Source organism: Alkalihalobacterium chitinilyticum (assembly GCF_029028005.1).
GTDB lineage: Bacteria > Bacillota > Bacilli > Bacillales > Bacillaceae_F > Alkalihalobacterium > Alkalihalobacterium chitinilyticum.
In genome coordinates this window covers 173,015-276,033 of sequence record NZ_JAOTPO010000004.1, presented here as the reverse complement: position 1 = coordinate 276,033, position 103,019 = coordinate 173,015, and the positions used below count along the sequence as shown (strand labels likewise).

Annotated in this window: 106 protein-coding genes and 1 pseudogene (1 of these 107 cut by a window edge); 81 read left to right on the top strand and 26 right to left on the bottom strand. The window is 37.7% G+C overall.

Features of this window, described 5'->3' with window-relative positions:
- Window positions 1-380: 380 nt before the first annotated feature.
- Window positions 381-1,478: an alanine racemase gene (locus tag N7Z68_RS08615; protein WP_275118066.1), complete on the bottom strand. Its 1,098-nt coding sequence runs from the start codon at window positions 1,476-1,478 to the stop codon at window positions 381-383.
- Between the two features lie 113 nt (window positions 1,479-1,591).
- On the opposite strand from N7Z68_RS08615, the gene N7Z68_RS08610 reads away from it, so the two are divergent.
- Window positions 1,592-2,248: a YgaN family protein gene (locus N7Z68_RS08610; RefSeq protein WP_275118065.1), complete on the top strand. Its 657-nt coding sequence runs from the start codon at window positions 1,592-1,594 to the stop codon at window positions 2,246-2,248.
- Window positions 2,249-2,410: 162 nt separating this feature from the next.
- Window positions 2,411-3,040: a LysE family transporter gene (locus tag N7Z68_RS08605; RefSeq protein ID WP_275118064.1), complete on the top strand. Its 630-nt coding sequence runs from the start codon at window positions 2,411-2,413 to the stop codon at window positions 3,038-3,040.
- Here N7Z68_RS08605 and N7Z68_RS08600 read toward each other — a convergent pair.
- A complete protein-coding gene (locus tag N7Z68_RS08600; protein WP_275118063.1) occupies window positions 3,021-4,394 on the bottom strand; it encodes an amino acid permease in 1,374 nt (457 codons plus the stop codon). The genes N7Z68_RS08605 and N7Z68_RS08600 overlap by 20 nt on opposite strands.
- A gap of 176 nt (window positions 4,395-4,570) precedes the next feature.
- On the opposite strand from N7Z68_RS08600, the gene N7Z68_RS08595 reads away from it, so the two are divergent.
- The 10 genes from N7Z68_RS08595 (at window position 4,571) to N7Z68_RS08550 (ending at window position 12,889) form a co-directional block, all read left to right on the top strand.
- A complete protein-coding gene (locus N7Z68_RS08595) occupies window positions 4,571-4,795 on the top strand; it encodes a DUF3892 domain-containing protein (protein ID WP_275118062.1) in 225 nt (74 codons plus the stop codon).
- 364 nt (window positions 4,796-5,159) lie between these two features.
- Entirely contained in the window at window positions 5,160-5,591 is a 432-nt protein-coding gene (locus tag N7Z68_RS08590; RefSeq protein WP_275118061.1) for a DUF1284 domain-containing protein, read from the top strand.
- 136 nt (window positions 5,592-5,727) lie between these two features.
- Window positions 5,728-6,093 (top strand): hypothetical protein, encoded by a 366-nt coding sequence (locus N7Z68_RS08585; protein ID WP_275118060.1) that lies wholly within the window; start codon window positions 5,728-5,730, stop codon window positions 6,091-6,093.
- A gap of 348 nt (window positions 6,094-6,441) precedes the next feature.
- Window positions 6,442-6,996, top strand: coding sequence for a DUF3231 family protein (locus N7Z68_RS08580; RefSeq protein WP_275118059.1), 555 nt, complete (start codon window positions 6,442-6,444; stop codon window positions 6,994-6,996).
- 209 nt (window positions 6,997-7,205) lie between these two features.
- Window positions 7,206-9,173, top strand: a complete 1,968-nt coding sequence (locus tag N7Z68_RS08575) for a DUF4910 domain-containing protein (protein ID WP_275118058.1) — start codon at window positions 7,206-7,208, stop codon at window positions 9,171-9,173.
- Window positions 9,173-9,739 (top strand): GNAT family N-acetyltransferase, encoded by a 567-nt coding sequence (locus tag N7Z68_RS08570; protein WP_275118057.1) that lies wholly within the window; start codon window positions 9,173-9,175, stop codon window positions 9,737-9,739. Before N7Z68_RS08575 ends, N7Z68_RS08570 begins: the two co-directional genes overlap by 1 nt.
- A 128-nt stretch (window positions 9,740-9,867) precedes the next feature.
- A complete protein-coding gene (locus tag N7Z68_RS08565) occupies window positions 9,868-10,308 on the top strand; it encodes a hypothetical protein (protein ID WP_275118056.1) in 441 nt (146 codons plus the stop codon).
- 100 nt (window positions 10,309-10,408) lie between these two features.
- Entirely contained in the window at window positions 10,409-10,918 is a 510-nt protein-coding gene (locus N7Z68_RS08560) for a GNAT family N-acetyltransferase (RefSeq protein ID WP_275118055.1), read from the top strand.
- A 56-nt stretch (window positions 10,919-10,974) separates the two neighbouring features.
- Window positions 10,975-11,517 carry a manganese efflux pump MntP gene (locus tag N7Z68_RS08555; RefSeq protein WP_275118054.1) on the top strand — a complete coding sequence of 181 codons (543 nt, stop codon included), beginning with the start codon at window positions 10,975-10,977 and terminating at the stop codon, window positions 11,515-11,517.
- A gap of 175 nt (window positions 11,518-11,692) precedes the next feature.
- A complete protein-coding gene (locus N7Z68_RS08550) occupies window positions 11,693-12,889 on the top strand; it encodes an MFS transporter (RefSeq protein ID WP_275118053.1) in 1,197 nt (398 codons plus the stop codon).
- 248 nt (window positions 12,890-13,137) lie between these two features.
- Here the strand turns inward: N7Z68_RS08550 and N7Z68_RS08545 are convergent, their stop codons facing one another.
- On the bottom strand, window positions 13,138-13,407 hold the full coding sequence (locus N7Z68_RS08545) for a hypothetical protein (RefSeq protein WP_275118052.1): 270 nt from the start codon (window positions 13,405-13,407) through the stop codon (window positions 13,138-13,140).
- Between the two features lie 234 nt (window positions 13,408-13,641).
- A complete protein-coding gene (locus N7Z68_RS08540) occupies window positions 13,642-14,898 on the bottom strand; it encodes an ATP-binding protein (protein WP_275118051.1) in 1,257 nt (418 codons plus the stop codon).
- A gap of 265 nt (window positions 14,899-15,163) precedes the next feature.
- On the opposite strand from N7Z68_RS08540, the gene N7Z68_RS08535 reads away from it, so the two are divergent.
- From N7Z68_RS08535 to pssA, 6 genes are all read left to right on the top strand, one after another.
- The gene (locus tag N7Z68_RS08535; protein ID WP_275118050.1) at window positions 15,164-16,744 is read left to right on the top strand and encodes a M3 family metallopeptidase; all 1,581 of its coding nucleotides are present in this window, start codon (window positions 15,164-15,166) and stop codon (window positions 16,742-16,744) included.
- Between the two features lie 26 nt (window positions 16,745-16,770).
- Complete coding sequence (locus N7Z68_RS08530) at window positions 16,771-17,784, top strand: serine hydrolase domain-containing protein (RefSeq protein ID WP_275118049.1); 1,014 nt, start codon at window positions 16,771-16,773, stop codon at window positions 17,782-17,784.
- Window positions 17,785-18,316: 532 nt separating this feature from the next.
- The gene (locus N7Z68_RS08525; RefSeq protein ID WP_275118048.1) at window positions 18,317-18,706 is read left to right on the top strand and encodes a GntR family transcriptional regulator; all 390 of its coding nucleotides are present in this window, start codon (window positions 18,317-18,319) and stop codon (window positions 18,704-18,706) included.
- On the top strand, window positions 18,699-19,598 hold the full coding sequence (locus N7Z68_RS08520) for an ABC transporter ATP-binding protein (protein ID WP_275118047.1): 900 nt from the start codon (window positions 18,699-18,701) through the stop codon (window positions 19,596-19,598). Before N7Z68_RS08525 ends, N7Z68_RS08520 begins: the two co-directional genes overlap by 8 nt.
- Window positions 19,573-21,597 carry a DUF6449 domain-containing protein gene (locus N7Z68_RS08515; RefSeq protein ID WP_275118046.1) on the top strand — a complete coding sequence of 675 codons (2,025 nt, stop codon included), beginning with the start codon at window positions 19,573-19,575 and terminating at the stop codon, window positions 21,595-21,597. The genes N7Z68_RS08520 and N7Z68_RS08515 overlap by 26 nt, the downstream gene beginning before the upstream one ends.
- Window positions 21,598-21,859: 262 nt before the next feature.
- Complete coding sequence (gene pssA / locus N7Z68_RS08510) at window positions 21,860-22,552, top strand: CDP-diacylglycerol--serine O-phosphatidyltransferase (RefSeq protein WP_275118045.1); 693 nt, start codon at window positions 21,860-21,862, stop codon at window positions 22,550-22,552.
- A 117-nt stretch (window positions 22,553-22,669) separates the two neighbouring features.
- Here pssA and N7Z68_RS08505 read toward each other — a convergent pair whose 3' ends face one another.
- Window positions 22,670-23,860, bottom strand: coding sequence for an NAD(P)/FAD-dependent oxidoreductase (locus N7Z68_RS08505; RefSeq protein WP_275118044.1), 1,191 nt, complete (start codon window positions 23,858-23,860; stop codon window positions 22,670-22,672).
- A 118-nt stretch (window positions 23,861-23,978) separates the two neighbouring features.
- Window positions 23,979-25,181, bottom strand: a complete 1,203-nt coding sequence (locus N7Z68_RS08500) for a TsoY family (seleno)protein (RefSeq protein WP_275118043.1) — start codon at window positions 25,179-25,181, stop codon at window positions 23,979-23,981.
- Between the two features lie 378 nt (window positions 25,182-25,559).
- Here N7Z68_RS08500 and N7Z68_RS08495 point away from each other — a divergent pair, with 378 nt between their 5' ends.
- The 22 genes and pseudogenes from N7Z68_RS08495 to N7Z68_RS08395 all read left to right on the top strand — a co-directional run bounded on the left by N7Z68_RS08495 (window position 25,560) and on the right by N7Z68_RS08395 (window position 44,672).
- Window positions 25,560-26,570 carry a sensor histidine kinase gene (locus N7Z68_RS08495; protein WP_275118042.1) on the top strand — a complete coding sequence of 337 codons (1,011 nt, stop codon included), beginning with the start codon at window positions 25,560-25,562 and terminating at the stop codon, window positions 26,568-26,570.
- Window positions 26,571-26,572: 2 nt separating this feature from the next.
- Window positions 26,573-27,193: a response regulator gene (locus tag N7Z68_RS08490; protein ID WP_275118041.1), complete on the top strand. Its 621-nt coding sequence runs from the start codon at window positions 26,573-26,575 to the stop codon at window positions 27,191-27,193.
- Between the two features lie 288 nt (window positions 27,194-27,481).
- Window positions 27,482-28,819, top strand: a complete 1,338-nt coding sequence (locus tag N7Z68_RS08485; protein WP_275118040.1) for a cytochrome ubiquinol oxidase subunit I — start codon at window positions 27,482-27,484, stop codon at window positions 28,817-28,819.
- A 16-nt stretch (window positions 28,820-28,835) separates the two neighbouring features.
- Complete coding sequence (locus tag N7Z68_RS08480; RefSeq protein WP_275118039.1) at window positions 28,836-29,891, top strand: cytochrome d ubiquinol oxidase subunit II; 1,056 nt, start codon at window positions 28,836-28,838, stop codon at window positions 29,889-29,891.
- 1 nt (window position 29,892) lies between these two features.
- Window positions 29,893-29,988, top strand: coding sequence for a cytochrome bd oxidase small subunit CydS family protein (gene cydS / locus N7Z68_RS24355; RefSeq protein ID WP_373323124.1), 96 nt, complete (start codon window positions 29,893-29,895; stop codon window positions 29,986-29,988).
- A gap of 68 nt (window positions 29,989-30,056) precedes the next feature.
- Window positions 30,057-31,190, top strand: coding sequence for an MBL fold metallo-hydrolase (locus N7Z68_RS08475; protein ID WP_275118038.1), 1,134 nt, complete (start codon window positions 30,057-30,059; stop codon window positions 31,188-31,190).
- Window positions 31,191-31,878: 688 nt separating this feature from the next.
- A complete protein-coding gene (locus N7Z68_RS08470; RefSeq protein ID WP_275118037.1) occupies window positions 31,879-32,124 on the top strand; it encodes a sulfurtransferase TusA family protein in 246 nt (81 codons plus the stop codon).
- 15 nt (window positions 32,125-32,139) lie between these two features.
- Window positions 32,140-33,282 carry an NAD(P)/FAD-dependent oxidoreductase gene (locus N7Z68_RS08465; RefSeq protein WP_275118036.1) on the top strand — a complete coding sequence of 381 codons (1,143 nt, stop codon included), beginning with the start codon at window positions 32,140-32,142 and terminating at the stop codon, window positions 33,280-33,282.
- Between the two features lie 30 nt (window positions 33,283-33,312).
- The gene (locus N7Z68_RS08460; RefSeq protein ID WP_275118035.1) at window positions 33,313-33,921 is read left to right on the top strand and encodes a helical membrane plugin domain-containing protein; all 609 of its coding nucleotides are present in this window, start codon (window positions 33,313-33,315) and stop codon (window positions 33,919-33,921) included.
- Between the two features lie 173 nt (window positions 33,922-34,094).
- Window positions 34,095-34,652: a sulfurtransferase TusA family protein gene (locus N7Z68_RS08455; protein ID WP_275118034.1), complete on the top strand. Its 558-nt coding sequence runs from the start codon at window positions 34,095-34,097 to the stop codon at window positions 34,650-34,652.
- A 23-nt stretch (window positions 34,653-34,675) separates the two neighbouring features.
- The gene (locus tag N7Z68_RS08450) at window positions 34,676-36,352 is read left to right on the top strand and encodes a SulP family inorganic anion transporter (RefSeq protein WP_275118033.1); all 1,677 of its coding nucleotides are present in this window, start codon (window positions 34,676-34,678) and stop codon (window positions 36,350-36,352) included.
- Complete coding sequence (locus tag N7Z68_RS08445; protein WP_275118032.1) at window positions 36,349-36,894, top strand: carbonic anhydrase; 546 nt, start codon at window positions 36,349-36,351, stop codon at window positions 36,892-36,894. Before N7Z68_RS08450 ends, N7Z68_RS08445 begins: the two co-directional genes overlap by 4 nt.
- 137 nt (window positions 36,895-37,031) lie before the next feature.
- Window positions 37,032-37,700, top strand: a complete 669-nt coding sequence (locus N7Z68_RS08440; protein ID WP_275118031.1) for a peroxiredoxin — start codon at window positions 37,032-37,034, stop codon at window positions 37,698-37,700.
- Window positions 37,701-37,713: 13 nt separating this feature from the next.
- Window positions 37,714-37,944, top strand: coding sequence for a hypothetical protein (locus N7Z68_RS08435; protein WP_275118030.1), 231 nt, complete (start codon window positions 37,714-37,716; stop codon window positions 37,942-37,944).
- A gap of 558 nt (window positions 37,945-38,502) precedes the next feature.
- Complete coding sequence (locus N7Z68_RS08430; protein ID WP_275118029.1) at window positions 38,503-40,200, top strand: methyl-accepting chemotaxis protein; 1,698 nt, start codon at window positions 38,503-38,505, stop codon at window positions 40,198-40,200.
- Between the two features lie 62 nt (window positions 40,201-40,262).
- Window positions 40,263-40,412, top strand: a pseudogene (locus tag N7Z68_RS08425) (TipAS antibiotic-recognition domain-containing protein); the annotation flags it as partial.
- A gap of 277 nt (window positions 40,413-40,689) precedes the next feature.
- Window positions 40,690-41,415: a hypothetical protein gene (locus tag N7Z68_RS08420; RefSeq protein WP_275118028.1), complete on the top strand. Its 726-nt coding sequence runs from the start codon at window positions 40,690-40,692 to the stop codon at window positions 41,413-41,415.
- Between the two features lie 27 nt (window positions 41,416-41,442).
- On the top strand, window positions 41,443-41,841 hold the full coding sequence (locus tag N7Z68_RS08415; RefSeq protein WP_275118027.1) for a GntR family transcriptional regulator: 399 nt from the start codon (window positions 41,443-41,445) through the stop codon (window positions 41,839-41,841).
- A complete protein-coding gene (locus N7Z68_RS08410; protein ID WP_275118026.1) occupies window positions 41,842-42,696 on the top strand; it encodes an ATP-binding cassette domain-containing protein in 855 nt (284 codons plus the stop codon).
- Between the two features lie 64 nt (window positions 42,697-42,760).
- Window positions 42,761-43,222, top strand: a complete 462-nt coding sequence (locus tag N7Z68_RS08405) for a small multi-drug export protein (RefSeq protein WP_275118025.1) — start codon at window positions 42,761-42,763, stop codon at window positions 43,220-43,222.
- 119 nt (window positions 43,223-43,341) lie between these two features.
- A complete protein-coding gene (locus N7Z68_RS08400; RefSeq protein WP_275118024.1) occupies window positions 43,342-43,482 on the top strand; it encodes a hypothetical protein in 141 nt (46 codons plus the stop codon).
- 443 nt (window positions 43,483-43,925) lie between these two features.
- Window positions 43,926-44,672 (top strand): hypothetical protein, encoded by a 747-nt coding sequence (locus tag N7Z68_RS08395; RefSeq protein WP_275118023.1) that lies wholly within the window; start codon window positions 43,926-43,928, stop codon window positions 44,670-44,672.
- A 71-nt stretch (window positions 44,673-44,743) separates the two neighbouring features.
- Here N7Z68_RS08395 and N7Z68_RS08390 read toward each other — a convergent pair whose 3' ends face one another.
- A complete protein-coding gene (locus tag N7Z68_RS08390) occupies window positions 44,744-45,007 on the bottom strand; it encodes a hypothetical protein (protein WP_275118022.1) in 264 nt (87 codons plus the stop codon).
- A gap of 195 nt (window positions 45,008-45,202) precedes the next feature.
- Between N7Z68_RS08390 and N7Z68_RS08385 the strand changes: the two genes are divergently transcribed.
- The 5 genes from N7Z68_RS08385 (at window position 45,203) to N7Z68_RS08365 (ending at window position 51,258) form a co-directional block, all read left to right on the top strand.
- Window positions 45,203-45,970: a hypothetical protein gene (locus N7Z68_RS08385; RefSeq protein WP_275118021.1), complete on the top strand. Its 768-nt coding sequence runs from the start codon at window positions 45,203-45,205 to the stop codon at window positions 45,968-45,970.
- A gap of 263 nt (window positions 45,971-46,233) precedes the next feature.
- Window positions 46,234-46,929 (top strand): response regulator transcription factor, encoded by a 696-nt coding sequence (locus N7Z68_RS08380; protein ID WP_275118020.1) that lies wholly within the window; start codon window positions 46,234-46,236, stop codon window positions 46,927-46,929.
- Window positions 46,922-48,322: a sensor histidine kinase gene (locus tag N7Z68_RS08375; RefSeq protein WP_275118019.1), complete on the top strand. Its 1,401-nt coding sequence runs from the start codon at window positions 46,922-46,924 to the stop codon at window positions 48,320-48,322. Before N7Z68_RS08380 ends, N7Z68_RS08375 begins: the two co-directional genes overlap by 8 nt.
- 331 nt (window positions 48,323-48,653) lie before the next feature.
- The gene (locus N7Z68_RS08370; protein WP_275118018.1) at window positions 48,654-50,846 is read left to right on the top strand and encodes an MMPL family transporter; all 2,193 of its coding nucleotides are present in this window, start codon (window positions 48,654-48,656) and stop codon (window positions 50,844-50,846) included.
- Between the two features lie 10 nt (window positions 50,847-50,856).
- Window positions 50,857-51,258, top strand: coding sequence for a hypothetical protein (locus N7Z68_RS08365; protein WP_275118017.1), 402 nt, complete (start codon window positions 50,857-50,859; stop codon window positions 51,256-51,258).
- A gap of 285 nt (window positions 51,259-51,543) precedes the next feature.
- Here N7Z68_RS08365 and N7Z68_RS08360 read toward each other — a convergent pair whose 3' ends face one another.
- Window positions 51,544-51,885: a hypothetical protein gene (locus tag N7Z68_RS08360; RefSeq protein WP_275118016.1), complete on the bottom strand. Its 342-nt coding sequence runs from the start codon at window positions 51,883-51,885 to the stop codon at window positions 51,544-51,546.
- A 146-nt stretch (window positions 51,886-52,031) separates the two neighbouring features.
- On the opposite strand from N7Z68_RS08360, the gene N7Z68_RS08355 reads away from it, so the two are divergent.
- Window positions 52,032-53,093 carry a sulfite oxidase gene (locus N7Z68_RS08355; RefSeq protein WP_275118015.1) on the top strand — a complete coding sequence of 354 codons (1,062 nt, stop codon included), beginning with the start codon at window positions 52,032-52,034 and terminating at the stop codon, window positions 53,091-53,093.
- Window positions 53,094-53,228: 135 nt separating this feature from the next.
- On the top strand, window positions 53,229-54,224 hold the full coding sequence (locus tag N7Z68_RS08350) for a sodium-dependent bicarbonate transport family permease (protein ID WP_275118014.1): 996 nt from the start codon (window positions 53,229-53,231) through the stop codon (window positions 54,222-54,224).
- A 266-nt stretch (window positions 54,225-54,490) separates the two neighbouring features.
- On the opposite strand, the gene N7Z68_RS08345 is transcribed toward N7Z68_RS08350, so the two are convergent.
- Window positions 54,491-54,799 carry a DUF2642 domain-containing protein gene (locus N7Z68_RS08345; RefSeq protein ID WP_275118013.1) on the bottom strand — a complete coding sequence of 103 codons (309 nt, stop codon included), beginning with the start codon at window positions 54,797-54,799 and terminating at the stop codon, window positions 54,491-54,493.
- A 184-nt stretch (window positions 54,800-54,983) separates the two neighbouring features.
- Between N7Z68_RS08345 and nagA the strand changes: the two genes are divergently transcribed.
- Both nagA and nagB read left to right on the top strand, forming a co-directional pair.
- The gene (gene nagA / locus N7Z68_RS08340; RefSeq protein ID WP_275118012.1) at window positions 54,984-56,153 is read left to right on the top strand and encodes an N-acetylglucosamine-6-phosphate deacetylase; all 1,170 of its coding nucleotides are present in this window, start codon (window positions 54,984-54,986) and stop codon (window positions 56,151-56,153) included.
- Between the two features lie 5 nt (window positions 56,154-56,158).
- Window positions 56,159-56,911 (top strand): glucosamine-6-phosphate deaminase, encoded by a 753-nt coding sequence (gene nagB, locus N7Z68_RS08335; protein WP_275118011.1) that lies wholly within the window; start codon window positions 56,159-56,161, stop codon window positions 56,909-56,911.
- A gap of 188 nt (window positions 56,912-57,099) precedes the next feature.
- Here nagB and N7Z68_RS08330 read toward each other — a convergent pair whose 3' ends face one another.
- Entirely contained in the window at window positions 57,100-57,279 is a 180-nt protein-coding gene (locus N7Z68_RS08330) for an H-type small acid-soluble spore protein (protein WP_275118010.1), read from the bottom strand.
- Between the two features lie 181 nt (window positions 57,280-57,460).
- Between N7Z68_RS08330 and N7Z68_RS08325 the strand changes: the two genes are divergently transcribed.
- Entirely contained in the window at window positions 57,461-58,213 is a 753-nt protein-coding gene (locus tag N7Z68_RS08325; RefSeq protein WP_275118009.1) for an SDR family NAD(P)-dependent oxidoreductase, read from the top strand.
- Between the two features lie 76 nt (window positions 58,214-58,289).
- On the opposite strand, the gene N7Z68_RS08320 is transcribed toward N7Z68_RS08325, so the two are convergent.
- Entirely contained in the window at window positions 58,290-60,086 is a 1,797-nt protein-coding gene (locus N7Z68_RS08320; protein ID WP_275118008.1) for an ABC transporter substrate-binding protein, read from the bottom strand.
- Between the two features lie 126 nt (window positions 60,087-60,212).
- Here N7Z68_RS08320 and N7Z68_RS08315 point away from each other — a divergent pair, with 126 nt between their 5' ends.
- From N7Z68_RS08315 to N7Z68_RS08295, 5 genes are all read left to right on the top strand, one after another.
- Window positions 60,213-61,457: an MFS transporter gene (locus tag N7Z68_RS08315; RefSeq protein WP_275118007.1), complete on the top strand. Its 1,245-nt coding sequence runs from the start codon at window positions 60,213-60,215 to the stop codon at window positions 61,455-61,457.
- Window positions 61,458-61,609: 152 nt separating this feature from the next.
- Window positions 61,610-62,239 (top strand): cell wall hydrolase, encoded by a 630-nt coding sequence (locus tag N7Z68_RS08310; protein WP_275118006.1) that lies wholly within the window; start codon window positions 61,610-61,612, stop codon window positions 62,237-62,239.
- Window positions 62,240-62,470: 231 nt separating this feature from the next.
- Window positions 62,471-63,157 (top strand): phosphoribosylaminoimidazolesuccinocarboxamide synthase, encoded by a 687-nt coding sequence (locus N7Z68_RS08305; RefSeq protein WP_275118005.1) that lies wholly within the window; start codon window positions 62,471-62,473, stop codon window positions 63,155-63,157.
- A 308-nt stretch (window positions 63,158-63,465) separates the two neighbouring features.
- A complete protein-coding gene (locus N7Z68_RS08300; RefSeq protein ID WP_275118004.1) occupies window positions 63,466-65,001 on the top strand; it encodes a hypothetical protein in 1,536 nt (511 codons plus the stop codon).
- Between the two features lie 16 nt (window positions 65,002-65,017).
- Window positions 65,018-65,272 carry a hypothetical protein gene (locus tag N7Z68_RS08295; protein ID WP_275118003.1) on the top strand — a complete coding sequence of 85 codons (255 nt, stop codon included), beginning with the start codon at window positions 65,018-65,020 and terminating at the stop codon, window positions 65,270-65,272.
- Between the two features lie 195 nt (window positions 65,273-65,467).
- Here the strand turns inward: N7Z68_RS08295 and N7Z68_RS08290 are convergent, their stop codons facing one another.
- Window positions 65,468-65,959, bottom strand: a complete 492-nt coding sequence (locus tag N7Z68_RS08290) for an RDD family protein (RefSeq protein ID WP_275118002.1) — start codon at window positions 65,957-65,959, stop codon at window positions 65,468-65,470.
- Window positions 65,960-66,165: 206 nt separating this feature from the next.
- Here N7Z68_RS08290 and N7Z68_RS08285 point away from each other — a divergent pair, with 206 nt between their 5' ends.
- Together N7Z68_RS08285 and N7Z68_RS08280 are read left to right on the top strand one after the other, a co-directional pair.
- Entirely contained in the window at window positions 66,166-67,305 is a 1,140-nt protein-coding gene (locus tag N7Z68_RS08285; RefSeq protein ID WP_275118001.1) for a M20 peptidase aminoacylase family protein, read from the top strand.
- A 301-nt stretch (window positions 67,306-67,606) separates the two neighbouring features.
- Window positions 67,607-68,284: a SurA N-terminal domain-containing protein gene (locus N7Z68_RS08280; RefSeq protein ID WP_373323123.1), complete on the top strand. Its 678-nt coding sequence runs from the start codon at window positions 67,607-67,609 to the stop codon at window positions 68,282-68,284.
- A 144-nt stretch (window positions 68,285-68,428) separates the two neighbouring features.
- Here N7Z68_RS08280 and N7Z68_RS08275 read toward each other — a convergent pair whose 3' ends face one another.
- The 4 genes from N7Z68_RS08275 to N7Z68_RS08260 all read right to left on the bottom strand — a co-directional run bounded on the left by N7Z68_RS08275 (window position 68,429) and on the right by N7Z68_RS08260 (window position 72,653).
- Window positions 68,429-69,958 (bottom strand): spore germination protein, encoded by a 1,530-nt coding sequence (locus N7Z68_RS08275; RefSeq protein ID WP_275117999.1) that lies wholly within the window; start codon window positions 69,956-69,958, stop codon window positions 68,429-68,431.
- Window positions 69,959-69,980: 22 nt separating this feature from the next.
- Entirely contained in the window at window positions 69,981-71,204 is a 1,224-nt protein-coding gene (locus N7Z68_RS08270) for a Ger(x)C family spore germination protein (protein WP_275117998.1), read from the bottom strand.
- 92 nt (window positions 71,205-71,296) lie between these two features.
- A complete protein-coding gene (locus N7Z68_RS08265; protein ID WP_275117997.1) occupies window positions 71,297-72,427 on the bottom strand; it encodes a GerAB/ArcD/ProY family transporter in 1,131 nt (376 codons plus the stop codon).
- Window positions 72,428-72,440: 13 nt separating this feature from the next.
- Window positions 72,441-72,653 (bottom strand): hypothetical protein, encoded by a 213-nt coding sequence (locus N7Z68_RS08260; protein ID WP_275117996.1) that lies wholly within the window; start codon window positions 72,651-72,653, stop codon window positions 72,441-72,443.
- 313 nt (window positions 72,654-72,966) lie between these two features.
- Between N7Z68_RS08260 and N7Z68_RS08255 the strand changes: the two genes are divergently transcribed.
- The 6 genes from N7Z68_RS08255 (at window position 72,967) to N7Z68_RS08230 (ending at window position 80,143) form a co-directional block, all read left to right on the top strand.
- On the top strand, window positions 72,967-73,113 hold the full coding sequence (locus tag N7Z68_RS08255; RefSeq protein ID WP_275117995.1) for a hypothetical protein: 147 nt from the start codon (window positions 72,967-72,969) through the stop codon (window positions 73,111-73,113).
- Between the two features lie 48 nt (window positions 73,114-73,161).
- Window positions 73,162-73,590 (top strand): PH domain-containing protein, encoded by a 429-nt coding sequence (locus N7Z68_RS08250; RefSeq protein ID WP_275117994.1) that lies wholly within the window; start codon window positions 73,162-73,164, stop codon window positions 73,588-73,590.
- 164 nt (window positions 73,591-73,754) lie between these two features.
- Window positions 73,755-75,635, top strand: a complete 1,881-nt coding sequence (htpG, locus tag N7Z68_RS08245; RefSeq protein ID WP_275117993.1) for a molecular chaperone HtpG — start codon at window positions 73,755-73,757, stop codon at window positions 75,633-75,635.
- 263 nt (window positions 75,636-75,898) lie between these two features.
- The gene (locus N7Z68_RS08240) at window positions 75,899-76,729 is read left to right on the top strand and encodes an MIP/aquaporin family protein (RefSeq protein ID WP_275117992.1); all 831 of its coding nucleotides are present in this window, start codon (window positions 75,899-75,901) and stop codon (window positions 76,727-76,729) included.
- Between the two features lie 69 nt (window positions 76,730-76,798).
- Entirely contained in the window at window positions 76,799-78,292 is a 1,494-nt protein-coding gene (gene glpK / locus N7Z68_RS08235; protein ID WP_275117991.1) for a glycerol kinase GlpK, read from the top strand.
- A gap of 171 nt (window positions 78,293-78,463) precedes the next feature.
- Window positions 78,464-80,143: a glycerol-3-phosphate dehydrogenase/oxidase gene (locus N7Z68_RS08230; protein ID WP_275117990.1), complete on the top strand. Its 1,680-nt coding sequence runs from the start codon at window positions 78,464-78,466 to the stop codon at window positions 80,141-80,143.
- Between the two features lie 138 nt (window positions 80,144-80,281).
- On the opposite strand, the gene N7Z68_RS08225 is transcribed toward N7Z68_RS08230, so the two are convergent.
- The 3 genes from N7Z68_RS08225 to modA are packed head-to-tail and all read right to left on the bottom strand — an operon-like array spanning window position 80,282 to window position 82,809.
- Window positions 80,282-81,334 (bottom strand): sulfate/molybdate ABC transporter ATP-binding protein, encoded by a 1,053-nt coding sequence (locus tag N7Z68_RS08225; protein WP_275117989.1) that lies wholly within the window; start codon window positions 81,332-81,334, stop codon window positions 80,282-80,284.
- Between the two features lie 7 nt (window positions 81,335-81,341).
- Entirely contained in the window at window positions 81,342-82,013 is a 672-nt protein-coding gene (gene modB / locus N7Z68_RS08220) for a molybdate ABC transporter permease subunit (RefSeq protein ID WP_275117988.1), read from the bottom strand.
- Between the two features lie 13 nt (window positions 82,014-82,026).
- Window positions 82,027-82,809, bottom strand: coding sequence for a molybdate ABC transporter substrate-binding protein (gene modA, locus N7Z68_RS08215; protein WP_275117987.1), 783 nt, complete (start codon window positions 82,807-82,809; stop codon window positions 82,027-82,029).
- A gap of 358 nt (window positions 82,810-83,167) precedes the next feature.
- Here modA and N7Z68_RS08210 point away from each other — a divergent pair, with 358 nt between their 5' ends.
- Window positions 83,168-83,362 carry a hypothetical protein gene (locus N7Z68_RS08210; RefSeq protein WP_275117986.1) on the top strand — a complete coding sequence of 65 codons (195 nt, stop codon included), beginning with the start codon at window positions 83,168-83,170 and terminating at the stop codon, window positions 83,360-83,362.
- A gap of 53 nt (window positions 83,363-83,415) precedes the next feature.
- Complete coding sequence (locus N7Z68_RS08205; RefSeq protein WP_275117985.1) at window positions 83,416-84,204, top strand: CPBP family intramembrane glutamic endopeptidase; 789 nt, start codon at window positions 83,416-83,418, stop codon at window positions 84,202-84,204.
- Window positions 84,205-84,470: 266 nt separating this feature from the next.
- Here the strand turns inward: N7Z68_RS08205 and N7Z68_RS08200 are convergent, their stop codons facing one another.
- Window positions 84,471-85,169: a DUF1287 domain-containing protein gene (locus N7Z68_RS08200; RefSeq protein ID WP_275117984.1), complete on the bottom strand. Its 699-nt coding sequence runs from the start codon at window positions 85,167-85,169 to the stop codon at window positions 84,471-84,473.
- 471 nt (window positions 85,170-85,640) lie between these two features.
- On the opposite strand from N7Z68_RS08200, the gene N7Z68_RS08195 reads away from it, so the two are divergent.
- From N7Z68_RS08195 to N7Z68_RS08180, 4 genes are all read left to right on the top strand, one after another.
- A complete protein-coding gene (locus N7Z68_RS08195; protein WP_275117983.1) occupies window positions 85,641-85,796 on the top strand; it encodes a hypothetical protein in 156 nt (51 codons plus the stop codon).
- Between the two features lie 31 nt (window positions 85,797-85,827).
- Window positions 85,828-86,325: a tetratricopeptide repeat protein gene (locus N7Z68_RS08190; protein WP_275117982.1), complete on the top strand. Its 498-nt coding sequence runs from the start codon at window positions 85,828-85,830 to the stop codon at window positions 86,323-86,325.
- A 116-nt stretch (window positions 86,326-86,441) separates the two neighbouring features.
- The gene (locus tag N7Z68_RS08185) at window positions 86,442-86,660 is read left to right on the top strand and encodes a hypothetical protein (protein WP_275117981.1); all 219 of its coding nucleotides are present in this window, start codon (window positions 86,442-86,444) and stop codon (window positions 86,658-86,660) included.
- Between the two features lie 230 nt (window positions 86,661-86,890).
- Window positions 86,891-87,214, top strand: a complete 324-nt coding sequence (locus tag N7Z68_RS08180) for a hypothetical protein (protein WP_275117980.1) — start codon at window positions 86,891-86,893, stop codon at window positions 87,212-87,214.
- A 146-nt stretch (window positions 87,215-87,360) separates the two neighbouring features.
- Here the strand turns inward: N7Z68_RS08180 and hpaB are convergent, their stop codons facing one another.
- Window positions 87,361-88,803 carry a 4-hydroxyphenylacetate 3-monooxygenase, oxygenase component gene (gene hpaB / locus N7Z68_RS08175; protein ID WP_275117979.1) on the bottom strand — a complete coding sequence of 481 codons (1,443 nt, stop codon included), beginning with the start codon at window positions 88,801-88,803 and terminating at the stop codon, window positions 87,361-87,363.
- Window positions 88,804-89,083: 280 nt separating this feature from the next.
- Between hpaB and N7Z68_RS08170 the strand changes: the two genes are divergently transcribed.
- Together N7Z68_RS08170 and N7Z68_RS08165 are read left to right on the top strand one after the other, a co-directional pair.
- A complete protein-coding gene (locus N7Z68_RS08170; RefSeq protein WP_275117978.1) occupies window positions 89,084-89,728 on the top strand; it encodes a hypothetical protein in 645 nt (214 codons plus the stop codon).
- An 81-nt stretch (window positions 89,729-89,809) separates the two neighbouring features.
- Window positions 89,810-90,571 carry a carbon-nitrogen hydrolase family protein gene (locus N7Z68_RS08165; protein ID WP_275117977.1) on the top strand — a complete coding sequence of 254 codons (762 nt, stop codon included), beginning with the start codon at window positions 89,810-89,812 and terminating at the stop codon, window positions 90,569-90,571.
- Window positions 90,572-91,028: 457 nt separating this feature from the next.
- Here N7Z68_RS08165 and N7Z68_RS08160 read toward each other — a convergent pair whose 3' ends face one another.
- From N7Z68_RS08160 to N7Z68_RS08150, 3 genes are all read right to left on the bottom strand, one after another.
- Window positions 91,029-92,597: a catalase gene (locus N7Z68_RS08160; RefSeq protein WP_275117976.1), complete on the bottom strand. Its 1,569-nt coding sequence runs from the start codon at window positions 92,595-92,597 to the stop codon at window positions 91,029-91,031.
- A gap of 181 nt (window positions 92,598-92,778) precedes the next feature.
- Window positions 92,779-94,251, bottom strand: a complete 1,473-nt coding sequence (locus tag N7Z68_RS08155; RefSeq protein WP_275117975.1) for a methyl-accepting chemotaxis protein — start codon at window positions 94,249-94,251, stop codon at window positions 92,779-92,781.
- 275 nt (window positions 94,252-94,526) lie between these two features.
- Window positions 94,527-94,985, bottom strand: a complete 459-nt coding sequence (locus N7Z68_RS08150) for a YtxH domain-containing protein (RefSeq protein WP_275117974.1) — start codon at window positions 94,983-94,985, stop codon at window positions 94,527-94,529.
- A 231-nt stretch (window positions 94,986-95,216) separates the two neighbouring features.
- Between N7Z68_RS08150 and N7Z68_RS08145 the strand changes: the two genes are divergently transcribed.
- The 8 genes from N7Z68_RS08145 (at window position 95,217) to rbsK (ending at window position 100,850) form a co-directional block, all read left to right on the top strand.
- Window positions 95,217-96,746 (top strand): BCCT family transporter, encoded by a 1,530-nt coding sequence (locus tag N7Z68_RS08145; protein ID WP_275117973.1) that lies wholly within the window; start codon window positions 95,217-95,219, stop codon window positions 96,744-96,746.
- A gap of 52 nt (window positions 96,747-96,798) precedes the next feature.
- Window positions 96,799-97,737 (top strand): SDR family NAD(P)-dependent oxidoreductase, encoded by a 939-nt coding sequence (locus tag N7Z68_RS08140; RefSeq protein ID WP_275117972.1) that lies wholly within the window; start codon window positions 96,799-96,801, stop codon window positions 97,735-97,737.
- A 262-nt stretch (window positions 97,738-97,999) separates the two neighbouring features.
- Window positions 98,000-98,179 carry a GNAT family N-acetyltransferase gene (locus tag N7Z68_RS08135; protein WP_275117971.1) on the top strand — a complete coding sequence of 60 codons (180 nt, stop codon included), beginning with the start codon at window positions 98,000-98,002 and terminating at the stop codon, window positions 98,177-98,179.
- Entirely contained in the window at window positions 98,164-98,328 is a 165-nt protein-coding gene (locus N7Z68_RS24350; protein WP_373323125.1) for a GNAT family N-acetyltransferase, read from the top strand. Before N7Z68_RS08135 ends, N7Z68_RS24350 begins: the two co-directional genes overlap by 16 nt.
- A gap of 174 nt (window positions 98,329-98,502) precedes the next feature.
- Window positions 98,503-98,907: a fluoride efflux transporter FluC gene (locus N7Z68_RS08130; RefSeq protein ID WP_275117970.1), complete on the top strand. Its 405-nt coding sequence runs from the start codon at window positions 98,503-98,505 to the stop codon at window positions 98,905-98,907.
- On the top strand, window positions 98,904-99,290 hold the full coding sequence (gene crcB / locus N7Z68_RS08125; protein ID WP_275117969.1) for a fluoride efflux transporter CrcB: 387 nt from the start codon (window positions 98,904-98,906) through the stop codon (window positions 99,288-99,290). The genes N7Z68_RS08130 and crcB overlap by 4 nt, the downstream gene beginning before the upstream one ends.
- A 122-nt stretch (window positions 99,291-99,412) precedes the next feature.
- Window positions 99,413-99,670 carry a hypothetical protein gene (locus tag N7Z68_RS08120; RefSeq protein ID WP_275117968.1) on the top strand — a complete coding sequence of 86 codons (258 nt, stop codon included), beginning with the start codon at window positions 99,413-99,415 and terminating at the stop codon, window positions 99,668-99,670.
- Between the two features lie 268 nt (window positions 99,671-99,938).
- Window positions 99,939-100,850 (top strand): ribokinase, encoded by a 912-nt coding sequence (gene rbsK, locus N7Z68_RS08115; RefSeq protein ID WP_275117967.1) that lies wholly within the window; start codon window positions 99,939-99,941, stop codon window positions 100,848-100,850.
- Window positions 100,851-101,055: 205 nt separating this feature from the next.
- Here the strand turns inward: rbsK and N7Z68_RS08110 are convergent, their stop codons facing one another.
- A complete protein-coding gene (locus N7Z68_RS08110) occupies window positions 101,056-101,538 on the bottom strand; it encodes a DUF3278 domain-containing protein (protein WP_275117966.1) in 483 nt (160 codons plus the stop codon).
- A 1-nt stretch (window position 101,539) separates the two neighbouring features.
- Window positions 101,540-101,734, bottom strand: a complete 195-nt coding sequence (locus N7Z68_RS08105; protein WP_275117965.1) for a helix-turn-helix transcriptional regulator — start codon at window positions 101,732-101,734, stop codon at window positions 101,540-101,542.
- Between the two features lie 448 nt (window positions 101,735-102,182).
- Here N7Z68_RS08105 and N7Z68_RS08100 point away from each other — a divergent pair, with 448 nt between their 5' ends.
- Complete coding sequence (locus tag N7Z68_RS08100) at window positions 102,183-102,590, top strand: acyl-CoA thioesterase (RefSeq protein WP_275117964.1); 408 nt, start codon at window positions 102,183-102,185, stop codon at window positions 102,588-102,590.
- Window positions 102,591-102,803: 213 nt separating this feature from the next.
- Window positions 102,804-103,019: the 5' end (the start) of a hypothetical protein gene (locus N7Z68_RS08095; RefSeq protein WP_275117963.1), read on the top strand. 339 nt of this gene lie beyond the right edge of the window; 216 of the gene's 555 nt are visible here — the first part of the coding sequence; its start codon is at window positions 102,804-102,806; its stop codon lies beyond the right edge, outside the window.

The following is a 103,019-nucleotide window of genomic DNA, read 5'->3' as shown; positions in this document are numbered from 1 at the left end:
CCGTTGGAATATTATTTGAAATGGCAAGCTGGAGAAACAAAACAAGTAGAACAAGCCATGTAGGAATAATTCCTATTGATCGAGATGGACAGATTTCTGTTCGTCTCGATCAATAGGCCAGTAAGCGTAAGCGCGCTAGAAGAAAATGAAAAACTAAATAAAACGAAGGAATCGTGAGTATGTGTCCAAACTTAGGGGGTTGAACCGAATAAACTGTAAAAACGGACAATAAATTTTCAAATTGGACAATAAAAATAAAAAATGGCTAATAAATGAAAAAGCTGACTGAGAGAAAGTGACTGAGAGCGATAAAACCTACTAATGAGAACAAATAAGGTATGTAGATTCACCTAATCCATCGATTTTCAATAGTTCTTTGCTTATTTCATCATTCCGCGAGCTTCGACCTTCCAACGCTCAACAACTTCTCCATCACGATGAACAATATATTCTTCAAACAAGTTAGCGACCACACATGAATGATTGGGGATAATCTCTACGGTATCATTCATCTCTAATAGTGTGTCTTTAAATGATGCGACTCCATGTTCTTCGGAAAGTCGCTCGATCGTTATTTCAGGGTGATTAATTACGCGGCCGTAACCGACAACACTCTTATTCCCATGTGCCCCTTGATCTAATGACAAGGCTTTACTACCTGTATCAAAGATGATCCGGTCCTTCTTTTTGCTCACGACACTTGCGAGAACGGTCAAGGCACATTGTTTAGTTTCAGCAACCCCTAATCCGACTTGGCACATATCATAAAACGCAGCATTACCAGGACGAATTTCAGTGATGCCCTTTATTTTGGCTCCATACTTAAACGTCGGTGTAGAGCCTACACTTCGGTGTTGAATTGGAATGCCAGCTTGCTCGCAAAGTTCAGCACTTTGAATGACTGAATTTGCTTCATCTTCCGCAATTTTTTCAATTTGCTCTTGTGAAGATGCAGCATAGGAATGACCTGCATGTGTAAAGATGCCAGTTAACGCTAGAGGTTTCATCGTTTTTATTTTTTGCGCTAATTCAACAATTTCCTCCATTTCAATACCACAACGATTCAATCCAGAGTTCACTTTGATCCATACTTCTAAGGGCTCACTACAGCCGGAAAAAATAGTATTCACAATTTCAGCTTGCTCGAATGAGTCAATCGCTAGTATCACTTTCGTTTGGGAAGATAATTTTTTTAATCGTTCAAGTTTTTTTGGCTGAGCCAGTGGATAAGCAATTAATATATTTGAAATATGTGCCGCCGCCATAACTTCTGCTTCTTCTAATTTAGCAACAGTAATACCACATGCGCCTTTTTCTAATTGCATTTTTGCGATGTTCACACTCTTATGCGTTTTAATATGTGGGCGCCACTCGATTCCATTTTGTTTCGCAATGTCTCGTATCTCATTTAAATTGTTTTCAAGCTGATTTAAGTTCAGCAACAATGACGGTGTATCTAAAGTATGTATAGAATTCATGGTTCAAACCACCTCGAAAAATATTTTTATATTAGTGTAACCTGATGGATTTAATAACGTCTTACGTATTGAATTTATCATAGGATGTTTTTCCAGGAAAGAGGAGAGGGCAAATGAAACGCTTATTTTTACTTTTTTTACTTTGTGCAACTGTTTTTTTAGCCGCTTGTACAACAGAACCGTCAAATGAAGGGGCAACTAATCAACAAGGAAATAAGGAACAATCGAGAGAAGAACAAAGAACTGCAGTGATCAAAAATGGCGAATTAACAAGATTTGAAGAGGGGTTATTGCAAAGTATTGGAGACCGTGCGTTTGTTTATGATATTGACATTGAAAATGTTGATGTATCTGAGATTTATGTCACTGTCGATCACTATACAAAAGGTGAGCTCGTCTCAAAAGTAGTTGAGATGACAACACCGATTTATGAAAATAGTGACGATAATGTTATTCGAACCGTCTTTATTAATCAACAGTTTGAAAAAATGAAGAAGGAACGATGGACTTTATCTGTGATGACCAATTCGGAAACCACTCATGGTTCCATTGACAAAGAATTAAGCTTACATGAAGATCATTCATTAAGTGCATACGGTGGGATTACAGACCCAGTTTTTTTATCGCTAAATGAAAAATACGCAGTAGCATCTGTCATTAGATCAAATGAAGATGCAATCACAGTGATCAATGGGCCTTTAACGGAAGAAGAGTTAAAAGAGGTAACAAACTATGACCACGTCTATATTGTTTCCATTCAATTAAATTAACAGAGAAAGCTGCCTATTTTTAGAAGAAGCAGCTTTTTATTTGGGGTAAGAATTGTATAAAAAATTAATCCTCCAGTCGTAAGTTTCAATGCAGCTGAATACAATGTACAAGTCGTACAGTTTGTCCGCTGCAGAAAGCTTGTTGATTTGGAGGAGGAAACGATGAGTGTTTTTATAAGTTATATTCTTTTAGGTTTATCATTAGCTGCACCCATTGGGCCGGTTAATGCAGCCCAAATTGATAGAGGAATAAAAAACGGCTTTTTTCATGCCTGGCTTGTAGGTTTAGGTGCTACAGTTGCCGATGCTTTTTATATGTTATTAGTGTTTGTAGGAGTCGTACATTTTTTAGAAATTCCTTTTATGCAGACGTTCCTGTGGATTTTCGGTTTCTTTGTACTCGTTTATACAGGGTTTGAAAGTTTATCGGGTGCAAGTCAAATCGATGTTAACAACATGAGAAGTCAAAAAGAATCGCATTTTAAATCGTTCATGTCAGGTTTCTTTATGTCCTTATTTAACCCGTTGACGATCCTTTTTTGGTTAGGTATTTTTGGGTCGATTTTGGCGAAAACCGTAACGACTTATGGTACAGGAAAAGTCATTTTGTATAGCGCCGCCATATTCATTGGAATTACTATCTGGGATTTAACGATGGCTGGTCTTGCAAGTACCATGCGTAAATATTTAACGACTCGGTTATTGACGGTTATTTCTGTCATTTCAGGGTTGTCGTTAATTGGCTTTGGAATCTATTTTGGTATTCAAGCAGCTACTGTTTTATTTTCGTAAACAAGGAACCTGGACCATTATCATCATCTTTTGTTTTGTTCCAAAAATGTTTCATAATTAAAGTGACGATCCCGATAATTGATATAAAACCCAAGCTCACAAAAAAGCCCGGACGGCTCGTCTGGTGAAAAACAGTCCCAAAAACACCGAGAAAAACAAGGATAAACCCTAAAATACGTTTGATGTTGGACATTAATGTCATCTTAATAATTCTACCGTATGAACCGAGAATGAAAAACCAATTGTACAGTAGCATAAGTCCAGCGGCTGTCGTCACGTATTCATAAATTCGACCAGGCATAATTAAAGCCAAAACAATAGATATCGTTATACCGCCTGCAGTTAATGCCATAGCAGGAAGGGCGATATCTTTTTTTACACGCTTTGAAAGAATACCTGGTGCATCACGGTCTTCTGCAAGTGTTACAAGAATACGAATGATCGCAAACAAAGAGGCAACCATCGTAGAAAAACCGGCGATGATAAATACTGCATTAAATACATGGGGGACAAAGGCTAAGTCATATTGATTCAGTGCAGTGACAAACGGACTTTTTTCTGTCGTAAAGCGGTCCCAAGATACCATTAATAGGGCAAGTCCAATCGAAGATACATAAATAATAGCTAATAATAACAACATGACCTTCCCTGATTTGGGTGATTCTTTCATATCCTTTAAACGTACAGCTAACAGCCCCATAATTTCAATCCCGGCATACCCGTAAAACCCATAAATAAGCGATGGCAGCAGGCCTGTTAAACCATTGGGAAAGACAGTGTCATACGTTCTTGGAATACGAAATGCGTCACCGTCTCCAGCCCCTAACACTCCAAATAAAGCAAGGAGCGCTAGAATGATAAACATTAAAATGGCTGCAATTTTGAGCACGGCTAATAAGTTTTCAACGCGGTCAAAGCCAGAAGGTCCCATCAGGATGACGAGCAAACCGAGAACGGAATAAATCGTTGCAAATACCCATAACGGAATATTTGGAAACCAAAACCGTGAAAAGATTGAAAGGGCAGTCATTTGGCTACCAATGATCAACAGTTCAGAAAGAAAATATACCCATCCACTTGTAAAACCAGCCCAACGTCCGTATGCATGCTTAGCATATGTGCGAAAAGACCCTTTTTGCGGATCATTAATCATTAATTTAGCTAGTGCTTCGTATACAAAATACGTTCCGATAGCAGCGATAATATATGAGAAAATAACAGATGGACCAGCCATATTTATAGCAATACTTGAACCGAGGAAAAAACCTGTTCCTATCGTACAAGCAACACCTAATAGCGAGAGTTGCCACCACTGTAACGGTTTTTCTTTTTGTTCAGCGGAATTTGATTTCATGTCCCATCACCACTCCCTTGATCTTGATTGTATTGTTCGATAAGGACGGTTACTTTATGTAAGAAATAACGTATCCTTTTTGTGAGATTTACAAGCTTCTCAAGGATAAAGTTTGTATATTGTGTAATACTAAAGTTAGAAAGAAATAGTTCACCACGATAAAGGAGGCTGTCTATATGAGTCAACAAGTTGTAGCTGTCAGAAAAAATAACGAAGGTGATATCGTAGAATTAAAATTATCGAGTGGACAAATTGTTGATTATAAGCAAGCACAAATGATGGCGCAAAATGGTGAAATTGAACACGTCAATGTATTTAGAGGCAGGGATGGAGACATGCATTTGCGCAGTGACGCAGATGGAGATCCAACTAATAACTTAGACAACTTACCAACTTTCTAAACTAATGAATAAAATTAAGATAGAGAAACAGAAAGAAGACTACTTCATAAAGGTGGTCTTCTTTTTTGTGCGTTTTAACATAGGATGATGTAATGTAAGTGGATTGATATACCGGTAAGGTAAGAAAACATGTAAAAAAATAAAAGTGAAATACAACTTTAAAACCTGTTGCAAGAACAATCCATATGTTAACATATAAAAAATAGAAGTTGACATTATGTTTTATTGAGAAGGGTTTCCTTTGTTTTTATTGAATGTTTATATAATGTAAATGAAATTGTAAATCGATTTTTGATTTTAAGATACAATCATTTTTTACTGGTTGGATACGGTAAGATGGCATTTTAAAAGGGGAGTGGGGGAAATGAATTTACGGGGACATCATTTATTATGTTTATTAGGTTATAGTGGACATGGATATTCTCCTTCTTTTATTAATAAAATGGAGCACCTCGCACCAATTTATCGAAAAGTAGACCTTGATTTTGAGATATTTGTAAATGAGCATACGGATGAAATTTGCAAGCATTGCCCTGCCATGGAACGGAACAACTGTACCACATTTGAAAGAGTCGATTATGAAATCAGGGAACTGGATCGAAGAATAAATGAGAAATTACAAGTACGTCCTGGTTTTTATTATTCCAAGAAAACTATTTTTCGGCGAATCCGAGAAAATATTGAGCCTGATGATTTAGACGTTTTATGCAAAGGCTGTAAATGGCTTTCTTACGGGGTTTGTAAGGCAGCGATTAGGAAATTAAAAGAGGAAACAAAAGATGAGATCACAACATGATTAGTTATTTTAGTTTTAAAAATTCGTATATAAAATTAAAAGGCAAAATCAGTCATATTTCGTAAGACAAGCGCCTTTCCATAACTCCTTCTTCCTAAATAGTATATAACATCTCGACATAGGAAGGAGGGAGAATATGCTTAACCACTATCGAGATTTACTGGATGACCTAGCTGATTTAATCGATCATCATAAAAAAAGAGACGGCCATCGAAAAAAGAAAGATGACGATGACAAAAAGTTCTTAGTTTGTAAAGAGGTAGAAAAAAAGAAAAAGAAAAAGAAAGATGAAGATAAACTCTTTTTGGAATGCAGAGTTAAGGACAAAAGAAAAGATGACAAAGTCCTTGTCTGCAAAGAAGTGGAAAAAAAGAAGAAGAAAGACGATGACGATAAACGGAAAAATGATTTTAAAAAGAAACCTTACAATAAACGTAAAAAATATGATGATCGACCATGGATTGTTAGACCGAAGCGTAGATCGTGTTGTGATAAATGGTGATAAATCAAGGGAAGACCAAAATGGATTATCCGTTTTGGTCTTTCTTTAATTTAATTCTGTCTTACAAATAATTTGGAAAAAATTTTATAATAAAAATTTCGTTTCAATAGCTAATAATAATGAATGGAGGGGATGAAAATGATCAATCGACTTAGCGTATCGTTTAAAACTTTGTTGTCAAAAGTTATCCAGAGAATAAACAATATTCACGTGTTTTTGATTAGCCTAACATACCTCCTAACGGTTCGAACCAGCCGAATTTAATGATCAGTACCAGTGCTTATTGGAAAACTAGTGCCTTCCGAATGCACTAGTTTTACATAAAAATTTAACCTTGGGGTGGAAACGATGACAAGAGCGATAGAAGCGGTAACTGAGTTGTTACAATCTTTTATAGATAATGAACCCAAACCACCGTTACATGTTGGTGAGGTAATGAGCTTATGGACGGCTGTCACTGCATTTCAAGAAGCACGAGCCCTTTACCAAGCCGCACTTAACACAACGACTGATCCTGATTTAAAACATACATTAGAAAATGCGGTACAAGCGTCGAAAAAAGATTACGAAATGATAAAAGAGTTCTTAATTAAAGAGGGAGTTCAATTACCTGCAGTAAATGAAGATAAGCCGCACTCAGACCCTGCTGCAGTTCCTGAAGGTGTAAGATTAACAAATGATGAAATTGCGAATTTAATTTCAGCAAAAGTAGCTGCATCCATCTCATTTTGTGCAACATCCATGTCTCAATGTATTAGAAGTGATGTCGGTCTGATGTTTTTTCAAATCCAAGTGCAACTTATGAAATTTGCCTCACCGCTTAAAAATTTAATGAAAGCCAGAGGTTGGTTGAAAAGTCCGCCACCATACTCTCCTCCTGGCGTCCCAAGAGAGCATAGTTAACGAAATCATTGGTTTTTTAAACATACACCTTTTAAAATACTTTCTGTAATGTTGCAGGAGGTATTTTTTTGTTTGAAAAAATATATTACGTATCTCTAAAGAAATTTATCAGGGACCGCCAAAAGCTCCCTTCATTTTGGTACAATAATAACCGAATAGTCTAAAAATAACGATGACAATACATAGTTCAGAATAAAGGGGAAATGAATATGTTTTCGAACTGGAGAAAAGTTTTACAAGAAGAACTTTCAGGAAGACAAGCGTTTCGATATGCCGATCGGATTGCTCAGTTTCATCGGATCCAAGCGTCAACTGGGTACCGTGAAGCGGCAGAAGCAGTTGTGAAAATATTAAAACGTGACGGGGTCGATGCTGAATTAATATCCTATTCAGCTGAAGCAGGCAGCCGGTTTTTAGCTCATCGGACCTTTCAAGAATGGCATTGTAATCATGCTGAATTATGGATTGAAGGAGAAGAGCGGAAGCGAATTGCACGGTTTGAAGAAGAGGAAATTTCTGTTGTACAACGAAGTGTGGCGACACCGCCAGAAGGAATTGAAGCGGAACTGGTAGTCGTTGAAGAGGCAGAAGATCCCAAAAGTTATGAAGGGCTGAATTTAAATGGAAAAATAGCACTTGTTCGTGGAAATCAATTTTTAATTCATGATCTAGCCGTTGTAAAGCATGGGGCAATCGGTCTTATATTTGATAATTTAAATGAGTATGCACCGATCCGAACGCGCTTAGATATGCCTGATGCTATCCAGTATACGTCATTCTGGTGGCAGGGAGACGAACAAAAAGCATTTGGTTTTGCGGTTTCTCCAAGAGTTGGAGAAGAATTACGCGCAAAAAGTAAACAAGGAACGGTTCGTTTGACAGCAAAAGTGGATGCCAAGCTGTATGATGGTCACTACGAGAATATCGAGTTTTTTATTCCTGGAAAACAACAAGAAGAAGTTCTACTAGTCAGTCACTTATGTCATCCGTATCCTGGGGGACAAGATAATGCATCAGGCCCAGGTACATTAATGGAAACGATGCGAGCATTACAGCAACTGATCAGTGAAAGAAAGCTACCGCAACCTGATTTAGGAATACGCTTTTTAATGATGCCTGAAATGACAGGAACGTATGCGTACTTTGCTCAACACCCGGAGCGGAAAGACACGACAATTGCAGCGCTAAACTTAGATATGGTGGGAGCAGATCAGACGAAAGGCGGTGGACCGTTATGTATTGAACAGCCACCAATGGCAACGCCGACTTTTGTTGATCGTTTTGCTTATAACTTGTTTCAGCAAGTCAGTCAGAATACGAGTAATTTAACAGGAACCTTCAGCTATAGTACAACCCATTTCTTAAGAACACGGTTTTCTGGAGGAAGTGATCATTATATTATTGCTGACCCGACGATTGGGATTCCATGTCCGATGCTGATCCAGTGGCCAGACAAGCATTACCATACGACCGAAGATTCGACGAACAACCTTGATCCAAACATGATGAAAATGGTTGCACTGACGACAGCTTTATATGCATATGGTTTGGCGAATGGCAGTGAACAAAACTGGTCGTTACTATTAAACAATGATACCGCTACGAGATACACAGATTTACAACAGGCTCTAACAACAATATTGAATAATCAGCAACTTAATAAAGGTTGGTGCGGGGCCTTTAAGTTTTATTGTGATTATGAAAAACGTGCATTGGAAAGCTATCGACAGTATGCCGACATTCGCAAGTTTGATAGCATCCCGAAGCTAGTAGATCAAGCACAAATGTTACTAGATGATCAAATAAAAGTTTTACAACAGCACGCACAGGCAACTGAAGCATTGGGTACTAAAATTGAAACAAAAGCGGCTAGTCTACCGTCAGAATTTACAGAGAAGGTGTATAAAAGAACCTATGAGGGTCCGTTTGATTTAACGTTTGAGTTAGAACGGTTACCGTTAGAAGAACGCTTACAATGGTATGAATATAAGAAACAGGCAAAGCCCCCAGCAGGTTATGAAGTGTTTTTACAATATTGGATCGATGGCACTCGTTCCGTACAAGAGGTTTTGGCATTAGTTCACATGGAGTCGGGATCCTATGATTTGGAATATGCTCAAAACTATTTGCAACTATGTGAGAGATTAGGGTTAATTTCTCGGAGGGACGACAGTTAATGCTAGCTGCAAAAGGTAGATTATCCATTCGAAAACTGATGGATTGTGAATCAGATTATAAATTACTTTTTAAGTGGTTAAATGATGAAGTCGTTCAAGAATTCTACGAAGGAAAAAGTGTCAAACATACTCTTGAACAGATTCACGATGAGTATCGTTCACGAGCTATAGGAGAGAATTATGTACAATCTTGTATCATCGTTTACGGTGAAATAGCCATTGGTTATTTACAGTATTATCATCTACAACCAGAAGAAATAAAGGTGTATGGAGCTGCAAGAAACGAGCAAGTGTATGGGATCGATTTATTTATCGGTGAACCGACATATTGGAATAAAGGAATTGGAACAGACGTAATAAAGTTAACAGTCGACTTTTTATTTTCCAAGAAAGGTGTACATGAAATTTTCATCGATCCGCAGACGTGGAACGAAAGAGCGATTGCTTGTTATGAGAAATGTGGCTTTCAAAAAGTAAAAGTACTTCCTAAACGGGAAATACACGACGGCGAATATAAAGATAATCAAATTATGCGGATCACACATGAGGAGTTCAAGGATAACTGATAATTGTAAGACGAAGCAGAGGCTGTTCATATGAAACAGCTTCTGTTTTTATTGTACCGTACTCACTTTTACAAAAAAAACGAAAAATAGTATAGTAGTGGTACAGAAGTGATGGGGAGATGGATGGAGTGGATTTGAAATATAGAGAAAATAGCGTATGGAAAACAACAGGGGTGCTATGGTTAGGCGTTGCTGTTCTAAATCTTATTTGTCTAGTATTTCTGTTTATTGGGTTAGGATTTAGCGCCTATACAGTTATTGTGGCGATTATTATTAGCTGTAATGTGGCATTAAGTATAATTATAGGCATTTATTATTTACGTTTGAATGACATTACATATATACAGCTTGAAAATGACATGCTGTTAGTTCATAAGGGACTTATTCGGTTGAAGCGGAAAATCAATTATAATGATATTGAAGAAAGCAGAATTAGTGACAACAAACTAATCTTACTATTAACGAACGGAAAAGAAGTTGAGATTAACTTGGACTTATTAAAAATAAGAGACTTTGACAAACTCAATATCAAGTTGAGTGAGCATGTTGAAATAAGACAAGCAAATTAACCTACGATTAGATACTCGCAGACAGCAACCCCATGCGGGTATTTTTGTTTGAATTGTGTAGATAAATGAGTATTGGATATCCATAAGGGGACTCTTGAGGATGAAAGAGATGACTATACTAGAAACCGAACGTTTAATATTACGAAAGATGAATATTCAAGACGAAGATCATCTTATGAAAATATTTTCCGATCCCATTGCGATGCAGTACTATACATCAACTAAGACGAGAGAAGATGCACGAAAATGGATAAACTGGAATATAAAGAATTACGAAAAACATCAGTCAGGGCTTTGGATATGCGAGTTAAAAAATACAGGCACATTCGTTGGTCAGTGTGGGATTGTTCCGCAGATCGTAGATGGTCAAGAAGAAATGGAAATTGGGTATTTATTTGTTCGAGACTACTGGGGACAAGGATTTGCAACGGAAGCAGCAAGCGCAGTGCGTGATTATGGTTGGAGTAAGCTTGGATGGTCTCGTTTAATCTCAATGATCTATAAATACAATACCCCTTCGATCAAAGTAGCTGAACGGATAGGTATGAGTATGGAGAAGGAAACGAATATTAAAGATCGACCTACCCTTATTTATTCCATTTATTTGTAACGCTAGGCAGGGATCAGCGGCTTTATATAACGAAAAATATCTGAAGGAGGCATCTTTTGATTTGGCATATACTAATACTTGTCATTGCGTCTAATCTCGATGATTTAGCGGTAGGTTTTTCACTCGGTATGAGAGGAAAAATTCCACTAAAGGTTATATTCATCATTGCGATTTTTTCGGGGTTAACGATGGGGACAGGTTTATATTTTGGCGACGTTATTGCTGGAGTGATACCAGAGCATTTATTATTCTATTTAGCTTCCTTTGTCTTTCTCGCCATAGGTTTATGGTTTCTATGGGATGCAAGAAAATCGAAAGGAGAGGAGACTCATGAAAAAAAGCTAGATCTAAGCTTAAAAGCTGCAGTTATTTTAGGGATTGCATTAGGGATCGACTCTTTAGCTGCAGGCTTTTCAGGTGGATTGGCAGGCTTTCCAATTTTACTTTCAAGTTTTTTGGCCTTTGCAACTAGTTTCCTATTTATATGGGCTGGCTCCAAATTCGGTCACTTAGTGGCACTGAATGTATTTAAAAATCATGCAAGTTCGATTTCAGGTTGGTTATTTATTGCTCTAGCTTTATTTATTTTGTTCATTTAAATCACTTGGTCGTAGTTGTTCTGCGATCAAGTGTTTTTGATTTGGCCGGATCTTAAATACGAAACAAAAAAGTGAAACAACTTCTATATAAAAAAAAGATGGCATAATCATATATATTCGATAAAGAGGACGTAGGACAAGGACTAAAGGGGGAGTTACTAAAAGGAGGGATTCTATGAGTGGGATACAACTAAATGAGGTGAAAGGAAACCCAACCGAGCAGTCATATTCATTAATAACTGTAGTATTAGTGTGGTGTGGGCTCGTAGTATTATCGAGCATGTATATTACGATCCCGCTTATTTCTGTTTTTAGTGCTTCTTTTGAGGTTTCATTACAACAGGCAGCTCTAACAGGAAGTGTTTTCTCCCTTTTCTACGCACTTGGTTGTTTAATTTTTGGGGCGCTCTCAGACCGATTTGGACGCAAAGCCTTTTTAATGATCGGAATCTGCTCCATTACAATTGTTACTCTCTTAATTGGATTTGTCGAAGGTTTTTATTGGTTACTCATCTTAAGAGCGCTTCAAGGAGCCGTTGCTTCTGTATATGCACCTATCTCTCTAGTTTACGTAGGAGAAGTGTATCCGTCGGAAAAGCGATTGACGACGATCGGATTTATTACTTCAGGTTTTTTGACGGCAGCTATTTTTGGTCAAGTGTTAAGCAGTGCGATCCAAGAGCTTTGGGGCTGGCCCTTTATCTTTTTTACTCTCGCAGCGTTGTATTTTATATCCAGTCTTCTCGTTATTTTCGTACTTCCTCGAGAGGAACGAAGCTCGAGCGGAGTACGGGTGTGGGATATTTTTAAACAAATGGCGGTTTTGCTGAAAAATAAGCAGTTGCTGCTTACATTGTTCATTACGTTTCTATCCCTCTTTTCACTCGTGGCCATGTATACGATTTTAGGCAGCTATTTAAGTACGAATACGTTTGGGTTGTCGAGCCAAGAAATTCTAGCGGTTCGAGCGGTCGGAATTTTTGGCATTATATTAGCTCCTTTTGCTGGAAAGCTATCTAATAAATATGGTATTTCAAATGTATTACGAGTGGGAATGGTTCTTGCAACCGTAGGAGTGGTGATGGTAGGTGTTTTCTCCAATTTATTTATGATTGTTCTTATGAGTGTTGTATTTGTTGCAGGAATTGCATTAGTATGTCCCGTTACTATATCAATGGTTAGTATTTTAGGAGAAAAAGTAAGAGGTACTGCCGTTACGTTTAATGCCTTTATTTTATTTGTGGGGGCAAGTTTAGGGCCAGTTACAGCGATTTTTTTAATTGGTGTTTCGAATTATTCGATGAGTTTCATAGTACTTGGTGTTTTTCTTTGTATAGGATTAATCGTATCTATGTTTATTAAGGTTAAATAATTGCCTCGTGCAGCTGGCTCAACTAGGAACTCACACTTAGTTAGAAGGGGATGTAGTTTGAGTCAGTTTTTTCATAAATAAAGATTTAAGAGTAATGGCGGGAGTTGCTCTTCTATAAGAAGAGTTAATCAATGAAATCGTTCAAAAAACAAACCTACTGAAAAGGGGGAACACCGCTTTTCATAGTAGGCTAATTATTTCGTCATTAAAACTTCTTTTCATCCCTCTCTTTACCATATTAAGTGCGATTATTGATGCTTCATAAAATACTCTGAAGACTTATTCTTCAGTTTCCCTAGCGCTCTTTTTAGAAAGTTACCTAGATCCTTTGACGATTTTACTCGTTCATACGTTGCTTCAAACTCTTCAGATCGAATCGGGTATTGCTCACCATTTGGCTCAGTAATCAAATAGTCACCAGGTAAACCTCTTACTGTACCTTCTGATGTTTCAATTGTAATTGATCTCTTCAGTTTTACGGCTTCTACGACGACCGGTATTTTTCTGTATTTAGGCATGTAATCCCTCCCTCCAAAACCAATCCCTTTTCAAGTATGTTTTAATAGGGTTGAAGAGCTTGGGATGTAAGTCCTATTTTTTATTAGAAAAGAGTTACTCAAACTTTTACCCTTATCCCATTTCAACAGTTTAAAAAGGGTTGGTACCTACTAACTTAATTTCAACGTATGCAGCATGTCAGCAGTTTGTGACAGGTTCCTATAGGTTCGTATGGAATAGTCGTCTATTTTCATCTACGCTTCTTTTATTACAGGAAGGCCAATAATGAATGTCGATCCTTTTCCTTTTTGACTGGTCACATCAATAGTACCTTCCATTGAGTGGATAATACTGTATGAAATCGTTAAGCCAAGTCCAGTTCCTCGTTCTTTTAAAGAATAGAAGGGAGTGCCTATAGATTGCAACTCGTTTTTTGTCATCCCGCAACCGTTATCTTTTATATAGATGTAGTAGAAATCTAGTTTTTTTGAAACCGAGACGGTAACTGCTTCTCCTTTTTGGGAAACTTCGATTGCATTTTTTATTATGTTTATAAGTACTTGTTGGAATTTCTCAGGACAGCCTTTTATGAAATAATTATTCTCTGTAGGTAAGTGATACTCGACCCCCACACTTTTCATGAGTGCGTATGATGAGAGGGTGTGATTGATCCGATTGATTTGCTCATGAATATTGATCGTTTCGAGCTTTACGGCTTGTGGTTTTGCTAATGTTAAATAATCGTTAAGAATCGTTTCGGCACGTTTTAATTCATTTGTAATAATTTCATAATGTTCGCGATGTTTCTTAGGCGTATCTTTATCTTGTTGTAAAATTTGAACAAAACCATTGACGACGGTCATTGGGTTTCTGATTTCATGAGCAACACTTGCGGCCATTTGCCCGACAATATTAAGCTTTTCTGATTTTTCGAGTTCGACTCGTAATTGTCCATGCTCTCTTATCGTTTCTATCACATAGATGCAAACCCACATCATCAATATATGCATGACTATAAAGAACAAATAAAACATATACACGTCGGTCGATGAATATCCAAACATTAGTTGAATGGATAAAATAACAAGCAGTGAATTAATGGCAGTCAGTACTAGAGTTGATTTAATTTTTTTACTGTATGTAAAGGTTTGATAATTTCTAAAGTACATAATTATAAATATTAACGATATTAAAGAGATTATTAAAGCGGCATATGCACCCATCCCCCCAATAAATACACGAAAGGCAAACATCATGATCGTTACAAAAATACCAATGGGAAAGCTGCCATATAAGAAAGAGAGGATCCAAGGAATCGTACGTAAATCCATCATATTTCCAGTACTGAAAGAAACGGGAAAAGACATACATAAAAAAATAGCAAGGCAGCTTAAAAAACCTACGATTAAACTATTATAATTTTTAAGGTATGTGTTGTTTTTTAGTATCGTGTAATAAAGTAAGGGTGGAAATAAAATAAAAACGACTTGTAATAATAATTGCTGCAGCATGAATGTAGATACTCCTCTTTTTCTATACTTACTACCGTATAATTCTAGAAGATGGTTAAATTTCCTCTAGTTTTCAACCGATTCCTACTATTATATCTATTATTTTCCATAAATTAGGGTAGGTTGCCTTGTTGAAGCCAAAAAGTGAATGGTAGTTGCGATAATAAACGCAGGTGAATTTATGATTATTTAAATATTTTGAGTAATTAATTCATTCTTCTGTTAGTATGGCAGTATAGCGGTACTAGTGAAGGAGAGGGAGAACATGAGTGAAAAAAACATGGAAGAGTTCTTAATTCACCAAAATGAGACGGTAAAAGGTCTTTACCAATCGGTACTTACGAATCACTGGATGGCAGCCACAACAGGAGAGCAAAAGTGGAGTGAACAACATGAAAAAGCGTTAAATACATATTATAGTCATTTTGCCAGCAAAGATTTGATGGATCAGGTGTGCTATTTTCGGAGCAGACAGGCCTTAGAATATAAACAACAACGCCAATTAGATGATATCTATCGAAAAACGGTCAAAAATCAACTCAGTCCGGAAACGCTCGCTAAAACGGTGGAACTTGAAAAAGAAATCTCGCAAACGTTTACTTCTTTCCGACCAAATATAAAAGGAAAAGAAATAACAAACAATGAGATCAATGACATTCTTAAGAGTAGCCGTGACCTTTTTCAAAGAAAAGAAGCATGGCTTGCCAGCAAGCAAATTAGTAAAAAAATCGAAGCGCAAGTCTTGCTATTGGTACATAAACGGAATGAAGATGCCCGGGCGTTAGGATATGAGAATTTTTATCAGATGTCAATGGAAACACAAGAGTTAGACATTAACAATGTTTTTCAGATTTTAGAAGACTTAAAGGAACAATCTGATGCTCCTTTTGAGAAATTGAAACAAGAAATCGATGAAGAATTAGCAAAAAAGTGGGGGATTTCGGCAGGTGAGATTCGACCATGGCATTATACAGACCCTTTCTTTCAAGAAGCGCCTGCTATTCAAGGAATAGATATAGATCAATATTTTAAAGGGAAAAATGTAGTGGAAATGGTTAACCAAACCTTTCATGCGATGGGACTAGACATTGAGGACGTTTTGAAGCGGAGTGATTTATACCCTCGAGAACATAAAAATCCATTTGGGTTTTGCTCGGATATTAATCGTGAGGGAGATGTGAGGATACTAGTCAACTTAGATGAAAGTCTATTTTGGTGTACGGCTTTACTACATGAGCTCGGTCATGCGGTGTATTTTAAAAACATCGATCGTCAGTTACCGTTTATTCTTCGTTTTCATTCTCATACGTTAACGACTGAGGCGATCGCACTATTTTTCGGTCGCATGAGTAAAATGGACAGTTGGCAAGAACGGTTTTTGGACCTTCAGCCAAATCAACTGGAAGAGCTGAGGCTGTTTGCTAATAAGATGCTTCAGCGTCAAATGCTCGTCTCGGCTCGATGGATTATAACCTTTTCGTCTTTTGAAAGAGAGATGTATGAAAATCCAAATCAAAATTTAAATCAACTGTGGTGGAAGCTGGTGCAAGACATTCAATTTATGCATCCACCAGAAGAGACTCATTTCCCGGACTGGGCAGCAAAAATGCACTTCTCACTTGCTCCGGCTTCGTATCAGGACTATTTATTAGGCGAATTAACTGCATCGCAGTTGCATTGTTTTATTGAAAAGAATATTTCTAAAGAGTTATTTACAGAAGAGGTTGGCTCGTATTTAATTCGTGAGTTCATTCGACCTGGAGCTTCATTACATTGGAATGAAAAAATTAAACAAGCGACAGGGGAATACTTAAATCCTCGTTATTTTATAAAACAGTTTTTTTAGTTTGCTGCTAGAAGGAAGGTAATTTAATGGATTTGACAAAACAATTAACTGATCAATTTACCCCTGTGCTGAGGCATATTGAAAAAACGCAAAAGGTTGTTAGTTGGTCAGGTTCGGCCTGTCTGGTTATTCAAAAAGACAAGATCGTGACAGAACAATATTGGGGAAACCATTCCATTGATCCGTTAGCGAGACCGATTCAAGCGGACTCCCAATTTCATGTCGCTTCTGTACGGAAAAGCTATATCGGATTTGCGGTTGCCTATGCGGTTTATAATGGGTACATTCATTCAATGGATGATCTCGTAACAACCTATCTGAACGATCTGGATAGAAATGTTTTAAAAGGAACAACGATACGGCATCTCCTTACACATACACATGGACTTCATTTTAAAGAAGGAACTCTTTTTCGTGAATTTCCTGCTGGCACCAGCTGGGCCTACCGTATGGTTAGTATAGATCTTTTAGCAGCGGTAATTAAGGTGACAACTGGTCAAACGATAGCAGAAATCCTCCAGAAAGAAGTGTTTGAACGAGTCGGGTTTCGTGAAACTGGCTGGTATGCTAAGTCAACTGAAAAGCTAGTCGATGTAATCCGTGAACCGAATGATCGAAATTGGGTTACAAGTGAAAGTACTGAAGGCGATAAGATGAATATGTATGTGTCCACACGGGAACTTGCCTACTGGGGGTACCTTCATTTAAAACAGGGAGAGATAAATGGAGAACAAAAGGTAGCAAAAGAAATAATCGAACTTGCAACAGCTCTTCAATCCCCGACGTTAGTAGACCAAGATCTGCCACAAAACGGCTTCCTATGGTTTGTAAAAGACTTGCCTGCGTTACAGTCTGAAATGGGTCCGCTTATTCCGAAAGGGGCCTATCAAATTTTAGGGTATACGAATGTTGCTCTATTGGTGATCCCGAAACATGATATAGTTGTCGTACGGATGTTAAATAGCTTCGGCTCTCCTAAAGGATATGACTATCTAGCTGATATTCGTAGTTTTGGAGATACGGTGATGGGCTGTCTGTAAATCCTACATCAAAAGTTGTAGAAATGATCCATCTGGAATTTAAATAGCTAACCTTTCAGAACACTGAGAGGCCCTTATTCTCTTGGAATCTACCATTTCATCAAAGTTAGGGCACTGAGAGGATCTTATTTGTAGTTTTCTTTGAGGAAAGAACTGTTTTTTTAGTAAATAAGAGCCTGTGAAGTCCCTAAACTGTATAAATCATTGGTTTTATCACAAATAAGGGCTTCTGGAGTCCGCTTTTGCTTTTCTTATCAAAAGTCATCATCCATATGTGAAAACTAAGTACAAGCTGCTGTCTCTATACAAAAAGAGGTGCTAATCATCATGTGATTGGCACCTCCATTTTTATGTTTACTCCCAATATGAACAACAAAAGTATTAGAAAAAAATGGTTGCAAACTCTATTTTGTCATATATAATTAAAACTGTAATATGATAAATAGTACAGTTAGTGACCATAACACAATAAGCAGTTTAAAAAAGAAATGCGCTCTAGCAATAATAGTAAGCTCCTAGAAAGGAGGAAGTCATGTTTCAATTAGACATCCGAAGTAGAAAACCCATTTATGAGCAGTTAGTTGAAAAATTGAAAGAGTTGATTATTCATGAGGTGTTCGTAGCTGACCAGCAATTACCATCAGTTAGAGCGTTAGCACAAGAATTAACGATCAACCCGAATACGATCCAAAAAGCATACCGTGAATTAGAACACCAAGGATACATCTACTCGGTTCCAGGCAAGGGGAAGTATGTTGCTCCTCAATCAGAAACGAAAAACGATGAAAAGGTGAAGAAGATGAAAGAAGAATTGGTGAAGCTTTTATCAGAAGCTATGTATCTAGGAATGAAAAAAGAGGACATCTTATCTCTAGTTGCAATTGCTGAGGAGGCAGTGAAAGGAGGAGAAGATAATGATTGAAGTAAAAAATCTTCGCAAAGAATTTGAGGGAACCGAAGCGGTTAAAAATTTAAATTTACGAATCTCAAAAGGTTCTATTTACGGACTCCTCGGTTCCAATGGTGCAGGAAAGACGACCTTAATGAAAATGATTGCGGGTATTTACAAACAAGATTCAGGAGACGTCCTAATTAACGGTGAGCCTATTTTTGAAAATGTGAACCGTAAGCAATCCGTTATTTTTTTAGCAGATTCTTTATTTTTCTTTCCAAACACGACCATTAAGCAAGCTGCTGATTTTTATAAAAGTATGTATGTCAACTGGAACGAAGAGCGTTTTCAAAGATTACAAGAGGTGTTTCCGATCGATGTTCATAAGAAAATACATCGTTTATCTAAAGGAATGCAGCGTCAAGTAGCATTTTGGTTAGTTTTATCAACAATGCCTGAGGTTCTCATATTGGATGAACCACTCGACGGCCTCGATGCGGTGATGCGGAACAAAGTAAAAAATCTACTGATTCAAGATGTAGCTGATCGAGAAATGACGATTATGATATCTTCACATAACTTGAGAGAAGTAGAGGACCTGTGTGATCAAATCGGAATACTGCATCACGGGGAACTGATGATAGAAAAAGATTTAGATGATTTGAAATCAGACATTCATAAAATTCAAGTCGCTTTTAAACATGAGGTACCACCGATCTTTTTACACGGGATTGATGTGTTGTACAAAGAAGAGCGCGGCAGTGTACGGCTGTATATCGTTAGAGGTAATCAGGAGAAGGTGACGTCTCATATACAATCGTTCAAACCAGCTATTTTTGATGTATTGCCTTTAACGCTTGAAGAGATTTTTATATATGAAATGAGGGATGTCGGTTATGCTATCGAAAACATTATCGTTTAATCGAGGTATATTCATCCAAGACTTAAGAAGTGTCGGCTGGGTCGGAATTGCATACTTTATAAGCTTATTATTTGCGTTACCACTGCAACTTTTAATGGCCTATACGAGAGATGGGCACGAGCATCGATTTTTTACAAGGCCTTTTACGAGCTTATTTGAGATTTCGATTGAGTTCCAAGTGTTTTTAATGTTTTTAATGCCCGTATTACTTTCGATTTTTATCTTCCGCTATATTCAAGTTAAATCATCAAGTGACTTTGTACATAGCTTACCGGTAAAAAGAGAAAATTTATATAACCAACATGTTTTATTAGGGATTGTCATTTTATTTGTCCCCATTTTCTTAACAGGATTGGTTGCTTGGATTTTAGGAAGTGTCTTACCGGCTGGAGAATTATTATCGTTTTCCTCTGTTATGAGTTGGATGGCAGTATCATTGCTATTTAATGTCTTTGTTTTCTTAGCAGGTGTTTTTGTTGGGATGCTTACGGGGATGTCTGTTTTACAAGGGGCACTTATTTATATCATGCTTATTTTTCCAACTGGGATAACGATACTCTTCTTTATGAACCTGCAGTTTTTCTTATTTGGATTTGCAGGGGAGTATTATTTCTTGCAAAACATTGAAAGAATACTGCCGTTTGTACGTATAGTTGAAGTCATTCATACCCCTTTGACTGTTCAGGAGGTTATCGCCTATCTTTTATTGATTGTCTTTTTCTATGTAGCGGCGTTATTCGTTTATAAAAATCGAAGTGTGGAAAGTGCGACGCAAGCGATTGCATTCCGTTCACTGCGCCCAATTTTTAAATACGGTGTTACGGTTTGTTCGATGCTGGTCGGTGGGTTTTACTTTGGAGAAATGCAAAACCAACAAGTAGGATGGATTATCTTTGGATACATTGTTGGCTCTATAATTGGCTATTATATCGCGGAAATGATCTTAGAAAAAACGTGGCGGGTGTTTGCGAAATGGAAAGGTTATGCGATCTATATAGTTGCGATAGTTTTAGTAGCTTTTATGATGCAATTTGATATTTTAGGCTACGAGAAAAGAGTTCCAGATTTAGCGAATGTCAATCAAGTGTACATGTCAGATGGCATTTATCCTCTTTTGGATGAGTTGAAAGGGGAAGAACAAGAGGAGTCAAACAATTCTAGGCATGAAAAAGAATTAGATATTAGACCGACCTATTCCTATAAGGAAGAAGAAAATATAAAAAACATTCGTCGCTTACACGAACAAATTGTCCGTGACCAGGCTATGATTGAAAATTATAGCGGGGACACAGGATTTGTTGTCTTTGGATACGACTTAGAAAGCGGCAAGACACTTGTAAGACAGTATCGTATTCCAATCGAAGTATATGCTGAACTTTACAAACCAATTGTTCAATCGAAAGAACATAGACGTAATCAAAATCCGGTAATGACTGTTGATGATTTATCTGAGCTTGATCGAATTTCTCTACACACGAATTTAGGGAAGAGAGTAGTTTTAACCGATCCTCAAGATATGAAAGAGTTCCATGAAGTGTTAACATCTGAGATTGAAGCTGAAACATACGCAGATATGAATGACAGAAGAGAACCATGGGCTTATATTGAATATTTATGGGCAAATGAAAAGAGAATTAATACCGTATGGAAGAAGTCTTACGAAGAAATGGATCGTTGGCTCGAACAAAAAGGATTGCGTGACCAAGCGAGAGTAACTCCTGATGACATTTCACATGCAATCGTTTTAAAGATGGAAGACAAAATGGATATGTATGATTATATTCATAAGTATGATTTAGAAGGAAATATTGAAATGCAACAACAGGGGCTGAGAGTCGAAGCACCTGAACAATTAGAGGAAGCGTTACGATGGTCACATTGGGGCGGTGATGGAAGATACATTATCGCATTCTATTATCATCAACATACGTATCCTGATTTCTATACTTTTGCTGAAGGCGAAGAGCCTAAGTTTGTCAAAGAGTATTTTAACAAATAAAGTAAATACTAAAATGAGGCTGTATCAATTAGATACGGTCTTATTTCTACTGGGCTTTATATTTCGAGGTAACGGTTGTGGTATGGTTATTAATGGTAATTTAATAAATAAATCTTTGACAGAACAGGTTATTTTTGCTTTTATTAATATACGGATTCCTTTTATTTAATAAGAACAATGATGTCATTGTTAATGAACGATCACTGAAAAAGTATGGTTTGGTTCATAAGGAAATTTATCTTAAGTAGCGTGGTGACAACATATGCGATTTACAAAGAGCATCCCGAACCTTTTTACGTTAGGGAACTTGTATTGTGGTTTCCTATCGATCGGGTATGCTGCAACAGGGCAATACAAAAATGCGGCCATCTTAATCATCATCGGAATGATGTTAGACAGTATGGATGGACGAGTGGCCCGAATGTTAAAAGCAGAGAGTGCTTTAGGAAAAGAATTAGACTCATTAGCTGATATCGTGACATTCGGCGTCGCACCTTCCTTTTTAGTGTATTATACATCCTTTTATCAATTTGGGTTATTAGGCTTTATGGTTGCTGGTTTATTTCCGCTGTTTGGGGCTTATCGCTTAGCCCGCTTTAATGTCAGTACGAAGTCATCGATGAATTATTTTATTGGTGTCCCGATTACTGCGGCTGGGGGAATTTTAGCGATTCTCACTTTATTTGGAGAACTAATTCCTAATATTATTACAACGGTTGTTTTTACAGGATTGTGCTTTTTAATGGTAAGTAAATTACGGATACCAAGCTTAAAAGAAGTTCCGTTACCGAAATACGGGACAATTGTGACGATCTTTTTGGGGTGCGCCTTGTTTGTCATTTACAAAGGGTTTTATGGACAATTTCCGTACTTGATCTATATTGCTACTCCTTTGTACATTGCTTACGTCACGTACCGGTTTGTGAAAGGAAAGAACAAAAAGGATATCGAATAGAATTTGTTATTGAATGTAGTAATTGAAATAGCTAACAGCTTATTTGCTGTTAGCTATTTTTTTAACACACATCCTTTTTTATATATAATCTAAAGTAAAGATTGAACGTTACAAAAGCTACATTCTCCCTTTCAACATCCCATGCCAATAAAACCGTGGAAGTAATTCTTTCTTTAAGAAGTACATACTATACCGTTGTTTCGCTTGGTTGAAAGGGAATGTTTCTTTTGGCTCTTTGTTGTAATCAAATTCTGCTAAAATTAATTTACCTCGTCCTGTAACAATTGGGCATGAGGTATACCCATTATAAGAGGCATTTAGTGGCTGGCCATTGATTAAGGAGAGCAGGTTCTTTACAACAGTTGGTGCTTGTTTCCGAATCGCTGCCCCTGTTTTAGAGGTTGGTAAGTTCGCACTGTCGCCTAAACCGAAGATGAAAGAAAATCGTCTATGCTGTAAAGTGTTAGGGTCCACATCTACCCAGCCATTTTCATCGGCGAGTTCACTACTTTTAATAAACCGATGAGGTCCCATCGGTGGGGTCACATGGATTATGTCGTATTGATAGGTTTGGATTTCACCAGTATCTATATTTTCAAACGTTGCTTTTTTTACTTTATGGTCAATTTCAATTAAATTCGTTTTAAAGTTTGTTTTGATCTTTTTTTCTTTTAGGACTTTTTCTAGAGTTTCACGGTATTTTGGCACGTCGAAAATCGCTGTATTAGCAGAGTTAAAAATAATTTCTGTTTCATTACGAACCCCAACTTCTTCAAAAAATTCTTCAGCTAAATACATAATTTTCTGTGGCGCGCCCCCACATTTTACTGGTGTATTAGGATGAGTGAAAATTGCTCTTCCACCCTTAAAATTTCGAATCGCATCCCATGTGTAATCTACATAATCATAAGCATAGTTACTGACAACTCCCTCTTGCCCTATAGCTTCCTTCAACCCTTTAACTTGATCCCAGTATAGCTTAAGACCAGGGGCAACTACTAAATACTGAAACGCAATTTCTTGATTTTTATCCGTTTTTATAGTTTTCTTCTTTAGATTAAAGGACTCAACTGCTTCTTGAATAAAGTGTACGCCTTTTGGAATAAGGTCTTTTTCCTCTCGTGCTGACTGTTCTTTAGAAACAATTCCGCCACCTACTAATGTCCATAATGGCTGATAATAATGATGAGTAGCTGGGTCAATAATGACAATTTCATCTGGTGTCATTTTTCTCGCTAATTGGGCAGCAACAGTGATTCCTGCTGTTCCACCACCGACAATAGCTACTGTAAATGATTTTTGAGTCATATCAATTCACTCCTTAATTGTTAATAAACATGCTGTTTGCTTAAAGCAATAAAACGCTTACATTTAATAAGGAAGAAAGCTAGCAGGACCTCTTGATGGTCCTGCATCGCTTTAATAGTTAAGCTGTTTTTTCTTGAACCTTAGGCTCTTTTACTGCAGTAGAGTTAAAGTGGTTTTTGTTTAGTTTAAATAGTACATGAATGGTTTTGAACTGTACGAATACGAATGGAGCAAGGATGATAAAGTATGCAACTGAGAATTGATCAATCACCCCGTTTTGTACTAACCCCCAGTGTGTAAAGAACATTCCTAATACGAAGAAGGCCACACCTGGACAAATGAGTCCGTAACTACCTGCACTATTCTTGTTGCCTCCAACAAATGTGTTAAAGTAACCCAATTTCGTTAAGACAGAGTAACCAAGAATTCCAATAACGATTTGAGCAGTAATCACTGCACCTAAACCTACAAAAAAGATTAAAGGGTGTGGGTCAGTTCCTAAAAAGTTGTGTGCTAATCCAGAAGTAACACGTACTCCTGTAATTCCGATAAGCGTTAATATTGGAATGAGCATCCAAACACTTGGACTAGCTTCTAGTGCAAACCCATTTTTAAAGATAGATCGTAATCCTAAACCAATCCAAACGATGATTAAAATAACACTTAGTACAGTGAATAAGATTGAGAAAAAGATCCCAGTAGCTGAAATGACTAGGTTGTGGCTCATCGCTCCAGGAGCAGCGAAACCTACACCAACCATTGTGAAAGCAAATACAGATAGCAATTGGCTAAAGTGATTGTTTGCTTCTTCTTTGAATGAAGATGTCGTCATGAAACGAGTCATCATTCTTACAAAGATCTTTAATGCAAAGTACCCAACAACCATAAACCCGATTAAAGCAAATGGAAGTAGAAATTGTACATAATCCCATAATCCAGGAACGAAGACAGCCCCTAATACGAAAAGAACGTTGATCATCATTGAAAATGTTAATGGAATAGCCATTAAAGCAACTTCACCATTGGAAGAACGTAATGCTTTGTATGCATCTGTTTTTTTGAACTTATTGAATTCTTTCACATTCCAAATGACTTTCTCGAAATGTCTAAAGGCGAAATAAATCATCGCTAGTAAAGCGATTACAATAGAAATTGAGATAAATGTATCCGCACCTGTGACATATGGGTAGATGTGATTAAATGTTGCCATTGGTGTATCTGGATGTGGAACCATAAACATTAAATACATGAAAAATGATACGGCTAGACCCCCATTTCCGAGTGCAGCTAAAAAGTACAGTGGATTGTAATTGTTTTTCATTTTATTCTCCTCCTTATACCCTTAGGGGTATTAATTTCTGTAAACTTAATATATCAAATAATTTTGATGTTGTAAACCTCTTTTTTATTTTGTCTCTTTTAGTGTTAATATCTTCCTGAATTCATACGACCCTTTAATTCTGGGGATATTTAGAAGATAGAAGAGATTAGGAATGATTGTAAAAATGTAAACTCGAAGCAAAATACCACATGGGGTATATAGATAATTATAGGTAATAATCATAATTAACGTATAAGTGATTTCACTTAATTTTTAATTTTAAAAAGAAATTTTTGTGAACAGGTCCTGATTTCCTCGATATTTCTATTTTTATTTGATATTAGTTTAAAGAAGAGATTTGCTATGGGGGTGTAAATCATGAAGCTAGAGTGGTTTAAACAAGTGGTGGACGATTTATCTGAAGGGGTCGTAATTATTAATAAGGATCGTGTGATTCATTATCATAATCAATTAGCGAAAGAAATGACGGGTTGGGAACTTGGAGATGTAGTTCCTTATTGTTCGTACTGTAAGATGAGAGAGGTGGCTCCAGGTGAGGAACGGTGTATTCTCGCACATGAAGATCCTCTGCCAAGCTTTCAAGCTCATATGCCGACGTATAAAGGGAAAAAAGAAACATCATTTGAAATGAGTACGACAAAAATTCCGCTAGAGGGTATGGAGTTTATGGTACTCATCCTTCGAAATCCAAAATGGACATCAGAAAAAGAACGCTTGAAAATAAAGAAACTCTTAATCCGAGATACGATCGCGACACAAGAAAAAGAGAGAAAAGCAATTGCGATGGAACTGCATGACGATATATCTCAAGGGGTATATAGTGCGTTTTTAGGATTACAGGGGGTTAAGCACCATATTACGGATGAAAATTATCAAAGTCATTTTCGTAAAATTGAGGGAACGCTAGAGAAGACGTTAGACAATATCCAACGATTAACTAAACAATTAAGACCGCAAGCGATTGATCAATTCGGGTTAAAGGCAACGTTAAAATCAGCAGTAGAAGACTGGAAAAAGTTTTATAAGGTGAACTTTACATTATCTTATCAAATACATGAGTATCAATTATCGAAGGAAGTAGAACTGCAATTATTTCGTTTAATTCAAGAAGCTGTTACGAATGCGGTTCGTCACGGAAAAGCCAAGGAAATAATGATTAAGTTTACTGAAAGTGAAGACCAAATTATGTTTCAAATTATAGATGATGGACAAGGTTTTGATGTCGGGCAAACGAAGTTTAAAGGACTTGGATTGTATCATATGAAAGAACGAATGGCGATGATTAACGGGGAAGTGAATTGGGATAGTAAAATTGGAGGTCCAACGAAGGTTGAAGGGTATGTAGATATGAATAATAAAGGGTGTTAACTGTGAAAGTACTGATTGTAGACGATCATGAGGTAGTAGCTAGTGGATTAGCATTATTAATAAAAGATATGTTCAGTGTTGAATATATTATTCAAGCACAAGATGGGCGAACGGCTATAAAAAAAGCGATTGAGTATACGTTTGACTTAATTATTTTAGATTTATCGCTCCCAGACGGAATGGATGGATTTGAAGTTTTGCGTGAAATGCGTTCGATTTTTCCTGATGCAAAGATCGTTATTTTTTCGATGCATGATGATATTTCCTATCAAAAAAAGGCTTATAAGCTCGGGGCAGACGGTTATATGGTCAAAAGGTTTAACGGCGATGAACTGATGAAATACTTAAACTTGATAATGAGCGGCAAGAAGTTTTTTGAGGGGAAACTGACAGAGGAATGGGATGAGGATGAAGATACGTTAACTTTGCCCATTACATCGCGAGAAAAAGAAGTTTTTGTGTTAACGGTATTAGGTCATACCCAAAAGGAAATCGCAGAAAAACTGTCTATTTCAAGGAAAACGGTTGAAACACATCGACATAATATTACGAAGAAGTTAAATATAAAATCCAAGGCAGATTGGATCGAAATTGCTCAAAAATACCATTTATTAGAAATCTAAAAGCTTAACGGTGAAAAGCCGTTAAGCTTTTTTCGTTCATAAAATCCTCATTTTTACCTTAAATATAGGGGAAAAACCTTATGTGATTGATATTAACGATTGATTACACTCTAGGTATACAACGTAAGGCAAAGACTAAAGAGATACGAAAGAAGGGAGTTAGTCGAGAAAAATACAAAAGAAGAGCGTTGGCTCATTAAGGTCTGTTTTATTGTCACTGGTATTATGTTGCTCTCATTAATTAGTCGGCTCTTTCGTTAACAACAAAATAGGAAAGGAGAATTTGTTATGTTTGAGTACGATCCGGTCATATATAGCCGCATACTTACATCCTTTACGTTAGTGTTTCATATTATTTTTGCCACGATCGGTGTAGGTGTTCCCGTTATGATCGCATTAGCGGAATGGATGGGAATAAAGCGGAAAGACCCTCATTATACGTTATTAGCAAGGCGCTGGGCCCGCGGTTTCGTCGTCACGGTTGCAGTAGGTGTTGTAACAGGAACGGCAATCGCATTGCAACTAAGCTTGCTATGGCCAAACTTCATGCAAGTTGCAGGACAAACGATAGCGTTACCGTTATTTATGGAAACCTTTGCATTTTTCTTTGAGGCGATTTTCTTAGGGATTTATCTTTATACGTGGGATCGTTTTAAGAGTAGAATGCGACACTTTTTATTAGTAATTCCAATTGTAATTGGTGCATCAGCGTCAGCATTTTTTATTACGACGGTGAATGCTTTTATGAATACCCCACAAGGTTTTACTTTAGTGGATGGAGTCATTACGAATATTGATCCGATCGCAGCGATGTTTACGCCAGCTATGCCAACAAAAGTTGCCCACGTTCTCATTACTAGTTATCTAACCTCGGCATTTATTTTGGCAATGATTTCTGCGTATCAAATCGTAAAAGGGAGAAACCATGTGTATCACAAGAAAGCGCTTCAATTAACGATGGTGGCTGCACTTGTATTTTCCATTGCGACCGTTGTGATTGGGGACTTATCTGGAAAATTTCTAGCAGAATATCAACCTGAGAAATTAGCTGCAGCGAAATTACATTTTGAAACAACGACAGAAGCACCGCTTCATTTAGGGGGCATTTTAACAGAAGACAATGAACTCAAATACGGGATCGAAATTCCATATGGGCTAAGTATTCTTGCTCATGGTTCACCAAGTGCTGAAGTTATTGGGTTGAATGAATTTCCAGCAGATGAAGTGCCTCCATTATGGATCCATTATATGTTCGACATCATGGTAGCCATTGGTATGTATTTAGCCGCTGTTGCAATTATTTATATCGTGTTAGCCAAATGGAAGAAGGAGTATTTGTACAACAAGCCTCTGTTATGGTCGATTATCATTGGCGGACCGCTAGCTATGATAGCTATTGAGGTCGGGTGGATCCTTGCTGAAGTAGGGAGGCAACCTTGGATCTTAGTAGGGGTTATGAAAACAGCAGAGGGAGCTACAACAGCTGATCATGTCGATACGATGCTCATTATTTTTTCAATCGTCTATGTCATTCTAGCAGTATCTTGTTCAATTGTTTTACGAAAGATGTTTAAGAACAACACGCCTGAAGTGGAGTTAAAAGAAGAGCAACGACGTATCAGTTAAAAGGAGGTGATAGGACATGAGCTATGAAATGATTGGTATTACAGTTCTTTGGATCTTTTTATATGGTTATTTGATTGTAGCTTCGATTGATTTTGGAGCTGGCTTCTTTAACTACTATAGTAAATTAACAAATAAAAATCATATTATGAATGACTTAATTCAGCGATATCTTTCACCTGTTTGGGAAGTGACGAATGTATTCTTAGTGTTCTTCTTTGTAGGTATTATCGGCTTTTTCCCAGACACCGCTTATTATTTTGGGACAGCATTACTCATTCCAGGAAGTGTAGCGATTATTTTATTAGCCATTCGTGGTTCTTACTATGCCTTTGGAACGTATGGTGCCAAGGATAGTAAAGTGTATTCGTTTCTATACGGAGCTACGGGTCTGTTAATACCAGCGTCATTATCGGTTGTATTAACGATTTCAGAAGGTGGGTTCATTACCGTTGAGAATGGAAAGGTACTGTTGCAGTTTAAAGAGCTTTTCACAAATATGTATTCTTGGAGTGTCGTCTTATTATCGATTGTTAGTGTCCTGTTTATTTCGTCAGCCTTTCTAAGCTATTATGCAAACAAAGCGAGGGATTATGAAGCGCTCCAGCTTTTGCGTAACTATGCACTGACTTGGGCAACACCGACAATCATTGCTAGTGTGCTCGTATTTTTCGCGCTAAACAATCACAACCCTGAGCACTTTCAAAACATGGTCGATGTCGGCTGGATGTTTATACTGTCACTGATATTCTTCTTAGGGGCAGTGTATTACATTTGGAAAGGGAAGCGGTATGGACTTGCGTTCGTATTCGTAATGTTTCAATTTGCTTTTGCGTTTTTTGGATACGGGGTTTCTCATTTACCGTACCTGCTGTATCCGTATATTAACATCTATGATGGCTTTACGAATGAAACGATGGCGCAAGCTTTAATCATAGCGTTTATTGCGGGACTCTTTCTGTTAATTCCTTCGCTGTACATGTTGATGAAACTATTTTTATTCGACGCTTCTTATGTGAAAGGTGAAACGGTTAAAGTAGACGAACACGACGAAGATGAAAGGAAGGTGGTTTAATATGAACTTTTTCCTCATCATGGTTGCACCACTTCTTACCATTGTTATATCAGTAGCGATCTTATTTATATGGGGCGCACGTCAACCAAAGTCATAGGGTGATAGAAGGTTCTCAACTTCTTGATCATAAAAAAACTATAAAACAAACTATTGGAGGTAATTTTCATGACACAAAAATCAATGCAATCTGCACAAGTATTTGAGTACATTTTAAACAAAAAACAATTATTTATTTTAGATGTAAGAAACAATGAGGACTATACAGACTGGAAAATTGAAGGAGAAAAAATAACATCTGTAAATATTCCGTACTTTGATTTTTTAGACGGAGTTGATCAGCATCTCGACCAGCTGCCAAAAGATCAAGATATTCTTGTCGTCTGTGCAAAAGAAGGTTCTTCTAAATTTGTTGCCGAACAACTTGAGGAAGAAGGGCTCCGCACGTTTTATTTAGCAGGAGGCATGAGATCATGGAGTGAGTATTTGTACGAAGCTAAAGTGTATGAAGACGAAAAAATTAAAGTATACCAGCTTATTCGAGTCGGAAAAGGTTGTTTATCTTACTATGTCATTTCAGGCGATAAAATGTTAATTGTAGACCCGCTTCGCTTTGTTGATCTGTATGAAGCAGCAGCGAAACGACATCATGTGGAGATTGCCCATATAGTCGACTCGCATCTTCATGCCGATCATTTATCAGGTGGTTATGAGCTGTCTCAAAAAACTGGAGCACAATATTACATCATGAAGAGTGAAGGAGCTGTCTTTGAATTCAATCCTCTAGAAAACTATGAAAAAATTGAATTTGAAGATGCGGTTGTCGAAGTATTAGCGATTAAAACACCAGGTCATACACCAGGAAGTGTCTCTTTCTTTGTAAATAAGAAGCTATTATTCTCTGGAGATACGATCTTTGTTAGTGGCTTAGGCCGTCCAGATTTAGGTGGAAAAGTGAAAGAGTGGGCCGATGATCTCTACCATACGGTCTATGATAAAGTGGCTCAAATTGCGGATGATGTGATCGTTCTTCCAGCGCATTATGCCGATTATGAAACGGAAAGAAATGCAGACAATTATATTGGACAAACCTTAGGTAAAGTTCGTGAGCAAAATAAAACGATGTTCGATACGGATAAAGAGGACTTTATTTCTCAAGTTGAAAAATCAGCAAGTTCTGTAAAGCCGCCTAACTTCGAGGAAATTATTTCGATCAATCGTGGTGTCGAGACTGCAGATCAAGAGCGCAAACAAGAATTAGAAATAGGTCCGAACCGTTGTGCAGTTCATCATACGAGTTAATGTGAATGGGAGGAGACTAGAAGGGTCTGAATTACTTTTGCTAAGAATCTAGATAAGGTAACGCAAAGTGCCTAGCGCCGTCGATCATGTTCGGGTGCTGGGTACTTGGTTTATTCTTTCTTAAGGGATAATTTTTATTAAGATTGTTGCTTTACTCTATGAGTAGACTATTAACCTTAATTAGCTTGGTTGGAGCTGTCTTACAAGCCAAGACTGACACTGGAGCACTAATTACTAAATATTAGGTTGATAGAATCTCCTAGTATTTTCCTCGCGTGCACATGAAAGCGTTGGTATCGTTAGTGAGGTCACCTAATTTCCCCTCAAACGTGAACCAATTGTTATTATCGGATGAAACCTCGAGAGAACTGTTCACTTGATTGACCCGTGAACTAAATGGCCGTCCTTTAGAGTATAACTCCAATACGACAGTAGCATTTCGAACTGAGAGTTACACGTCTTTTGCAGCCGGCTTTTGTACGGCGCAAAAACCCCCGAGTAAGGGAGAGCGCTTGCTTTAAGCAAATAAACCTCCGCAAGATCTTGCTTTTTAAATCGTTACAATTTTGTGTCTAAAATGTGAACGGCGTCCATAAAAGATACGTGAGTTACCTGATATAAATCGCTTACATTCTGATGTAATCTACTATTGTCACGTAGTTAATATAAAAAAAAAGATGAGGAGTGAATGATGATGTTAGTACAAGAAAACGTAACAATCATTAATGCAAAAGGAGCTTTCTGTCCAGGACCGTTAGTAGAACTAATGAAAAAAGCAAAAACAGCAAATGGTGGAGATGTTCTAGAGTTATGGACGAATGAGGAAGGTTCTCTTAAAGACGTACCAGAGTGGGCGAAAAAATTTAACCACGATTATATTGGACAAGAAAAGGAAGATGGTTATTACCGCATCCAAGTTCGTATTAACAAGTAGGAAGGTGGGAGAAACATGAAAAAAGTCGTAATTATCGGTGGTGGCACAGCTGGAACGATGATGGCTAACGCGCTTGCAAAAGGAATGGGAGAGAAGCTGAAGAACGGTGATGTAAGCGTAACTATGATTAGTGATAAAAAAGAACACCTTTACCAGCCCGGACTTTTATATATCCCATTCGGACTAAAGACAGAAGAAGAAATTATCCGACCCGTTAAAGAGGTTGTGTCGCCTTTAATAGATATTGTATTTGATGAAGCAACTCAATTTTCAACTGAGCAAAAACAGGTGAAGACGAAATCAGGTAAAACGTTTTCATATGATTACTTGATTATTGCAACCGGTTCAAGACCTGCTGTGGAAGAAGTACCGGGATTAGAAGAAGCAGGCCACATTTTCTACACGTTAGATGGAGCTAAGAAACTACAAAAAGCGATGGAAGAGTTTGAAGGTGGAAACGTTGTAATGGCAGTTGGTCTACCGCATAAATGTCCGGTTGCTCCACTAGAATTTACGATGATGTTTGATGATTGGGCTCGAGAAAAAGGAATCCGAGAAAAAACAAACATTACGTACTGCTATCCACTTCAAAAACCGTATGGAACTGAGTCTGTCGCAAAGCTTGCCACAAAAGAATATACAGAGCGAAACATTAACATTGAAACGTTCTTTATGATTGACCATGTTGATGCAGAAAAGAAAGAAGTAGTCGCTCTTGATGATACTCGAGTTCCTTTTGATTTACTCGTCATGATCCCTCCCCATAAAGGAGCCGATGTAACGGTTAAATCTTCGTTAACGGACAATGATGAAGGGTGGCTGCCGACAGACCGTCAATATTTAAATCATGTAGATCACGACAATATTTTTGTTATCGGTGACGCTACAAATCTACCAATTAGTAAAGCAGGTTCGACCGCACACTTTGAGGTTGAAATTTTAGCAGAAAATTTAATCAGTATGATCGATGGTGGGCAAGCAAATAAACGCTACAACGGAAAAGTTTTCTGTTTTATTGAAACCGGGTTGCACAAAGCAACGTATATCGCTTTCAACTATGAACAACCACCAAAGCCTGTCACACCATCTAAAGCGGTACATTGGGCTAAGCTATCCTATAATAACGCCCACTGGATTAACTTAAAAGGAATTTTATAATAAATTCTTTAAGAGGAAGAGGGTGACAGTATGACAAAAGTATTAGAGAAAGACCAAAGAGAAGTGCTGCAAAATCTTGACCCTGAAGTGCTAAGTTCACTCCTATCTAAAGCAGAAGTGCTAGACGATGCGTTAACGATGGTCAAAATTGCATCAGATGCGTTAACGAGTGAAACGATTGAAAATTTAACAAAGAAAATCGAAAAAGCGGCAGTGCTATTGGAACTTATCGAAAGACCAGAACTATTTAAGATGTTAGACGAGCTCATTACAGTGGGTGAGAAACTCCTTCCAATGTTAGATCGTTTGGGGGATTTAGCTGAAAACGGTACTCTGGAAAAGCTTCTTGACCTCGCTGAAGCTTCAGGCATACTTGTTGATGCGGTAACGGAAACGACAATTGATCACGCGACAAAGAAGCTTAACCAACTAACGGAACTAAGTGATCAACTACTCCAATCACCAATGATGAAAGCAATGCCTAAACTATTGGAAGTATCCAATGAAGCTTATAACGAAGTTAGTTCAACCGAACAAAAGCCAGTTGGCATTTTTGGACTCATGGGATTATTAAAGGAACCAGCAATCCAGCGCCTATTACAAACGAGTGCAGCAACGATAAAAAAACTAGAGCAATAAAAACTATAGGTGATCGAGTAACTGCTGCTTATGAATAGGAGCAGTTACTTGTATTCAACAATCTATTGGAGCGGTTGTATAGGCGAGTTTTATTCAGTAGATTTCAGTTGATAAACACTTAAGCGGTTCTTTTATAGGGAGTAGAAATTGGAAAGAACGAAGAGGTGAAAAATATGGACGTAAAGGTGACGAAAACCATTGATATTCAAGGAGAACAATCTCCTGTACCTGTAGTTCACGTGAAAAAAGCTTTATCTGAAATGGATGAAGGGGAAATTCTAGAAGTGGTTTCGACAGAAGTTGATTGTTTTATAGAGTTGAAGGAATGGGCGAGTTATACAGGTCATGAATACATGGATGGTTTAGCTAATGATAATGTGTTTGTTCACTACATTCGTAAAGGAAAAGATGCACAGAATGATAAGTACTTACATCCACGAATTATCTCTAACGATGAGTTAATAAGTAAAATTCAAGATCATTTGATAACGGTTCTTGATGTACGTGAAGAATTAGAATTTGAATTTAAACATATTCCTGGATCAGTGTCTATTCCACTAGGTGAATTAAAGCTTCGTCTAGATGAATTAGCTAGAGAAGAAGATATTTATGTTATCTGCAGAACGGGAAATCGCAGTGATTTTGCTTGTCATTTATTAGAAAAGAATGGATTTAAAAAAGTTTGGAATGTAATCCCTGGTATCTCTCATTGGAACGGGCCAATGGAATAAGGAGCCCAGAAAGGATTTTCATCATGTTAAAAAAGTGGTTTCCTATTATTGATTGGATGTCAAATTATCAACGGGGATTTTTAAAAGGGGATATTTCAGCAGGTGTGATTGTTGCTGTTATGTTAATCCCTCAAGGAATGGCCTATGCGATGTTAGCAGGGATCGATCCGGTTATCGGTTTATATGCAGTAACTGTGCCTTTGCTCATTTATGCTATTTTTGCGTCCTCAAGACAATTAGCGGTTGGCCCTGTGGCGATGGTATCTTTATTAGTTTTTACGGGGGTATCCAGCATTGTTGAACCTGGGACACCCGAGTTCTTAAATTATGTTATTTTATTAGCTCTTATGGTTGGTGTCATTCAGCTCGTTCTAGGATTAACGAAAGCTGGCTTTATCGTTAATTTTTTGTCACATGCTGTCATTAGCGGTTTTACGTCAGCGGCGGCAATTGTTATTGCCTTAAGTCAAATTAAGCATTTACTCGGGGTTAATTTACAAAGTCATGATTATACACACCAATTCATCCTGGAAGTATTTCAACGTGTATCAGACATACACCTTTTAACCTTTTTCTTTGGTATTACAAGTATACTCATTCTCGTTTTCCTGAAGAAGTATGTTCCTGTTGTTCCCGGCCCTATATTCGTCGTAGCGTTTTCTATTCTAGTTACCTATTTCTATCGCTTAGATGAAATGGGTTTAAAAATTGTAGGGGATATTCCAAAGGGCTTACCAAGTTTTTCAATACCAGTAGCAAATATCGAAGCATTTCAAGTATTATTGCCTACAGCGCTGATGATTTCATTTATCGCCTTTATGGAGTCGATAGCTGTAGCCAAAGCAATTGCTGTAAAAGAGAAATACAAAGTTGACCCAAACCAGGAGTTAAAAGGTTTAGGTTTAGCAAATATTTTTAGTAGTTTTATCGCCTCAATGCCAGTAACAGGCGGTTTTTCCCGGACAGCCGTTAACTATCAGTCTGGGGCCAAAACAGGACTAGCTTCTATTATATCGGCGGTTCTGATCATTATTACGTTATTATTTTTGACACCACTATTCTACTACCTGCCGAATGCGGTTTTAGCCGCCATTATCATCGTGGCGGTTTATAGTCTAATTGATATAAATGAAGCAAAACACCTTTTTAAAGTAAAAAAAATAGACGGCTGGGTACTCACGGTTACGTTCTTTCTGACTCTCTTTATTGGAATTGAGATTGGAATTTTAATAGGAATCGTCGTTTCGCTCGTCGTTTTCATTTGGCGCAGTGCCTATCCTCATATAGCGGAAGTCGGGTATTTAAAAGAGCAAAATGTGTTTCGTAATGTAAAACGCTTCCCTGAAGTAACGACTTATCAAGATGCTCTTATTTTACGTGTTGACCGCTCTCTTTACTTCGCCAATATGTCCTTTCTTGAAAGTAAAATCGAAGAATGCTTGACAACTAGACCCGTTAAATGGCTCATTTTAGATATGTCGGCTGTGAATGATATGGATGCTGTAGCAATCGACCAACTAGAAGAAATAATGAACGTTTGTAAAGAAATGAATGTAACTTGTATTTTAACGGGGATAAAAGGTCCAGTTCGGGACTTAGTCGAAAAGGCGGGTTGGAATAGAAGGTATGAAAAACAAATAGATTACTATTCAGTAGACCACGCCATTAAGGAACTCAAACTGAAGGAGAACGTTGTATGAACGACATACTAAAGCAAAATCGCCGCTTTGTACAAGAGATGAAACAAAGAAACAAGGATTACTTTTTAAACTTAAGTAAAGGGCAAAGTCCCGAAATCTTTCTAATTAGTTGTACGGATTCTCGTGTCAGCCCTTCTGTCATTTTGCAAATGCCTTTAGGAAAGTTATTTGTTCACCGAAATGTTGCGAATCAGGTGAATGAAAACGACGATAGCTTTAATGCGAGTCTGTACTATGCTTTAAAACACCTCAAAGTAAAAAAGATCGTTATTTTAGGGCATACAGGATGTGGAGGTATTCAAGCCGCTCAACACTGTAATTCTACAGACTCATTCGAAGTAAATTCATTTGGAAACTGGATAACACATATTCAGCAGTCGATCAAAGGCCATAAAAACGACAGCGAGCTGCTTGAAAAGGAAAATGTCATTCAGCAAATGAAGAAATTAAAGGCACATTCCATTTATGAGGAGTATGGCAATTCGGTAGAGATAGAAGGATATTTATTGCATTTGGAAACAGGAGAGTTAGAACTTTTATAGGTTAATTATGAACAAAAGATGAACTTAATTAGAATTATTATAAAAAAACCATTATACCCCCTTGAGTATATTTGGTGAATGTAGTAGAATATAATTGTAACAAGGTAATAATTATTATAAATAAGGAGTTGTTACAAATGATGAACGAAGAAATCAAAGTAGAAGAAGTAAAAGAAGGTTTACCACGAATTGGTTCTCCAGCACCACAGTTTGAAAGTGTGACAACACACGGTACAATACAATTAGCAGATTATAAAGGAAGTTGGGTTATTTTATTCTCACACCCTGCTGACTTCACACCAGTTTGTACGACTGAATTTATGGCATTCCAAGAAATTTATCCGCAGTTACGTGAGCTAAACACAGAGTTACTAGGTTTAAGTATTGATAGTGTCCACTCTCACATTGCATGGGTAAGAAACGTTGAAGAGAAATTTGGTGTGAAAATTGAATTCCCAGTCATTGCCGATCTCAATAAGGACGTTGCCATGAAATACGGAATGATCATGCCAGGTGAAAGTGATACATCGACTTCACGTGCTGTGTTCGTCATTGATCCAAACCAAGTAGTACGAGCAATTATTTACTACCCATTATCAGCAGGACGTAATATGGACGAAATCCTACGTCTCATTGAATCATTACAAACTTCTGATGAGCACGGTGTAGCAACACCTGCTAACTGGAGAAAAGGTGAAAAAGTTATTGTGCCTCCTGCAGCAACACAAGAAATGGCAGAGGAGCGCATGAAAGAAGAAGGCATCGAATGTGTCGATTGGTACTTCTGCAAAAAAGAATTAAAATAAGGCGGTGAATATGATGGCTTGTGTTAATCCTGATGGAACATTAACCAGTTCAGCAAAAGCGTTATTAATAGCAATCCAAGATCAGGCCTTAACGCCTGAGGACATTTCAAAGAAAATTGGACAACCATTGTTTAAAGTAAGAAGTTCACTTAGAGATATGAAATCGGGTGGATTTGTTGAAGCACAAGGAGATGAATTTATCATTTCCGAAGGTGCTAAAAAGCTGCTAGCCAGATCGCAATAAGCAACGAAAAACTATCAGTGAATACCTCCCTCCCTCGATCTGATAGAGTATGATATTCTCAAAAAAGGTGACTCCTAGTGCAATGCACTTGCGGGGTCACTTTTATTTATAGTGAAAACTGTCTTGTTGAAATGGAATAATATGATAACTGTGATGAGATGGAACTCCCTAAGAATTTGCTTATAAAAGTGGTAAACATAATGTCCAATCGAGTAAAAAAGATTTTTCTGCAAAAGTATTCAAAGTAGTAAAAATTTTGTCGGAATTTATCATGTCAACTATTGAAATTAATAATTTACTAGGTATAATTTACTTGATACTACAAAGTGAAATTATAAAAGTAGTAAAAAATTCATATGCTTTTGCTAAATATTTGTGAGGTGTGGGGCAGCGAACCTGTTACCAGTCTGCACATATTTATTTTTGGTGAAGAAGATGAGATTGGTAGAGCACCTGCCGATAGTCTGGACGCTTACTTAGAAATAGAGCCGTGTTAGCTTTATTAAAGTAGCGTTTTTTTAATGCAATTTCAGAGGATATTAGTGAGGAGAGGGAAGAATGGGGAGTCTTAAATTGAAATTAGGAACAAAAATTAATGTTTTGGTATTTAGTGTTATTTTTATGTTATCCGTCGCTGTAGGTGTTGTTGTCGTACAACAAGTCACACAAGGGATCAAAGAGTTTGCAATTGAAAAAGCTCGTGGCGACATGTATTTAGGTTATCGCTACATAGATGCGTTGTACCCTGGGGAATGGTCCATACAAAACGATCTGTTATATAAAGGGACAACTGTTATGAATGAGAACTTTGATATTGTCGATGAGATTGGAAGTGGAACAGGTGATACTGTTACCATTTTTCAAGGTGACACACGAATTGCTACGAACGTAAAGGTTGAAGGAGAACGAGCCATTGGTACTCAAGTTTCCGCCCAGGTAGCCCAGGCCGTTCTAAACGAAGGAATTAATTATTACGGTGAAGCTGAAGTAGCAGGACATATGTATCAAACGGCTTATATGCCAATTAAAGACCAAAGTGGTAACCCGATTGGAATATTCTATGTTGGCGCATCTCAAGACATTATTGATCAAACCATTATATCTTTCTTAAAGATATTCTTTATTGTGTTGCTTGCCATTATTGTTATTGCTAGTCTGATTTCACTATGGTTCACAAAAGGGATTAAAAAACGTTTAGCTCAACTTTCAACGAGCATGGAAAAAGCAGGGCAAGGAGACTTTACATTTGAAGTCATTGATAATAGCGGCGATGAATTAAGTGATCTCACAAACAGCTATAAGACGATGAAAGATAATTTAAGTGAAATGATTGAACAAGTCATTGAAACATCCCAACAAGTAGCGGCCTCTTCTCAACAATTAACAGCTGGCGCTGAACAGACAAGTAAAGCAACAGAGCAGATTACAGAATCTATTCAGAGTGTTGCAGATGGTGCTGACGGGCAAACGGTAAGTGTTGAGGAAAGTGCAAGGTCCATGGAAGAAGTTTCAGCAGGAATTAATACGATAGCTGAAAATGCTTCTTTGATTGCAGAAGCTGGAAGTCATGCAAGTGAGCGCGCAAAACAAGGCGGACAGTATGTGGGGCAAACAGTTCAGCAAATGAATACGATCCATGCTTCTGTAAACGAGAGTAGTGACGTCATTAAGCTATTAGAAAAGCGGTCACAGCAAATTGGTGATATTACTAAGGTTATTACAGACATTGCTAATCAAACAAACTTACTAGCTTTAAACGCAGCAATTGAAGCGGCACGAGCTGGAGAACATGGAAAGGGGTTTGCTGTTGTTGCCGATGAAGTTAGGAAATTAGCAGAGCAATCCCAACAATCATCGACGCAAATCTCATCACTCATTACTGAAATACAAAATGATATGAGTCTTTCAAATGAGGCGATGAACCAAGTAAAAGAAGATGTCAAAGCGGGATTAAGGATTACAGAAAGAACGGAAGAAAGCTTTAAAGAAATTCACCGCTCAATGGCAGACATGGGCGAACAAATTGATGAAATGGCAGCAACTGCTGAACAGATGTCAGCGAGTGCAGAAGAGGTTTCGGCAACAGTGACTGGAATCTCAACAATTTCAAGAGAAACGTCGATGCATACCCAACAAGTAGCAGCTTCCACAGAAGAACAGTTAGCTTCGATGGAGGAAATATTAGCTTCATCGAATTCGTTATCCGAAATGGCAATGAACTTACAGGAGTTAGTGAGTAAGTTTAAAATCAAATAGTGAATCAATACCAGTAGATAAAAAGGCATCCCATATTGTCACATACCTTTGAACGATAATTTTTTACATCCTATTCATTAGATGCATTCAAAGGACTAGGTCAATTATATGTACAGGATGATCGTTTCACTAAAACCATTGACCAATACGGATCAGGTTTAGCGCAATTCATGTGTGATGCCATGGCAATTTATGCTGACAACAATAGATAATCATCTATGTCAAAAGAACTGACTCATGTATGGGCGTAATCCCGTGAGTCAGTTTTTTTCTTTAATACAGGCGTCTTCTCAGTGGGTACTGAAAACGGTTTTTTTTAAATAATTTGATCCAACATTCCTGTTAAAAAGTATGGTCCTTCAATGTTTTTGATATATAAGGTTAAGAGTAAATCGGGTGATTGTTAAAATTTAGGCTTGAAAATGTATGATATATGTTATAGTGTGTATATAGATATAAACAGTATAACAGTTCGGGAGGTTCATAAAGATGAATGAGTTTAAGGAAGCTTTATGGTTGGCTAAATTTGAATTGAAGGCTTCAATTCAAGGTTTCTTATCACTTCTATTATTTTTAGCGCTTTTATTGTTCATTATCGTAACAGCGTCACCGTTTATTTTTGTTGAGGGAAATGTAGGGTTAGATCTTTTATTTATTCTTGTATTTGGTGCCTTTGCGGTTTACTGTAAACCGAAGGAATTTCAATATCAAAAGGTGGAAGATGGGTTATGGGCTTCCCCGTATTTTATGAACCTTTTACAATTACCAATTCCAAAGAAGGTATTAATACAAAGTCGCTTTATCGTTAACTTCGTATATACGATTCCATTCCATAGTTTTCTTCTTTTGTTTATCTATATTTTAAGTCCAGAAGCGAGACAAGAAGCACCCGTTGGAACGTATTTTGTTTTTTCTCTTATATGGATCTGTTTCGGTATCTTTGCAGCAGGACTTTTTTCAGCAAGTGATCCCGGCGACAAAATAACGATCGTGGGAATGATCATATGGGGTATCGTTCTTTTTGTTGTATTCATTGGGGGTCTAACATTATTTCATCTCTTTACAGGAATGTCTTTTGTTCATGCGACACTTGTACTGGCTAGTAAGTGGCCGCTTCTAACTGTTGTTATATCCCTCTTGTTAGCAATCACTAGCGTCTTCTACTGGAAATCTTATATGAGTAGGAAAATTGAAAAGATGGACTATTTTAAATAAGTCGTACGGAAAGTAGGTGAAGCCCTTATGGAGCTGCCAATTCGTCTATCGAAGGAATCGAGAGAACCGATTTATCATCAAATTGAAAATCAAATAAAAGCTCTAATTGCTGGAGGTCAGTTACCAGCGGGTACGGCTCTTCCTTCTATTCGGGCAATATCAAAAGATTTGGAGGTCAGTGTGATCACGACAAGAAGAGCTTATCAAGATTTAGAGAGGCAGGGGTTTATCCGAACTACACAAGGAAAAGGAACATTTGTAGCTGAGGTCGATGAGGGCATTAAAGAACAAGTGAAAACATCGACCGTTTATGAAGCGTTAGAAAAAGCGATTGAAACTGCAATACGCCATGATTATACGATTACTCAAATCGAAGACATTTTTAAGCAGATTATCACGGATAAGAAAAAGAGGGGAGAAAAATAGATGGGTCCATTTGTTAAAATGAAGCAAGTCCAAAAAACAATTGCAGACTTCCAACTTGGTCCAGTTGATTTCGAAATGGTACCAGGTACCGTCACGGCTCTTGTGGGTGATAACGGGGCAGGAAAGAGTACTTTAATTAAGATCATGATGAATTTAGTTAAGTCTGACGAAGGCTCAATAGAATATTTTGGGACACCATTAGCTAATGGTGAACATTGGAAAGTCGATATTGCCTACCAACCACAGGAACTGATCGGATGTAATGCATTTACAGGCCGGCAGCTCGTTGAACTCGTATCCAAATGGTACCCTCGTTGGAACCAAAGTCTTTTTGAAAGTATGGTTGAAACGTTGGATATCCCATTAAAGAAACGATATGGTAAGTTATCGCAAGGCGTTCAAAAAAAATTAAGTTTAGCCCTGACATTAGCAAAAGGAACCGATATTCTTATTCTAGATGAACCGATGGCGCATATGGATATTCCTTCTAAGCAGAAGCTAATGAATATATTAGTCGAATGGATGGACAGTGGTGATAAAGCCATCTTAATTGCCAGTCACGATGCAGAAGATATTAGAAAACTTGCAGACTATCTCGTTATCCTAAGGCAAGGTGAACATATCGGTAGTTTTGAAAAGGAAGAATTAACTGAACAATATTGCAGGTATTGGCTGGAAAGACCCTTACAGGAGAAAATTCCAGGAGAATTAGAGCGAAAGGGTGAACGGATTATCGTTACAAATAGTGCTGAAGAAGCGGAGAAATATTTTACAGCCCATCAAATAAGCTGGATGGAAAAAGAGTCATTACAAATTGAAGAAATAATTACACTGTTATTAGTACAACCTAGATGAATCATGATTTGTCATAAACGGAATAAACTTTAAGGTTTGAAAAGTACGGTAAGGAGGAATGTACATGAATGAGACAATCGGTTATGTGATGGCGTTTATATTAGCAGCAACACCTTTTTTTGAGATGGTAGCAGTGATCCCGCTTGGTGTTATTAGTGGGCTTGATACAATTCCTGTAACTATTGTTGCCTTTGTAGGAAACTTAATAACGGTTATCATCGTCATACTAATGATGACACAAATTAAAGCTTGGTTACAAAGAAGACGTGAAGCGAAAGGAAAGGAAGGCTCAACGAAAAGGGAAAATCGGGCAAAACAAATTTGGCAACGGTACGGGTTGTTTGGCTTAGCACTAATTGGGCCGATACTAATTGGTAGTCATTTGGCGGTCATTATGGCAATGAGTTTTGGCGGAACGAAAAAGAAAATGACGGTTTATATGACAAGCAGCTTACTTCTATGGGCAATTGTAACAGCTGTCGGAACTCATCTAGGTGTAGAATTTTTTATGTTTGATCGGAATTAGTGGGGGTAAATGAATAAAAATGTAGAAATAATACGTATGAAATAAATTCGTTTATTCATATTCAGTTCATATTTGTATGCTATGATTTAGTTAGCATAGGAAAAAGGTGAGGGTTTGAAATGAAAAAGAGTGAAACACCGACTATTCATTTAAAAGAAGAACAGAAAACTGTAAATCCTATCCAGAAAATTGTGAGCGATCTTATAAAAAAAGGGATCGATGCATCGATCGTTCAAAAGCCTCCAAGATTACAAGTTTAGATAAAAAGTCATACAATTAAGTATTTAAATTTAATAGTAATTTCTTTATAGAGTTGACTTATGTAGTGTCAAACCTGCATCAAACTTCTACTAATATGATTTTAGTTTAGTAGAATCCGAGTGTAGGAGAAAGGCATTTTAGTCAGCTTTTTTATTTTGATCTCATCTCTATATGCCCATGCTTAAGTGTGCTAAAGGTGTGAAATTTTGTTAATTTTTACAATATAGTCTTTTAACATCGTTCCTATATGGATCTTTAGTATGTAATTGATGATTGATATTTCTATTTAATAATTATTGGTGACTATAGAATTGGTTCGATTGGATTAAGAGGCACTTTCGTCAACAATTTTTAGTATTTTCTCATTATATTACACGAATCGACATTCATGTATTATAGAATGGTGTTTAACTATGGTTTTTATTGGTAGCAGGGGGTTCTTATGAAAATCTTATTAAAAAAGTTGGTTCCTATTTTAGTGACGGTTGTTTTCACCAGCGCCTGTGGTCTAAGCGATACGGTACAATCGAATGATGATACAGATATAAATGAAGTACAACGTTTGGAACCAACAGTATCTAATTTGAGTGCTAGTGAAAGAAAGCACCACTGGGAGTATGAAGACAATTCAAACGAGACGTTGGAAGGCTATCCTAATGGTAAGAGCTGGAACGAAATAGGAGTAGAAATCATATCTTCTCGTGAAAGTCTGTTAACCGAACTAGATCTATTTTATAGTGCACTTGAAAAGAAAGAACTTCCAGAATATACAATAGATTATACGTTTTATTTACATAATGTATTATTAGCCTATGAACAAGGCAATGAATTTTCAACGCATTACAACTTATTTATGGACGTTGTTCCAAAGCGTATCCATAACCTACAAGAACTGCAGCTGCATACCAAAGAAGTCGATTTCGTTCGGGAGTATTATCTAGAGGCTATGATCGTTCACCACGATGCGATACAGTCCATTGGAGAGCATTCGATGGATATCAATAATGAGATTTTTGATCCTCAGATTAAATTAGCGTTAAATGACACAGTCAGAGAAGGGTATCATTTATTAGCATTAGTCGGACTTCAATTGATAAAGATTGGAGAAATGACCGATATTATTGAACTAGATGAAGTGAATGAACTGAAAAGATTTGTTGACTATCGTTTAATTGAGGAAAAACTATAACTAGAAAAGCTTCTAACAAAGAGCCTCTTTTGTTCGAAGCTTTTCTGTATGTAAGTGATTGTGTAAGTAGCTTATGATTGATTGTCCATGGAAAGTGGTGATCCAGTAGATGTGTGTTCATTGACCCATTCTTGAGCAATTATAGAGAGAGAGGACCAGTTAGGTAATTGGTCTTTATTTTGTTCTAGCCAATTCATACAAAACTGCGGATCAATACTTTGCTCATAACACTCAGCTAAGAACGATTGCACATTTGCTTCGTTACAGTTCTGCCAAGATTCACAAATAATCATAAAATTGTCTTCGACTCTTGCTTGAATACTTTCGTTGGCCATAAAAAAACCTCCATTTCATTTCTTAGATATATGTTAAGTATGTCCAAAGAAAAGAGAATGATGAAGGGTGAATTTTCAAACGCGTTAATCCATATGAGTCTAGTGAAAAGTAGTAATTTTTCCTTATATTTACTAATATGTAAATGATGTAATATTAAAACGTGTCTATTATTCAATATAGTTTAGGAGGTTCTAATGAGGAAAATATTGATGACCATTCTATTAATGACAGTTGTTTTTAGTGCCTGTGGAAAGTCAGAAGAAACCAATAGTAAACAAAACGCTACTGCAGGAAAAGAGTCTGAAGAACATAACGGTGAGGCGGTTGACACTCAACTAAATGAAGAAAAAAGTAATGAGGAAGCAAAATTAAACGAAAATGAAAATGATGATGTAGAAGCTGAGGATAATGAGTTTGAAAAATATGTTTATGAAGGGGCTTGGCCAGGAATAGGGATTGAACCGACATCTCCAGAAGAAGACATTATTGAAGATTTAGAAGCTTTTTTCTCGTCACAAGAGGATAAAGAGTTTCCTCAACATACAAAAGAGTATACGTTTTATCTAAATAATGTTCTTGTTGCTGTCCAACAAAGAGTGACAGTTGATTATCACTATCGGTCTTTCATGAAAGTTGTTCCACAAAGGATAAGAAACTTACAACGACTAGAGTTAGAAACAATGGAAGTCGAATTTATTCGCAAGCAATACTTAGAAGCAATGGAAATTCATCATCAGGCTGTTCAAACGTTAGATGGGCATTTTACGGATATACATAATGATGAACATGATCGCCAACTAGAAGAAGGTTTATATGATGCTGTAAAGCAAGGTAACCATTTATTGGCACTTGCTGCTATACAAATGGTTAAACTCGCAGAGGATACGGAAATTTTAGACATTGATGAACTGAACGAGTTAGAAGACTTCATTGAAGATCATATTATTAAAGAGCAACTATAAATATGTTAGTCCATCTTAGGCTGTTGAGTATGTGTTCTCAACAGCTTTTTTGTAGTTTTCGATGGGGTGCTAACATGGTAAGGAATCCTGCCGAAAATATGAGTTCGTTGATATATTGATGGTAAGCCTCTTTTATGATCAACGAAATGGATATTAATTCCTGTTCTTTTTGTTCATACTGTGTTCATATATCCATGCTACGTTACAAGATAGTAGTTCGTCATTAATTGAATGTTTTAGGAGATTAGAAAGGGAGAACGGAAATGAAAAAATGGAAGGTGCTAATCATAGAGGATGATGTTAATATTTGTGAGCTTATTTCTCTATACATTGAGAAACAAGGACATATTGCCATTTTATCTACGGATGGTGAGGACGGCTTATCAAAGTTTTATGATGAACAACCAGACATGATTATCTTAGATATTATGCTTCCAAAGCTAGATGGATGGCAAGTTTGTAAAGATATCCGGCGTGACAATTCAACGATTCCAATTATTATGCTAACAGGAATGGGGGAGAGTTACGATAAAATTCGCGGACTTGACCTAGGTGCAGATGATTATATCGTCAAGCCTTTTGACCCGAATGAGCTTATCGCTCGAATGAAAGCAGTCATGAGAAGAGTACATCCGCTTTTTGATGAAAAAGAGTTGATTGACTGGCCCTCTCTAGCGATTGATATGAACCAATATCAAGTTTTAGTACACGGTAAGGAACTGACGATGCCACCTAAAGAACTAGAATTACTTTATTTTTTCGCTACGCATCCCAATCAAGTGTTTTCTCGTTTGCAGCTGTTAGATCAAGTATGGGGTTTTGACTTTGATGGTGATCCACGTACGATTGATGTTCATGTTAAACGGCTTCGCGAAAAATTAGGGCACCCGACTACTCAATGGGCATTAAAAACGATTCGGGGAGTCGGGTATAAGTTCGAGGTGACTGCAGTTGATTAAGGGGAAAGGGGTTTTTTCGAAACTATTTTTAAGTTACTCGGTCATTGTCCTGTTAGCCTTTTTCATGTTTAGCACCATTTTTATTTACTTGTTCCATGATTATTTATACAGCAATTATGAAGAAGTTTTTTATCATCAAAGAGATCAAATCGTTGATCATTTGCAACTGGCTCATGAGAAGGAGTGGGACCAAGAGGTTGTTAAGGCATCTCTTCAAATGAGTTTAAATCAACCATATACGATCGTAACGATTTATGACGATAACGGTCAGGTCCATTATCAATCCGATAGCCCACATGCCCAATTAACGAAGGTTGATCCTGTGATTGTTGAAGCCTCTTTAGGTGGAGAAGTGATAACTGAGCCGATGAGAATGAATGATTACCTCATCTATTTAATGGCCAGTCCAATCGAAATTGGTCTTGAAAATGAACCTATTTATTCAATGGTTATGATTTTTCATGAATACAATCACGAATCTAGACAAATGATCTTCCTCATTATTGTAACGGTGCTTATCACGATTGCATTAACAGGGATAGCTATATGGTTCATTTCTAGAAAAATAACAGCACCTCTTCGTCATATGAATGATATTGCGATGCAATATGCAAAAGGAGATTTTTCCCAAAATGTTGAGGTAAAATCCGAAGACGAAGTCGGACAGTTAGGAGCCACTTTTAATTTCATGGCTAAAGAATTAGGTCGTTTAGAGCAGATGAGAAAAGATTTTGTAGCAAACGTATCGCATGATTTACGTTCACCGCTGACGTCAATTAATGGGTTTTTAGTCGCATTAACCGATGGAACAATTCCAAAAGAACGAACCAACCATTATTATTCGATTATGAAAAATGAAACAGATCGTCTCATTAAGCTGGTTAATGACTTATTAAGTCTCACTCAGTTAGAGGCTGGAAAAATTAGCCTTCACCCGACGACCTATAATTTATCCGAGCAAATTAGGCTTACGGTTGCAAAGATGGAACCTGAATTGATGAAAAAACAAATTGAAGTAGAGATCGCTGGGGAGGAAGATGATAAAACTGTTTACGCGGATCGAGATCGAATTGAACAAGTGTTGGTTAACTTGATGCAGAATGCCATTTACTATTCACCGCATAAAAGCACTATATCCGTTGTATTAACTTCCTGCAAGGACAAAGTTCGTATTAGTGTTGAGGATACAGGGGAAGGAATTCCTGATGATGAATTAGAGCATATTTGGGACCGATTTTACAAGACAGATAAAGCTCGTTCGAAAAAGGTGGGTACCGGAATTGGCTTATCCATCGTGAAATCGATCATTGATCTGCACGAGTCGTCTATAACCGTCCAAAGTGAAGTAGGTAAAGGAACAAAATTCGAGTTTACCCTGCCAATTCGCAAATAAGCGAAGAAGGTAAGGTGAATTAAAGTCATTCAATATAAGTTAATTGAAGTAACGTAAAGTAGGTACGTGGCACCCTGTTTACAATTGGGTGCCATTTTTTGTCTGTGTGTTGTTTTTTTACGAGTGCAGCGGTGAGGAACATGAATGTATGGACATGTTATCAGTGGATTTAGTCGATTGATCGTTAATTTGTTCATCTTGTGTTCATATAGCATCGGTATCATTTCGTTGTGAGGTAATTCTTTCGCATCAAGGTTAGTCTGGTAGAGGAGGATATAAGGGAGGTCGCTCGTTTATTTTTGAAAAAATAGTATAGGAGTTGAAGAAAAAAGTGAGTAAGTTAGCTAAATATGCATCAGACCGTAAATGGGTTTGGGTGATTCTCATTGTATGGATTGCAGTAGCAGGAGCTTTAAGTGCGGCACCTTCAGCTAATGATTATACAGTGAATACAGGAGAGGATGATTTACCGAAACAAGCACAATCGGTAATAGCCAATGAAAAAGTAAAAAATTACTTTTCACAAGAAGGAATTCTTGCATTGCTGGTTTTTCATGAAGAAGAGGGCTGGAACGAGTCCAATATTTCACAAGTGGAGAACGTCAGTAAATGGTTAACGGATGAAACAGAACTTGTTACAATAGAGTCAATGGTTCCGTTTCATGACTTTCCAGATCATGCGAAACAATTGTTTCAGTCAGATGATGGAACGACCCTTGTTTTACCTCTCACATTAACGGATCGTTTAGAGATGTCAGAAATCAATGACACGATTAGTGCTATTCAGGCGTTTGGTGATGAGGAGTTAGAGTATGGATCTTTAATGATTACTGGGCCAGCAGGAATTGCTTCAGATACGATTGCAATCTTTTCTAATGCAGATCTAGTTTTGCTATTTTCTACGATTGGTCTTGTACTAGTTTTATTGATTGTCATTTATCGTTCCCCATTATTAGCGATCATTCCATTAGTAGCTGTGGCGTTCGTTTATCAAGTCGTTGACCGTGTGCTTGGCATTTTTGCAGCCAATGGTGTGTTTATGATTGAATCTCAATCTTTATCGATCGTTATGATTCTATTATTTGGGGCAACGACAGATTATAGTTTATTTGTTTTCTCACGTTATCGTGAAGAACTGAGAAAGTACGAGTGTAAGCATCATGCGATGAAAGAAGCAGTGAAGGAAGTCGCCTCTCCAATCTTTTTTAGTGGTGGTACGGTATTTGCTGCGATGCTAGTCCTATTTTTGGCAGATTACGGTCCTTACCAAAACTTTGCACCTGTGTTTGCGATTACGATTGCCATTGTTTTATTAGCTGGGCTTACGTTAATACCGGCACTATTTACGATTGTAGGGCGCCGTTCATTTTGGCCGGCTATTCCACAAGTGGGTGAGAAAACGATAGAGAAAAATCGTTTCTGGGGTAAAATTGGTTCCGTTGTCACGAAAAAGCCGTTAGTTGCCGGTGGACTTGTTCTTCTTTTCTTGATTATTAACGGGCTTAATGTGTTCAATATTCAATATTCGTTTAACTTAATCAAGTCGTTTCCAGATGATATGACCTCCCGTGTTGGTTTTGAGCAACTTGAAAGAAGTTTTCCGGCTGGAGATCTTGCACCAATAACCGTTCTTGTTGAAAAAGAAGAGGGCTTTACGTTTTCTGAAAAAGAATGGATTGCCCTTGAAAAATTAAATGATCAGTTATTAGCAGAAGAGGGAATACAGTCAACGTCATTACCTGATTTAGATTTGATAGCAAACGGCGAAGGGCATGGAGGAAGCCGTTGGTTAGCTGACTCAGGACAGGCAGTAAAATTTGATCTGATTTTAGGGATGAACCCGTATGACCAAGAAGCACTCGACCAACTAGACTCGTTAACTAGTAACAAAGAAAGATTACTAGATGAAAGTGGATTAGGAAGTCATCAGACCAACCTTTATTTTGCGGGTGAAACAGCGAAACAAGCTGATATTCGAGCGTTAAATGAGCGTGATACTCGTACGGTTGTTATTGTCGTCACATTAGTGATCTTTTTCATGCTGATTTTCCATACTCGCTCTTTAATAGCACCTGTTTATATGATGGCTACAATTCTTATTTCCTATTTATCTGCACTAGGATTAAGTTGGTTTATCTTTGAAAATATGTTTGGTTATGAAGCAATGAGTTACCGCATTCCTCTTTATGCGTTCGTGTTCCTAGTCGCTTTAGGGGTCGATTACAATATCATGTTAATTTCAAGAATACGAGAGGAAAACCGTCAATTTACGATCCGTGAGTCGGTCAAAAGAGGTGTTGCTTTAACAGGTGGTGTGATTTCTTCCGCGGGTATCATTTTAGCAGCAACGTTTGGCGTCTTAATGACTCAGCCGATTTTAGAGTTGTTTATGTTTGGCTTTATTGTTTCTATAGGAATTTTGATGGACGCCTTTTTAGTTCGAGGCATGCTCGTTCCAGCAATCGTTACATTATTGGATCGATGGAACTGGTGGCCGTTTGCATCTAGAAAATCAAATAATTGAGGTGGTTAAGGTGAATAAAACAAAATTTTTACTTCGAACGTCTGCCATTTATGCTGTGATCGGCGTATTTATGGGCGGGCATATGGCTGGAGCAGGATCTTATATGTTCCGTGCCATCCATGCTCACATTTTAGTCGTCGGATGGCTGTCTTTGTTTGCATTTGCTGTATTCTATGCGCTATTTGCTATTCCGAAAAAATCAAAGCTCGCGACTGTTCAAGTTTGGTCTGCTGTCTTTGGTAGTTTTGGATTAACAGCCGGAATGTGGATGTACTATTTTCAGCCAGCGTGGGCACCAGAATTGTTTAACCTAATTTTTTATATCGCTGGCGGCTCCGTCTTAATGATTAGCTTTTTCGCTTTCTTAATTTTAACGTTTGTTTACGGTAAGCAACTAACTGATAAGCAATAATGGAGTAAAAACAGGGTCCGACTGGGTCCTGTTTTTAAATTTTTCTGGAAGTGGCCAAAAAAAGGTTAAAAACAATACCGGGAAAATGATTAAAGCTAGGAAACACTAATTTGTGCGCCGTTTTCTTAGCTTCTTTTATAGTTTATTGTCCAAGTCACCCAATATATTATCCGATTTCAAAATTTATTGTCCGATTTCTCAATTTATTGTCGGTTTTGTATTATTTATTGTCCGAAATCAATTTTTATTGTCCAAAAAATGAACAAACTATGGTTTGGGGTAAAATCAATCAAAGGTTAAGTAGCTTGAATTATCCTGTAAAAGCTCTTCCTCCATTTTTTGTATGGCTTGTTCGCCCGCCATTGTTTTAGGGATAAACTCAATTTGGTCATTATTTTCGGCATCTTTATGATAAACGATTTGCATATGGCTGTTGTCGGCGATTAACCAGTTGGTTGCATTCAGTTGGTCAAAAATGATATCGACTTCAAGAAGCGTCCCAATTTCATGAAGGAACTCATAATAAATTAACCCGTAAGAGTCATCGTGCTCTTCATTTGCGATGTATTTAGCATAAGGGCTTTCGTTATAAAACGAAGGTTGAAGTGTTAATGTTTTCTTCTGCAAGATGTATTCCCCCTTTATGAATATTTTTAGTTTAACTCTTTTCTTCTTCGTGCATTCTTCACTTATTTTATTAATTTTTCAATCAGTAAGTGAAAAGGTCTAATCAATCGTTCTCGTTAATATGTTTTATGGGAAGGGGCGATGGTATGAGCGATGGAAGAGTGCGTCCGTATTTCACAACTAGAGGTTTAATCCCTGAAAATCAAGAAACGCCTATTCATTTTTTGCGAGGTTCCATTTTTGACAAAGGATATTGGTTTTTACGTAATCATTTTCAGTATCCTGATCTAACTATTAATAGTGGGAATTTACTGATAACTGGAGCAGTCAAAAAAGCTTTTATTATAAAACTTGAGCAGTTAAAAACATTACCAAGTAAAACAATCACTGTACCGCTTATTTGCGCTGGAAATCAGCGAGCCGAATTTCGCCCTAAAGTGTACGGTGAGCAATGGGAGGAAGGTGCAGTTAGCCAAGGGGTTTGGACTGGTGTTCCACTTAAGGATTTGCTTGGTGTTTCAGGGCTTGAAGAAAATGCGCTTGAAGTTGTGTTTACCGGAGCTGATCGAGGTACGACACCGAATGTAGACGAAGCCGTTTTATATGAAAGAAGTTTACCTATGAATAAAGCGCTCCACCCCGATACGATGGTTGCTTACGAATACAATGGCCAGCCAATACCTTTTAAACACGGATACCCGCTGCGATTAATTGTTCCGAATTGGTACGGAATGGCATCGGTCAAATGGCTTCAAAAAATTACTGTTGTTGCTCAACCTTATGAAGGCCCTTTTCAAACGGATGACTATGTCTATTATCCGGACCCTCATACGGATGAGGGAAAATCACCTGTGACAACGATCCGTGTTAACTCAATCATTCAGCAGCCTTTAGACCATTCAATTATCGATGAAGGAGCTCATGTTATAGTTGGGCTTGCTTGGAGTGGTGAAGGGCAGATTGAAGAAGTTGAAATTTCCTTTGATAAAGGAAACACCTGGGAGGCTGTAACACTCGCCCAAGATCAGACCAAGCGGTATGCTTGGACAGAGTGGCAGTATAACTGGACAACGCCCGGAAAGGGAACGTTTACGATTCAAACGAGAGCGAAGGATTCAGATGGAAATGTTCAACCTGAACGAGAGTACTGGAATCGAAAAGGATATGGGTATAATGCCATTTATAGAATTAACGTAAAAGTAGAATAGGTTTTGAACGTATCACTGCCTCACTCTCAGCAATTGCAATTGAATACTTAGCTGTGCAGTGAGGTTTTTTCATACATTAAGACAGATTGGGTTACTTTAATAGAATAACAAAAGTTGGGATTAGAGGTGGAACGTATGGAGTTAATTTATGAAATCGCCTATACCAATTTATTATCTCCGATGATCTTATTTTTCCTTATTGGTATTGTTGCTGTCATCGTCAACTCGGACCTTAAAGTGCCGGGTGCCTTTTATACAGGGTACACGATGATTATTCTGCTTACGATCGGAATTAAGGGTGGAGTCGAGTTGCGAAATGTAACGTTAATGGACATGCTTCCAACGATTATTACTTCTATAGTACTGAGCATTATAATGTTTGGGATAGCTTTTATTACTGTAAAAGGACTCTTCAAGTTTTCATTAACCGATTCTTTTGCTATATCCGCCCATTATGGTTCGGTGAGTGCAGTGACGTTCATAGCAGGTATTGCTTTCTTAGAGAAGGTCGGTGTTTATTATGAAGCGTATATGTCGGCGATTCTTGTCATTATGGAAGGTCCTGCAATCATTTTAGCAATCGTTCTCTATAAGGTATTTACTCAAAAGCAAAATGGAGCAGACGAAAATCCGGATGCTAGTTTAAAGCATGTCATAAAGGAAGCTTTCTTCGGTAAAAGTATATTCCTGTTATTAGGCGGGATTTTTATCGGGTATGTTGCTCATACAGACGGACTCGTGCAAATTCGACCGTTATTTGGTGATTTGTTTTATGGGATCCTATGTATCTTCTTACTTCATATGGGGATGGTGGCAACGCAAAGTATTCGTCAACTAAAAAATGTAAAGCCGACTTCATTCCTTTTTGCCTTTATTCTTCCTGTAGTAGGTGGAACGTTAGGTGTATTAGCCGGTTATTTCATCGGACTATCATTGGGGGGAGCCGTTGTTCTTGCGTTTTTAACGGGAAGTGCTTCGTATATTGCAGCCCCTGCCGCAGTCGGTCAAGCGATCCCGGAAGCGAATTCAGGAGTATACATTGGATCGGCACTTGGGCTGACGCTGCCGTTTAATTTAATTGTCGGTATTCCTTATTTTTATTGGTTGGCCAGTGTGGTTTATCCCGTTTAACTGGCGCTAAGACTCCCACTTCAAGACTTTGACGACGCTATAAAGGATAAGTGGGAGATGATTGAACACAGACTAAGTTCGCCACGTCCTGTGGCAACGTCTGTGTGACCCACATCGTGTGGGCCTCAGTAACAACCCGATTGGTTCAACTAATATTCAGTGGGGGAAGAAGGAAACCCCCCACTGAATAAAGTTTCACTTTATTAAAAGGTAAAAGAGAATCGTTAGCAAGGTTACTGTGAAGGAAAACAGTAACCTTTTTATTATTAATCAGCTAATCTAAAATAAATAATATGTTCATATCGAATATGATAATCGATGTCATTAATCGTCAGCTGTAGATGATCAACAGCTACACCTGTTAATTCACCTACTAACTTTTCATTAATGGTTGTGACTTGGAGCCGTTCATTTAGATGCAGCATCAAATGATCAAAAAATATGGGTTCAAAATTAATAGAATAAGTTGGTTGTGTGGTTTTCATCGTTTCTTTTAATTGATTAGAATGGATATAATAACCTGGTGGTAAAACATGGTTCCGGTAATTTGAGTAATTGTAATACATAGCATTCATTCACCTGCCTCTCTTAGACATATACCTATGTTTTGAGCTGCGATTTGAAACGGCCAATGCCTATAAGTGAGTATCTTTTGAATATATTACAAAGATGTTTTTTGTTTACGGATAGAGGATTTGACTGAACGAACGTCAAAGTATGGCACAAAGACAAACCAAGAGCTGAGAGGAGTGGAGGGCTTTGAATGATCATACCATTCTTATAAAAAATGTTCGTCTATATACAGAAATGGGTGTTATAGAGAAGGGCTGTTTGCTCGTAAAAGGAAAAACGATTGATGCAATCGAAAAAGGAAACAGACTTCAAGAGGTATTCCCAAAAGAGCTTACGATAGATGGAGACGGTTTACAAGTTATTCCAGGGTTCATTGACGGGCATATCCATGGAACCCACGGAGCCGATGTGATGGATGCTACTCCTGAGGCACTTGATAGAATAGCAAGTAAGTTGCCAGAAGAAGGGACGACTAGTTTTTTGGCGACAACCATTACTCAATCGACTGATAACATTGAGAGGGCTTTAGCGAATGTTTCCGACTATAACAATAAAGTAAACAGTGCCGAATTACTAGGTGTGCATTTAGAGGGACCTTTTATAGAAAAAAATAAAGCAGGAGCTCAACCAGCAGAGTTTGTGGCACGGCCATCGATTGAATTGTTCAACAAGTGGCAAGCGATTTCTGGAAATAACATAAAAACGGTTACGCTTGCACCAGAGAAGGACAAGGATCATAAATTGATTACAAACTTATCAATTCAAGGATTAAATATATCGGCAGGGCATACAGGTGCAGGGTTCGCTGAGATGAAAAAAGCCGTGGGAGCAGGGGTAAATCAAGTAGCCCATTTATGTAATGCGATGACTGGACTTCATCACCGAGATATTGGTGTAGTTGGTGCAGCTTTTTTACAGAAGGAATTACGAAGTGAATTAATCGCCGACGGTATTCATGTTTCTCGAGAAATGATTGAGGTTATCTATCAAAATATCGGACCAGATCGGTTAATCTTCATTACGGATGCAATCCGAGCAAAAGGTCTTGCACCAGGCCACTATGATTTAGGGGGCCAAAGGGTGACTGTTGATGAACATAAAGCTGAATTAGCAGATGGAACATTAGCTGGCAGTGTGTTAAGAATGATTGATGCTGTTAAAAATATTCGGCAAATGACAGGCGCGTCAATGGAGGACTTGATAAAAATGGCCAGTTACAATCCTGCAAAACAACTAAAGCTTGATGATCGAAAGGGAAGCTTAGCTGTTGGAAAGGATGCAGATATTTTATTAGTGGATGAAGACTTAAATATTCATTACACGGTCTGCCAAGGAAAAATTGCTTACAGGAGGTGAGATAAGTGAAATTGGTAGTCATGGAAAATCATGAAGAAATGAGCAAATATGCGTGTCAATTAATTGTTAGTAAAGTAAATTCATTAACTTCTCCTGTTCTTGGACTGGCTACTGGGTCAACGCCTGAACGTTTGTACGAGATGTTAATTGAAGAATATAAACAAAAGTTAGTTTCTTTTTCTCGTGTAAAAACGTTTAATTTGGATGAGTATGTGGGCTTAAGGGGTCATGATAAAAACAGTTATCGATATTATATGGATCATCACTTGTTCAGTAAAGTGAATTTTACAAAGAGAAAAAATCATATTCCAAATGGGATGGCAAGTCAGTTAGAGCAGGAGTGTCAGCGCTATGAGCAATTGATTAAAGAGGCTGGGGGCATTGATTTGCAAATATTGGGGCTCGGTCATAATGGGCATATTGGCTTTAATGAACCAGGTACCCCATTTTCCTCGAGAACACATGTGGTCGATTTGGATTGTACAACTCGTGAGGCGAATGCTCGCTTTTTCGAAAGTATAAAAGAAGTGCCCACGCAAGCCATTACAATGGGTATTGAGACCATTTTAGAGAGTAAGCAGATTATTTTATTAGTGTCTGGAGAACAAAAAGCAACAGCAATGCAAAGACTTTTGAATGGGGAAGTGTCTGAAGACTTTCCAGCTTCAGTCTTGAAGCGCCACCATGATGTCACGATTATTGCGGACAAAGCGGCATTACAGCTGCAAGAAGATGAGCAATTGGCATGGCAACAGTAAGAGGTAGTAGGTAGTCTGGGAAAAGAATGAACATGAGCTAGTTGTGAAAAGTAATTTTAATAGGTGAGTGAAATAGTAACTAAATGAAATAGAACATGCGCAACACAATGAGAGCCTGATTTATTGGATCAAACAGGCTCTTTTCTTCTGTACTGCAAGTATTAGGGCAACTTCATCTTTATTAAAAATTAATCTTCCACTAATTCAGAAATATCAACATCTGAACGTTCTTCCATCGGTCCTCTTAAATGAACAGTTGCTGTTTTTCCGTCTTCTTTTAATTCATCAATCCATACAGAAGCTCCGTTATATTTAACGTCGATGTCAGCAGAAGAAGAAAGAATTTGTTTCACTCGTTTTTGATCCATTTCATTCACCCCCAATCTTCATCACTATATTTTGTGAAAGCAGAAGATTTTTATGTATTATACTAAGTATTGGTAAATCTGATTGCTTGACGTTCAAGAGTGAGAAGTAGCTACATATGAGAAAGAAAACGAGCAGAAATCATGATATTTATAAGATAATAAAGGAAAAGGAGTGTCATTGATGAATAAACTCAAAAAAGATGTCGTTATCGTCACAGGTGCGGCCAATGGAATCGGACGAGCAGTAGCAAGAGCATATGGGGAAAATGGATGTGCCGTTGTTTTAGCTGATATGGATGAAGTTCGAGGTGAACAGGTGGCGAGTGAATGGAGAGCGGAGGGTCATGATGTTTGTTTTGTTAGAACAGATGTAACACAAGAAAAAGATATTATTCACCTAGTCGAGCTAACGAGAAGTACATACGGAACGATTAATGTGCTCATTAACAATGCAGGAATCAGTGAGTTTAAACCATTGCTTGAATGTTCAGTGGACGATTGGGATCGGGTGATGAACACGAATGTTCGAAGTACGTTCTTATGTTCGAAGGAAGCTTCGAAAGTGATGCGTGAGAATGAAGGGGGCGGAGCAATTGTTAATATTGCATCGACTCGTGCGATAATGTCAGAACCTCATTCAGAGGCTTACGCTGCTTCTAAAGGAGGCATTGTTGCTTTGACACATGCTCTTGCGGCGTCATTGAGTGAGTATAACATTACAGTAAATGCGGTTTCTCCAGGCTGGATTGAAACCGGTAATTATAGCGAGTTACGTGAGGTTGACCATCAACAACACTTTGCCAAGCGCGTCGGCAAACCAAATGATGTAGCTAAAGCATGTATGTATCTAACCGCTGCTGATAACGATTTCGTAACAGGCATGAACTTAATCGTCGATGGCGGAATGACAAGAAAGATGATCTACGAAGAATAAACCAAAATATTTGCGGTGCCAGGCACCTTTAGTTCACTGCTGTGCTAAAGGTGCCTGGCACCATAAAAAGATTTGGTTAAGTTTTGAACCATAATTTTTTGTAGCTTACTTTTCCGTATGATTCGAGGGTGACGCCTGAAAGTGGCGATGCTTGATTCACTTGGACATGGTGGCTGCGATGAAACAATGGGATATAGGTGATTTCATCTTTTAGAAGTTGTTCAAGATCTATTAATAGTTGGTAGCGCGTGAGAGAATTGGGTTCATGCTGAATGTGGACTAATTCTTTTTGGAATGTCATCGATAATTCAGGTCCAAGTAATGCTTTTATAAAACTGCCTGGTAGTTGAAAAAACCTTAACAAGGAGTATTGAATATCCATTCCTAATGCCATTCCAGCTAGAATGATGTCCGCTTCGGCTAGTGTTTCTTTTCTAATGAGTTCATCGATAGGAACAACATGAACTTCGACAACGAGCCCGCTGTTTTCTAGGTGATCTTTTAGCCATAGGGCTTCTTTTTTTAGGTGGGCATTTTTACGCAACTGTGTGGCATAAAGGGTGATTTTCTCCCCGTTGTATCCAGCTTCTTTTAATAATCGCTTTGCCTTTGCTGGATCATATGGATTATTATATGTGTTCTCTGTTATGTGAATCAGTTGGCTATCTGCAGGGAAGTAACGTTCACCTAATAAATCTCGGCACATTTGATCACGGTTGATGGAACAGCGAATGGCTTCTCTTATTTTCTTATTTTGATGAACTCCACTTTTAAATAAATTAAAGCTTAAGTAAGTAGCGCCTTCTTCCGGATGCTCAATTTCCTTCCAGGCCATCGGTTGGTCTTTATCTGTCACTTGGTTAAAATAATGAAAAAATGGATGATGCTCTTGTTCATTCATTTGTAATAGCGTAATAATTTCCACACGGTCTAAATGCGGCCGACCTTGAAAGTAGGAGGAATGTGCATCAAGGCGAAGCATGGAATCATCATGTTTTGTAAGTTTAAAAGGACCAGAGCCGATCGGAAGTTTCGTAAACTGTTCAGGATTTTCGTTATACACTTCCATTGGGATAATCGACAGTTGTTTATTGCATAATGCGTTAGGAAATAAATATTCAGGTCGATCAAGGATAAATTGAACGACATATTTTTTTATAAGACGAATCTCTTTAATATGACGAATCATCCATTTATTGTGAAAAGGAGTTTCTATTAGACGTTCAAAGGTTGCTTTTACATCGTCTGCCGTTAATTCTCTACCATGTTGAAAAAGAACACCTTTTCGTAAATAAAAGGTCCAAACCTTGCCAGTATCATCGACTTCCCAATGGTGAGCGAGGTGAGGTTCCACTGCACTTGAACGTGGATTGAAAGTTAATAACGTATCAAAAATATGGTCCGCTAAATGATTTTCGTGAATGGACTTCAAGTGGGCAGGATCTAAATGATGAATGGCATGGTAAAACGGATAGCGTAAAATGTCTAGTTGTTCCTCACTGTTTCTATGCTCAATATATCCAAATTGCTCCTGGATCCACTCATTTAACTTTTGTTGATAAAAGGAATTTAACGTATGTAATAATTGCAGTCCCTCTTTATAGGCTCCAGTTTCAATATGTAATTTAGACACTTCAAACGTTACTGCATCCTTACTTTTTAAAAAAGTAAGTGTCGGTCGTTTTCCTCTCCCGTAAGAAACTTCCCATTCAAGCCAGCCGTTGCTTTTCATTTCCTTTATTAATCGTTTGACGTATCTGGGTGTACAATGAAGAATTTCAGCTAATTCCTCGATTGTGATTTGGATGGCTTGATAATCATCAACAGCCGCAAGTGCTTCACGTAATTGTAAATAGTGCTCCGTCAATTTCATAGACATCATCCTTAAAAGGTGAACTAGTTTAATTGAATTGTACACTTTTTAGACACCTTTTTACCAGATAAACTATCACTAAACATTTGAAAAATTAAGATTAAGAGGGAAAAGGTGTGATAAACAATGAAAGCTGTTCTAGAAAGAAAATCTGAAGAAGCCTTGAATAACAATAGCTCCATCTGGAGAAATAAACAGTTTCTATTGCTAATTTGGGGTACTTCTGTTTCAAATTTAACGTTTTCTATTTTTACAATGGCATTACCGATTATGATTTACGAATTAACGAGGTCGGCTTTTGCGATGGGGACGATGCGGGCGATTGAATTTTTACCGAACCTCCTGTTGGCGGTCTTTATCGGGGTACTCGTTGATCGCTTCAATCGAAAAAAAGTGTTGCTAAGTTCCGTCGGTTTACAAATGGTCATGATCCTGACGATTATTGTTTTACTCTTAACCTCTCAACTTCAGCTTTGGCATTTATATGTACTTGGGTTTATTTTATATACGTCAGCTTACATGTTTGGCAATGCTTATCATAGTGTGTTACCGCTCATTGTTGACAAGGAGCAGTTAACATCTGCTAATTCGGTCATATCATTTTTGTACACGTTTGTCGGACTCATTGGCCCAGCGTTGGCCGGTATGGTGCTCTTGGTGTTGAATAACATTTACGGGTTAACGATTACGGCATTTGGTTTGCTTGTATTGCTATTATTTATATCACTACTGAAGTTGCCATTCATAAAGAAGGAAGAGGATCAAAAGAAAACGAGTATGATTGAAGAAATGAAAGAAGGTTGGTACTCCCTGATTGAAAATAAAGAATTATGGAATTTGACGATCATGGTGTTGCTGAGCAATATTACATCGGCTGCAACTCTTTCTGTCTTTATCTTTTTTGCACTAGATGTTATGAATGTCATCGAAACGAAGTTGGGGATTATTTTGGCAAGTACAGCGATTGGCGGGCTGGTTGCGGCAACTGTGGCTAAAAAGATGACGCGTTGGTTTACGCGGGGGCAGTTGTTTATTTGGTCGTTAGCTATTCAAAGTTTGGGATATTTCCTATTATTCTTTTCATTAGATTGGTATTGGCTGGTTGCAGGAATGTTTTGTAACGGATTAAGTGGAGGTTTAATGAATATTCACTATTTTACATTGCGTCAAGAAACGACGCCGAACCATTTATTAGGAAGAGTTGCGGGCACTTCGTCAATGTTGATGAAATTAGCTGTACCGTTTGCCTTTTTTGGAGTCGGTGCCTTAGCTGAATTTATACCTGTACACTTCATCTTTTTAGGATCTGCGATTGGGACCGCTTTGATTATTGTCTATTTAATTCGTACTCCAGTTGTTTATATGAGATAAAATGTATGAAATCAAGGATATTATAACTACTAGTATTACGTTTTTCTCTAGTGCTATATTCTGAACTTTACAGGAGGATATTCCTGAATTAATAGAATTTTATTTTAAAAAAGCTATTTTCATGTTTGAATGGATGAAAAGGAGGTGGTTATATGTTAAAAAAAGCCAAACTTTTTCTTCCTGTGTTCGTTTGTCTATTGATCGTGTCACTGTTCCCTAAGGAGTCCCAGGCCTATGAATTCACGCTGCAAAAAGAAGATCGAAGTCAACAAGTATTTCAATTGCAAGAAAAGCTAGTGCAATTGGGTTATCTCCATGTCGCTCCAACAGGCTACTATGGAACTTTAACCGAGAATGCCGTTCTCCAACTGCAACAAGACTTTCGACTTTCTGTTGATGGAATCGCAGGTCCGAGAACATTGCATCGACTAATGGAAATTGAGAAGATGGCTAAAATTGTTCACGGAGAAGCACGTGGAGAAGCGTACAAAGGTCAAGTGGCTGTTGCGGCTGTTATCAAAAACCGCTTGCACTCCTCAGAATTTCCTTCAACAGTTGAAGGTGTCATCTATCAGAGAAATGCATTTACAGCAGTCCAAGACGGTCAATATGATCTGACTCCAACTTATATTGCGTATCGAGCGGTGAAGGATGCTTGGTTAGGGTGGGACCCTACTTATGGATCTACTTATTATTATAATCCCCGAATAGCAACATCTCAGTGGATTTTTAATAATACAACACCGAAGCTAACGATAGGAAGACATCTCTTTGCTGACTAGATTTCATGAACATAGGTAGTGAATGGGTTTTATCGACTCGGGAAATACATATGGAATGTCTTAGGTCGATTAGTTAAAAGCTAGTTCTATTCTCTTATAAATCATAGTAATCCGATGTAACTACTTAAAAAGTTTTCATAAAATACTCACTGACAAGATATTGGTTTCTGTGACAATTTGTTGCATAATACATCATAGGCAGTTATTAAATGGGGAAAGGGTGTAGTATAGATGAAACTTACATACACAGGTAAGACAAAAGATGTATATGAATTAGAGAATGGGCATTATTTATTAAAGTTCAAGGATGATGTAACGGGAGAGAATGGAGTTTTTGATCCAGGTGCCAATACGGTTGGACTTTCGATTGAAGGTGCTGGAAAAGCTGGATTAAGATTAACAGCATTCTTTTTTGAAACATTAAAAGAGAAAGAGATTCCAACTCACTACATAGACTCCAACATCGAGGAAGGCACGATGACGGTAAAACCTGCTGAGGTGTTTGGTAAAGGGCTTGAAGTTATTTGTCGTTACCGAGCAGTTGGAAGTTTTTTACGTCGTTACGGTATGTATGCAGAGGAAGGACAAGAGTTGGACGCATTTGTAGAAGTGACGCTGAAAGATGACGATCGTCAAGATCCTCCTATTTCTGAAGATGCTCTTGATATGCTAGGCATACTTTCTAAAGACGAATACAGTGTGTTAAAAGATTTAACGAAGAAAATTGGTAACGTCGTAAAAGAAGAGTTAGCCAAAAAAGAGATTGAATTATATGATATTAAGTTTGAATTTGGCCGTGTAGGAGACAATAAAGAAATCGTTCTTATCGATGAAATTTCAGGTGGCAATATGAGAGCCTACAAAAACGGTGAATACATCGAGCCATTACAGTTAGAAAAATTAATGTTACAACAATAAGTAGAAATAGTTATTAAGCAGAAGTTGTCGTTTCAGGCAACTTCTTTGTTGTCCAAAAGAAGATGGTAAAGCTATTTCTAAGTAGTATTTTCCTAAGTCAACACTACGTTTTATTTCAGTTCAATTTTTATTTAGTGCGAGAAAAAAGAAAAGTCTACTTCTAGACCGAAAGCTAAACCTTCTTAAATTTCATTTTTATGTATGAGAAAGAACTTGTTAATTCAAAATAAAATAATGAATTTTCCTGTGGGGGATGAGCAAAGCCCTGCTGAAAAAGTTTCACTTTATTAGAAAAAAGGGGATCGTTAATGGACATCTCAGAACAGCTTACAAATTTGCAGTTAATTAATCAGTTTTGGATTATTTTTTTATTCTTAGTTCCGATGGTTCTCATTGCAAGAACAGTGGTAGCGGGGACGAGGTATTCTCCGATATTAATTATCGTTATCTTTGGGTTAGCAATGGGTTACATACTTGAGTACAGCGGGGTATCTACACCAGGCCTTGATGATTTTCCACTCATCGACTTGATGGCTAAAACGACGATCATTGCTCTTACCGTTTCCTTTTTTGTTGGTGGTCAAGAGCTTCGTAAAATTATCGGCAAAAAGCCGTTGGACGAAGATAATATGATGGTTCCATCCGATGAAGAATTGGTACTTGGGACGAGTCGGACACAATTATTCTTTATCGTCCGAGCTTTTTTCCTGTTACTCGGTATTGAAGGGGTTGGTCGTGTATTACTAGGGACGCATCCGGAGGACATGCTGGCATCGTACTATCCTGTTGTTGCATATATTGGTCTCGTTGGTTCGATCATTTTAATCGATAATAAAGCGGAGATTTCGGACAAACATCTTTATTTACGTAAGGGTTTTATTGAAATCATTGGAATTATCGGTATATTAATTAGTTCTTATTACGTTGCACAATTGGTAGCATCCATTATCGCACTGCCTCAAATCTTCTTTGCGATGATGATTGCAGCAGCACTTGGTGCCGTGTTTTATAATTGGTCGTTTGGACCGACGTTACGAGCTCTCTTATTTGCAGGTATTCCGATTGTTCTTGCAGCCAACTTTTTAATTGGAGGATCCCGAATAGGAGATGCATTTGGTATCCCAGGTGTGAATGCTGTCCTCGTCTATAGCTTTTTTGGGCAATTATTATGGATGTTTGGCGGCATTGCTTTGCTGATGTACTTTGCACGAACGGCTAATGTTAGAAACTTGGCACCAGGTATGGCGGGAGCCCTTTCTCACTCGGGGTTAACAGGTGCCTGTACGGCTGGGGACTTCGGTAAAGTCGCTGCAACACGTGCACCGATTATGATTAACATTCCGTTTTTCGGCCATATTTTTGTTTTCTCAATTTTAGCCGTAAGTGCTGACCGTGGCAACTTATGGTTCATTCCAACGTTTTTGCTCGTTTCAGTGGGTGTTTTCCTTACCGCTTTATCTTTGAAGAACTTGCGAAAAGCTAAAGGGGAAGATCGTTATGAAGTCACAGCCCTGATGCAATTTTCATTTGGATGGCAGATTTGTGCCGTGTTTGGGGGGCTTGCGTTTCTTTCATTAAGTCCACTAGCCATGGATTATGCTGCGATGGCACAAGCCTCTGCTATTTCACACTTTGGGTTATTTGCCGCCATCCAAGGTGGAATGTTCGGTACAGAAGCCGCTCTACTCATTCCATTCATCTTTTCAATGCCGTTTCTAGTCCATCCTTTAGTATTTTTAATGTTCGGTCGAGCGATGGAAAATAATGGTGATATGGCCGTAAAACCTGTCTATGCAATGACAGTGATCGGGCTGGCAGGAATGATTGTAGCGCTGTTTTTGTGACAGGGTGAATTTGGGAGTGCGTGGTCGTAAATTATTAGGTGAAAATCAGTTTTTGGGGTTCTTGCGGTTAAGTGGAGCGAGCATTGGTGACCGAAAAATAGGAGGAAGCGAAAAAACGGTCCTCAAAGCGAGGGATGAAGACCGAAAAATAGAAGGAAGTAAAAAAACGGTCATCAAAAGGGGTGATGAAGACCGAAAAGTAGTGGGAAGCGAAAAAATGGTCATCAAAGTGATGGTTGGTGACCGAAAAATAGAAAGAAACGTAAAATAGGGCGTCAAAGAGTTGACGCCTTTAACTAGAGCTAAGACTAATGTGATCCTAAAAAAGGGGATAATATCTTAGCTCTATTTTTTATAAATACGTTCGCTCTATCTTTCTATGAAGAAAAAAGCACGATAATAGCTCGTTTGCTGCTAACTTATAAGAATAGATATTTGCCAATTATGAAACGCTGTCCTTACATAATTAGTATTTCATTAAATAGGTCTTACTCATTTTGTCATACAGTGTCCGTCTGTTTTTACCAAAAGAAAGGAAGAAGGTAGGGAACAAGAGGAGTTTCCAACATTCTCGTTTAATATAGTGCCACTTTGTGAGCTCTTGCCGCTGTTCATCGACTAATGTTAAGTCGGCTATCATCATACCAATTGAGCGACGTTTAAATGCAGGATAAATGACTTGATAAATAAGAAAAACAGCACCTAAAATGGCATAATTAATAATAAATAAATGCGGTTCATTTTCCCAGATGTCTTGTCGGGCACGTTCTGGGTCTCCTATAAATAGCGAGTTGGTCGTTGTCATCATCCATATTGTGGTAAGTGCGGATGTCATATATAGTGCCATCGTAAGGATGACTAGATCGTAAAATAAAGCGATTGAACGTATCCAGCCACCCGCTCGTAGATTTGGGTGTAGAAACCGTTCTTGTAATTCTGGATCGTCTCTAAGTTCCAATATGTTTCCCCCTTGCAAGAATTGATTTCTTGGTTAAATTTTTGTAAAATTGTTTATATTTCCTAAATAGTTATTATATCGATATTTTTTTTATTGGTCAAATGTCAAATTCCAATATTTTGTAAAAGTGTAGGATTGTGTTGTGCTAAAATCTAGCAAAATAGAAGCGAATATTTTTTATTGAGACAAAGGAAGGGTTAATTACATTGGACAAAATCATTGAAAAAATCAAACCGACTGTGATGCAAGTCTTTGATTACTTACATCAACATCCGGAAATTAGTTGGCAGGAAGTAAAAACGACAGAATACATAGCAAACACATTGAGAGATAATGGTTGGAAAGTGACGAATTTTGATGATTGTACAGGGGTAATTGGAGAAGTAGGAAGCGGAAAACCTGTTGTAGCGGTTCGTGCGGATATGGATGCGCTGTGGCAAGAGGTGAATGGTACATTTTGCGCTAATCATTCATGTGGACACGATGCTCATATGTCCATCGTCTTAGGGGTCATGTTCGCTTTAAAGGAATTGAACTATGAACCTGCAGGGAAAATAAAATTAATTTTCCAACCTGCAGAGGAAAAAGGAACGGGTGCCTTAAAACTTGTGGAAAAGGGAGTTATCGACGATGTAGATTTTCTATATGGAGTGCATTTAAGACCGTTTCAAGAATTAGATAATGGCTACGCAGTTCCAGCGATCCATCACGGGGCAGCGAGGTTTATCAACGGAAAAATTAAGGGAGCAGACGTACATGGGGCACGACCGCATCTTGGGGCTAATGCAATTGAAGTCGGAGCTGAACTGGTTTCTCTTTTAAAAGGAATCCATCTCGATCCGATGGTTCCCTACTCAGTGAAAGTGACCAAATTTATGGCTGGTGGAGACAGTGCAAACATCATCCCAGGTAATGCGAGCTTTAGTTTAGATTTACGAGCACAATCAAATGTTGTGATGAATGAATTGTCTTCACGTGTGGAAAAGATCGCTAGCACTTTGGCGAACCATTATGATGTAGACATTCAACTGTCTCAGGCTGCTTATATTGCTGCTGCCGAAGTGAATGCTGAAGCAACAGAGATGATGAGCGGAGCGATTAAAGAAGTTTTAGGAGAAGAGAAACATAGACCACCAATTATCACAACTGGCGGAGATGACTTTCATTTTTATACATTAAAACGACCGCATCTAAAAGCAACGATGCTAGGTTTAGGATGTGATTTAAAGCCAGGACTTCATCACCCGCATATGACTTTTGAAAAAGAAGCTATATTCAAGGGAGTTGAAATTTTAACAAACGTGGTGGTGAACACGATGAATAAACTTAACAATGAGAATATCTAAACGGATTACTAGAATGCATCACATAAGAATTTATTGTTAAAAGACCTTCTTCAATCAAACAAATACCGGGAGATTTGTCTCTTTACCGATTAAATTCTACAAGTAGTGTTATTGAAGGACTGGAAAGCAGGGGTTGCCTTACCAGTCCTTCAACATGTCATAATGAAATTCAGTACATAATTTTACAAATTAAGGTTGAAGGCTAGTTTTATAGCTGTTTTTCACACTACATGTAATTTACACTCAGGTAACATTCTTTACATTATGCCCAATCCGTTTTAAAATCCTAACTATTGGAAAAGTGAATAGAGAGGATGATTCCGTGTTTCGTTATGTTTATATTTTCTTAACAGCTATTTTCTTTATTGGACTGGCTGGATGTTCGGGAAGCGAAAAATTAGAACAAGAAGAAGTTCAACTACCAAATGATGAAATGACCATTGTTGCGATTATTAATGATGAGAAAATACATAATTCTGAATTTCAGGAATTAGTGGAACACAGAAAAAGAATGTATGAAGAGGATGGACTTGATACAGAAGAGCCCCATTTTATTCGTCAAATTGAGGAGCAGATTCTAGAAGATTTAATTAGTAAGGTGTTATTGCTCCAGGCTGCTGAACGTGATGGGATAAATGACGCCTATATAGAAGAGCACATGAATGAAATTAGAGAGAATTATGCCGATGAAGCTGAATTCTTAGAGGAATTGAAGGCAAATCAACTGACGGAAAAAGATTTAGAGGAAATGTTAAAAATTGATCTTTTCGTTGAGCGATACTTAGAGGGACTTGAAGTATCCGAGGATGAAATCGATGAATTACTTCAACAATATAATGGCTTTACGGAAGGTGAAATTGATTTAGAACAGGTGAGACCAACGATTGAAGCCAATGTGATCCAGAAGCGGCGAGGAGAGTTACTAAACGAACTTCTTGCGGATTTGAAAGCTGAAAGTGAGATACAAATTTTACAATAGTTTTTAATAACCAGCGAGGTTGGCTCAATTGTCCCTTCACGGTAGTTTACATGCGTCTACTGTGTTTGGCACTACTTTGAGACAACCTCATTTTTGGGTGAAAGAAGGATTAGACTCAGTAACATGACCTATAGTTAAGAATTATTAGACTTGACGGTTCGGGTCTTCTGTCTTTGGTTCTGCTTTTCTTTTTTTAATTACTGTGACAGGAGCCTTAATTACGAGGTCAAGCCAATTTGCAAAGTAATAGGGTGCATACGGTGATGTATAATAGCTTCCGAAGCTACGTAAACCGACAAGATGAATGTTAATTAGAATATAAGAGATAACGATACCGAACAGGCCAAATACGGCGGCGGCTATCATAACACCAAACCGTAACATCCGAAATGTAATACTGATGTTATAGGCTGGGAGTGAGAAGGAGGCTATCGCTGTTAAGGCGACAACGATGACCATGATAGGACTTACAATTCCTGCCCGAACGGCAGCATCCCCAATGACAAGACCGCCGACAATGCCAATCGTTTGACCAACAGGACGTGGCAATCGCACCCCAGCTTCCCGCAGTAACTCGATCGTGAATTCCATCAGGAGTGCCTCTACAAAGGCTGGGAATGGAACACCCTCACGCGAACCTGCAATTGAAAGAGCTAATGTAGTTGGAATCATTCCTTGATGATACGATACCATTGCTATATAAAGTGCAGGCAGAAACATCGCAATAAATGCACCAGCATACCGGAGCACGCGGTATAATGAGCTAATTTGCCAGCGGTCATAGTTATCTTCTGGCGACTTAAAATATTCTTCAAATGTTAGTGGTGCAATTAAAGCAAACGGCGTTCCATCCAATACGATAACAACTTTCCCATTAAAAAGGTGTGAAGTTGTTTTGTCGGGTCGTTCAGTTCTAATTAATTGCGGAAAAGGGGATAATACATTATCCTCAACATATTGTTCTAGGCCACCCGTCCCTTCTATATTATCTGTATCAATACAAGAAATCCTATAGCGCATTTCCTCTACTAGCTCCATGTTTGCAATACCTTTCACATAGAGAAGGGCAAAATCATTTTTAGCTCTCCGTCCAATTTGCCCGAATTGTACCGTCAAATTTGGGTCTCTAATTCGTCTCCGAAGTAACATGACATTTGTATGAAGAACTTCATTGAACCCGTCACGAGGCCCCCGAACAACAATTTCACTTTCAGGCTCTTCGATTGCACGCTGATTAAAGCTTCTCGTTTCTAATAAAATGAACTTGGGAATGCCATCAATGACGAGTAATGTTTCCCCTGACATGAGAGGTAAGATAGCATCATCGTACGTCGTTTCAATCGAAAATTCAATGAAATTGGTAACCTCTTTTGTTAAATGATTTAATAAAGCATCACCTTTTAAACGTGCAACTGCATCTTCAGTAAAATGTAGAAGAGGTTTAATTACTTTTGTTTCAATTCCATTTTCATCGGCTAAGCCGTCAACATAAAATAAGGTCGCTTTTAATTCTTTTCCAATGACGAAATCACGTTGGACGATGTCATCACTTTCACCAACGATGTTCTTAACGGAAGTAACCATTTCATCTATAACAGGAGACACCTCAAGTTTATATTCAGCTTTTGAACGAACTTTATTTGCATTTAATTTTTTTAATAATTTTCTATACATTCGGGTCACCTCCAATGCCTGATTAGTCTAGGCGTTCATTTAACATATAATGGCGAATTTTAACGGCGGCTGACACATTTACTTCGGCATGTTGGAACTCCCCGCCTTCACCTTCCCAGTGTTCTTTAATCGTTTTCCAATAAGGATATTGTTGTTGACGAACTTTATTATGGAATCCGAAGATATCTGCTTGAAAATCATTCTGAACTTTTTCGATACTATTTTTGACTTGGCGAACAATTGCTTTTTCGATCAATTCCTCTAGTTCACGGATCGTTTGCTCATTACTAATGTCCACATCATGAAGCCAACTTTCTGCAAAAGACCCTTCCGCTTTTACTTTAATATCAAATATATTACGGTTATTCTCACGGCGATAGTCAATGGTAGAAGCCATAGTAATTACTTCGTACACAAAGAATTCTCCTTGACCTTCCTCGTATTCCGCTTCAATAATCACACTTTCGGCATCACCAATAACCCAGTTATAGCCTTTTACCTCTTCTTCAGTTAACCAACCTCGCATCGTGGATTCTGTTCCTAGAAAAACTGCGGCTCCTGTGATCCTCAAATCATTACCAACTGGTTTAATTTGCGGGATAATAAAACTCTTTTCGCCCGTAATATGAGTGGCTATATCACCCATTGTCGTAGGTGAAGGCATCGCCAAATTAGCTTCGTAATTATCCGTAATGTCTACAATGGAAGTGGTGATCAATTCTTCAAGTGGCAACTTAACATTTAAAATATCTTTCGTATTTGCACTTGTAATATAAACATAAGATTTTCTCCTCATTTCATGGTCGCGAATATACAAATCCACTAAATGTTTAAGCATGGGTCCGCTCTTAACAAGGCTTTCATTGATGATCAATACTTTTAAATGCTCAAAATTGAGTCTTCTACTTCTTCTTGCAGAAACTTGACGTATCGAATTGAAATTCGTCAAATCAGTTGTTGTAATGTTAAAAAAAGCTCGCCCTGTTCTTCCACCTTCTTGTGCTTCAATTTTGCTAGGGACAGAAACGTTAAAGGTCGCATCAAATAATTGGGGATGTTCTGCTTTCGGAGAAATACGGTGGCCTCTTTCTCGCTCATACATCCTTAACTTTCTTTCTTCATTTTCTGTAGGATCTAATCCAATGCCGACTACAAATCCAATTTCTTCGATCTCAGTAAGATCCCAGCACCCGATGAGGCAAGTGACGAGCAGAGTGAGGAAGGTAAAATAAATGAATTTTTTCACTCTACACCCCCCCTTGTTTTCTCGTAATGATGTTGCTTTATTAACTAATGTGGCAGGTATCCTTTAAACATTAGAAGAAGGCCCAGACCGATTTACATAGAACTATTATTCTCAATAGAAGATTTACTTCGGTTCCGGATCCACACCGTTAAAAAGCCGATGATAAATGTACTTACTAACAAACCATCCCCTAATAGTGCTAAATATTTTCCGATGTTTTCCACTTCAGTGATAGAATTAGGAATAAACGAAACTAAAAAAATAAAAAAGAGTAAAATGGCCGAAAGATAAGATCGCATCTTCAGGGATTGAATAAATTGTTCATAGAAAATTTGCTGGATCACAAAAAGAATGTTGGCCATCGATGTAAAAATAGCCATGATATAGATCGTCAGGAAAATCGATTCAAATCGTTCAATAAAGGCTCCAATTAATTCGATCTCCTTTGCTAACTCAACGGCAGGGAATGTAATTACCTTTGTCATTTCTAGACCAAATATCGCATAAGCAGTAATCGTTATAAAAGCATAGATGATGGTCGTTGCAAGCATAAATATGCTTAATGTACCTGAACGTAAATCCGATTCTTTCATATATGCCATAAAAAAGAATAAAAGAAAAACTCCAGCGAATGAAAACATAGGAGGTAAAACGCCATATAAAACGGGAGTAATTCCCTCACTCATAATGGGTAGTAGGCGGTCAAATTGAGCTTCATTAAAATTGAACACCATGATAAAACATAGAGCGACAAAAATAAACGGGGTAAACATAAGATGAATATGTACAATCCCCTGGATACCTTTTGATACTGCATAGGTGATGAGAAGGAGAATGATGGCAACGACAACTTCTGCTGGAGTTTGGTCGATCAAATACATTTTCACCGCCATCGCTAGTATCCGCGCTTGCATACTTACTAAAAAACCTAAGTAGAAAATAAAAAGGATTCCAATGAATTTGGCGACCCATTTTCCTAGTTTGCCTTCAGCTAAAAATTGAAGATATGTTCGGCCTGGAAAATTTTTTTGTAATTGAGTGTATAAATAGATAAAGCCAATTGAAATAAGTCCTGCTAAAAGGATTGAAATCCAGCCATCTGTAGTTCCAACTTCATTCGCTAAAGTTCTTGGTAAAGTTAATATGCCGACTGCGAAAATTAAAGATACTAAGGAAATTCCCATTTCAATGGGAGTGATTTCATAATCCTTTTTATTGCTCATGGTTTTGACTCCTTTAAGACTTCGATTGCTGATCTATCCCGGATTGTCCTGTGATTTCTTTACGTTTCTGTTGATTTTCCTCTTCCATGTATGGTAATTTCACAAATTCTTGTAATTTTTGCGTACCTTTTTGAAAAGCAATGACGATTAGTGCTGATCCTAAAGCGCTCCAAACAATGGATCGCTGTGGCAGAAAACCTAAGACGTTATCAAGAAAATTTTCCATGGAGTTTCTCCTTAATAAATGGTTTTGTATGCAAATTTTTCTTTAGTTTTTCTCAAATTACGGAAATTATGAGGAAGTCAGGAAATTTGTAAGAAATGAGTTCCAGTAAGTGCACCAAGTGGCTCTTTTTGAGGAGTGAAACCTATTTTGAGTAGGAACGTAAAGAAGATTACAAGGATGTAAATTGCAATGATAAAAGAGAGAAAAAGGTAAAAGAAAGGGTAGCAAAGAAAGGGTAGCAGGTACCTTTATCACTGTGCTGTGGTAAAGGTACCTGCTACCATTTAAAATTCCGATCAAGCGGGGTGCTGTTGTGTTTTATAGCTTATTAACGGTATTTGCAATCATCGTTATGTTTCTTCCAATACTAATCCACAATCTTTCTAAAATGAAAAAGGAAAAAGAAAAATTTTATGAAGAGTGGGTAGAGAAAACGAAGGATTACGATCCACTTAAGTAGACAGATCTCATGTTGTTAACTAATTTAGCGATAGAGGAGGGCTGATAAATGCATTATCGATCAAAAAAAGATCTATGGTTAGGCGTTATTATATGGGCAACCATTCTAGTTTCTTTGATGATGCCAATACTAGGTAGAGAATGGATTGCGTTTGTCATCGCTATTCCGATAGCTGGTTTTATGATGTGGCTTTGGTTTGGGACTGGTTATCTTTTGGCAGAACAACAAATTAAAGTTAAATACGGTCCTTTTAAAAAAACGATTAAAATAGGGGATATATCGAAAATTAATAAATCAAAAAATCCCCTATCGGCACCGGCATTGTCTATCAACAGACTGGAAATTGTTTATGGGAAATTCTATGACTTTACGCTCATTTCACCTGTTAATGAACGTGAATTTATACTTGAGCTGCTGAAAGAAAACCCAAACATTCAGCTAGACGAAAAAGTAAAAGAAATATTAGGGAAAAGATAATGGAAGAAGAATTCATGCGGTACCCACCGTTTTCACAAAAAAATATTGACACTTTTTTAATTTTATGATATTAAAATTATTGAGTTAGCACTCTGATTACATGAGTGCTAAAATAAAGGTGAACTTACATAAAAGATTGATGGATATTGAAAGGGGAAGTTTTTATGACAAAAAAGCAGTTTCAAGCTGAATCGAAAAGATTGTTAGAGATGATGATCAATTCAATTTACTCACAAAAAGAGATTTTTTTACGAGAGTTAATTTCCAATTCTAGTGACGCGATTGATAAAATTTATTATAAAGCTCTAACGGATGAGTCTTTAAATTTTGACCAAGACAATTACTACATAAAAGTTGAAGCGGATAAAGAGAGCCGCACGCTTAAAATCACAGATACTGGGATCGGGATGACGAAAGAGGAGTTAGAAAACAACCTCGGAACCATCGCGAAAAGTGGATCGTTAGCTTTTAAAAATGAAAACGAACTGAAAGATGGCCACGATATTATCGGTCAATTTGGAGTCGGTTTCTACTCAGCATTCATGGTCGCTGATGTTGTCTCAGTAACAACAAGAGCTCTCGGAAGTGATGTTGCCTACAGATGGGAATCAGAAGGTGCCGATGGATATACGATTGAGGAAGCACCAAAAGAAACGATTGGGACAGAAATTACTTTAAAAATTAAAGAAAACACAGAAGATGAAACATATGATGAGTATCTAGAAGAACACCGTATTAAAGGCATTATTAAAAAGTACTCTGACTTCATTCGCTACCCTATCAAGATGGATGTTACGGGTCAAAGACCGAAAGAAGGTAGCGAGGACAACGAATTCGAGGAGTATACAGAAGAGCAAACGATTAACAGCATGGTGCCGATCTGGCGAAAGAATAAAAATGAACTAACAGATGAAGATTATGAGAATTTTTACCAAGAAAAGCATTACGGGTTTGACAAGCCTACAAAGCATATTCATATTAGTGTCGACGGTGCGGTACGCTATAATGCCATTCTTTTTATCCCAGAAAAAATGCCGTTTGACTTCTATAGTCCAGAATTTGAAAAAGGGTTGGAGCTGTATTCTAGCGGTGTATTAATTATGAATAAGTGTGCAGATCTGCTGCCAGATTATTTTAGTTTTGTAAAAGGGATGGTTGACTCAGAAGATTTATCACTTAATATCTCAAGGGAAATCCTTCAACATGACCGTCAACTTAAACTGATCGCTAAAAATATTAAAAACAAAATCAAGAGTCAGCTTCAAAGCTTATTAAAAGATGAGCGTGAAAAATATGAGCAATTCTTCGAAACTTTTGGCAGACAACTGAAGTATGGGGTTTATAGCGACTTCGGACAACATAAAGAAGACTTACAGGATTTAATCATGTTCTACTCTTCAAAAGAGAAGAAATTAGTTACCTTAGCTGAGTATGTTGAGAGAATGCCAGAAGATCAAAAGTATATTTACTATGCTTCCGGAGAATCGCATGATCGTATTGAAAAGTTACCGCAAACGGAGATTGTATTAGATAAAGGCTATGAAATTTTATACTTTACGGATGAGATCGACGAGTTTGCGATCAAGATGTTAATGTCTTATAAAGAGAAAGAGTTCAAGTCAGTTTCTAGCGGCGACTTAGGTATTGAGGATGAAAAAGAAGATCAATCAGAAACAGAGCAAAACGAAAGTAAAGAACTGTTTGATACCATGAAAGACATCTTATCTGGAAAAGTAAAAGATGTACGTGCATCGAAACGTTTGAAATCACATCCTGTCTGCATTTCAACAGAAGGTGATGTATCCATTGAAATGGAAAAAATTCTTAAAGCGATGCCGAACAACCAAAATGTACAAGCAGATAAAGTGCTGGAAATCAACATCAACCATGAGGTGTTTAAGTCATTAAAAGATGCGCTTGAGCAGGATAAAGACAAGCTAACATTGTTTACGAACCTTCTTTATAATCAAGCGCTTTTAATTGAAGGGCTACCAATAGAAGACCCAGTCGAATTTACAAACGACATTTGTAAGGTGATGGTGTAAAAGAGAGTATTGGTATTATTTTAAGACATTAAAGTTTTAAATCATTAAAGGTACCTGGCACCCATAATGGGTGCCAGGTACCTTTTTTTAAAAAAATTTTAAAATCATAGATTGACAGCGGTTTCAGGTTTTGTTTTAATAGTTTTACAAGTTAATAGTTCTGACGGAGACAAGGAGATCAGTTTTTGCAGTTGTCATTTTTATAATGATAGCTCATTTGCTGATCTCTTTTTTTGTCTCTGTAAAAATAAGGAGGTAAATAGATGTTACCGTTTGTTGGTGAACTGATTGGTACGATGATTTTAATTGTTTTAGGAGGAGGTGTAGTTGCTGGATGTGTCTTGAAAGGATCCAAAGCTGAAAATGGTGGTTGGATCGTCATTTCGATGGCTTGGGGACTTGCTGTTGCTACAGCCGTTTATGCGGTAGGCTCAATCAGTGGTGCTCATCTAAATCCCGCAGTAACTGTGGGGATGGCTCTAGTAGGTGAATTTCCTTGGAATGAAGTACAGCTGTACATTATCGCGCAAATGATAGGTGCCTTTATTGGTGCAACTCTCGTTTGGCTGCACTACTATCCGCATTGGAAAGAAACCGAAGATCAAGGGGCAAAACTAGCTGTATTTTCAACAGGTCCAGCAATCTCTCATACACCATCTAACTATTTTAGTGAAGTGTTAGGGACTTTTGTGTTAGTCTTAGGATTATTAGCAATTGGTGCCAATGAATTTACAGAAGGACTTAATCCATTGATTGTCGGATTTCTTATCGTAGTTATTGGTTTATCTTTAGGTGGAACGACAGGCTATGCGATTAACCCAGCTCGTGACTTAGGTCCGAGAATTGCTCATTTTCTTTTGCCCATTGCTGGGAAAGGTTCTTCCGATTGGGGGTATGCATGGATCCCGGTCATAGGGCCAATTATCGGTGGAGGACTTGGTGCTTTGTTTTACGCGGCTGTTTTCGAAGGAATAGTCTATTCCGCACTCTGGTATTTTAGTGCAGCCTTTATTGCTGTACTGCTTCTAACCATTCAAATAGAAAAACAAAAGCAATTAAAAGCGGTGCCTTTAGATGAAAAAGTAATTGCTTAGCTTAAATCATAGTAACTATATAGTATCAACAAAATAAGAAGAATATAAGAATATTGGGGGATCAAAGAGATGGAAAAGAAATATATTCTATCATTAGACCAAGGAACAACGAGTACTCGTGCTATTATATTTAATCAACAAGGAGAAATCGTTGGTGTCGAGCAAAAAGAATTTACACAAATCTTCCCTAACCCAGGCTGGGTAGAACACAATGCAAATGAAATCTGGGCGTCAGTGTTATCGGTCATTTCTGGAGTATTGTTAAAGACAAATATTAAAGCAAAGGAGATCGCAGGGATCGGCATTACGAATCAACGCGAAACCACGGTCGTTTGGGATAAAAATACGGGCCTTCCTGTGTACAATGCAATCGTCTGGCAATCGCGTCAAACCGCTGATATTTGTGAAGAACTAAAAGTACAAGGTCATGGTCAAATGGTGCGAAACAAAACAGGCTTATTAATCGATGCTTACTTTTCTGGGACAAAAGTGAAATGGATCTTAGATCATGTTGAAGGGGTACGTGAAAAAGCGGAAAATGGTGAGCTTTTATTTGGAACGATTGACACGTGGCTCATTTGGAAGTTGTCTGGTGGAACAGCACATGTCACAGACTATTCGAATGCATCACGAACATTAATGTATAACATTCATGAATTGAAATGGGATGATGAACTACTTGAAATGTTATCAGTACCAAAGTGTATGTTACCCGAAGTAAGACCATCATCTGAAGTATACGGAATGACGGTTGACTATCATTTCTTCGGAGAGCAAGTACCGATTGCCGGAGCAGCTGGTGACCAACAAGCAGCAATGTTCGGACAAGCGTGTTTTGAAAAAGGGATGGCGAAAAATACGTATGGAACAGGTTGTTTTATGCTCATGAATACGGGTGACAAGGCAGTAAAGTCAGAACACGGATTACTGACGACTCTCGCTTGGGGCCTCGATGGAAAAGTAGAATATGCATTGGAAGGCAGTATTTTTGTTGCCGGTTCAGCCATTCAATGGTTACGTGATGGACTGCGTATGATTAAGTCGGCAGGTGACTCTGAAAGCTATGCAACGAAAGTAGAGTCCACAGAAGGTGTTTATGTAGTTCCGGCATTTGTTGGACTCGGAACACCTTATTGGGACAGCGACGTTCGTGGGGCGGTTTTTGGAATTACGCGAGGTACTGAAAAAGAACATTTTATTCGCGCCACGCTGGAGTCACTAGCGTACCAAACAAAAGATGTCTTAACAGCGATGGAAGCAGATGCAGGAATTTCACTCAAAACCTTACGTGTTGATGGTGGAGCTGTAGCCAATGAATTTTTAATGCAATTTCAAAGCGATATGTTAGGTGTACCGGTAGAGCGTCCAGTTGTCCAAGAAACAACAGCTTTAGGTGCTGCTTACTTAGCTGGATTAGCGGTAGGGTTCTGGAACAGTCGTGAAGATATTGCAAAACAATGGAGTATCGATCGTACGTTTAATGCAGAGATGAATAATGATGATCGTGGAAAATTATATACAGGCTGGAAAAAAGCCGTCCATGCTACAATGGCATTCAAGTAAAAATGTTTGCAAAACATTACGAATAGAATTATAATAATGATAAGTTAATACTGAGGTCGGAGAATAGGAGAGGCCACAACACTCAATTTTTATGTGTTCGCGTAAAAATTGAGAGGTTGTGGTCTCTTTTTGTATGCCCTCATAAGATAAAATAAAAGGGGAGTTCAAAACATGGGAAGTGCTTTTTCAAGTAAACAACGTGCAGATTATTTAGAGGAAATGTCAAAACATACATTGGATTTATTAGTAATCGGTGGCGGCATCACAGGAGCAGGTATTGCGCTTGACGCACAAGTGCGGGGTATCCATACGGGTTTAATTGAAATGCAAGATTACGCAGCAGGTACTTCAAGCCGATCTACGAAACTCGTTCATGGTGGACTGCGTTATTTAAAGCAGTTTGAAGTTAAGCTTGTGGCAGAAGTCGGTAAAGAACGTGCGATTGTATATGAGAACGCGCCACACGTAACTACACCTGAATGGATGTTGTTACCGATGATCCAAGGAGGAACCTTTGGAAAAACTGCAACATCAATTGGATTAAAAGTCTACGACTATTTAGCTGGTGTAAGAAAAGAAGAGCGCCGTAAAATGTTATCTAAAAGTGAGACTCTACAAAAAGAGCCGTTAATTCGCAGTGATAAACTGAAAGGTGGCGGGATTTACGTAGAATATCGTACAGACGATGCACGACTTACTCTCGAAGTGCTAAAAGAAGCAGTAGATCGCGGGACAAAAGCTGTTAACTATGCAAAAGCAGAAGAGTTTATTTACGAAAATGGAAAAGTGATCGGAGTTAAAGTTCGTGATGTTTTATCTAGTAAACTATATAGTATTTATGCGAAAAAGATTGTGAACGCAGCTGGTCCGTGGGTGGATACGCTACGTGAAAAAGATAACTCTAAAAAAGGAAAGTATTTGCATTTAACAAAAGGAGTTCATCTTGTCATTGATGGTAGTCGTTTTCCGTTAAAGCAAGCTGTCTATTTTGACACAGAAAACGATAAACGCATGGTATTTGCGATTCCGCGAGATGGCAAAACGTATATCGGTACAACAGATACTTTTTATAATGATGAAATTGCTCATCCGCGAATGACGGAAGAAGATCGAGACTATATTATAGCTGCGTGTAATTATATGTTCCCAACTGTCCATTTAACGGTAGACGATATTGAATCAAGTTGGACGGGGCTACGACCATTAATTCATGAGGAAGGAAAAAGCGCCTCTGAAATCTCTCGTAAAGATGAAATTTTCTTTTCTGACACAGGGCTCATTTCAATCGCTGGCGGGAAGTTGACAGGTTACCGTAAGATGGCTGAGCGAATTGTCGATATCGTTGGGAAAGACTTAGGAAACACGCAATCTTGTACAACAGCTCATATAAAGCTTTCCGGTGGAGATGTTGGCGGAGCTGATCAGTTTGAGTATTTTGTAAGTAAAATGGTTGCAGAAGGTGAGAAACTCGGTTTATCTAAGGAAGATGCAAGTCGACTTGTCTACTTATACGGATCGAATGTAACAAAAGTTTACGAGATTATTAAAAATCATAATAAAGATGCGGACCTTCATCGTTTACCGATTACAGTTTTTGCTCAACTTAAATACGGGATTGAAGAAGAAATGGTATCAACGCCGATCGACTTTTTCAACCGAAGAACCGGTGCTTTATTTTTCAATATGAAATGGGTAAAACAATGGAAAAATGAGATTGTTGCTTATATGAAAAAAGAATTAAAGTGGACGGAAGAGCAAGTTGTAAAATACGTAACTTACCTGGAGTCGGAAATCTACTACGCACAAAACCCAGTGGATGGAAGTAAAGAAACAGTTCAAAAAGCCATATAGAAGGACGTAGTGATAAGAGTTGTAAACAAAATGGTGTATAGAATAAAAAAAATGGTGTATAGAATAAAATCGGTACCTGGCACCTTTAGTGGACTAAAGGTGCCAGGTACCATTATGTATGCAGGTACCTTATTTTTGTTAGTGGAGTAAGAATAAATGTTCAGGGGGCAATAATACTTTTTTGCTTGTAAGGGCTGCTTGTAAGCGGTTATTCGGCACGACTGCTCTTAGATCAAGGATACCTACTCTTAGGGAAACGAGCGTTTGGTTGATGCCACTGATCATCTCACCAATCTCAAATTCAAAGGCATTAGGAGCAGGCCCAGCCTCACTAACGAATTCGATGTTTTCAGCATGGATACCTACATGTGTCGGCGGCAGTTGACTAGGTTCGTTGTTGCTTACGATCAACCGCAATTCACCGCTACTTACTTCAATTTCTCCATTCCTTTTATCAACTGAGCTAACCGGAATTACATTTTTACAGCCAATGATTTGCGCTGCGGCAACCGATCTTGGGCGTTGAAACAACTCTTGTTTTTCACCAAACTGAATAACTTTTCCCTGTTTTAAGAGAAGAATTCGATCAGCCAGCCGATACGCTTCTTCCATGTTGTGGGTCACAAGCAGAACGACCCCTGAGAAGTTTTCCTGAATGATCGTTAATAATTCTTGCTCGAGCATATGTTTGACATGATGATCCAGTGCTGAAAAAGGCTCATCAAGCAGCAGTAGATCAGGGTTTGTAATTAATGTCCTTCCCAGAGCCACACGTTGTTGTTGGCCACCGGATAGTTGTCTTGGATAATGTTGCTCATAACCCTCTAAATGAATTTTAGCAATCATTGCAGCCACTTTTTCTTCAATTTCCCGTTTGTTATGGGACTTCTTCAAGCCAAACGCAATGTTTTCTTTAACCGTCAAGTGGGGGAAAAGTGCGTAATTTTGAAAAACGTAACCAATGTTTCGGTGCCTCGTTTTAATCCTTGTTTTCGTATTAGCATCAAAGAGCGTACGATCGTGTAAAACAATCTTGCCGTTGTCAGGGGTGTGGAGTCCTGCAAGGCATTGTAATGTTAAGCTTTTTCCACAACCAGATGGCCCCAAAATAGCAGTAATTCCTTTTTCTGCTTGAAACGAAACATCAAGGGCAAAGGTATCTAATTGCTTTTGAATAATTACATCTAACACTTCTCCGTCACCCCTTTACAACTTTTCTTTCTAGGCGATTAATTACATATAATACAGCGATTGACGTTACAGTCATGATGAAAACGAGTAAATTGGCTAACTCGCGATTACCAGCAAGAAGCGCGTCATAAATAGCAATCGGCATCGTCATTGTTTCATTAGGTATACTGCCTGCAACCATTAACGTAGCACCAAAATCCCCTAATGCTCGTGCGAATGAGAGCGTTAGTCCAGAAGCAATGCCTCGCCAAGCGAGCGGTAATATTACCGTAAAAAAGATATTGACATCTGATCGGCCTAATACTTTAGCGGCATTCACGACATTTTGATCAACGCTAGCAAACGATGCTTTTGCAGATTTGATTAAAAAAGGAATCGAGACGACAAGTGCTGCGATGACAGCTCCTGTTGGCGTAAATACAATCGTCATATTAAATTGTTGCTCTACAAACTGCCCGATCGGACTTTGTCTTCCAAGTAAAACAAGTAAATAGTATCCGAGAACGGTAGGCGGTAAAACGACAGGAAGCGTAATAACCGTATCAACGAGATCAGCTATTTTCCCTTTTGATTTAGCTAAGTAATAAGCGATTGGCAAGCCGATGAGAAGAGCTAAAAGAGTTGCCGTTGCAGCAACTCTTAATGAAAGAAATAGTGGAAATAAATTAACTTCAGCCATAACTTACTACTCCTCACTCAGGCACAACAAAGCCGTAACGTTCCATAATTGGTTTCCCGACAGGACCTAAAATAAATTGAATAAACTCTCGAGCTAACTCCTCTTCTGATGTACGATTTATTACAGCAATTGATTGTTCTAAAGGTTCATGCAAATCATCGTTAATGATGTGAAAGTCGACTTGATCTTCTTGATACAGGGATAACGCAATTATTCCGGCTTCCACATTTCCAGTTTCAATATAAGCTAAAGTGTCAGATATATTACGACCATAGACGAGTTTTCCTTGTAACGCCTCCCAAATATCGGCCTCTTCTAATGATTGTTTCGCAGCTAGTCCATAGGGAGCATGGTCAGGATTAGCTATGGCTACTTTACGAACCTCTTCTTTTAAAAGATCATCTAATGTTTCAATTGAAATCGTTTGATCGTGAAGAGTGGCAATGCCAATTCTCCCAAAAGCATACGTCGTTTGTGTATCGGAAATAATTAAATCTTTTTCATTCAATTGGTCAACAAAATCAATATTAGCTGCAGCAAAGATGTCAAATGGTGCACCATTTTCTATTTGGTCAGCAAGTTGGCCTGTGGAACCGAAAGAAAATGTGAGTGCAACGCCTGTTTCCTCCTCAAATAATTGACCTACTTCTGTAAAAGCGTGGGTTAAGTCCGATGCTGCAGCAACTTTAAGCTCGGAGGTCTTTTCATTGACTGAGTTATCATTAGTACCGCAAGCTGAATTTATAATTGAAATTACAATAATGATAGTAAGTGTAGTAAAAACATTGATTTTCATTATGGCCGTTCCTTTCTTTATAAAAAAAACTGTAATTATAACTAAATATGAGTATAACATTAGTCTCTCGTTTCGCAATGAAATAAATCACAGTCTTACTGGGGAGTAGGCTTATGACTCAACCGGAAAAAAGATCATTTTCTTCAGGTTATTATATAAGAGGGTCAATTTGCACAAACATCTATGCTAAAAAGCCCAAAGTTAGAATTTAATAAGTGCAGCAGGTAAAAAATCCCCTCTTATTTCCAGAAGATAGATATAATTTAAATGTAGGATCAGTCGTGAGGAGCTCTTGGAATGACAAATGAAGGTTCGGATACATTAATTGAAAGGGAAGGCTTTAAGCGTATATATTTAAATGAATTTCAATTATACTAACCATTTTTGGATTTATCGTTATCTGTTTGTCACTTATTTAACATATTCTGCAAATCATTTAGAAATAGAAGAAGGTAAAATTAAAGTAACAGGTCACTTAAGAACAGGCCGCTACATTTATATCAATTCAACAGACCCAATTGTTACTCAAGGATGGTATGGCGCTTTTAAATAACAAGTGGGTTAAATGGCTCTCTTCATTTTCTTATGGAAAGGTAGTGTAACAAAGTGAAAAAAAACTTATATATCTCACTCATTTTAGCAGCATTCGGGGTGTTAGCAGGCATTTTTATTGTTCCATACCAAATGGAAACGATGAGTACATACTTATCCCCGGATGTGTTTGATCCGAACGATCTGCCGGTGCCGATGGCCGCACTCATTGGAATAGCGTCGATTCAGTTAGGGGTGGCCACGTTTGTAGCAAGTATTTTAGGAATTATTCTGGCTAGAAAAGTAAACTTGAAGCTCCCGATTCTTGATGGCCTCGTAAATAAAAATCAGAGGGTGACCGTTTCAGCGAAGTGGCTGACGTACGCGGTTTTGTTAGGGGTTCTTGGTGGTTTTACCATTGTTGCGGCAGACTATTTTTATTATCAATACCAAATTCCACTCATTGCCGAAAACCCACCTGCTTTCTCGTTAAATGGTTTACTAGCTGGAGTTCTGTATGGTGGTGTGATTGAAGAAGTACTCATTAGATTATTTCTGATGTCATTCATCGTTTGGGTTTTATACAAACTTTTTGCAAGGAAAAAAGCAACCATTCCTCACGCTTTTTACTGGATTGCTATCGTACTAGCAGCGATTGTATTTGCAGTCGGACATTTTCCGACAACTCAGGTGGTCTTCGGAGAGTTAAGCTCCATATTAATCATTCGATCCTTGCTTTTAAATGGACTTGTCGGGGTTGTGTTTGGTTATTTATATTGGCGCAAAGGAATTGAGTATGCCATATTCAGCCACATGACGGCACATATCTCTATGCAGTTGCTCTTTATACCGATCTTTTATTAAAAATATCTGACACCTTAAAGAAGTTGTGGTTGTGACACCACAGCTTCTTTTTTTTGCAATAATATTATTGGTTTTTCTCTTGGGAGCACACGAACCAGCGGAAATCGTTGAAGGTGTCTCCTAAAAATTCCCTAAAGTGCACACGAAACAGCAGTATTCGTTGAAGGGATCACCTAAAAATCCCCTTTTGTTTTTTAGTCTTTCAATATTAGCATGATATGTTTATTTTGTTTATTATGCTGTGAGGTGTAACAGTTACTTGAAGTTTAGTAATTCCATCGATAGTGCCCGGCAATTGGGGTGGAAAAGGATGAAAGTTTAACTTCGGCTGCAAATGGTCTGTTATTATGAATTAAATAAGGTGTACCGTCTTTTGCTCGTTTATCGGAAACGATGCCCACATGATGATAGCCTTCGAGGAACAGAACAATATCGCCGGGCTGCCATTCTTTTAAGTTCTCCATGTCACCTGGAATGAGTTCAGTCGTCAAAGACTCAGCATGGCGCTCCAAAAAAACGTACTGATTCGGTACACGGCGAAAATCAATATTAGGATCAGGCTTACCATCCACCCGAGGGTATAATTCCATGTGTTCAGAAATATCCTCATCCATAAGGTCTTTAAGAATAATATCAGCACCTAGTAACCCTCGCCATATGACATCAGTACAAACCCCTTCATCATTTGGCGGGTAACCTCCAGCATAATAGGCACTTTTATAATGGGTCCGTTGCTCGACTTCTTTTCTAGCGGTATGAACGATATCCAGCGGGTCGGGAATCCCATTTCCATTTCGATCAACTGTTGAATATTCCTCAGGTACGATGACTGTACTTACAAAAAAACGCTCCATATGAATGCCGAGCGAATCAAGAATAATTCCACCTTTAAAGAAATACATAAACGAGAGCAAGGCAACTGAAAGAACTGATATCGAGACAAGCCATCTTTTTAACATTTTCATTCTCAAGCACACCTCATAAATAGTAGATTAAAAGAACAAACACCAAATATTGGATGAGATTATTGTATTATATGCCCGCCTTAAAGGGAAGAAAAGACTTCGAAATAATGCCTAAATTTTTTGAAACTTCTTAAAGCCCTTATACGTATAACAATAAAAAGGGTAAACAATCGTTTTTGAACAATATTTCATGTGTCTCCAATAAAAAGTTTAGTGAGGGATTATAGATTTTTCTATCATTGCTTTTCTTGTTTATAGCTGCACTTTGTTATTTCACCTATCAGTCTTCTAGCAAATCACAAAAAAGCGTTAAATCAACAGGTGGCAACTGGGCCATCTGGTTTTTATATATGGAACACTCTTGTTGGAATTGACTGATATTTGTTGTGATTTTCGAGTAGTTTAATATAGTTTGTTTGACCTTTTGCTTTTAAAAGTATTCAAAACGAAACGAGAAATTGAGGTGAAAGTTTGGAAATTATTGTAACGATTATCCCGATGTTTTTATTTATTATTTTTATTTTTTACGTTTGGGATTCGCTGGCTAAAATTAAGAAAAATCAAGATGTGATTATGAAGCATTTAGGGATCGACCCAGAAGGTTCAGGCAGAAACAAGGACGAATAAATCAGTGCAAACGCATAAAGGAGAATACTAGATGAATGATCAACTAACTCAACAATTAGATAATGCTATTGAACTAAGAAAAGAAGGACAGTTAAAGGAATCAAATCAATTACTTTTAGAATTAGTCACCGAACACCCTGAGAATGCAGAGGTGAACTACCAATGTGCTTGGAGCTACGATGTCTTAGGCGAAGAAGCTGACGCAGTGCCTTTTTATGAAAAAGCAATCGAGCTTGGTTTATCGAAAGACGCATTAGAAGGGGCATTATTAGGTTTAGGAAGTACGTTTCGAACGCTAGGGGATTATGAAAATTCAAAACGGATCTTCCAAAGAGCGATTAACGAGTTTCCTACAAATCATGCACTAAAAGTATTTTATGCTATGACATTATACAATACGAGTGATCATAAATTGGCTATGGAAGTACTCTTAAAAAGTTTGCTTGAAACAACGACCGATAAAAATATATTAAAATATAAAAAAGCGATTCACTTTTATTCAGATAAATTGGATGAAACTTGGGAGTAAATGTATTTAAGTGACTGACTTTAAAAGAATGATAGGGATAGGGTTTGTTATGGTAAAAATTATTCTCTATAAGAAGAGGGATGTGTAATTTCAACCAAGGTGAGGGGAGAATGGTAATGGGAGAATTAAATTATAAGCAGCCGATGAGTACGAAAAAATTAATGTATATGATTGGTCTTTTCATTTTCGGTGGAATGCTCTTAGCTTCCATTATTGATTCTAGTCTATATTTAGAAAAATATTCTGCAGCTAAATTATGGGAGTTTCGGTTGTTTACAATCGGAAGTGCAGCGGTTTACTATGGATTGGTTTTTCTTATGAATAGGAAACGATAGCTGTAGTATTCTGAAGAAGTGATTTGGGATCAGTACGATATAGGTTCACAAGCTTAGATATCAAATGGGAAATGTCCATATGCGGCGTTGAAAGAGATGGATAGAAAATAAATATAAAAACATCATTTTACGATGGTAGGATGGTGTTTTTTGATAGAGGTAAACGTCTCAAATGTGAAACTATATGCAGCTCAAGATTAGCGAGCAAGCTTTTACGAAAGGAGGAAGTTATGAGGAACCTAATTCAGCTATTACTTACGCTTCTTTTATTAGCAGGACAGTTTGGTGCAACTTTTTGGATTGCCAGTTTGATTAATATGACATTTTTAGATGTGATGTTCTTTACATCCATTGGTTTTTTAGCATTATTTATCTTTTTTTCTAGTAATGGAGGCTTTGTGTCTAACTATGCTAATGTGATGGCTTCTAAACAGTCATTTGGGAATGATGTGTATAAAAGAGAAATGTTTGCATTTCGTATCAATTCATTTGTTCTTTCAGCTCTGTTATTTTTTATTATTCATTGGATTCTTTTTATTGTTCATTACATGTAAGTCTTTACAAAGTAAGTTTTATATAAGAGATGGAAATCATAAATCTTATATTAGCTAAGGCTCAGGACCTGTAGAAGAGCTGAAAATATATTTAGTACCTGAGCCCAACCAAGTTAGATTGTTAAGGGGTATTCTTTGTAAGTTTTCTAGTATTCACCTAAAAAACCCTCAACTCTATTAATCATTGTTTTTTTGTTGTAGTTAATAAACAAGCTGCTGGTTAGTCGGATGGGGTCGCCAAAAAAGAAGCGTTCATACAAGGTTTGTCTCGTACCAAAAGGACTCATGCACAAATCCCAAGCAAGACGAAACAGCTTTACACGTTCTTTAGCATCTCTCGTTTTCGCTTGAAGATATAAATCTAGATCATCCTTGATTTCTGATTCGAAATCTTCCTCCGTAGGTATGTTAATCATTCCGCTTGCACCGAGAAGTTGGAGGATTTCCGTGAGCTTTGGATAAAGCCGTTGAAACATAATCATCCCGGTGTATAAAGGGTTTACTGCTGGAATGATAATCCCATTTTTGCCTTTTTTGGCTTCTGCTTCGGATGCAATTAGAAAGGCTTTCATCGTTTCGAGCGCAATAATGATATCTGACACTTTTTCCTGAACATGCTGGAACTCACTCGTATTAATAGAGTCGACAATCAATTGTGCTACCCCTAGAATAAATTCTAGTTTCACTATTTGACGAGATGCAACTTGATGTAAAGCAAACGGGGTGAAAGGTCCTTTCGTCGAAAAAGCATTAGCTACTTGTATATTGTTGTAATAAAAAACTCGCTCCCATGGAACAAGGACGTGATCAAAAACAACAAGCGAGTCATTCTCTTCAAAACGAGATGACAATGGGTAGTTAAATTTCGATTGACTCGAACAAAAAGACTGGCGACATATGAATTTTAATCCTTTGGTATTACTAGGAATGGAAAATGCAAAAGCATACGATTTGTCGAGTGGACTAGGAGTGGAGTAGACGATAATCTCATCGGTTAGTCCACCTTGTGTAGCCAGTAATTTTGCACCTTTAATAATAATGCCTTCATTCGTTTCATCTATCACTTTTGCAGCAATAGGGTGCTCAAATTCATCTAAAAAGTGAAGGGGTGCCCGGTTGAATTGTGGGTTTATAAAAGTATGAGTAAAAGAGAGATCGTTCTCTCGTGCGTGTTCGTAAAGAGAGATTAGATTTTCGGGAAAGCAATTTTCATTACCTTCTAAAATGTGTTGGGAAGCTACAAAAGACACTAATACCGTATTCATATAATCGGGGCTTCTTCCCATCATCCCCGCATTGGTTTTTGCCCACTCTTGGACCATTATTCTTCTTTTCTTTAAATCCCTTTTGGTTTTAGGCATCATAAAAGAAATACCAACCCGTTCTCCGCTTGTTGGGGAAGGATAGGTCAACAACTCTTTTCTGGAAGCGTCATGTTGTAAATCGTAAAGCTTAGCTTGACTTTTTAACACACCACGAAAGGCAGGGTGCTCAGAAATTTTTCCTTCCACCCTTTTCCCGTCAATCCAAACCTCGGATTGAAGTTGATTAATCCGGTCGATATAGTCTTTGCCCCTAATTGCTCCCAAGTCTGTGCTCACCTCACTAAGTTGGCCATTTTGTAATCATTTCCTGTTCATCTTTACAATTTATTTTTATTAGCATTTCTTTATGCGTATCAATTTTTAGACATAAAACGGCTAGAGGTATCACTTATAGAAGCATTATGTGAAATCATATTGTTGTAACTTCAAGGTGTGTTAATGATAAACTTTTAATGATATAGAAAAGCGAGTTAGTTCTATCGAAAATAAGTCTAACTTACTACGATTAATTAGGAGTATCATAGTCATAGGAAGGGGTGAGTTTTTGCAACCAATCATAGAAAAGATTTTTGGTCAACCGTATAAGGATAGTAAGTTAATGCTGTTTAGTTATTGGTCTGGAATTCTTTTTTACATTATCGTCCTTTTGTTTTTTATTATGCAGGCTGTCGTTGGTGGACAGTGGTTATCGGTTTTAGCGATAGCGATTGCATTTCCTGTTCTCTTCCGGATCGTGTACAGTTTAAATGGTAGTCTCATGCGTAAATTTACAGGCCTTAGGAAACGCGGTATTTTTCTGTTTGCGGGTGTCATTGGTGTGATCTCGATTATTTTTGTCGGTGCGGTAATGCTGTTTGCAGATAATCTAGCTATTAATGCAAGTAAAACAGAAGTAAATGGTCATGTAATTGTGTCGATCGGGTCATTAAAAGGTAGTTATTTAGTAGACGATGTTAGAGTCATTGAAGAAGGCATGGTCGGTATACCTTACCGAGCGAGCATAGGTGAAGGGGACATATTATTAGTCGTTGAACGTGGAGGCGATGTAGTTTGGGAGGACAAAGTGTCGCCTCAAACTGAAGGAATGATACAATTTTATGGTGGAGAAGGGCGCTATCAAATTCGATTATATACTGAACATGCGGAAGATATTAATCTTGAGGTCATTACTGGTAGGTTAAGAAAATAGAAGTTGAGTTTTGGTAAGCTGTTTAGATAATTGCTCATGTAAAAGAAAGATATGTTATACAGTAAACGGGGAGTGGCTTTAGTGAAAAAAATTAAAATTGCGCTATTACACTTATTACCAATAGCAGGTGATCTTACATACAACCGCACTTTGATCGAAAAAGCAGTGAAACAAGCGGCAGCTCGAAACGTTGATTGGGTGATTACACCTGAGTTAGCTGTTAGCAGCCTGCAATTTGATCATCTGATTGGGACGGATTGGATTCATGAGCAGCCTGATGACTGGATGACAAGTTTTATGAATATAGTCAAGAAATTAAATGCGACAGTGTTTTTAGGGTGTGCAGAAAGATCAGAAGAAGGTGCTCTTTTCAACTCCGTTTTTGTTATTAACGGGGAAGGTAAAATCATTGGGAACCAACGAAAGCTTGCCCGAATTGATAAATGGTCAACACCAGGAAGTGTGTTAGATCCGGTTACGATAGGAGATGTTAAAGTAGGGATTTTAATCTGTGCGGATGCTTATACAAAAAGAATTGCTGAGACCTTAAAAGAGAACGGTGCACATATGTTTGTCGCTCCTTCGTCTTGGGGGCCTGGACTGCACGGACCGGACGGGGAGTGGGAACAAAGATCAATCGATACGGGGTTACCATTAATCGTTTGTAACCGTACGGGCGAAAATAAGGATGTTTCTTTTTGGAAAGCAGAAAGTTCGGTCATTGTGAATGGAAAACGAGTCATTTCCCACCATTCTGAACAATCGGCGATCCTCACGTTTGAATGGGATCTAGACGATATGGAGCTACTTTCCTCAAAATTTGAGGTTGAGTATGTAAACTAATCGGTACGCTCGCTTTAGGAAGTGTATACCATTTTTCATTATTAAATAACGTTTTTATTACACTAGAACATATCTAGGATGCATAGCTCTCAATTTTGTTGATTGCAGGTATTCTAGCCATTTCATTTGCGAGCCGGACTGAGAGGCCTCTATTTGTGAAAAAATAAATGTTTCAACGATGATAACGGACTGAGAAGCCCTTATCTAGCAAAATATCTCCGGTTTTCTACAGATTAATAGCAAATAAGGGCCTCTGAGTCCATAAACAGCTATATAACGGCGGAAACTTTGAAAATAAGGGCCTCTGAGTCCGCAAAATTTCTTAAGATTTTAATTACTTCTTTTTTTATGACGCAATCTCTGTTCACGTAAATTGATGAAATAGAAAAAATTGCAAAAAGATAAAGCTGAACATTCAGATGTTCAGCTTTTCTTTTAAGGAAGATAGCACAACAAATTAATATGGATCAGATGGATGACCCATTTGTTCGGATTGATGAGCGGCTTCTTCTGCTTTTGTATCTTGTTGTTCACCAGCTTTTTTAAGCCCGTCAGCAATTCGTTTACCGTAATCTTCGTCACACTGAGTCAGCATGTCTACCATACGATCTTGAATTTCTTTTCGACAGGTAGCGAGGGCGCCTGTTAAATTCGAAATGAGTTCGTCTCGTTCCCAATCATTTAGTCTGCGGTACGTCTCACCTGCTTGACCAAAGTTATTTTCACGAGAAATCTTTTCGCGTTTTACATTGCCTTCTACATACGGCTCATGTTCTTTACCAGGGTTTTGTGCTTCTTTTAACCCGCCAATAAGTGAAGGTTCATAATTGACATGTGGATTTTGGTGCTTGCCAAAGTCCGTTCTGTAATCCATTTGTCCAGCTTCTTGATTGGAAGCAACATGCTTTTTCGGCTTGTTAATTGGTAATTGTAAATAGTTTGATCCCACTCGATAACGCTGCGTATCGGAGTAGGAGAACGTTCTGCCTTGAAGAAGTTTGTCATCAGAAAAGTCTAGCCCGTCAACGAGTACACCTGTACCGAAGGCGACTTGTTCGACTTCTGCAAAATAATTTTCAGGATTTTTGTTCAAAACCATTTTACCGACTTTGTGCCACGGGAAATCTTCTTTATACCATAACTTCGTTGGATCAAGCGGGTCAAAATCTAACTCTGGATGCTCGCCATCTTCCATAATTTGAACATACAGCTCCCATTCCGGGTAATCTCCACGCTCAATGGCTTCATATAAATCCATGGTCGCATGATTAAAATCGGTCATTTGAATTTGATCGGCTTCTTTTTGAGCTAAGTTTTTAATTCCCTGGACAGGCTCCCAGTGATATTTGACTAACACTGCTTTTCCTTCTTCGTTGACCCATCTGTAAGCATGCACACCAGAGCCTTGCATGTTGCGGTAATTGGCTGGAATCCCCCACGGTGAAAACAGGAAGGTCACCATGTGCATCGATTCTGGCGTTTGACATAAGAAGTCAAACATTCTTTCGGGGTCTTGTACATTAGTTACCGGGTCAGGTTTAAAAGAGTGAACCATATCTGGGAACTTCAGAGGATCTCGAATAAAGAAAATCTTTAAGTTGTTTCCGACTAAATCCCAGTTTCCATCCTCTGTGTAAAACTTCACCGCAAACCCGCGGGGATCTCTTAACGTTTCTGGGGAATGTCCACCGTGTACGACAGTAGAGAACCGGACAAAAACAGGGGTTTGGACTTCAGTATTTGTAAAAACTTTAGCACGTGTATATTTCGAAATCGGTTCACCGTTTACTGTACCGTATGACTCAAAGTACCCATGAGCACCCGCACCGCGAGCATGTACGACACGCTCAGGCGTACGTTCACGGTCAAAGTGGCTGACTTTTTCAAGGAAATCATAATTTTCAAGTGTTGTTGGTCCACGATTTCCTACTGTTCGTACGCTTTGATTATTTGTAACAGGATGCCCTTGTCTATTTGTTAACATATCATCGGCTGCTTGGTTATTTTCATTTGGTTCGTTATTCATGTTACGGCTCCTTTAATGGAAAAGTTTTCTTTACCAAAAATAGGATGCCAATATTTACTGAAAAACATGTATGGTTTTTAAAAATGCAGTAACAATTTATGAAACTGCACAGGAGAGGTTATCGGTAAGCTATAGGGTAAATAAGAAGAAGCTTACACTAAAATAGTGCAAGCTTTCTTTGTTAAGAATTTAATATTTGTGAAGCTTTTTTAGAAGTTTCTTCCATAAGGTGTGCGATGGAGTGATTGTCGGTTGTCAGGTTCTCAATAGTGGCTGTCATTTCTTCCAGGCTTGCAGACGATTCTTCGATAATCGCTGCTAATTCGTTTGTTGAAGTTTCAACATTGGTTGATCGTTGTTTTACACCTACTGCTAATTCCGTCAAGAAATGAACTTTTCCGTCTAACGACTCTAACATGTCTTTCATTGAAATGAGAGAGGTTGTGACATCTTCAGTGGATTGCAGACCTTTGCCGATAAAATTACTGCTTTCCTTCATTCTTTCTAACGCCTCCGAATTACTATTATTTAATTGAGAAAGATTAAGGTTGATTTTATCTGTTGTATTTCTACTTAATTCTGCTAATTTTCGTATTTCTTGTGCTACGACTGAAAATCCTTTGCCAGCTTCACCAGCTCTTGCTGCTTCAATAGATGCGTTTAAGGCAAGTAAGTTGGTTTGTTCTGAGATTTCTTGAATAGTACCTGTAAATGTATTCGTTTCCTCTATCGTTTTAGTAAGAACGGTGAACGTATGATTTAACTTTTCGATAATTTGCTCGAGTTGTTTCATATCTTGATTAAGTTCTAACACTTGATGATGTCCTTTGTTAGCAATCGTGCTAGAGTGTTTAGATGCATCCGAAAGATCGGTTGAGACGTTATGTAACTCTTCCATCTTTTCTTTTGTGGTAAAAGCATTTTCAGAAATCTCGTTTATTTGTTCAGATTGCGTAGTACTTCCTGAGGCGAGTTCATTGATGGCTAAGCGAATTTCGTCTTGTGATTGTAAACTGTTTCTTACTTGGTCATTTACTTTCTGTACGTCCTCGATAATGCCAGTAACGCTTACTTCTAGTTTATTCTTTTGTTCTTCTTTTTTACGACTGTCTTCCTCAGCCTGACTAATAAAATCTTGTAATTGTAAAAATTGTTTTTGATTTAAATAGATAAGGACGCCAAGCACAATTCCGGACAAGATATATACTAAAATAACAGTGACATAACTAGATTGAATGAGTTCTGAACTATTCTGATCAAGGCTCGTTGAAAGGATGATAGCGATAAACCCTAACACATATCCAATTGTAAACAGTTTACGGTTAAAGTGCATAGCTGAAATAAGAGTCAAGAATAAAACGATAATAACATTGGTTAAGCTAGGGCCTTGTAGTAAAATGTTCAAAAACACGAATAGATAGATAAATAGAATTGCTCCAGTAGCAAAAAATTTGGGTCGCTTTAATATATATTGGAATAATATAAATAAGAGAATAAATCCAACCAATTCAACAGAATAAACTAAAATTCCAAAATTATCTTGGATAGCGATCGTATTGCCAATAGCTACAATTAGTGAGATTGAAAAAGTTACTAACATAAGGATATTCTTTTTCTTGATGTCGTTTAATTGCATTGATTCGAGAGCTGTCATAAAAAAACCTCCATGGTGTGTAGTGTTATTAGTTATATTTTACTAGTAACTTACTATTAATGAATATATTATCATAAATCGACAAGATAAACATAGGTACTTTATCATACTTTTGGTATAAAAGTAATAAATTTTTTTAAATAGATATAAAACTTAAGTCGATTTTGTATAACAACCTTCTATGACATAAATAAACCAGGTGGAGGTACCACCTGGTTTGCTTATTACATTAATTTATCTGCTTTTGCCATTTTAAATCATCCTTTCGATTTAAATCATTTTTTTACAGTTTGCTTTAAGTCTTTTACATCTTCCCCTAGTTTCTGTTCAATCTTTTTGACCTCATCTTCTACAACTTTTTTTATATCTTGGCCCGCATTCATTTCCTCCTTCATGATTTCCCTAACTACTTCTTTTAAGTGGTCTATGTTCATCTTATGGGGTGAATCCGTATTTTTTAATAACTCCATAGCTTCATTTATGACCTGCTCACTTTTTTGTTTAACGGTTTGGGATACATTTGAAGAGCTGTCATTAATGATCTCAGATAGTTCGCTCATCTTCTCTTTAATTTCGTTTGTCACTTCTTCGGTTTTGTTTTTTCCCTCTGCTAGCTCATTTTGAATATCTTTTCTTAGTTCTTCACCCGATTTGGGAGCGGTCAGTAGTGCTGCTGTAGCTCCAACTACTCCTCCTACGACAGTGCCTAGTGCAAAGTTTTTTTGATGTTTCATTCCTACCAACTCCTTTTTAAGTGTCTAGTATTCTGTAACCGAGTTAGAGAAAGTTTAAACATTCGATTTCTTTTGAATGATAGAACTGAGTGTTTAAAGTAAGGAAAGGAGTAGGTTTTGATAAAAAATACCAAAATAAGTTCTATAAATAAATGTTTTTTTAGCTCGTTAAAAGGTTAATAGAGTTGTAATTAATATTTAAGGACGATATAGCAACAAGGGGGAACAAATATGGGGAACAAAAAGAAACTAAATAGTGTGTTTAACGTATTTACTGTTTCAGCAATAATCGTATTGCTTATGACATTGTGGGGGATTTTCTTTCCTGATCATATGGAACATACGATGTCTATTGGGTTGCATTTTGTAAATGATGTGTTTGGCTGGTTTTATGTATTAGCTACAGCATTATTTGTAGGGTTCTGTTTATTCCTAGGGTTTGGTCCGTATCAACATATGAAGATTGGAAAAAAGGAAGATCAACCTGAATACTCCTATTACACATGGATTGGCATGCTGTTTGCAGCAGGTATGGGCGTAGGACTTGTATTCTGGGGTGTGGCAGAGCCACTCTCTCATTATGTAAATCCACCAGAAGGGGTAGAGCCGAACACACAAGAGGCTGCGGAGAAAGGATTATTGTACGGAGTGTTTCATTGGGGGATTCATCCTTGGGCTGTATATGGGATTGTTGCCTTGGCGTTAGGCTTTGTTAAGTATAGAAAAGGTTTGCCGGGATTGATCAGTTCTACTTTTTACCCAGTTATTGGGCATAGGATAAGAGGTGGATGGGGCAAGACGATCGATGTGGTGGCGATTGTTGGAACGACAGTCGGGATTGCAACCTCGTTTGGTCTAAGTACCCTTCAAGTGAGCGGCGGTCTTTCTCAATTGTTTCCTATTCAAAATCCGGAAGTTGCTCAGCTTTCTATTATTCTAGTTGTTACTGTCATTTTTCTCATCTCAGTCTTATCAGGAATTGATCGCGGGATGAAATATTTAAGTATAGGCAATCTCACGCTAGCTGCCGTGCTTCTTATTACCGTTATTGTGATCGGACCGACGCTTTTTATTATGGAACATTTTACATTGACGTTAGGAACCTACATCACTCAACTCGTTCCGCTTAGTTTTCAGACAACACCGTACACAGATAATGATTGGCTAGGTGAATGGACGTTTTTTTATTGGGCTTGGGTAATTGCTTGGAGTCCATTTGTAGGTACTTTCATTGCTAGAATATCAAAAGGAAGAAGTTTACGAGAGTTTATCGTAGGTGTACTCTTTGTCCCAGCTCTAGGAAGTGTCTTATGGTTTGCTGCATTTGGAGGGACGGCGTTATTCCAAGAAACGAAGGAGGAAGCGGGCATAGCCTCTACAGTGAGAGATACTCCGGAAAGTGGTCTATTCCTTATGTTAGATCAGTTGCCTTTTGGGTTTATTTTGAGTGTGGCTGCCTTAGTTCTGATTTCGATTTTTTTTATAACGTCAGCTAATTCGGCTACGTATGTGTTAGGTGTGTTTTCTTCAGGCGGGAGTCTAAATCCAAGCAAGTATAAGCTAGTGACATGGGGGTTACTCGTTTCAGCCATTGCTGCTTCTCTTTTAATGAGCGGTGGGCTCAAAGGACTGCAAGCGACAGCCATCGTTATCGCTCTGCCGTATACCATACTTATGTTTATCATGATGGTAGCTATTTATAAATCGTTGAAACGAGAAGGAATTAAGGAGCATAAGGTGGAAGAAAAAGAAGATTGGTAAATTAGTAAAAAAATCGTTAAAAAAATTGGAATATAACCGTGAGGGACGAAAAATGAATAATGAAAAAATTGTATTGATCACGGGGGCGAATTCTGGAATAGGGAAAGCCGCAGCTTTCAAGTTTGCTAAAGAAGGTTGTACAGTTATTATGGCATGTCGAAACCTGGAAATTAGTAAGGAAGTTCAAAGCGACATAAAGCAAACAACTAATAATGATCAGGTCGACCTCATCAAACTTGACGTTAGTTCTTTTGATTCGATCCGTGAGTTTTGTAGGGAATTCAAAAATCGGTATGAGAAACTCGATGTGCTTATCCATAATGCAGCTTATGCCAATCATGGTGAAAAATATCGTCTTAGCGCCAATCAGATTGAATTAACGTTTGCGACAAATGTGATTGGGCCATACTTAATGACGATGTTGTTGGTCGATCATCTGAAAAAATCAGAGGATGCTAGAATTCTTCATGCCTCTAGTAATATTGTAAAGCATTACTTTGATCCGAAAAAAGACCTTGATGTTAGTAATTTAAGAGGCGAGCGTAAAGACGACAAGAAATTTAGTGTGTATACCATGTATCGGGACTCGAAGGTGGCCTTGGTGTTACTGACATTTAAATTGGCAGAAGTATTGCAGGAGAATGGGATTAAAGTGAATGCGATCCAAATAAATGGTGCAAAAATGTCCAAAGAGACGTTAATGAAATTTGAACCTGGTTGGAGAATGATCGCAAGAATTCAAAATTTATTTTTCCCGCCTCCTGAAAAGTTTGCAGAGTGTTACTTTGAAATCTGTATGTCTGACCATTTTAAAACGACAACAGGGAAGCTAATTAATGATAAAAATCAAATCATGGAACCAACTGTTACAAAACCAAATTATAAGATGCAAATCAAGCAATTTACAGGTTCAGACTTATATCCAGCTTATCTTGAAAATAGAGATAATTGGGATAAGGTCTGGAATTTATGTAGAGAACTAACGCAATAGAAGATTGTTAGATACATACTAAGTTGCACTAACTAAGCGCTTTAATGAATTTAAAACAGACTTAACTAGACGTTACGGGGTCAAAAGGATACGGACCTAACTAGCTGTTTAGTGGGTTTGTTTTTTAACTCTGCGGCGCATGTATGTCAAGACTCTCGTATTGTTGTAATAAATTCTTATCAGTAAAAATTATTATTCTTGACCAAACTCTCTTTCGAATACGATAGAAGTAAAACCAATAGGGGTGAAGGCGAAGAGTTTAATGTTGAGCGTACTAAGTTCAGGTGCTTATTATGTCGTCCTGCGTAATAAAAATGGGTCGCTAAAAGGATGGGCGCTTATTGGTGAGAACATCGACTATATGACTGAAAAAAGGGCAGGGTTTATTTATGAATTATATTTGCTTCCTGAATTTAGAGGAGCAGGATTAGGAAAAAACTAATTAAAGAGACAGTAAAAGAATTAGAGCGTCAAGGGTACGATGAAGTACGATTAAACGTCTATGCCAAGAATTTTGCAAAAAAACTATATGAAAATCTCGGGTTTAATGAATTACAATCAATTATGTATATTAAAACAGGTCAGATATAAATGGCAGAGAGATTGAACAAAATTAGCTGAGCGATACTCATTAGATAGTATCGTTTTTTGTTGTTATCGACTTCATTGCTCAGGAGCAATATCTTCTATATAATAAAGTTCAACATATTTATTGTCTATATTTATTGTCTATGGAAAATACTCCTTTAGAAAGGAGCTTACATATTGGTTTATAAAAATATTATTGCTATTGCAATCGGTGGAGCAGTTGGTACGATGTTGAGGTATACCTTAAATGTTTATACACTATTTGCAGGTTACCCAATCGGTACAGTAATTGAAAACATCATCGGAAGTTTATTACTCGGACTTTTTACAGGCTGGTTTATCCACCGGAAACCACGAGAATGGGTAAAGCTAGGATTAGGAGTTGGTTTTTGTGGTGGATTTACTACGATGTCAACGTTAGCAGCGGACAGTTTATTTTTATATCAACAAATGTCACTAATGGAGTCTGCTATTTATTTGGTTGTATCTTTAGTTGGAGGATTAGCCTTTGCTTTTGTTGGTCTACTGTTAGGAAGCAAGTGGAGTGAAACGAAACAAGAAAAAGAGGGGCAATGGTCATGAGTACGTTGATTTTAGGATTGGGAGGAGCTATTGGCGCTGTCTCTCGTTACTTGCTTGGCTTAGCGATTATGAAAAGAAAACCACACCCGCCAATTCCTGTTGCTATGCTTACTGTCAATTTACTCGGTTCATTTGGTTTAGGCTTATTTTTTGCGATGGCCTACGGTATGATTCCTCTTTCAGCTGCCTATGAGGAACCGTTGTTTCTTTTTTTAGCCATCGGTTTTTTTGGAGCCTTCACTACATTTTCAACATTTAGTATGGAAACAATTGAGCTCGTACGAAATAAACATTTGAAAGAAGCTTCGGTTTACTTTTTACTTTCGATCGGTGGAAGTATTGTAGCTTTTATCATTGGTTTATCGATTGGCCAGCTGTTTTAAAGAAAATATTAATTTTATTTTAGTATGTCCAAATGTGCACTGTTGAAGCATAGAAATATCGATTTTGTGTACCCTAAACATTGAGATAAATCTACTTAAATAATTCATGTGGAGGAACGGTTATGGATCAACAACAAAATCAGCAAAACCAACAAAATCAACAACAACAAGATCAGCAACAACTTCAACAGGCACAAGCAGAGATGAATGCAGCCGAGCAAGAACTATTAATGGAGAAACAGCAATTGCAACAAGCTGAGATGCAGTTATTTCAAGCAAAAGAACAAGTAAAACAAGAGCAAATGGACGTTCAATCAGCACAGGCAAAAGTACAGAAAAAACAAGCTGAAACAATGTCACAGTTAGAAAAGTTTCAATAACATGTGAAACTGTCGAGTATCTGATTTCTATAAAGCCTAATTAACAGACTAAATCTCCAATGTGGATTTAGTCTGTTTTGTTTACCAATAAATAATTATGTCAACCGGGTGTTGTGGTTTTGTAATTTTTTTCAATAAAAGCATATTAGGCTTGTTCTGATGTATGATAAGGGGAGACTGTATTATTTAATTGAGACCGGTTTTATATGGGAATTGGAGTGACTAAACTTCACTCCTCTTATAATAAGATAAATGTGCAGGTGATAATATGACTGAAACAAGACCGAAAATCACGGTAGTCGGTAGTATTAATATGGATTTAATTACGGAAACGTCTCGCTTTCCGTCTCCAGGCGAAACGATACTTGGTGAAAACTACACAACTTTACCAGGGGGAAAGGGTGCCAATCAAGCTGTTGCTGCAGCTAGGTTAGGAGCTGACGTGTCTTTCATCGGTTGCATCGGTGCTGATTTGAATGGTGAAGAATTAAAAAAGAAGCTGTTAGAAGAAGGTATTGATGTTCGCGGAATTGACACAAGCAAAGTGAAGCCGACGGGTATAGCTCAAATTACGGTTACACCTGATGATAATCATATCATCGTCGTTCCGGGAGCTAATTATGAGCTTACGTCACAATGGGTGGAAAAAAATAAGGGACTAATCATCAATTGTGATATCGTAGTTCTTCAGCTTGAAATTCCTTTGCCTATTGTGGGCGAAGTGATTACACTTGCTGAACAACACGGTGTTCCTGTTTTGTTAAATCCAGCACCAGCAAAAGAGTTACCAGAAAACTTTCTTGAAAAAATCACTTACTTTACTCCGAATGAAACAGAATTTATGTTTCTAACGGGAACCTCAACTGCAGAAGGATATGAAATAGCCTTCCGTTCTCTTCGGCAAAAAGGTATTCAACATGTAATTCTCACTAGAGGGAAACAAGGGGTTGTATTTGAAAAAGATCAACAATTTTTGAAACTGCCGAGTAGAAAGGTAGAGGTCGTCGATACGACTGGGGCCGGAGATGCGTTTAACGGTGCACTTGCTTTTGGAATAGCATCAAAACAACCACTTCATGAGGCTGTTGAATTTGCTATAAAGGTATCAGCTCATGCTGTGACAAAAATCGGTGCTCAAGCAGGCATGCCGACGATGGAAGAAGTTCAAAGGTTACAGTAGGACTATAATATCGGCTTTCAAATTGGTTGTTCTTTTCATATATTGAAATATCTATCATCTGAACTTTTAAATAAATGCCCTATGAAAATATCTCTTGATCTGAGCATTGCATTCGCGATTCGACCTTCATAAAAAGCCAGGTCCGGAATCGTTATGGACCTGGCAACTATAGAAAAAATGTATAGGGGACTGATCTATATATAAGTTACCCTGATTTCTCATCTAGTAAACTTCTATTTTTGTTATATGAGCGCTTTAAAGATATATAGCTAGAAATTGAATAGACAAAGCCAATTAGAAGCACTAGACCTAGAATCTCACTCCATTGTCCTTCACTTCGTGGAAACCCGATGAAAATCATATAAACTAGTAAATACAAGCTGATGAAGCTCATCGAACGTAAGAGTATTTTCTTTCGTTCGAGCTTAAATGAAGTTTCGGTTGTCACATTTGCATATTCCATTCCTGAGAACATATATCTTGTCGAGACGTAAAAAATAAACACGATAATACTAATACCTAGGCCAACTTCTACGGAGAGATTCCAATGCGGAAATAAACGATTTAAGAAGAATAGTGTTAGTAGAACAATGAGGTTAAGAACAGCGGCTTCACCTAAATAGTAGAGAAGCATTTTTTGTTTGTATTCGTCTGAGGGTAATATGGCGGATAACCAAGATTTTTCCATACTAATCAACCTCCCAAAATAAATCATCAAGCGTTTTATCTAACGTTTTGGCAATGGCGATACAAAGTTGCAGAGTTGGATTGTAGTTTCCGTTTTCAATCAAACCAATAGTCTGACGCGTCACACCGACTTTTTTTGCTAATTGTTCCTGAGTTATCGCGCGTTCAACACGAGCTACCCTTACTTTATTTTTCAAGTGATCACCTACAGTAGGATGAGATGTAATATATATGTTGCGAAATGTAATTTATATGTTACTTTATTAGGGTGTTCTGGTCAATAAAAAGTGGCGACAATTACCATTTTTAGGTAAAATTAACTTGGGTGATTTCTGAGGATATAGTCACTAGTCGTTATGGGTAGAGCCACCTTGTTTTTATGACTCATGACTTTACTAGGTGCCAATTCGGGAAAATGGATCACGGATTCCCCTAAATATTTTGATTAGCGCACGTCAAAACACACTTATGGAACACTACTTTTCCTAGTAAACTCCTTAAAGTGCACTAATTCCTCAACTATCGAAAAAGATCCCAATGCACAAAACTTTAAGAAAACTGCCTGAAAAATAAAGGAATACTTATCTAGAATAGTGAAGTTATTATTAGGGTGATTTTTAATGGGACATATGAGGAGGAAAAAGGATGACGTATTCTGAATGCCAGTTTGTGGTAGAAACAAAGAACAACCATTTAAGTAACGTGGAACTGATTGGATACATGGACGAAGCAAGATCGGTTTGGTATGAGTTTTGCATTTCAACTGGAGTAGAAGCAGTAGTTGTTCATCTGAGTACGGATTTTAGAAAAGAATTGTTTGATCAAGATCAGCTCAACATACGTACACAGATTGCACGTGTAGGAAACACTAGTTTTACACTAGAGCAAAGCGTGGTTGATGTACACCAACAACTTGTTTCAAAATCAGAGGTTGTTCTCACAACCATTGATATACAAACGAGACAAAAGGTGAGGGTTCCTGATCAAGTCCGAGAGCTGCTTCAAAAAGATGGGACTTTACCTGTGAAGGTAGATCCGTCGTATTGTTCATAAATATCTTTGTAGTGTGCGTATTGTAATTAATATAACAGGTGCAATCTATGAGTAGGATTTCCGGTTGGAAGTCCTTTTTTGTGCAGTTAACGTTTATTTTTCGCTTTACATTTCTTTTACATATTTAATACCATATTTTTATTCCATTATGTTACAATTAATAAGACATATTTTAATGGATAGTTTTTCCTATGAAAGTGAGGAGCGATAATTTTGAAGTTTTTTAAGTTTTTAATCTATGTTGGTATAATGTTTTTATTTGGATACTATTATGCCGTAATTACAAAGGGGACTGTATTTGATAATTTCTTTGTGATGTTAGTCTCTTTATTTATCATTCTATTTTTATTCGAATGGATGTTTAGTAAGATCAAAAAGAAAAATCAACCCGAAAAAGAAAACGAGGAAGTTTTTGACGAGGATTGGGAG

Bases quoted from the DNA above. Each gene is read 5' to 3' on its own strand.
- N7Z68_RS08615 (WP_275118066.1), bottom strand. From the start codon at position 1,478: ATGAATTCTATACATACTTTAGATACACCGTCATTGTTGCTGAACTTA.
- N7Z68_RS08610 (WP_275118065.1), top strand. From the start codon at position 1,592: ATGAAACGCTTATTTTTACTTTTTTTACTTTGTGCAACTGTTTTTTTA.
- N7Z68_RS08605 (WP_275118064.1), top strand. From the start codon at position 2,411: ATGAGTGTTTTTATAAGTTATATTCTTTTAGGTTTATCATTAGCTGCA.
- N7Z68_RS08600 (WP_275118063.1), bottom strand. From the start codon at position 4,394: ATGAAATCAAATTCCGCTGAACAAAAAGAAAAACCGTTACAGTGGTGG.
- N7Z68_RS08595 (WP_275118062.1), top strand. From the start codon at position 4,571: ATGAGTCAACAAGTTGTAGCTGTCAGAAAAAATAACGAAGGTGATATC.
- N7Z68_RS08590 (WP_275118061.1), top strand. From the start codon at position 5,160: ATGAATTTACGGGGACATCATTTATTATGTTTATTAGGTTATAGTGGA.
- N7Z68_RS08585 (WP_275118060.1), top strand. From the start codon at position 5,728: ATGCTTAACCACTATCGAGATTTACTGGATGACCTAGCTGATTTAATC.
- N7Z68_RS08580 (WP_275118059.1), top strand. From the start codon at position 6,442: ATGACAAGAGCGATAGAAGCGGTAACTGAGTTGTTACAATCTTTTATA.
- N7Z68_RS08575 (WP_275118058.1), top strand. From the start codon at position 7,206: ATGTTTTCGAACTGGAGAAAAGTTTTACAAGAAGAACTTTCAGGAAGA.
- N7Z68_RS08570 (WP_275118057.1), top strand. From the start codon at position 9,173: ATGCTAGCTGCAAAAGGTAGATTATCCATTCGAAAACTGATGGATTGT.
- N7Z68_RS08560 (WP_275118055.1), top strand. From the start codon at position 10,409: ATGAAAGAGATGACTATACTAGAAACCGAACGTTTAATATTACGAAAG.
- N7Z68_RS08550 (WP_275118053.1), top strand. From the start codon at position 11,693: ATGAGTGGGATACAACTAAATGAGGTGAAAGGAAACCCAACCGAGCAG.
- N7Z68_RS08545 (WP_275118052.1), bottom strand. From the start codon at position 13,407: ATGCCTAAATACAGAAAAATACCGGTCGTCGTAGAAGCCGTAAAACTG.
- N7Z68_RS08540 (WP_275118051.1), bottom strand. From the start codon at position 14,898: ATGCTGCAGCAATTATTATTACAAGTCGTTTTTATTTTATTTCCACCC.
- N7Z68_RS08535 (WP_275118050.1), top strand. From the start codon at position 15,164: ATGAGTGAAAAAAACATGGAAGAGTTCTTAATTCACCAAAATGAGACG.
- N7Z68_RS08530 (WP_275118049.1), top strand. From the start codon at position 16,771: ATGGATTTGACAAAACAATTAACTGATCAATTTACCCCTGTGCTGAGG.
- N7Z68_RS08525 (WP_275118048.1), top strand. From the start codon at position 18,317: ATGTTTCAATTAGACATCCGAAGTAGAAAACCCATTTATGAGCAGTTA.
- N7Z68_RS08520 (WP_275118047.1), top strand. From the start codon at position 18,699: ATGATTGAAGTAAAAAATCTTCGCAAAGAATTTGAGGGAACCGAAGCG.
- N7Z68_RS08515 (WP_275118046.1), top strand. From the start codon at position 19,573: ATGCTATCGAAAACATTATCGTTTAATCGAGGTATATTCATCCAAGAC.
- pssA (WP_275118045.1), top strand. From the start codon at position 21,860: ATGCGATTTACAAAGAGCATCCCGAACCTTTTTACGTTAGGGAACTTG.
- N7Z68_RS08505 (WP_275118044.1), bottom strand. From the start codon at position 23,860: ATGACTCAAAAATCATTTACAGTAGCTATTGTCGGTGGTGGAACAGCA.
- N7Z68_RS08500 (WP_275118043.1), bottom strand. From the start codon at position 25,181: ATGAAAAACAATTACAATCCACTGTACTTTTTAGCTGCACTCGGAAAT.
- N7Z68_RS08495 (WP_275118042.1), top strand. From the start codon at position 25,560: ATGAAGCTAGAGTGGTTTAAACAAGTGGTGGACGATTTATCTGAAGGG.
- N7Z68_RS08485 (WP_275118040.1), top strand. From the start codon at position 27,482: ATGTTTGAGTACGATCCGGTCATATATAGCCGCATACTTACATCCTTT.
- N7Z68_RS08480 (WP_275118039.1), top strand. From the start codon at position 28,836: ATGAGCTATGAAATGATTGGTATTACAGTTCTTTGGATCTTTTTATAT.
- cydS (WP_373323124.1), top strand. From the start codon at position 29,893: ATGAACTTTTTCCTCATCATGGTTGCACCACTTCTTACCATTGTTATA.
- N7Z68_RS08475 (WP_275118038.1), top strand. From the start codon at position 30,057: ATGACACAAAAATCAATGCAATCTGCACAAGTATTTGAGTACATTTTA.
- N7Z68_RS08470 (WP_275118037.1), top strand. From the start codon at position 31,879: ATGATGATGTTAGTACAAGAAAACGTAACAATCATTAATGCAAAAGGA.
- N7Z68_RS08465 (WP_275118036.1), top strand. From the start codon at position 32,140: ATGAAAAAAGTCGTAATTATCGGTGGTGGCACAGCTGGAACGATGATG.
- N7Z68_RS08460 (WP_275118035.1), top strand. From the start codon at position 33,313: ATGACAAAAGTATTAGAGAAAGACCAAAGAGAAGTGCTGCAAAATCTT.
- N7Z68_RS08455 (WP_275118034.1), top strand. From the start codon at position 34,095: ATGGACGTAAAGGTGACGAAAACCATTGATATTCAAGGAGAACAATCT.
- N7Z68_RS08450 (WP_275118033.1), top strand. From the start codon at position 34,676: ATGTTAAAAAAGTGGTTTCCTATTATTGATTGGATGTCAAATTATCAA.
- N7Z68_RS08445 (WP_275118032.1), top strand. From the start codon at position 36,349: ATGAACGACATACTAAAGCAAAATCGCCGCTTTGTACAAGAGATGAAA.
- N7Z68_RS08440 (WP_275118031.1), top strand. From the start codon at position 37,032: ATGATGAACGAAGAAATCAAAGTAGAAGAAGTAAAAGAAGGTTTACCA.
- N7Z68_RS08435 (WP_275118030.1), top strand. From the start codon at position 37,714: ATGGCTTGTGTTAATCCTGATGGAACATTAACCAGTTCAGCAAAAGCG.
- N7Z68_RS08430 (WP_275118029.1), top strand. From the start codon at position 38,503: ATGGGGAGTCTTAAATTGAAATTAGGAACAAAAATTAATGTTTTGGTA.
- N7Z68_RS08420 (WP_275118028.1), top strand. From the start codon at position 40,690: ATGAATGAGTTTAAGGAAGCTTTATGGTTGGCTAAATTTGAATTGAAG.
- N7Z68_RS08415 (WP_275118027.1), top strand. From the start codon at position 41,443: ATGGAGCTGCCAATTCGTCTATCGAAGGAATCGAGAGAACCGATTTAT.
- N7Z68_RS08410 (WP_275118026.1), top strand. From the start codon at position 41,842: ATGGGTCCATTTGTTAAAATGAAGCAAGTCCAAAAAACAATTGCAGAC.
- N7Z68_RS08405 (WP_275118025.1), top strand. From the start codon at position 42,761: ATGAATGAGACAATCGGTTATGTGATGGCGTTTATATTAGCAGCAACA.
- N7Z68_RS08400 (WP_275118024.1), top strand. From the start codon at position 43,342: ATGAAAAAGAGTGAAACACCGACTATTCATTTAAAAGAAGAACAGAAA.
- N7Z68_RS08395 (WP_275118023.1), top strand. From the start codon at position 43,926: ATGAAAATCTTATTAAAAAAGTTGGTTCCTATTTTAGTGACGGTTGTT.
- N7Z68_RS08390 (WP_275118022.1), bottom strand. From the start codon at position 45,007: ATGGCCAACGAAAGTATTCAAGCAAGAGTCGAAGACAATTTTATGATT.
- N7Z68_RS08385 (WP_275118021.1), top strand. From the start codon at position 45,203: ATGAGGAAAATATTGATGACCATTCTATTAATGACAGTTGTTTTTAGT.
- N7Z68_RS08380 (WP_275118020.1), top strand. From the start codon at position 46,234: ATGAAAAAATGGAAGGTGCTAATCATAGAGGATGATGTTAATATTTGT.
- N7Z68_RS08355 (WP_275118015.1), top strand. From the start codon at position 52,032: ATGAGCGATGGAAGAGTGCGTCCGTATTTCACAACTAGAGGTTTAATC.
- N7Z68_RS08350 (WP_275118014.1), top strand. From the start codon at position 53,229: ATGGAGTTAATTTATGAAATCGCCTATACCAATTTATTATCTCCGATG.
- N7Z68_RS08345 (WP_275118013.1), bottom strand. From the start codon at position 54,799: ATGAATGCTATGTATTACAATTACTCAAATTACCGGAACCATGTTTTA.
- N7Z68_RS08330 (WP_275118010.1), bottom strand. From the start codon at position 57,279: ATGGATCAAAAACGAGTGAAACAAATTCTTTCTTCTTCTGCTGACATC.
- N7Z68_RS08325 (WP_275118009.1), top strand. From the start codon at position 57,461: ATGAATAAACTCAAAAAAGATGTCGTTATCGTCACAGGTGCGGCCAAT.
- N7Z68_RS08320 (WP_275118008.1), bottom strand. From the start codon at position 60,086: ATGAAATTGACGGAGCACTATTTACAATTACGTGAAGCACTTGCGGCT.
- N7Z68_RS08315 (WP_275118007.1), top strand. From the start codon at position 60,213: ATGAAAGCTGTTCTAGAAAGAAAATCTGAAGAAGCCTTGAATAACAAT.
- N7Z68_RS08310 (WP_275118006.1), top strand. From the start codon at position 61,610: ATGTTAAAAAAAGCCAAACTTTTTCTTCCTGTGTTCGTTTGTCTATTG.
- N7Z68_RS08305 (WP_275118005.1), top strand. From the start codon at position 62,471: ATGAAACTTACATACACAGGTAAGACAAAAGATGTATATGAATTAGAG.
- N7Z68_RS08300 (WP_275118004.1), top strand. From the start codon at position 63,466: ATGGACATCTCAGAACAGCTTACAAATTTGCAGTTAATTAATCAGTTT.
- N7Z68_RS08275 (WP_275117999.1), bottom strand. From the start codon at position 69,958: ATGTATAGAAAATTATTAAAAAAATTAAATGCAAATAAAGTTCGTTCA.
- N7Z68_RS08265 (WP_275117997.1), bottom strand. From the start codon at position 72,427: ATGAGCAATAAAAAGGATTATGAAATCACTCCCATTGAAATGGGAATT.
- N7Z68_RS08260 (WP_275117996.1), bottom strand. From the start codon at position 72,653: ATGGAAAATTTTCTTGATAACGTCTTAGGTTTTCTGCCACAGCGATCC.
- N7Z68_RS08250 (WP_275117994.1), top strand. From the start codon at position 73,162: ATGCATTATCGATCAAAAAAAGATCTATGGTTAGGCGTTATTATATGG.
- htpG (WP_275117993.1), top strand. From the start codon at position 73,755: ATGACAAAAAAGCAGTTTCAAGCTGAATCGAAAAGATTGTTAGAGATG.
- N7Z68_RS08240 (WP_275117992.1), top strand. From the start codon at position 75,899: ATGTTACCGTTTGTTGGTGAACTGATTGGTACGATGATTTTAATTGTT.
- glpK (WP_275117991.1), top strand. From the start codon at position 76,799: ATGGAAAAGAAATATATTCTATCATTAGACCAAGGAACAACGAGTACT.
- N7Z68_RS08230 (WP_275117990.1), top strand. From the start codon at position 78,464: ATGGGAAGTGCTTTTTCAAGTAAACAACGTGCAGATTATTTAGAGGAA.
- modB (WP_275117988.1), bottom strand. From the start codon at position 82,013: ATGGCTGAAGTTAATTTATTTCCACTATTTCTTTCATTAAGAGTTGCT.
- modA (WP_275117987.1), bottom strand. From the start codon at position 82,809: ATGAAAATCAATGTTTTTACTACACTTACTATCATTATTGTAATTTCA.
- N7Z68_RS08210 (WP_275117986.1), top strand. From the start codon at position 83,168: ATGAATTTCAATTATACTAACCATTTTTGGATTTATCGTTATCTGTTT.
- N7Z68_RS08200 (WP_275117984.1), bottom strand. From the start codon at position 85,169: ATGAAAATGTTAAAAAGATGGCTTGTCTCGATATCAGTTCTTTCAGTT.
- N7Z68_RS08190 (WP_275117982.1), top strand. From the start codon at position 85,828: ATGAATGATCAACTAACTCAACAATTAGATAATGCTATTGAACTAAGA.
- N7Z68_RS08185 (WP_275117981.1), top strand. From the start codon at position 86,442: ATGGGAGAATTAAATTATAAGCAGCCGATGAGTACGAAAAAATTAATG.
- N7Z68_RS08180 (WP_275117980.1), top strand. From the start codon at position 86,891: ATGAGGAACCTAATTCAGCTATTACTTACGCTTCTTTTATTAGCAGGA.
- N7Z68_RS08160 (WP_275117976.1), bottom strand. From the start codon at position 92,597: ATGAATAACGAACCAAATGAAAATAACCAAGCAGCCGATGATATGTTA.
- N7Z68_RS08155 (WP_275117975.1), bottom strand. From the start codon at position 94,251: ATGACAGCTCTCGAATCAATGCAATTAAACGACATCAAGAAAAAGAAT.
- N7Z68_RS08150 (WP_275117974.1), bottom strand. From the start codon at position 94,985: ATGAAACATCAAAAAAACTTTGCACTAGGCACTGTCGTAGGAGGAGTA.
- N7Z68_RS08145 (WP_275117973.1), top strand. From the start codon at position 95,217: ATGGGGAACAAAAAGAAACTAAATAGTGTGTTTAACGTATTTACTGTT.
- N7Z68_RS08140 (WP_275117972.1), top strand. From the start codon at position 96,799: ATGAATAATGAAAAAATTGTATTGATCACGGGGGCGAATTCTGGAATA.
- N7Z68_RS08135 (WP_275117971.1), top strand. From the start codon at position 98,000: ATGTTGAGCGTACTAAGTTCAGGTGCTTATTATGTCGTCCTGCGTAAT.
- crcB (WP_275117969.1), top strand. From the start codon at position 98,904: ATGAGTACGTTGATTTTAGGATTGGGAGGAGCTATTGGCGCTGTCTCT.
- N7Z68_RS08120 (WP_275117968.1), top strand. From the start codon at position 99,413: ATGGATCAACAACAAAATCAGCAAAACCAACAAAATCAACAACAACAA.
- rbsK (WP_275117967.1), top strand. From the start codon at position 99,939: ATGACTGAAACAAGACCGAAAATCACGGTAGTCGGTAGTATTAATATG.
- N7Z68_RS08110 (WP_275117966.1), bottom strand. From the start codon at position 101,538: ATGGAAAAATCTTGGTTATCCGCCATATTACCCTCAGACGAATACAAA.
- N7Z68_RS08100 (WP_275117964.1), top strand. From the start codon at position 102,183: ATGACGTATTCTGAATGCCAGTTTGTGGTAGAAACAAAGAACAACCAT.